Origin of the sequence: Pseudomonas baetica (genome assembly GCF_051216495.1) — a bacterium.
Lineage (GTDB): Bacteria > Pseudomonadota > Gammaproteobacteria > Pseudomonadales > Pseudomonadaceae > Aquipseudomonas > Aquipseudomonas baetica_B.
In genome coordinates, this window is the sequence record NZ_JBPKAM010000008.1 from 1 (window position 1) to 99,888 (window position 99,888).

A 99,888-nucleotide genomic window follows, 5' to 3' on the forward strand; every position below is an offset into this window, starting at 1 on the left:
CGAGTAAAACAGTCGCTCCTGCCCACTCGATAACTGTCCCATCATGCTGTGTGATCCCCCACCGGCCAATGCAGAGATTTTGCAGCAGGCCAGACAGGGGAGCTACTTTTTCAACAGAATCGGCCAATAGCAGACGGTCAGCCCATCGTTAACTTGAAGCCATCATCACCTGAATCACCAGCATCAGCGCACCAAACACCAGCACAAAGATCACCATGGGGATCACGAACTTGACCCATTTGTTGAACTGCATACCCAGCATTTGCAAAGTGGCCAGTACTAATCCTGTAGGGGCCAGGTACAGCATTGCGTACTGCCCCCAGTTGTAGGCTGAGACAACGATATAGCGTGGTATCTCTACCGTGTCGGCCAGCGGTGCCATGATGGGCATGGAAAGCACTGCCAGTCCTGAGGAAGACGGCACCAGGAACCCCAGCACAAAAAACACCAGCATTTGTGCAACTGCGAACACACCACCATGTATCCCGGACACCAGATTCGCCGCATAGTTGAGGATAGTGTCGGAAATCATGCCCTGCTCCAGCACCAGGTTGACTCCTCGCGCCAGACCGATGATGAGCGAGACCGCCACCAAGTCGGCGGCACCTTTGCAGAAGGCATCTATCGCTTCAGCCTCCTTCAGTCCGGAAATAAAAATGATGATGATCGCAATCAGGAGAAACGAGGCGCCCATCTCAGGAAACCACCAACCACCGAACATGACGCCCCAGATCATTAGCGGGAAGCCAATGGCGAACAAGGTAATGATGATCTTGCGCCGCAGCGTGAAGGACGGCGCCTCGCCCATCGCCTCTGCTTTAAGGAAACGGTCACGGAACTTGTCGCGATCTTCATAGGTGTAGGAAAAGGAAGGGTTGGCCTTAATCTTCTTGCAGTACCAATAAAGGTATCCGATGACCGTCAAGCCCCCCACCACAAGGCCAATGGCGCGAAAAACAATACCCTCGGTAAAGGGAATGCCAGCTGCGTTGGAGGCGATTACAACCGAAAATGGATTTATGGTGGAAAACGTAGTTCCCATGGAGGCGGCGAGAAAGATGGCGCCGACGCACACAATGGAGTCATAGCCGAGCGCCAGGAAAATCGGCACCAATATGGGGTAAAAGGCGACGGCCTCCTCTTCTATTCCGCACGTAGTGCCACCTATCAGCATCACGATACAAACCAGTGCCACGAATAGAAACTCTTTACCTTGGGTCACACGCGATAAAGCTACCAGCCCCGCGCTGAAGGATTCCGTTTTATTGACGACGCCAATCAGCCCGCCGAGTATCAGGATAAAAACAATCACATCTGCTGCTTCGACTGTTCCATGAACCATACTCAGGGGGATGTGTCGGAGTAATTTTGGCGACTGTTCCAGTCGTTCATAAGTGCCGGGTATTGCGATGGGCTTGCGTATCTTTCCACTCGTGAACTGTTCTACCTTGATATTAACATTGAGTTTTTCCAACTCGGCCTGGGTAGCGGGCACCTGACTGGTCTCACCGCGTGGATTTTTTATTACGAGACTCGCATTGGCGGAATTGTATGAAAGCTTTGAATAAGCACCTGCCGGAACAATCCACGTAAGTCCAATGGCCACTACCAGGATGAAAAACAGAATAGTAAAGGCCGTAGGGAACTGCCTATGGACAGTGACACTTGATTCCGCTGATTCAGCTGATTCGGTGCTCATAGCGCACTCCTGTCTCGTGCAGACACCGCAGCCCAGTGCTGAAGCGCCTCTTGTGGAAGGACATGACGAGCATTCACACGCTCTTCTAGTTTGCTAGCGAACGTTGTAGCTGATGCCTGATCTGAAAAATGGAAGGTGATACCGCACGCATGCACTAACCACACCGAATTATCCTGGCGAGGGAGAAGTTCGATCAATGCTCGCATTTTTCTCCCATTAAGCGCCGAAGCGCCCCTAATAAACCAAGTCAGCCATGGTTGATCTACCGAAGAAACTTACTGAAATGCGATAAACTTACTCAAGTAAAACTGTAAGTACAGTGTATTCTTGGTCGCGCGACCCCTTCGAATATATTGAAATAATAGAGATTACGGAAATAGCGATTACTACTTAGGTGCCTTAGGCTTTACAGTGACTCTTGAGTTGTACAAGTTCCGTACAAACATCCCTGTAAAATATGGCTTCTCATTTTCAATTGAGAATTACTGGAAGAAGCACCTGCCTTTAATCGACAGAAGTCTGGAGGGTGTAGAAAAAACTGCTCAAAAAAATTCTTCTCTGCGGTGAGCTTTCGTAGGTTTCTGCCGATCGCCATAAGCCCTTGGTGACAGACAACAACCGGTCATTAGCCGATCGTGCAGGTCGGTTGCCAGAGGACCACTTTTCCACTGCTATGCTGATAAAACCTGTTTCTGCACTAGAGACGAGCAGTATGGCAGCCCAAGACAAGCAATCCCCGTTCATGCTCAAGGTCATGGCCTACCCGGCTGGCGTTTTCCTTGTCGCCGGGGCGACCTTAAAGCTGCTCGACACTTACTTCAACCTGACCTTGTTGGCAGATACCACGGACTGGCTGCTACGTTTTTGGGATTGGGTTTTGCTGGAAACGTCGATGCCGAATTGGTCGCTGCTGATGATTATCGCGGCGTTGATCGGCACGCTATCCGTAGCGATTTACTATGCCCGCATCACGGATGGAACCTACGGCGAGTTGCACGAAATAGAGCGAAAAGTTTACAAAAAGAACAACCCTCAGTTTCCACAGCTGACAGATGACCAAACGCTACTGATGGAAGCCTTGGCCTATCATGCGAACTTCAGAAAAATTGCGAATTTAAACTCGATTTGCAAGCTTGTCTCACTCAGCACGCTGGAAGTCGAAGCCGGTCTTAAACAGCTCCAGGCCAAAGGCCTTGTGAAGCAGAAAGTGACAAGGGGTACGTTCGGTGCAACCTTCTTTGAACTGACCCTGGCAGGCAAGGATTATGCGTTAGAGCGACTTGAGCTAACGTAGGTCGCTGACTTTGATGTGGTCAGGGCCCGACATACGGGCCCTGACGTTCAAGCCTGCTTCAAGGCGCCATCGAACGCCGGCGTCAATCCCGACAATTGCAGCTTGCGGACAAAGTCGCCAAGACGCTGCTGCTTGTAGGCGTCCACGTCCAGGTCACGGTAGTCGTAGAAACCCTGGCCATCGCGCAAGCCATTACGGCCGTTTTGCATGTTGTCGGCGATCACCTGCGGCGATTCGAAGCGCGGTGACAGCGCGCCACTGAGGTAGCGCGAGGCGTAGTACAAAATGTCTCCGCCGCCCCAATCGATGAATTCAAGCAGGCCCAGCACCGAGAAGCGCAATCCGAAACCGGCTCGCACTGCGGTGTCGATATCCTCTGCGCTGGCCACGCCCTCTTCCACCATCCGTGCAGCCTCGTTCATGACCAAGGCCTGTATGCGCGGCACGATGTATCCCGCCACCGGATTGCACACCACCGGCACCTTGCCAATGCGCTTGAGCAGTAGCAGCAGCCGCTCGACCACCTGCGGGCAGGTGGCTTCGCTGCGGCTGACTTCCACCAGCGGCATCAGGTACGCCGGGTTGAGCCAGTGCGCATTGACGAAGCGCGCAGGCGTAGTGACCATTTCGCTCAACTCGGTGACCAGGAACGTCGAGGTGGTCGATGCAATGATGGTCGACGCCGGGACATGCTCGCTGACCCAGGCGAAGGTCTCCTGCTTGACCGCGATGATCTCCGGCACCGCTTCGAACACCAGGTCGCACAGGCGTAGTCCCTCTGCGGCCTGGGCTTTGGTTTGCAGCGTCAACCGGGCCAAGGCAATGTCCGCCTGTTGCAGCTCGAGCACACCCAGGCGAACCAGCATCTGCAGTTCGCTGCGGATGTTGTTGCGCACCCGCTCGAAGTAGCCGCGCCGCTCATCCTCGGCGCGATCCTTGATATCGATGAGGGTGACCGGCAAGCCCGCGTGGATGAATGCCAGGGCAATGCCCTCGCCCATCCGGCCGGCGCCGACCACGCTGACATGGGGCAGCGCGGCGCTCATCAGTTGCAGCCTTTCGTCAGTAGTTCGGTCATCTGCGACCGGCTCAGCCCGGCCAGTCCCAGGTTCTCCAGGGTGCGCCCTTCGGCGTAGAGATCACGGCCAGCGACGACCGACGCAATGCTCAACAGACCCTGTGCCACCGGGGTCGGCACCCCGGCCCAACGGCCGACGGACACCAGGAAGGACAGGCCCAGGCGGGTGTCTTCGAGCATGTAGCGGTGTTTCTGCAGGTCGATGTCTTCGCGCCAATCACCGCTGTCGGTCAACTTACCATGGGCACCGCGGCCATACATCCACTCCTCGCCTTCGTTGGTGTTGTAGTGATCGGCCAGGGGAAAGTGTGGCGCACCGTAGGTCAGTGCTTCGCGCACCGTCATGCGTTCAGCATCCAGCTGGTTGGTCACACGACGAATCGACGGTTGGGTGCCTTCGTTGTGAATGTCCCAGGCCTCGAAATGCTCCAGGGGACCGGCGTTCATCATGATCAGCGGCGGGTGGATGATGGGGCCTGCGTTCATCAACGCGCCGCTCAGGGCGTCTTCGATCGGTTCGACGCTCGGATAGGCTTCGCGCAGAACCGCGAAAGCGTGCTCGGACAGGTTGCTCGGGAACACACCGGTCGGCAGGCGGGTTGCGTAGCAGCTGATCACCAGGTCACTGGCGCCATGCTTGCGCACCAGGTACGGCAGCGTACCGGTTTCGGCAAAGGCGACCTGGCTCGGGTTGCCTGCATCAGCCATGGCCTTGGCAAACACATAGCTGCCGAAGGTGCCCGGCGGCAGGAACACCACCTGGCCGTCGCGCAAGTGCGGCGCCACGTGCCGCGCCAAATCTTCGTGGGAGGTCGACGGCAGCGGGATGATCACCAGTTGCGCATCGCCCAGGGCCTCGGCCAGGTCGTCGGTCAGCGAAAGCTTGTCGCCTTGCTTACCGACAGACAATTGACGAGTGCCCTTATAGTCCTTGATGGTCAGGCTACCGATGGCCAGCAGTTCCTTGAGCGCTGCCGAGTCACGACGCCACAGGCGGGTCTGGTGCCCCTTTTCAGCCATTTCCACAGCAGCGGCGTAACAGCCGTGTCCACCACCCAGCACGGTAATCTTCATGGAGATGCTCCTCTTGTAAGAGACTCGATGCTATCGAGCCGCACCGCCGCAGACTCATCCGATTGCGCAGCCGACTGACGGATTGCGCAGCGGTCTCAATGCTTGCGCCGTCGCAGGGTGTCCGACGGCAGGCAGCCATAGCGTTGCCGGTAGGCGCTGGAAAAATGCCCGAAACTGTTGATGCCATGACGCAACAGGATATCGGTGACGGTTTCACCGGCCCTGCCCTGCTTCAGCGATTCGTGGATGGCCGCCAGGCGCCGGTCGCGGATGTATTCGACCGGCGCCTGCTGGAGGAACTGGTTGAAGCCATTCTGCAAGGTGCGCACCGAGACACCGCACAGTTCGCTCAAGGTCGCCAGGCTGATCGGTTCGTCGAGGTGTTCCTCGATGTAATCACGGGCCTTTTTCACGTGGTGCGGCAGAGGCGCGCGGGAATCGATCAACAGATCCGCCGAGTAGTTGTGCGGCAGTTGAGTGAGCAACAGTTGCATCAGGTATTCGGACAGGCCACTGGCCAGGCGTGAACCGTCGACGCCGCTGCCGTAAAGCCGGCAGATGTAGTCCAGGGTATGATAGAGGCTGACGACGCCGGCGCCAAGGTGGTCGACGCTGATATCAAAAATCACCGACTGCCGCAGGCTGCGGCCCAGCAGGCGTTGCAGTTGCGTTTCCAGGGCATCGCGGTCGACGCGCAGGATCAGGTTACGGCATTGCCCATCGGTGACGATGCGGCTTTGCGCGAACGGCGAGGAAACGCTCAGGTAGCCCGATTGCATCGCCGCGCTGCGCCGCCCGTGGGCCACCTCGCAATGCCCCTGCAAGGTGATTCGAAACAGGTACTGATCGGCAATGTCGCCGATGGTGATCTCCACCGGTGCGCCATAGCGCAGGTCGAGCAGTGCCGAATCGCCGAAGAATACGCCGTTGAGCCGGGTGTGGATCGGCTCGTCGCGCAGCACATTGAAACTGTGCGGGCACAGGTATTGGCTGACCTTGTCCTTGATCTCGCGGTAATCGGCCGAGCTGAGCAGGCTGTGCCGTTCCAGCAGGTGTACGTCATTCAACATCAGGGGTTCTCCTGATCGGAAGCACATCGGCCCCGCTCCCTTCAACAGGAACGAGGCCGCGGTGCCGATCGTGGACAGTGATCGATCAGGCCCGGGTCGGGTATTCCCGGGCGTAGCTTTCGCGGAACCGACGGCAACCACGCCAGAGCAACAGCACGGTCAATGCCGACGCGCCGATGATCACCAGCGACATCGACGAACCCACCGCCGCCGGCGATCCGAAGTAGCGGTCGGTCAACAACGCCACCAGCGTGGTACCCAGGCCAAGGCCCAGCAGATTACTGATCAGCAGGAACACCGCCGAGACCTGTGCACGCACCTGGTTCGGCGCGAGGATCTGCATGGCGGCAGTGGATGCCGGCATCGGGAACGAGGCGAAGAACATCGCCGGTACCAACAACGCCACTGACAGCCACAGTTCACCCACTTGCGGGAACAGCACAGCGGGCACCACCATGCCCAGGGCGCCGATGACGCCCGTGCGCATGGCGGCGTCCTGATGGCCTTTCTTGGCCAGGTAGTCGGTGAGCCATCCACCAAACAGCACCCCGGCGGTGTTGGCCAGCAACAGCACGGTACCCAGCATGTAGCCCGCCTCCATGGGCGACAGGCCGAACTTGCGGATATACAGCGCCGGGCTCCAGCTCATCATGCAGAACAGGACCATGGCGTAGAACGAAAAGCCCAGGTAATGGCAGGCGAAGGTGGCGCGGTGGCGACCCAGGAAGCGCAAGCCATCGCTCATCCCGACCTTCCTGGCCCGACCCTGGGCATCAACCTGCAAGCCTTTGCGCGCCGGGTCGCGCACGGTGAGCCAGATCAACAGACCCACCACGATACCGGGCAGGCCGACAATGAAGAACGCCAGTTGCCAGGCCTTCATCGCGCCGAGAATGGCAACCTCGATGGTGTGCATGTCCTTGAGCATCGCGATCACATAGCCACCGACCAGGAAAGCCAGGCCACCACCGACAAACGAACCGATCGAGTAGATGCCCACGGCGCGGCCAAGTTTTTCCTTGGGGAACATGTCGCTGAACATCGAGTAGGCCGAGGGCGACAGGGCCGCCTCACCGACACCGACGCCAATGCGGGCAAGGAACATGTGCAGGAAGTTCTTGCTCATGCCGCAAGCAGCCGTCGCCAGGCTCCAGAACACCACACCGACGGCGATGATTTTCGGCCTTGAGAAGCGATCGGCCAGATAGGCGATGGGCATGCCCATGAAGGCGTAGAACAACGAAAAGGCCAGCCCGTGCAGCAGGCTGAATTGGGTGTCACTGATCTGCAGGTCGGCTTTGATCGGCTCGATCATCAGCGCCAGGATCTGCCGATCCACGAATGAAAAGATGTAGGCGATCATGCACAGACCGACCACGTACCACTCGTAGAAATAGGTTTTTTTCTGCTGTTGCAGGACCGCGTTATCGACCTGGATATTCACTAGTGTTTGCTCCTCTTGGAATCCGCTCATGGGCGCAACGTTGCGCAGCACAACGAAGGGAAAGTTTCGGGGCAGAGGTAAAGCACAAAGGGTTTGAACATGGTCAGGCCTCTTATTGTTATGGGTTAAGCACGCTTACCAGAACTTCCAGGTGTAGGTCGTGGCGAAACGGAATTCGTTGTAGTCGTAACCAAACTTCTGTTTGACGTCGATGTTGCGAAGGTCCAGCCCGAGGCCTTGCAGCGCCCCGCTCTGCACCACGTAGTTGATGCCCAGAAAACGCTCGCTTTCCTGGTTGTCGCTCAAGTTGCCGCCACGGTCCCAGTTGGTCCCCTTGATGTAGCGGGTGTAGAGCTTCAACCCCGGCACGCCCATCCCGGCAAAGTCATAGCTGTAGCGCGCGCCCCAGGACTTTTCATCCGGACGGACAAACCCCAGGGACGACCAATGCACCAGATAAGGTTGCGGGATAAAACCGTTCATGGTCGGGAATACGCTGTCACCGAGCATGCGCTGGTAACTGAGGCCGAACATGTGGGCGCCCTTGAGCAAGGAGAACAATGCACCGTATGAACGGTTGTCGATTTCACCGTTTAACGCATTGCCATCTTCATTGTTGTTGAAGTAACGCAAGTCGGTTTTAAGTTTGTAGCCATTACCCAAATCAGCCATATGCATCAGGCCGAAATAGTGTTGCTGGTAAATATCGTGCAACACGCCATAGAAGTAACTGGCTTGAAGGTTTTTGCTGAAGTCGTAAGTAATTCCGCCAAAATCCAGACCGTCACTGTCGAGATTATCGGTGGAACCAAACTTATAGAGTTTCTCGTGGTTGGAGGATTCCCGTGTCACGGCAGACCAGAACCGGCCACCGGTCATCGTCAAGCCATCGACTTCTTTGGACTCGACCACGGCCCCCTGATAGATCGTATCCAGTTGACGGCTGGTGTCATCGAAAGCCACCGGCAGTTGTGGGCGAAGATCACCCACCTTCAACTCGGTCTTGCTGTAGCGCATCTTGAAGGTTGCACCGGCACGGCTGTAGTCATCGGCCGTCTGCTGGTCGCTGACGCTGTATGGCAGCGAACCGTCGTTACCCCGTGAATCCAGGCGCACGGCGTATTGCGCATCCACATCAAGCCCGATGGCCAGGGCCGTGTCGGTGTAGCCGGAAGTGAACTGCGCATCGAAACCTTGGGACCAACTGTGTATTTCAGAATCCACGGCGTTGGTATTGGTGTAATTACGATGCAAGTAGAAGTTACGCGTATCCACTTTGAAGTGACTGTCATCAATTACATCGGCCTGTGCCGCCAAGGGCGCACACATCATTCCCAATACACCGGCAATACCAAGCCCACGGCAAGACTGTTTTACCTCATACATCTAACTTCTCCACATCTGTATGTGCTGGGCACTGTATTTATAGGAGCAGGTTCAACTAAAACTAAAAATGCCGGCAGCCGAACACCGAACCCTCTTGCGCAGCAAGGTGGATTGCATGAGGGACATAAAGGGTGGTGGGTACGAGCATTGGCAGATCTCTTATTGTTTTGGGGTAAAACGCCGGGCGGACTCATGGAAGCAGTCGTCAAAACGACACATTGCTTGTCTGTAAAGGTAAGCCAGCAGACGGCGCACCGATATCGAGATGAACCGCATCCGTTGCGGGGGAAAACATCAACCCGGCTAAAGATTTCCCTTAGTCGACGCAACAGAGCAGAGAGCAAGCCTGTGTGGCATCAGCCTTCCTGAACGCACGGCTTTGTTGTTGGATGGGTCCTAAGCTAGCGACTGCTCGGCCTGCCAACCTCTCCGATTGCGCAGGCGACTCTCCAATTACGCAGCCGAATGCAGACAGCCTGAGCGCTTTTGCGAAAGCGGAACAATCCAATGAATGAGGTTGTATTGCCTGTGGCTCGGGAAGAACGGTCCAGGCCCAGGCCAATCAGTTTGTGTGAGGCGTTCCGGTTCTGGCTGAAGCTGGGTTTCATCCGTTTCGGCGGGCTCACTGGGCAACTCGAGGGTCACTTGATCTGATTCGACGGATAAAGACCGGCAAGCCGCGCGATCACAACGCCAACGTAAAAGACGCCCGAAAACTCTTCGAGCATCACCAGCGAACGGGCGTGGTTGGTCAACGGCAGAACATCACCGTAACCGGTGGTTGTGAGCGTCGTAAGGCTGAAATAGATCAGTTTGAAGAACGTGCCGGGCTGTCCGAAGTCGAGCTGCTCGGGCCCGAATGAGCCAACGCTGGTGATCTCGACCAAGGCATAGACGAAGGACCAAACGAACGCCAGCATGATGTAGCCCGCCAGTGCGCCATGCAGCTTGTCGGCTGTAATGGGCCCGCGCATGAGAATATAGCGAAGCACTCCGAAGAACGAGACAGCAAGAGACGCCGCATAAGCGATCCCGGCAAGGACAAGAATCGCGGTGCTCTCAGCCCACAACGCCGCCCACTGAAGGCCAACCCCAAGCAACGCAAGGCCCAGTTTGAGGAGCACCCCCCGTCGAGTCTGACGGGTGGCGAAAGCGCCCACCAGCAGCACCATTGAAAACAGAATGCCGAGCATCGTGCGAGCGAAAATGCCTTCCTCAAGAAAGGGAAACAGGAGGATCAATCCCAGCAAGAGCAGCAATAGATGGGTGCAGGGCCCTCGCCCTATCACTATCTGACCCAAATCCTCGTCGGACTCGGCTTCATCCTGCTGATGTGTCATAGCGGTTTCCCATAGGCCGACACAACGCTCGAGACCTGCCGCTGCACCGTTGCAACCTGACCTGGTTTTAGAAGAGAAGGCAGTGAGATTCTAGTCGCGAATGCAGATAAGTGGACTCAGGGCGCCTGCTGCCCCCTGCCTCTCTCAGGACACGGCATCGCTCCCATGAAACGAGATGCAATCGCACTTTTAAACACGAAAAGGTTGCGGGCGCAGGTTTCACGACTAGGCTCTTGCTAGCCATTGCCGGGCTGGGCGCACCTCTAAACAGCAGTTCTCGTCCATTCAAAACGAGACCTGAAAAAACCATCGGGTGCCCACGTACCGCGAGTGCTGCGATCTTTAGCGCGCTGACGTTTCTGAGCCGAATGGCCACTCGCATTTTGCTGGATTGACCACAGGGAGTTCCAACATGAAGTTGAAAACACTTGCAGCGGAAGTGTGTTTAACCACACACAAGCAGAATGCCTCAGTCCAGCCCACAGAGGCATGACGGCAGAACAAGGCCCCGCAATCCTTCCCCCACCGAGGGGAAAACAACTGGAAGTAACGCTGGTAGTTGCCTCAAAGGTACAGCGCATCAAGCAAGCAGGAGTTTTGCATGAAAGCGATCGCTCGAACCTCGTCCTTCAAGGCTGAAAACACGTCAACAGGCATTTGGAAACTCAGCACATCGGTCCTGCTCGCAGCGGCCATTGCCATGACCAACCATGCCTGGGCCGCCGAATCACCCAAGCCGGCGACAGAGGCCACCAAGGCGGCCAACAACGCACTGCTTCAGGAACTGCCGTTCAACGACAAGACCTCGTTCGAACTGGCGCACAAGGGATTCATCGCGCCGTTGCCCTCCGAACCGATCAAGGGCCCGAGCGGTAACATGATCTGGGACCCGAACAAGTATGGTTTCATCAAGGAAGGTGAAACGGCGCCGGCCAGCACCAACCCCAGCCTGTGGCGGCAATCACAGCTGATCAATATTTCCGGTCTGTTCGAGGTCACCGACGGCATTTACCAGGTACGCAACTACGACCTGTCAAACATGACCATCGTCGAAGGCAAGGAAGGCATCACCATCTTCGACCCTCTGATTTCCAGCGAAACAGCCAAGGCGGCACTTGACCTCTACTTCAAGCACCGCCCGAAAAAGCCTGTCGTCGCGGTGATCTACACCCACAGCCACGTCGACCACTATGGCGGCGTGCGCGGTGTGGTGGACGAGAAGGACGTCCAGGCGGGCAAGGTGAAGATCTATGCGCCCAAGGGCTTCCTGGAGCATGCGGTAGCCGAGAACGTCATGGCCGGTACCGCCATGAGCCGTCGCGCCAGTTATATGTACGGTAACCTGCTGCCACCGAACGAAACGGGTCAGTTGGGCGCAGGCCTGGGGACCACCACCTCCGCCGGTACCGTGACCCTGATCCCGCCGACTGACATCATCGAGAAGACCGGCGAGAAGCATGTGATCGACGGCCTCACTTACGAGTTCCTCTACGCGCCGGGCAGTGAGGCACCGGCCGAGATGCTTTATTACATCAAAGAGAAAAAGGCCCTGAACACGGCCGAAGACTCCACCCATACCCTGCACAACACCTACTCGCTGCGAGGGGCGAAAATCCGTGAACCGCTGCCATGGTCCAAATACCTCAACGAAGCCCTGAAGATGTGGGGCGACGACGTACAGGTCATGTACGCCATGCACCACTGGCCGGTCTGGGGCAACAAGGAAGTGAAGGATCAGCTGTCGTCGCAGCGCGATATGTACCGCTACATCAACGATGAAACCCTGCGCCTGGCAAACAAGGGGTACACCATGACCGAAATCGCCGAGCAGGTGAAACTGCCCAAGTCGATTGCCAGCCGTTTCTCCAACCGTGGCTACTACGGCTCACTCAACCACAACGTCAAGGCCACTTATGTCCTGCACCTGGGCTGGTTCATTGGCAACCCTGCCACCCTGTGGGAGCTGCCACCGGAGGAGGAAGCCAAGCGCTATGTCGACATGATGGGCGGTGCCGAGGCTGTGCTGAAAAAGGCCAAGGAGTACTACGACAAGGGTGATTTCCGCTGGGTCGCCGAGGTGGTCAATCATGTGGTCTTCGCTGACCCGAACAACCAGGCCGCGAAGAACATGCAGGCCGACGCCCTCGAACAACTTGGCTACCAGGCCGAGAGTGGACCGTGGCGCAACTTCTACCTGACGGGTGCACAGGAGCTTCGCAACGGCGTTCAGAAATTGCCGACACCGGACACAGCCAGCCCGGATACCGTCAGGGCAATGGACCTGGATCTGTTCTTCGATTACCTGGCCATGCGCCTGAAAGGGCCTGAGGTAGAAGGCAAGCACATCACCCTTAACTTTGACTTCACTGACCTGAAACAGAAATACATGCTGGAAATGGTCAACGGTGTACTCAACCACACCGAGGGCATGCAATCGAAGGACGCCGACGCGACCATCACGCTGACCCGCGACACCTTGAACAAGCTGATGCTCAAGCAGACCACATTGAAAGATGCGGCTACGGCGGGCGATCTGAAGGTTTCAGGCAACGAGGGCAAACTTGAGGAGCTGATGAGCTACATGGATAACTTCGACTTCTGGTTCAACATCGTCACCCCCTGATGCTTGATAGCATCAAGGCAAGCCATTGACTCCTGTCGGTGGCTTGCTTTTTTTCCCCGACATTCATGGTTTACCAACAATCCCCTGTAGGAGCCGGCTTGCTGGCGATAACGGTGTAACAGTCGACGTCAATATTGAATGTCCGACCGCTATCGCCAGCAAGCCGGCTCCTACAATTGACCTCAACACCGCTGCTTAGCCGCCATGTTTGTGTTTATGTTTGTGCTTATGCTTGTGGTCGGAGTGATGGTCATGGTCGTCATCGTCAGCCAAATTGTTGCCCACCGCACTGCCTGCCGCGCCGCCCAGTCCCGCGCCGATCACACCGCCTGTGGAGCCACCCACACTGTTGCCAATCACCTGACCACCGGCTGCCCCGAGACCGCCGCCAATGGCTGATTCCGTCTTTTTGCCGCTCTTGGCCGTCATGGCGCCCCCGGCGGCACCGCCCACGCCGGCGCCGATCGCCGCACCGGTGCTGCCCCCCATGGCCTGACCGACCACGCTTCCGAGGGCACCGCCGATACCGCCACCGACGGCGGTGTTCGTGGTTTCACCGGCGAAGACGTATTGAGATGCAAGTAAGCTAAACGCAACGACAGACAATGATTTACGCATCGAACAGACCTCAAGTCATTCAAAAGAGCAGGAAAGTCTGTGGGTCCGTGATAGTCAGGTCAATGCAAATTCAGCCGCGCATTAATCTGGATCAATCAATCGCCGGGCAGGATGACCGCTTATCGAGCAATTACTCTATTGCGTGATGCGATGGCTGTCTTTTGCCCGATCGTACAGAAAGTGCGGTCACACAACGCTGGCGATAGCTTTGAATGCTAAACGAATGCGGATGCGCTACAACAATACAGAGAGCCCTGAGGTCCTGACAGGAAGCGAGCGAACGTGCATGAAACACAATCTCTGCGTCGTCAGGCTGGCTCGGCTCGCATCCGTTTCGCTCATCATGGTTGCCCCCAGTGCAGTCGCCGAGGATCTCGAACCCAGGTCCTACGCCAATACACCAGTTGGTATCAATTTCCTGCTCATGGGCTACAGCGATCTCCACGGTAACGTGACTGCCAACCCTTCAGTCCCACTCCAGAATGCCAAGCTCAACATCAAGACTGTCGTGTTTGCCTTTGCCAGGTCCCTGGACGTCTGGGGTCGCTCCGGGAAGTTCGATATCGTCGTGCCTGAAGCCAGATTGACGGGCTCGGCGCTGTTCGCCGGTGAACCCAGGGAACGAAATGTGACGGGGTTGATCGATCCAAGGTTCCGGTTCTCGGTCAACTTGTATGGCGCCCCGGCGATGTCCCTGGCTGAGTTCCCCGGCTATCAACAGGATGTGATTATCGGCGCCAGCCTGGCAATCACGGCACCACTTGGCCAATACGACTCCAGCAAGCTGGTCAATCTGGGCAACAACCGCTGGTCGTTCAAGCCCGAACTCGGGATTTCCAAGCGCCTGGGTGCCGTGACCCTGGAGTTATCCGGTGCAGGCACCTTCTACACCGACAACGACCAGTACCTTGGCAACCGAACTTTTTCCCAGGACCCGACTTACCAGGTACAGACGCATCTTATCTATGCCTTCAGTAACGGTATCTGGGCCTCGCTGGATGGGACCTACTTTGCCGGCGGGAGTAGCTCAGTCGATGGGATCGGTAACCACGACTTTCAGGAAAACACACGCTATGGGGGCACCCTTTCGCTGCCGTTGAACCGAAATAACTCGCTGAAGCTGTTTGCCAGTGAGGGTGCGCATACCCGTACCGGCAGCGAATACGATGCCATTGGCATCGTCTGGCAGTATCGCTTCGGCGGAGGGCTTTGAAACTTGGGGCTTTCGCTACATTTAATTCATGCGTTCGCCAGATATTTTCCTGATGCGGGTTGTTACCTGCCATTTGTGACAGACGTGTATCGGCCCCAAGCATACCCATGCGCGGTTTTGGCCCATCTACTTCTGCTGTCTACTCCCTCTGATATTACCGACAACCCCGCCGGCGACAGCGCCGACCGCGGCCCCCGTCCATCCACTGCCACCGGAGATTGCGGCAATGCCCGCGCCGGCCGCAGCACCGATGGCCGCACCGCTTACCGTCCCCTGCTGCTGAGCCGTCATCGAAGTGCAACCGATCACGCTCGCAGCGGTGAGGACTGCGGCAAACAAAAGACACCTCTTCATGTTCACCTCCGCTATTGATTCTGCTTGAGACCGGGCAAGACCATCTCGAACCAGATGGTCTCGAGGACGGGGCGTTTCACTCGGTCGGGATTGGCGGCGTACCACTGGTTGAGCCTTTCGCGCACAGAATCGAGCGTTTGGCCCTTCAAGCCCCTGCCGAAACGCGGGATAAGGCTCTGCTCATCAGACGGCGGTTTCGCCCCATAGTAGGCCGCCTCCACCTCGTAGGCATTGGCGATGCCGATGAGGTAAACCTTCTTGAGCTGCTCCGAAGACTGCACCCATTGCTCGCCGGTGATCATGGCAACCCCTTCGGCGCGGGCAATACCCGATGTCGTTACCAGGGTCACCCAGACCAACCATACCAACGTGCCCGATCTCAATACGCTCATCGCCTTCCCTCCTCGCCAGGTTGAACCTCGACGCCCGACGCTCGTTTCTGCGCCCCGCGCGTCCATCATCAGCCGGTAACCCTGCACCTACGGACAAGTTTAGATTCCTGTGTGAAGGCCGCGATGTTTTTGACGCATACAGGCGCGAGAGCTGCTAACGCTACACCGGAAACGAAAAAGCCCGCTGTTTAGCGTAATGCTGTTCACTTAAGAGATGGAGCGAGCAAGCTACTACCTGTGGCGAGCGAGCTTGCTCGCGCTGGGGCGCGAAGCGGCCCTAAAAATGGGACTGCTACGCAGTCCAGCGGGAGCAAGCTCCCTCGCCACAGGTACCGTGTTTGTTCTTAAGTGAACAACATTACGCTGTTTAGCGGGTTTTTCGTTTCCGGCGGTGATGACCCGTTCATGGATACATCTGCGGTCTTGAGTGGAGTCACTTCAAATGAACTTTCAGCTCTTCGCCAGCCTGCAGCATTGCAGAGCGTACCGCCGGAACCTGGCTGACCACGTTCAGCAAGCCGTAGTCATGGATCATGCCGTTGTAGCGCACCGCAGTGACCGGCACGCCGGCCTGGTCCAGTTTGCGAGCGTAGGCTTCCCCTTCGTCACGCAGCACATCGGCACTCGCGGTCTGGACCAGCGCTGGCGGCAGGCCTTTCAACTGCTCAGTGGTAGCGCGCAGCGGCGAGGCGTAGATCTCGGCACGTTGCTTGGGGTCGTTGGTGTAGTTGTCCCAGAACCACTTCATCATGTTCCTGGTGAGGAAGTGCCCCTCGGCGTACTGGTCGTACGACGCTGTCTCGAAGTTGGCGTCGGTCACTGGCCACAGCAGCACCTGGTACTTAATGGCCGGGGTACCTTTGTCCTTGGCCATCAGGCTGACCACGGCTGCCATGTTGCCGCCGACGCTGTTGCCCGCTACCGCCAGGCGCTTACCGTCGACATTGATTTCCTTGCCGTGCTCGGCCACCCATTTGGTTGCCCCGTAGGCCTGGTTGATCGCCGTCGGGTAGTGCGCTTCAGGGGACGGGGTGTAATTGACGAACACCGCCACCGCCCCGGACCCGATGACCAGATCGCGCACCAGGCGCTCATGGGTCGGGAAGTCGCCGAGCACCCAGCCACCGCCGTGGAAGTACATGAACACAGGCAAGGTCCCCTTCACACCCGCCGGACGCACGATGGTCAAGCTGATGTCCTGGCCGTCGACGGTGATGGTCTTCTCGCTGACATCCGCCTTGGGCAGTGTCAGTTTTACCCCGGCCTGAGCGCCGGTCAGTACCGCGCGGGCATCCTTCGGCGAAAGCTGCTCGATGGGTTTACCACTGCCTGAGTTCAATGCATCGAGGAATGCCTGGGTGTTGTGTTCGACGCCAGAGTCAGCGAATGCGCTACCGATCGACAAGGCAAGGAGCGAGCCGACGAGTGTTTTGGTCAAAACGTTCATTTCATATCTCCTGTTTCTGGTGCTTTACCGTTTCAAGCAACGACCGCAATCGGGCAGATGGCTTGTTGCTGCCAAGCCTTCGGTGTCATGCCTTCAGCCTTCACGAAGATTCGGCAGAAGTGAGATTGATCGCTGAAGCCGCATTCCTGCGCGATCTCTGTGAGCAACATCGTGGAAGCCTTCAATAGCTCTCTGCTCTTCATGACCCGCTGTTCACGCAGCCATTGCTGCGGGGGCATCCGGGTGCTTTCCTTGAACATGCGTGAGAAGTGACTGCGCGACAATGCGCAAGCTTTGGCTAATTCAGTCACTGAAATGCCGGTATCCAGCCTGTCCAGCATCAGTTGTTTGGCAGTTCTTATCTGCCAGGGTTTGAGCTGCCCTGTCGAAGCCAGTGTGAGCGTCGCCAGCACGGTAGATTTGTCCTTGTTCATACACATCCATTAATCCAGGTAACAGGATGCGAGCGCCTGACTCGAACAGCGCCGGGCATTGGAAATCCCCAGGGGTTTCCAGGCCAGGCTCGTTGACTCGGTTCAGTCGACTGCGCACCCTTCGCAAGTCTGTGAACAGCCCCCAGGGCAGGGGCTGGCGGTGGCTCAGACAGATGCAGCGACTGGCGCCAAGGTGGGGCCATGCTGAACGCGCTCAGGCGCCTTGTGCACCATGGTGTAGGCGTAGTCGACGCCCATGCCATATGCACCGGAATGTTCCTTTACCAGTTCCATTACGGCGTCGTAGGTATCGCGGTTCTTCCAATCCCGTTGCCATTCCAACAGCACCTGCTGCCAGGTCACCGGTACCACGCCGGCCTGGATCATGCGCTGCATGGCGTAATCGTGGGCTTCTTTGGTGGTGCCGCCGGAGGCGTCTGCAACCATATAGATTTCATAGCCGGCATCGTTCATTGCCGACAGGGCGAAGGTGGCGTTGCATACCTCGGTCCACAAGCCGGAGACGATGATCTTGTTGCGACCATTTCTCTTGAGTGCGTCGCGTACCTTCTGGTCATCCCAGGAATTCATGGAGGTGCGCTCCAGCAGCGGGGCGTCCGGGAACACAGCGAGTAGCTCGGGGTAGGTGTGACCTGAAAAGCTTTCTGTCTCAACCGTGGTGAAGGTGGTGGGGACATTGAAAATCTTCGCTGCCTTGGCCAAGGCAACGGTATTGTTTTTCAGCGTTTGCCGGTCAATGCTCTGAACGCCGAAGGCCATCTGTGGCTGCTGATCGATGAAGATCAGTTGGCTATTAAGCGGAGTCAGGACTTCAGTTTTAGGATTGCTCATTTTTGTTTCCTTTCAGCTCGATGATGTTCAATCGCACAAGTCTCGGGTCCCGCACCTTGCAGGCACTACCGTAGCCTCGAACGCACTCCTCAGCGTCGTTGCTTGAGGACGAGCAAAAGATAACGAAACAAGGCGCCTGCCGGTGGCGCATTTTTGCGCTCCTGATGGCTCATTTATGAGCCATCGAATACGCGATCGCGCTGCTAGCATTCGCCCACCCATTCGGATCAAGTCGATCCCTCATGTGCAGGAGAATGCAATGGCAGCTTCACAACCGTTCAACAAGCAGACCGCCTACTGGGGCGTTTCCTGGGAAGAGGCGTATGGCTATCCGCAGGCACGGCGGGTAGGAAACGAGATCTACGTATCTGGTCAATTCAACCATGATGAGGCAGGTAATCTGGTAGCCCCGGCGCCACTGAACGCCGACGGTAAGCCCAGTGATTTCTCTTCGATGGGAGAGCAGATGCAGGTCTCTTACGACAACATTTCGAAGCTGCTCGCCTTGTATGGCGCAACGATGCAAGATGTTGTCGAGGAAACGCTTTATGTGCTGGACATGGACGCTGCGTTCGCGGTGGTCGGCAAAGTGCGCAAGGCGGCCTATGGCACTGAGCGGCCTCAGTGCGCGAGCAATATCATTGGGGTGTCGAGACTTGCCCAGCGTCCGCAGCTGATCGAGATCGTGTGCAAGGCGGTGATTGGCGCCCGAGACATCTGAGCTGCACTCCCGGTTTCGATCTAGGTGACCGGGAGTATCAATTGCCCCTCGACCAAGGGCTTTTGACTGGCCACGGCAGCGGCGCAGAAGGTCATGAATGCTTTGACTCGCCACGATTTTCGAATGTCCTGGTGAGTCAGCAGCCACAACTCATCCTGAAGCTCTGGCACCACCGGGCCGGCGCGTACCAACCCTGGGGTTATGTCGCCCAACATGCAGGGAAGGAATCCAAATCCCAGACCCGCCGCGATTGCAGCGCTTGCTGCTGCAACAGAATCGGTGCGGTACGCTATGCGCTCGGCAGCGACTCTGCTTTCGACATAGCTTGTCGCCTTCAAACCGCAGAGCGCTGAGGAGTATGACACCCATGCCTGGCCCTCTTCGAAAAGGGGCAAGGCAGTCATCTGCTTGGCGCAGCAGTAAGGTGCCCAGGCAATGTTCGCCAATTTACGGCCCACCAGGCTTTCTGCAGGTTTTCTCGTCGCTCGAATCGCGATATCCGATTCATCCCGGGCGAGGCTAAGGGTTTCATTGCCCACCAACACCTCGATGGTGATCCCCTCGTTCAGGGCCTTGAAGTCCGCGATGATGGGGGTGAAGAAGTACAGCAGCAGCGAGTCGCTGGTGGTAATTCGAAGTTTCCCGAGGGGGCCTTGGCCTGATCGTGAAACACGCCGCGTGACGCTGACGATATCCAGCTCCACTCGCTCGGCGAGTGCTCGCAATTCAGCACCCTCGGCGGTGAGCAGATACCCTGATTTGCGGTGATCGAACAGCGCGATGCCGAGCGTTCGCTCAACTTGAGTAACTCGGCGCGAAACGGTGGATACATTGATGCCAAGCTTCTTGGCCGTAGCCGAACGATTGCCGCAATCACTGAGCGTCTTGATGATGCGCAAGTCGTCCCACGAGAGCTGATTGACAGCCTCGCCTACGTCCCACTTCGTCCCATCAGGGGCAGCCGGAGCTTTTCCAGTTGGCGATTTCACACAGTTCGTTCCAGATGCAAAGGCGCTGATGATACGAGAAGGGGTTGGGAGAAGCAGCCACATTGTTCCGGCGATCGGTTGAAAACTGTTATGCCGACTGGCTGCCATGTGTCGACTACTGCCCTCCTCGGCAAGCTGCAACCGGCCAGAATCAGGCATTCCGGGTCACTTCGCTCCCTCTCGCAGTTGAAGCCCCTCTCTGCTCCCCGGGGGTCGTAGAAGATCTCTCCATCCGCCGACCTTGCATAGGTATAGGGGGTATGCCTATCATGCGCAATGTATAGGTAGGGGGGGTATCCCGTGGGTCATATCGCAGCAAACAAAGACGATCTTCTCAAACGCGTAAAACGTATCGCCGGACAAATCCAGGCCGTTGAACGGGCATTGGAGTCGGATCTGGAATGCGCCAAGACACTGCACCTTGTCGCCGCCACTCGCGGAGCGATCAATGGCTTGATGGAGGAGATCATCGAGGACCACGCGCGCGAGCATGTCGCCAACCCCGCGCTCAGCGAAGAGGAACGTAACAAAGGCGTCGAAGAGCTTCTTGAGGCCATTCGCCGTTACGCCAAGTGAACACTTCAAGGTACACACCCATGGGCAACACCCACATCAACTACACACACGACCACATGTTCCTTGGCTCAGCACACGACGAAAATGCCAAACGTACACTTTGGGTCGTGATACTGACCGTTGTGATGATGGCTGGCGAGATCACGGCCGGGTACATCACGGGCTCGATGGCGTTATTGGCCGATGGCTTTCACATGGCAACCCATGCCGGCGCATTGGGCATCGCTGCGGCCGCCTATGGCTACGCAAAACGCCACGCGTCCAGCGAACGCTACAGTTTCGGTACAGGAAAGGTCGGAGACTTGGGAGGGTTTGCCTCGGCGCTGATTCTCGCCATGGTCTCCCTGGGAATCGCCGTTGAGTCAGTCATTCGCCTCTTGCAGCCAACGGAAGTTCAGTTCGGTACCGCTACGCTCATCGCGATTGCCGGTTTGATCGTCAACATTGTCAGTGCCCTGCTGCTGGGCCACGGGCACAGTCATGGGCACGATCACGATCACGATCACGATCACGATCACGATCATCACCATCACGGAAACGACAACAACCTGAAATCGGCCTACGTCCACGTTATCGCGGATGCGTTGACCTCGGTCCTGGCCATAGCTGCACTGCTCGCCGGTCGGTATCTGGGTTGGGTGTGGCTGGACCCGGTCATGGGCATCGTCGGCGCCATTGTTATCGCACGCTGGGCATGGACCTTGATGGGGGTCACCGCCGGCGTACTGCTGGATCAGACAGATGCGCACGTTGCCGAGGAAATCCGTGAACTGGTTGAGAACCCGGGGGATGCCACCATCACGGACCTGCACGTCTGGCGAATTGGACCGCAGGCCCATGCGGCCATCGTCAGTGTCCTTGGTGAGGCCTCGGTCAACGCCGACAGCATTCGTGAGCGTCTCAAGCCGGTTCACGAAGTCCGCCATCTGACGGTTGAGTTTCGACCGGCCTGATTCAACGCTTCCCTACCATTTTCACCAAAGGAACCCGCAATGCCCCCAGGCAAACGTGAACTGGCGCGGATCGAACGCCGGTTGATCGCCACGCTCACCGACGCGTGCGAAATCGCAAAAGGTGAAATCAAAGGCTTTACCTGGCTCACCCACACCGCTGACTTGAACACGCTGGCTGAAACCCTGAAGGTCATCTGGGTGTTCGAAACCCTGGCCGACAAACAACTCGCCCAGGCCAACGCAAAGGCTCGTATCTTTGAGCTGACGGCCATCGCATTGAACGAGGCCGACATCGGCCTGACCCCTTCAGACCGCGCTGTCCGTTTCGACTCAGAGGAAGAGTGCCAGCGCTCTCACGGTGGCGATTGGCAAAAGCGCCTGGCCAAAGGTTACTGACGATGGCCAAGGAAATCGAAAACCCCTGCATCTCGGTTTGTCAGCTCAGTGGTGATCTGTGTGTGAGTTGCGGGCGAAACAAGGAAGACATCAGAAAGTGGAAACGCATGAAGCGGCCTGAAAAAATGGCCGCTGTGCAAAGGGCGAAAGTGCGCTTGAAAGGGCTGAAAAAAACACAAGGTTAATGTTTGCGCTTATGTTTGTTATCGGAGTGATGGTCGTTATCGTCGGCTAGATTATTGCCGACCGCACTGCCCGCCGCGCCGCCGTGTTCGTGGTTTCGCCGGCGAAGGTGGCGTGTCATTCAGCATAAATATTGACTGAACCGACCGCTTCGCGAGCAGGCTCGCTCCCACAGGGGGATTGGGCATGTCTTCAGACGCCCTTTGAAACTTCGGCATTCGCTGCCGCAAGCGGCCCAACGAACATCACCTTCAGCCGATCACGTCCGATGACACGGGCCAGTTCTGCGATGACGCAATACATGAATATCAGCGTAATGAGCAAAATCTGGATGGCCCAAAAGCGCGGCCAATTCATCGAGGACCACAGCAGCGCGTTGGCATCCATGAAGCCGGGGGCTTCTTTCCAGTAGTCGTACAGTCGCTCCAGGTAATGAACGATCAGCGCGACCAAGGCATACATGAGTGTTTTCCAGGTGACGTTCCAGATCAGCGGTTTATCGGGAAAACGGTTGATGAACGGCAACATGTCCGCAACCAAAACGGACTTGCCGAGCACCAGGGAAGCGATCAGCACCGACGCTGAAACCGGCAGATCAACCCCCGACCCTTTGATCATGAGCGCGCGAATCAGGGCAACGATGTGCAGGATGACGAAAAAGAAAATCGTCGGCGGTAGCACTTTCATGAATTCATGTTTGATCTTGTGCATCACCGTGTTCATGTCGGTTTCCTCCGGCTAAGTATTTCGATGACCAACCAGACGATGTTAGGGGGCGCTTGCCGGTTTTTTTCAGCAGCGCGTCGAGCTTTTCATCGGCCACTTTGTCTTGCTCAACGCGTGGGATCGCAGGCTGCATGTTGTCCTGTTAAACCACGGCCCGACTCAATTCCGAAGCGGGAAAAGCCCCATTCGCCAACATTGCCTGCTCCTGTCCGAATGCGCTGGCGGACAAGGCCGATGCGCAACAGAACGCTGAAACGAGTACTGCAAGGCTGGATCGGTTGAGCATGTGGGGCTCCTTTGCTCTGCTCCATGATGACGGGCACGGGGTGGGCCCCATGAGATTGCGCAGGCATGAGTGTAGACAGGAAAACGCCTGCCACCCTGCGCCCTCGATTAAACGCCGTGCACGGCTCTCTGTGGGAGCGAGCCTGCTCGCGAAGGCACTCTGACAGCCGACATCGATGTTGTCTGACACGCCCCTTTCGCGAGCAGGCTCGCTCCCACAGGTTTTTCAGCATGATCAATCGAATGTGATCATGACCTTGGCTTGTTCATCCGGCTTGCTCAGGGCCTTGAACGCCTCGGCCACGCCATCGAGCTTCACCGTGGAGGTGATCAGCGGCGACGCATCGAACCGTTGCTCGGCCAGGTCGTACAAGGTCCGGGCAAACTCTTCGCCGCTGTAGCCGTAGGCAAAGCTGATGTTCATTTCCTTGGCGATACCAACCAGGGGTTCGATCCGGTCCGACTCCATGCACACGCCGACAACGATCAGGCGACTGCGCGGTGGTGCGCTTTGCAGCACTTGTTGGATCAGCCCCGGGATACCGACGCATTCGAAGATCACACAACGCTTGGGTTGCGGACCGAGGCCGAACATGGCCTGGGGTCCCTTGATGTCGTAGCCAGCCGGCGCCGCCACCTCGACCCAGGACTGAAACGGAGACTGTTCGGCCGGATTGACCACCACATCGGCGCCCATTTTTTCCGCCAGCGCACGACGCTTCGGTGAGAAGTCCGACGCCACCACAGGGCCGATGCCCCGTGACTTGAGCACGGCAATCAGCGCCAGGCCAATCGGGCCGCAACCGATCACCACAGGCACTTCGTCACCCGCCAGTTGCGCCCGGTTGACCGCATGCACGGCGACCGACATCGGCTCGGTCAAGGCGGCCAACTGCGCGGGCAGATCACCCGGCACCGGCACCAGCAAACCTTCAGACAGGACCATTTGCTCGCCGTAGCCACCGGGATAGCCATTGGAAAAACCGACATGCTCGAAACCGTTCTGATTGAAGATGAACGGCATCGAACACACCCGGGTGCCAACCTTGATTTTCTTGTCGCTGCCCGGTCCGTGATCGAGGATTTCACCGCAAAATTCGTGACCGAACACCACGTCCTCGTTGGCATCGAAGTCCACCGGGATACCGCTGCGCTTGAAGTTGCCCAGCACGTGTTCGCAGTGATGGAACATGTGCAGATCCGAACCGCAGATTCCGCAGGCCAGGGTCTTGACCAGCACTTCGCCAGCCGCCGGCATCGGTGCCTTGACGGTGTCGACCAGCAATTGTTTGTCGCGCATGACGACCGCTTTCATGGAATGTCCCTCTTGTCTTTTTTGGAGTGGGATCGGCCAGCGGATGAACCTGCTGGCCGCTGGCAACCTGGGTCAGCCGATCTGGCCGTTTTCACGCAACCAGGCCTCGGAGCGGCGCACGCCTTCCTCCAGGTCGACCTTGGGTTGGTAGCCGAGCAGGCGGCGGGCCTTGGCGATGGACACGCCGCCTCGGCGGGCGAACATATACAGGGTGTCGGGGGCGACTTCGCTATGCTTCTTGAGCAAGCGATTCATGCCCCAGAGCACACGGGTGATGGCCACCGCCACACCCAGGGGCAAGGTGCGCGGCGAACCGCTGCGCCCGGCCCAGCGCCAATGGTTGGAGAAGAACGTCTTGCAGGTCACGGCCTGGCTGGCGCTGATGTGGAAGATCTGGCCGATGGCCTGAGGCAGGCCGGCGGCGAGCATCACGCCGTCGAGCAGATCGTCGATGTACACCGGGGTGAAAATTCCTTCGCCGCCATTGGGCAGCACCAGGGCACCGGCCTTGGCCATCTTCAGCGGTTCCGTGAGCCAGGCTCGCGAGCCCGGCCCATAAACATCGCCCGGTCGCACGATGGTGCACTCCATCTCCCCGGCTGCATGGGCCGCCAGCACGACATGCTCGCTGGCGCCCTTGGCCACGCCATAGCGGTACTGGCTGCCGATCACCACATCGCTGCGCTCATCGGCGTCTCCCTGGTAGTCCCAGCCCAGTGCTGCAATCGAGGAAAACTGCACGAAGCGTTTGGCGCCGCCGACAATGGCGACATCCAGGCAGTTGCGCACGCCCTGTACCGAGACGTCGCGATATTGCTTCCAGCAAGCGCTGAGCGAGACCACTGCCGCCGTGTTGATGAACAGCTCGCAGCCCTTGGCGTGACCGGCCCAGGCCTGTGGCCGGGTCAGGTCACCGGCGACGATGTCGTTGGCCGGGTCGGCCACCAGGTCCATGCCGCGCACTTGCGCGCCGAGGGCCTTGTAGCGCGCGGCCAGGGCCCGGCCGATGAAACCGCTGGCCCCGGTGATGAAAACGGAGCGTGGCACCTCGGGGGTTTGGCCCGCGCTACCGGTGGGCATTGTGACGTCAGTCATGAAATGTCCTTGGGTATTGACCCACGCGCACTGGCGCCAACCGCGCTCGATGCAGTGCAGGTGGGAACGACCGGAAGAGAAAGGTCACCTGCCCCAGGCAGGTGACGACGGCTGTCAGCGCGCGCGCGTGGTGTAATCGGCCGCGCGCGGGGTGATGTACTTCGCCGGCTCAAGACCGCGTTCGCGCACCAGGTGGTCGAACAGATGCATGATGTCGCTGGCATCCATCAGGCCCAGGTAATTGCCTTCGTTGTCGAAGTTCACGTTGGCGCCGTGGACCACCATCACCGTATCGGTCGGCTCGGTGTTGCTGGACGGGACCATGAACTGATGGATCGAACCCCCCGGCTCGAACAGGTAGCTGCCGGCGGTTTGCGGCTGGTCTGGATACTCCACGTAGTTCCAGCGGCCGGTCAGAGTGAAAAAATGCACGGTACCGGTGTGGTAGTGACGCGGCAGCACCACACCTGGCTGGAACACCACGCGCAGCACCCAGACGCCGGCGCTCGGGTCGAGAAACAACGGCTGCACGTCAACGCCAGGCACACCCGGCAAGGCGTCCTTGTACATCGGCAGTTCGTGGGTATTGAGGGTCAGCAGGTCTTTGTGTTCGTGGACTTGATTGGGCATCGCCATTTTTTTGTTCTCCTGATTTTCGGCTTGAGATCACGATCGAATCGGTCTCCATGCTGCATCAGGTGCCTCGTTAAAATTTGACATTTCATGCCAGCAATCTTTCAATGCGCGACAAAACGAGTGGGAAGAATCGTCTGTTTTTTCCACCCTTTGCACGACCCACAAAAACAATAAATGGGCTGAAAATGATCGACTTCGTCCGTGCCGCGGCGCTGGCCAACTTCTCTGAATTCGCAGCGAAACAAGGGCTAAACCCCGAAAAAATGCTGAAACGAGCCGGCTTGCCCCTGGACCTTGAACGACTTCCCGACAGCCTGATCGCCTACAGCAAAATGCTCGACCTGCTGGTGCTGTGCGAAATGGAATCCCAGAACCGCCTGTTCGCCCTGCAATACGGCCTGGCCCAGGGCGTGAACATCTTCGGTCCCCTGCTCTACCTGTTTCGCAATGCCAAGGATGTACGCGAAGCGCTGAACGGGCTGACCGCCTACTACCACATCCATTCGGGGGCGGCGAAAATCGGCCTCGACGAAACGGACAAGCACGCGATTCTGTCCTACTCCATCAGCGACACGACCATGCCCGGCTACCGACAAGGCTCGGAGCTGGCACTGGGCGTAGGCTTGCAGTTGATGCGAACCTTGCTGAGCAAGCGCTGGCAACCCCAGGCCCTGTTGATCCGGCACACCCCGGTCGCCGAACCCGCACAGTACCGGCGCCTCATCGGCATGACCCCAAGCTTCAACACCGTCTATAACGGCCTGATGTTCGACGCGAGCTCGCTGGACACTCCACTGGAATCCGCTGACCCGGCCCTGCATCGATTGATTCGCCAGCATCTCGACCATCTGGCACAGATGTCCGACGAGGAACTGCCGACGCTGGTCCGGCAATTGATTCGAAATTTCATGCCCGAAGGTCGGGCCAACATCGAATACATCGCAGCGTTCATGCGCATGAGCACGCGCAAGCTGCAACGCCAACTGGAACTCGAAGCGTTGACGTTCCAGGACCTGCTGTCCGAGGTTCGTCGGGACATGGCCTGCCACTACCTGCAAGACTCGACCATCAAGATTTCGCAACTGGCCGACCTGCTCGGCTATAGCGATCAAAGCGCATTCACCCGCGCCTTTCAGCGCTGGCATGGGCAGAGCCCCAGGCAATGGCGCAAACAATGGGTCGGCAAGACAGGTCTCGGGCAACGGCGTCATCAAATATCAAATTCCTGACGTCGATTATCGAGAATCCGCGCAAGCATCGTTCAATACTTGCCCTGTCTGCCGTAGCGCTCAACCCGGAACGTGACGCTCGGTCGATGCAACTCCTGTTTTAGGTGCCAGTGAGAACTGAGCACCTTTTTTTCCCTCTTCGCCGAGGATGTTCAGCCCTGTCCAGGCAGAGCCATAGCGGTGCACTACACTTCGGCGGGCGTCTGATCCCAACCGCTGAAGCAAGCTGACGGCCCGGCTGTTGCGTGTCGGGACACCACCCAAACTTGTGACTGGAGCCACCATGAGAGCCGTAGAAGGATTGATGACTCGTATGCCCCTGCCCCTCAAAAGCTTGAATGTCGCCAACGCGCTTTTGCCCAGGTTGCTGGTGGTGGCGCTCGCCGCTTGTGGTGCCGCTTCGCTACAGGCCGCGACCGAACCCCTGGGTGGACAGCCACCGCAGGGCGCCAGCCCCTCGGTCAAGGACTTCGACTACCAGATCAAATACCAACGCGCCTTCGAAGCCGTGCTGTGGAACATGCCGGCGATCTCCATTTACTCGTTCCGTCGCGCCGCGTTCGAGGACTTGGGCTACAAGGACAACGACATCATTGCCTACTCGGCGACGGCCACCCCGCAACTCGAAGCCCTGACCGCCAACAGCACCACGCCTTATATCGCCGCCTACACCGACTTGCGTAATGGCCCGGTGGTCCTGGAGATTCCGCCTGCCGGAGCCGACGGCAGCCTCTACGGCCAAGTGGTGGACGCCTGGCAGTTCACCATTGCCGACGTAGGTCCCGCCGGGCTCGACAAGGGCAAGGGTGGCAAATACCTGTTTACCGCGCCCGACTACAAAGGTGCGATCCCCAAGGGCTACTACCACGTCAGCTCGCCCAACTATCGCATCGCCTTCGCTTTCCGCTCGGTCCCGCCAGCCGGTAAAACCGCCGCTGACGCTTACGCGTACGCCAAACGCCTGCGCATGTACGCCCTGTCCCAGGCGCAGAATCCTCCGCAGCAAACGTTCATCGACCCCAGCCATCAGCGCTACCCGACGCTGCCGTTCTATGATGAGCGGCACTTCCAGGACATGTACGAGATCATGAGCGTCGAACCCGTGCGAGAGCACGACAAGGTGATGATGGGCATGCTCAAGTCCCTGGGCATCGAAAAAGGCAAACCCTTCGCCCCTGACGATACTGCCAAGCGCGCCATGCACCAGGCCGCGATAGACGCCTGGTTTTATTTGCAGGAGTGGTTCGACAAGGAAATGGTCAAGCGCGTCTATTGGACCGACCGCCATTACGTCTCGTTGTTGCAGACCGATGCCAATCGCCAGTTCAAGTTCACCTATGACGACAAGATCGACCTGATCGAACGCGCGGCGGAGTACTTCTGGTGCACCTACATGCCCAAGGCGCTCAGCGACTCACCCGCCACCGCCTACATGGTGGCGCTGGCGGACAAGGACGGTCAGTTGCTCGAAGCCGGCAAACTCTACAAGGTCGATGTTCCGGCCAACATGCCAGTCAAACAATTCTGGGCGCTGACGGTCTACGACCGCGCCACCTTCTCCTTCATATACAGCGACAGCAACCGCACCACGCTGTCGTCATTCGACCTCGCCAACATGAAGAAGAACGCCGATGGCGGCGTCACCCTCTATGTCGGTCCGAAAGCTCCCGAAGGACTGGAGTCCAACTGGATACCCACGTCGGGCAAACGCCCGATGCCGACCATGCGTTTCTATGGGCCGACCGAAGCGTTCAACAACAAGACCTTCAAGCTGCCTGACTTCGAGCAGGTCAATCCCTGAGCCCCCCCGAAAACCTTGTGCTATACAAATTGGATCCCGTTGTACAGATATTGCCCGCCAGCCACTCACGATGACGCCATATGCAAGTCGCGTTGGCGGGTATCTCACGGATAAATGAGGCTTCGTCATGCACCTCTTGAGAAATACCTTGCTGGGTTTCGGCCTGGCCATAGCGGCCTTGGCTCCGGTTCAAGCCGCAGAGAAGCCGAATATCGTGGTCATCATGGTCGATGACATGGCTCCCATGGACGTATCGGCCTATAACCGTGGCCTGGGTGCCGTCACCACCCCCAACATCGATCGCCTGGCCAAGGAAGGGGTGATGATCTCGGACTACTACGCCCAGCCCAGTTGCACGGCCGGTCGCGCAGCGTTCATCACCGGGCAATACCCGATCCGCACGGGCCTGACAGCCGTCGGACAACCCGGCGCGAAAGTCGGCTTGCAGGACACCGATGTGACCCTGGCGCAATTGCTCAAGGCCGAGGGTTACTCCACCGGCATGTTCGGCAAGTCGCATGTAGGCGATCGCAATGAATACCTGCCCACCGTCCACGGTTTCGACGAGTTCTACGGCTTTCTCTATCACCTGAACATCATGGAGATAGCGGAAATGACCAACTTCCCCAAAGACCCGAAATTTCCCGGCATTCCGCGCAACATGATTCATGCGGTGGCCACGACGACCGATGACGCCACCGAAGAACCCCGCTGGGGGCGCGTGGGCAAGCAGAAAATCACCGATGAAGGTCCATTGACCATCGAGCGCATGAAGACGATCGATGACACCTTCACCGACCTGTCGATCGACTGGGTCAAAAAGCAAAAGGCCGCCAACCAGCCGTTCTTCCTGTGGTTCAATCCTTCGCGCATGCACCAGATCATCCACGTCAGCGATCAGTGGCTGGGCAAAAGCGGGCACACCGAATATACCGATGCCGTGATGCAGCTCGACTCGCTGGTAGGCAAGCTGCTCGACACACTCGACCAGGAAGGTTTGAGCAAGAACACCATCGTCCTCTTCACTTCCGACAACGGCGTGAACCTCTCTCATTGGCCGGACTCCGGCGCCGCGTCGTTTCGCGGCGAGAAAGGCCTGACCTGGGACGGCGGCTTTCGTGTGCCAATGCTCGCCCGCTGGCCGGATCACATCAAGCCAGACACCTGGACCGGCGAGTTCATGACCTCCGAAGACTGGGTCCCGACCCTGATGGCCGCCGTCGGCAAACCGCAGGTGAAAGAGCAACTATTGTCGGGTCTCAACGTGGGCGGCAAGACCTTCAAGAACCACCTCGATGGCTACAACCAGCTCGACATGTTGACCAAGCCCGACGGCAAGTCCCAACGCCATGAGTTCTTCTACTTCGCCGAAACCAGCATGAACGCGGTGCGTGTCGATCAATGGAAGATCCACACGGCGATCAAGGACAAGTGGATGGAAGCGGCCAGCCCGATTCCCGGAGGTCTGGTGTTCGATATCAAGGTCGACCCCTACGAGCGTTCTGCGGAGGCCGGTGACCACTTCCGCTGGCAGCAGCAGCGCAGCTGGATCATTCCGATTCTCGCGCCGTACATCCAGACCTTTGAGAAGAGCATGAAAGACTTCCCGCCTTCACAAAAAGGCGCGGGAGGCATCGGCATGGCTTCAATGGAGAACTGACTTCACCGATTCCCTGAACTCGGCTGGCAGATCTTCGGACTTTTCTGACCCAATGGAGTGCTCATGAAACGATTGACCCTGGCGGCAACCCTGCTTTCGCTGGCCGTACCGGCCTTTGCGCAAATACCCGACAAACTGGCCCAGGACGCCTACACCTATGGCTACTCCATCGACGAAGCCTACAAGTTCTTCTATGAAACGGCGGTCAAGACCGACACGCCGCTCAACCGCTTCCAGAACATCCGCCACCTGGCCGATGACAAATACACCGATCACCCGACCATCAACAATGACACCCTGCACCTGATGGGCTGGCTTGATGTCGCTGCCGAACCGGTGATTGTCAGCGTGCCGGACATGGACAAGGGCCGTTACTGGATCCTGCACACCATGGACATGGGCCACTACACCGTGACCATGATCGGCTCGCGCACCCGTGGCAACAAAGGCGGCCATTTCATGTTCGCCACTCAGGACTGGAAAGGTGAAGTGCCGGGCAGCGTCGACGAAGTGATCCGCGTCGATTCCAACCTGGTGAAACTGATGGGCCGGATCATGGCCACGGGCCCGGAAGACGAGAAAAAAGCGCTGAACTACATGGATGACTGGAACGTCAGGACGCTCTCGGCCTACCTGGGTGTCTCCGGTCCCAAAGCCAAACAGCGAACTTACCTGGACCCGGCGAAAACCAATTGGCTGCAACGGGTCAATTTCGTGTTGTGCGACGGCACCATGGGCAAGGCTGACAAGCAATGGCTGGACCAGTTCAAGACCGTGGGCCTGGAACCTTGCAAGGAGGACTTCACTAAAGACCAACTCGCCGCCGCGAAGAAAGGCGAAGAACTGGGCATGAAGCACATCAAGGAACTGGCGCCGACCCTGACCGATGCCGGCAAGCTGCTGGGCACCCGTGCACAGTTGAGCGACGACCCGCGTGAACTGTTCGCCGAAGGCACCTACCTGGGCCAGTGGGGGCTGCCGCCGGACGAAACCATCTACCTGCAAGCCGTCAAAGGCAGCGACGGGCAAAACATCAGCGGTGCCAACGGCAAGGCCTATCGCATGCACTTCAAGGCGCCGGACGTCAGTGAATTCTGGTCTTTCACCGTGTATGGCACCGACAACCGCTTCATGGCGCACAACGAGCTGAACCGCCATAGCCGCGGCGATCGCACCTTGAAACCCGACGCCGACGGCAACTACACCATCGAACTCAGCGCCAAGGGCGATGCTAACAATCCCAACTACCTGCCCATCCCGGAGAAGGACGTCTACATCGTTTTGAGGATGTATGGCCCGAGCAAGGAAGTGCAGGCCGGCGGCTACAAGTTCCCGGCCGTTGAAGTGGTCAAGCCCTGATTGCCCCTGTGAGCGCCCTCCCGGTGGGAGGGCGCGTCTTTAACTAGCAATGAACGGCAGATATCAAAGGATCGAAGCGATGGGAAACATGAAAACAATCTTGCTCAGCGGACTGCTGCTCAATGCCGCTTTCGTTCACGCCAGTGACCTGGTAACGCCAGACAACTATGCACGGGCGGAAGTGGATGAGTCCTTCAAAAACATCGTGTCCGCCGTGGGTCCCAACGCCTTCCGTCATGATCGGGCACTCATCCCGCTGGACAAGCAGCCGGCAGTTACCATGAACCGCGATACCGTGTATTCGTTTGGTGTGTTTTACGCACCAGAAGGCACGACGATCACCCTGCCAAAATCAGCGGACAATCGTTATCAGTCGGCCATGATTCTGCAAAACGACGACTACACCGACCAGGTGTTCTATGCGCCCGGCACATTCCCGATCAAGTCGAAAACGGAGTTTGTCGGGGTGGTCATGCGCACGCAGATCAACCCCAATGACCCGGATGACACCAAAAACGTCAAGGCGCTGCAGGATGGTATCAAGGTCAATTGGCCGGCAGGCACGACGCCCAAGGCCTACAAAATCGTTGACTGGGATCAGGCCAGTTTGAAAACCCTGCGCGCCCAATATCAAAAAGAAGCCGCGAAACTGCCCAACCTCAATGACACAGCGGGACCGCACGGGGTGATCAAGCCTGAAATGCTGCGCTTGAGCGCCTCGGTTGCACTGGGTCTGCTGCCGGCTGAAGACGCCGTCTACATCTATCGCGACTATGGCTTGAGCGGCGACAAATGCTATCAGGCGACCTATGCCAAACCTGAATTCCTGGAGGGTGGGTTCTTTTCCTTCACCATGTACGGCGCCGACAAATACCTGAAAAGCGAAAATTCGAACCTGAACAATCGCGCGATGCACTTCAATGACGACGGCACCGTCACCGTACGGTTCGGACCGAAGGAAAAATGCGGCGAGTTCGCCAACTGGTTGCCGACCCCCGGTGATAACTGGTACCTGGGCATGCGCATTTACCGGCCGGGTAAATCGGTGGTCAGCGGTCAATACACCATACCGCAGCCAACCGCCATCTGAGCGGAGCGATTTCTTCTCCCCAACCCCACCGACTGTGGCTGGATCCTGTACGGAAAGCGGGATAGACCCCCTTCGCCAAAGCCGGTTGATGCCCGGCAATGGCGACCTGCGTCGATACAGCCCGGCTCGCTACTCACTGGCCTTGGTGCAATTGCCCGCCCCACGGCGCATGCAGAACTGATAGCGCATCTGCTCGGCCCAATAACGCTCGGCCTCGCTGACATCGCTCCAGGAGTCATAGGTACTGCTCTCGAACAGACCGATGATGGGCTTGCGAGCGCCTACGCGGCGATCAATCATCGCGGCGATCACCTCTCCGGTCCCGGCGTCCGCCATTTTCCCTTCGACCGTCACCTGTCCCGCGAAGGGCGGCTTGCCCGTGGTATGGGACAACGTCTGCATCGTTGCCATCTTGGCCCCCGGAACACCCAATGGAATAGGCACATAGGACATGGCCTTCATCGAAGAGTCAGCCTCTTGCGCGTCGATGATCGCGACAGACAAATGCAGCGTGTCGGGACCGGTCTGATTGACCATTTGATAGTCTTTGCCTAGCTGTTGATGCAGCTGATCGTAGAGACCCTGGGCAATGGCGGCGTTTTGTTCCTGGGGCGCGTCATGCAATTTGGATTTGGAGTCGCCATACAGCTTGACCGGGTCCAGGTAGATTTTGCTGTAGCGAGAAAAAGCCTGGGACGAGGCGAATTTCGGATTGCGGTACAGCAGCAACGACTCTCCATCCTGACCTGGCTTCATCATGGGATAAACATCGGGCATGAAACCTGAACCCTTGACGTTCTCGGCCAGCGTCGTGTTCCTGCCAGGCTGGGAAGTGGAAGCGCAACCGGCCAGTAACACCAGTGCACCGCCCAGAATCAGTGTTTTAACGATAGTCGTCATGCAGTGGTCATCTCCTGTGTTTGCACCGTGCTTGAGCCTGCCCAGACAGGCACACAGGAGTGTAGACACGAAAATTACCCCGGGTTGGGTGCTCTGGTTAATGGGGTACATATCCGTTTCTGCTGTAACGGCTGCTGACGGTTTCGCCCTTACGGCGAGTCACTTGGAAAAGCGCCAAGTGACCAAGCGCTTTATCCCCTGACGTACGGCCCTTCGCCAAGGCTCAGGGTTCCCTCGCTCCGGTCCTGCTCCGTGGGCCCGCCGCCATCGGCCATCCATGGCCGAGGGCGGCTAACCCGGCATCCATGCCGGGTTGCCCACTACGCAGAACCTGCGCTCGGCCTTCCGACGGGGCAGGTCAAAATCAAGATCAAAAGCAAAGCAAAGCAAACACCAATCCTGTACCTGACAGAACTCTAACTGTGGGAGTGAGCCTGCTCGCGAAGAAGATGTGTCACTCAGTGGTCATCTTGACTGGCCTGACCCCGTCGCGAGCGGGCTCGCTCCCACAATTAGATTAAGGGCGTATCTGTAAGTGATTGGCCGGTTGTAAGTCCGTCATCGCTGGCAAGCCAGCTCCCACAGGGATTGGGGATAACTGCAAAATCAGGTCGGCTGTCAGGCCGCCTCGCTTTTGCTTTTGATTTAGGCGCCCCGTAAAACCACGATGGCCGAACGCAGGCATTGCTCCGTGGGTAACCCGGCAGGACGCCGGGTTAGCCGCGCTGGGCCAAGGATGGCCCATCGCGGCGGCCCACGGAGCAATGCCGGAGTGAGGGCATGCCGAGCCTAAGCGAGGCACCGAGTGGTGGGGCAAGAGCCCTTTGGTTACTTTGGGGCTCTTCCAAAGTGACCCGCCGTCAGGGCGGAACCGCCAGTAGCCACAACCGAAGTAACGGATCTGCAAACTGGCGGGTGCCGGCGAAAAACCAGCCTCAGGACATCCCATCAGCCAACCCAACCCTCAAGACTTCTTCGGACAAGTCCAAACCGTCTCGACGATGTTGCGTTGCAGGTAAGTGCCCTTCGGCGCGTACTCGCCCATGACACTGGCAATGTCACTGTCCTTGGCGACGCTGTTCACGCCGTTCTTGAACTCGGGCGAGGTCAGCATGTTGCGCAGTTGCACGACGGCGACATCCGGGTCCTTCACGCCGTCGCCATCGTCGGCGATTGGCAACCAGGCGATGCCGCATTCGGTATGGGCCACCCGTGGGCGATCCTTCTTCTTGCTGACCATGATGGTGTAGTAACCCTTGGCATCGAGCGGTACGTTCTCATCGAACACGCAGTCGTTGACCCGGGTATTGGCAAAGCCCTGGTTGGAACACATCGACCAGTAGCGCATTTCCCCGCCGCCCATGCGTTTGTCGCCGTGGAACGTATTGGGGGTCGTCGGTGCCTTGCCGCGAATCACCAAGACATCACCGAAACGGTTGTTGACGATGGTGCGGATGTACTGGTTGTCCAGGTTGGGGAAGAACCCGCCTTCGCTGCGACGCGCATTCGGGTCGATCTCACCGGTGTACATGCCGATCAAAGCCTTGCGGTCGAGCTGGATATGCCACTCCGGGGTTTCCTGCGCGGGCCAGGTGTCTGGTTTTCCAGGCTGGTTCAGCAAGGACAGGTACTGCGACTTGGGCAGGCCGATCGCGGCAACGTTCAAGCGTGGCGGCTGTTGTGCCTGCAGTGCCTGGCAAGCCTGCTGCCCTTCCAGCACGGTGCCGTCCTTGAGGGTCAGTACCGGCTCCGGGACGCTGACGCCACCGGTGGGGTGCAGGCCCTTGTCCGAGGCATAGATGCGGTAGAGCACGATCTGCTGCCCGGCCTGACTGGTTGGCGCGTGCAAGGGCCGCCCTACACCGCCGCCTTCCAGTTGACCAATGCTTTCCTCGCCACTGCGGGCCTCATCGAGAACGGTCAGCCGGTAGTCACGCTGCTTGCCGTCGCGCGCGGCACCGACCACGAACGGGTTGGTACTGCCCGGTTGTGGCTTGATCAGGTAGTCGGCCACCGATTCGAGGGGCACGCCTTTTTCGTCATAGCTGATGAAGGAGATGTAGCGCGAGTGCGGGAACTGGCCTTTCAACTCCAGCTTGGCGCCTTCCGGCGTTTTGAACATCGCCCCCCAGTAGGCCGTGGCGGCATCCGGGTAGGCGGCGTTGGCATAGGGGTCGCCACTGACCGGACCATGCTTGAAGAAGCAGTTGCGTGCTCCCGGCACGCCAATTTCGTCGGCGGCACTGGCCTGCCCGACCAGGCCCATCAACCCGCTGGTCGCCAGCAGGACACTCGTTATCAAGCGTTTCATAAACCCTTCCATTCCATCGATTTGCGGGCGCACCCGGCCATGCAGGGGCGCCACGGGACGCCCTGCGGTGAGAAAGTTGAGTTATCGGGATCAGCGACCCATGCGGCGCAGCGCGTTGGCACTGAAATCCATCAGTTGCGAGGGAGCGCTGAAGTTGTAGCCGGCTTCCTGGTTGCGCAGGCCGACCACGCCATAGCGGCGCGATTGCAGGTCATAGGACACTTCGCTCGGCGCGTACGGCAGCGCGACATCGTAGAACTGGATCGGCTGGGCTTCCTGCACCCGCCACAGTTCACCGCGACCGTCATACACATCGGCGGCGACGATGGCCCAGCTGTCTTCGTCGAGGTAGAAGGTGCGCTTGGAATAGATATGCCGCTCGCCAGCCTTCAACTTGGCCTCGACCACCCAGACACGGTGACGCTCGTAACGCATCAGGTCCTGATTGAGGTGCCCGGGTCGAACGATGTCGGCGTACTTGAGCGAATGGTCGTGGAACTTGTAGGTGTTGTACGGGATGAGCATTTCGCGCTTGCCCACCAGCGTCCAGTCGTAGCGATCAGGCGCGCCGTTGTACATGTCGAGCATGTCGGTGGTGCGCAGGCCGTCGAAGTTCTGCTGCGGGTTGTCGTAGGCGATTTCCGGGGCGCGCAGCACACGACGCTGACCGGGGTTGTAAGTCCAGGCCAGGCGGCGCTCCTTGACCTGATCCAGCGGTTCGTGAACCAGGGTGGCCGAGCCGGCGACGCTTTCCGGCGCGGTCAGGTAGGTGATGTAGTACAGCAAGCGGTTTGGCTCGCTGTCGGACACCGCACCGGCGGGCGCCAGCTTCTGCCGACGGATCAATGGCGTGAAGCTGCCGTTGGCCTGCACCGCGAACTCCGCGTAGCTGGTTTCCCAACCGTTGCCACGGTAACGCGCCAAATGGTTCCACAGGGCTTGCAAGCCATCCTTGGGAATCGGGAACGGAGTACCGGCACCGCTGTAGCCTTGCAAGCCATTACCGTTGGCCAATAGATCCGCTGTCTGGCTCTGCTGGCGCGTCGCCGCGTAGGCCGCCTCCGGCAGGGCCATCGTGCGATGGCTTGGGTAGACCGGCAGCTTGTAGTCGTTGAAGGTCGTGAGCAAGGCTTTCTGCCCCGGCGAGAGCAGCGCCGCATGCTCCGCCATGTTCGCGGCGGTCACGGTGAACAGCGGCTTCTCGTTGGCGTAGGGGTCGGCATAATTGCCGCCGGCCTTGAAGCCTGCCGGTGGCTGGGTCAGGCCACCGTTCCAGGCGGGAATGCTGCCGTCGGCGTTGCCGGCCTTCTCGGCGCCAGTCGGCGTCAGGTCAACGCCCAGGCGTGCCGCGTCCTTGGCGTCGAGTTTGGCTAAGGCCAGGGGGCTGGCCAGCAGTGTCGCCACTGCCAAGGCTGTCAGTGTTCGGTTCATGTCGTGATCTCCGGCTTAGAAGCCCATGCTCAGGCTCAAGGAAATGAAATCGGTGTCGGCGCCCAGGAAGTACGGCGAACCGCCCGCGGCGTTGTAGGAAAGCTCGGCGCTGTAGCGCGACAGGTAATCGGCTTTCACGCCGACGGCCCCTTGCACTCGGTTCTCGATGAACGATCCGTCCCAGGACCAACCGTCCACGTCGTAGCCCAGGGCGAGGTAAGGCGAGAGGTTGACGCCGGCGAACACGTCCGCGTAATTGAGTTGCGTGCGGGTCCTCACGCCCCAGGCGGTGGACGTCACGAAGCCCTTGTTGGTGCAGCCGTCCTTGGCGGCCTTGGGATTGCTCGCGGTGGTGCAACTGCCGTCGAGCAGGGAGAAGCCGTACATCTCGGTGCGACCGTAGCGGCGCTCGTCGGGGTCCGGCAGACCGTTGACCCAACGCCAGGCGACCTCGCCGGTGAACGCCAGGTTTTCCGCGCCCAGCACGTTGCCGAAGGTTTTCAGCGTGCCGAGGGACGCGGCGCCGACATTGAAGCGGTCGTAGCCCGGATTGCTGCCCCCGGCCGGCGTCGCCAGGAAATCATTGTTGAGCAGCAGCGCCCGATTGCCTGCCAACGGACCGCCGTAGGACGCCAGCAAGTCTCCCGAATGCAATTGCAGCGGCTGGTTCGGGCGGAAGCTGACTTCACCGAACACCGACCATCCGGCCAGGTTGCTGTTGAAACTGGCGCCGATGATATGGATGTCCTCGGGATACACCGCTTGGTACTGCGCATTGTGTGCCAGATCCAACGGGTTGAAGCTGGCACCGCTGGTGCGATCGGCCTTGATTGCACCCACCAGCGGCGTACGGCTGTGAATGTTCATGTAGTAGCCGGCGACTTCAGTGCCCAGCTCATCGATGAAGTAGCGTGCCGCCACACCAAATTGGCCACTGTCCCGTGGATCGTCATCACTGGCGCGGTGCAGGTAGGCGCCATTGGCGAAGCGGGTGCCATCGTCGACCGCGAGTGCCGGGGTATTGGGCGCCATGACGGCGTTGCAGCCCTCGGAGATGTAGTCGACCGCCGCAAAGTAGGTGCCGCAGCCTTCAAGTACCGACTTGCGCCATTTCAACTGGTAGAAGGTTTCCAGGCTCAGGTTGTTGGTCAGGCTCAGGTTGGCGTAGAGCATCGGTACCGGCACCAGTGCCTCCTTGACCTCGGAGCCGGGCCGGCGCAAGGCGGCGGTGTCCACCGGGTTGATGCTGTTGATGCCGTTGAGGAAAAACAGCGATTCGCCCCAGTTCACCGACTGATTGCCGCCGCGCAGTTGCAAGGCACTCTCGCCCAGCTGGAAATCGCCGTAGACATAGGCGTCGAGCAACTCGGCACCCTGGAACTTGGCCAGGTCATCGTAGTGACTGTCGTCCAGCCGCGCGCCGTGATCGTAGCCGTTGGCGGCGCTGCCCCAGGACACTTCGTCATGGTTCAGGCGGTAGTCGTACCAGGTCTTGGCCCGGGTGAAGAGACCGTAGTTCTGCCACTTCAGGTCCATCTCGCCGAGGAACGTCAGCGGCGTGGAGATCAGCGTGCCGGCGTTGCGGTAGTTGAGGCGGCGGTCATCGCTGTTGCGGCCGACACCGTTGGGATCGAACGATTGGCCGATGGCCTGGGCGTTCTGCGGGTAGATCATGGCCTTGTCGGCGTCCTCGGCGCTCCACAGGGCGCCAAGGGAAAGCTTGGCGTTGGCGCGCCCCTGGATCTCCCCCACCTGAAACTCGGCCGCCAGGACCGGGCTGCTGATGAGGGCGATCAGCAGCGCGAGGCGATGCGGTCGAAACGCAGGAAGGCGCCGACGATAAGCGAAGCGGTTCATGAAAATGACCTTTCTTGTTTTAGTGTTGGTCGAGCCCGGGTACCGGGCTCACGATGCGATTGTCAGGTTCTGCTTGCCTCGCGCCCTGACCCTGCGATTCAAAACACTGACTCTGGAAAGCAACGCAACAAGCGCCGGGAGTAACAACAAGGCGCCGAGCATGTTCCAGAGGAACAGCAGCGTCAGCAGCAGCCCCATATCGGCCTGAAAACGAATGCTGGAAAACACCCAGGTGGCCACACCCAGGGCCAGGGTGAAGCCGGTGAAAGCCACAGCGGTTCCGGTGCTGCGCAGGGTTTCGAAGTAGGCTTGCTCCAGCGACAGACCGCGCTTGAGAAAGCCGTCCAGCCGGCTGTACAGGTAGATCCCGTAATCCACGCCAATGCCCACGCCCAGCGCGATCACCGGCAAGGTGGCGACCTTCACGCCCATGCCCATGCGCGCCATCAGCGCCTCGCACAACATCGCCGACAGGTACAGCGGCACCACCAGGCTGATGGTCACTTTCAATGAGCGGAACTCCCACCAGACCATCAACCCGACGATCCCCAGGACCAGCGCCAGCATCCGGTGGTTGGCCACTTCGATGACCTGGTTGGTCGCCGCCTCCACTCCGGCATTGCCGCCGGCGATCAGCAGACTGTGCTCGGGCAATTGGTACTCGGCAGTGAAGGCATCGATGGCTTTCACCAAACCGGTCAGGGTCGTGGCCTTGTGATCGGCGAGGAACACGCTGATCGGCACGCTGCTGCAATCGGAACTGGCGAACTCACTGGAGACACTGGAGCGCGCGGCGTTCATCACGAAACGGTCACGGGACAGCTCGTCCCATTTCGGATTGGCCTCGTTGCGCGCAAAGATCGCCTGACGCATGCGCTGGTACAGCGAGTCGGTGCGGGTCACCCCCGGCACTTGTCGCAGACGTTGCTCCAGCAGGCTGACCAGATCCGCGGCGGCAAAGCGCGCGCACTGCTCGGGCGGGGTGTTGAGCAGCACCACCAGCACGTCGGTACTGGTGGTGTAGTGCTCCAGCAAGTAGGCGTTGTCCTGGTTGTAGCGCGCGCCGGGGCGAAACTCCGGTGCGCCCCGGTCGAGGTCGCCAATCTGCAGGTCACGGGCCAGGTACATCGACCCCGCCAGCAAGGCACCACTGACCAACACGCACGCCAGTGCCGGACGCGGCCGCACCACCCGACTGACCAGGCGCCACAGCGGGCGTGGCGACGCATCGCGCAGACGTTGCCGGGCCAAACCACGAGCGCTGACACCGACGTAGGACATCAGCACCGGCAACAGCAGCATCTTGGTCAGCAAGGCCACCGCCACGCCCAGGCTGGCCGACAGCGCCAACTGCCGGATCACGCCGATGTCGATGATCAGCAAGGTGGCGAAGCCAATGCCATCGGCGATCAGCGCCATGGAGCCGGGAATGAACAGGATGCTGAAGTTTTTCCGCGCCGCCTCAAGTCGCGTGGCGCCCGTGGCCATTTCGCTGGCCATCAGGTTGATGTTCTGCACGGCGTGACTGGTGGCAATAGAGAAGATCAGGAACGGCACCAGGATCGAATAGGGATCGAGCCCCACCCCCAACAGGCGCAGCAGGCCCAGTTGCCAGACCACGGTCAGCAGGCAGGTGGCGATCGTCACCAAAGTACTGCGCCAGCACCGGCAATACAGGTAGATCAGCACGCTGATCAGCACCAGCGTGGCGCAGAACAACAGAAGGATCACCGCTGCTCCGCTGATCAGGTCACCAATGATCTGCGCGAAACCGACCACGCGCACGTGACTGTCCGGGCCGTCGAAATGCTCGCGTACCTGAGCCTCGAGGGCCTGGGTAAAACGCGCGTAGTCGAGTGGCTGGCCGGTCTGCGGATCGTTCTCCAGCAACGGCACGAGGATGATCGCCGAGCGCTCGTCGTTGGCCACCAGCGAACCGATCAAGCCGGCACGGGCGACGTTGGTCCGCACCTGTTCCAGCGCGGTCGGGCTGCCATCGTAGCCGTCCGGGATGATCCGTCCGGCACGCAAGCCATCGCTGGTCACTTCCTGCCAGAACACGTTGGGCGTCCACAGCGACTTCAGATTGCCGCGGTCGGCGCCCGGCAGATAGAAGATCGCGTCGTTGACCTCGCGCAGGCGCTCCATGAAGCCTTTTTCGAAGACCGATCCCTTGGGATTTTCCACAATCACCCGCAGCAGATTGCTCTGCGGCCTGAGCATTTCCTCGAAGCGCAGGTAGTTGAGGATGAAGGGGTGATTGAGCGGGATCATCTTGCTGAAGCTGGCGTCCGGGCGGATGTGCAGGGCCTGCCAGGTCAACACGACCGTGGCCAGCAAAAACGCCAGCAGCACCAGTGGGCGGCGCGAGAACAGTGCTCGCTCCAGTCGGCCGATCAGTCGGCGCTCATTCGGGTTGGCCTGCATGTTCATTGGAAGCGCTCCAGCAGTTCATTTCGTCCCAGGTTCAACAGCCCTTGACGCCCGGCCAGTTCGAGACTGCCATCGGCCAGTTGCGTGGCGGCCATCCAGCCCCGTTGCTGCGGATCGCGCCAGAGGCGGAAATGTTGCAGGTCTTCGCTATAGAGCAGGCTGCCGCCCTGACCGACCAACAGCACCCCGCCATTGTCCAGGCGCGTGCCGCCGAACAGGCTGGCCTTGGCCGGAACCGGCAACGTTTGCCAAGTGACACCCGCATCCCGCGAGCGCGCGACGAACCCACCAAACCCGACCACCAGCACATCACCTGGTGCGCCCAGCGGAATCAGGCGATACAGCGAGCCATTGCCCAGTTGACGCAGCGCATCCCAGTGCTGCCCTGCATCGGCGGAGCGATACAACCGCCCTCCTTCACCAGCCACCAGCAGCACCCCGGGCGCGGTTTCCAGCACACTGTTCAGATGCAGTCGTTCGGGGTTGGGCAGGTTATCCAGCAGTCGCCATTGCGCACCGCCATCGTCGGTAGCCAGCATCACGCCGTAGGCCCCCACGACCCACCCGCGGTTGTCATCGCGAACCCACAGGTCGAGCAAGGGACGCGCCGGTCCCGCATCCAGGCTGGCCTGCGCGTCGTCCAGATAGAACTGCGCGTCTTCCAGTTGCCGGCTCAGTTGACTGTCATCGGGTGACGCATCGCTGGCCGCCTGGACCTTTTGCAACCTGTCCTGGGCGCCCGCCTGCAACAACGCGTTGATCTGGTTGCCGTCAAGGATGCGCTGCCAGGGTTTGCCCGGCGCCTGGCGCATGACCAGGCCATCGTGACCGGTCGCCCATATCGCTTGCCCTGGCTGGCCACGGACTGCGGTGAGCAACACACTGGTCGGGCTGGGCAACGGGTTGAAATGACCTTTGCCGTCACCCTGCACCAGCAGGCCATCGCGCCCGGCGGCGATGAAACCTACGGGCAGGCTCAGTACGTCATTGAATGATTGCTGTTGAACATTGGCTTGATCCGGAGCCGGTCGCTCCAGGCGGTCGACGGGGGGCTGCGCGGCAAGCGCAACGCTGCTGGCCAGCAGCGAAAAGAACGCAAGGGACAGGTGCATGGGGGAGCCTCATGGCGGGCCCGACATTGGCCGCCTCATGCCCCCAGCATGGAGATCTACCCCTCGATAAAACTGTCCGTGCCGTTCAACTCACTGTCCCTGAGAGTCACCCGGCGGCATCAGCAAATGACTCATGCCCTGCTGGTAGATGCTGCGCATCCAGGCCACCAACTGATCGACATCGGCATCCGGCTGGTGAATGACCATCCAGCGCAGCACCCCCATCACCTGGCCGCTGATGCTGCTGCAGATCACCTCCAGCGGAATCGCCGGCGTGATGTTCATATCGGCGCAACGCCGACGATTGAACGCCAGCGAGGCCTCGTAGAAGCGCGTGTAGAAGCGCTCCAACGGAATAGGCCCGGCGCCCCCCGTCAGCAGCAGGCGAAACAGTTCCGTGCGCTCCCGGGCCCGGAGCAGGACGGCACGCACCACACGACCACTAAACGGTGCGTCCCGGGCGTGCCCCTGCCAATCGATGCTGGCTTGCAGCTCATCGAGGATGCGCTCCACCTCCCAGGCCAGCAGTGCGTCCATGTCCGCGAAATGACTGTAGAACGTGGCCCGCGCCACACCGGCGCGCTCCAGCACCAGGTTCACCGCAGGTGGATAGGTGTGACCTTCGCTAATCAGGTCGAACAAGGCATTGGCCATTTTCTGGCGGCTACGCAGGACTCTTGGATCGGGCATGGAGTTCGGTCGGTTGGTGATTGACGGGCTCATCATAGCTCGAATAGGATTCCATACAAAAGTTCAGAAAGTCATTTCGACGATAAGAACTCATCAACCCTCAGGTGACCTCCATGACAATGCCCAGAGCATCCGCTCAGTGGTTTCAAGGCATGCTGCCAGCGCTTGCACAGCGCGGAGTGGACGTGGAGCACCTGCTCGCCCGCAGCGGCATCGACCCGCAGGTCCTGCACGACAGCGGCGCCAGCATCGCGCACATCCAGATCGCACACTTCTGGACCCTGGCCTGCGAGCTAACCGGCGATCCCCTGCTGGCCCTGCGCGCCAGCCAGGACTTCCGCCCCGGCTGCATGAGCCAGGTGGGTCACCTGATGCTCGCCGCGCCGACCCTGGCCGATGCGCTGACCCACCTCATGCGCTACCAGCAATTGCTCAGTGATGTCTCGGACTGCGAGTTCAGCCCGCAGGCCGACGGCGCCACCCTGCGCATGGAAGTGACGCCCCAGCTCTATGCCATCCCCCAGGCCATCACCGACATGACCATGGGCGCTACGATGGTGTTCTGCCGCTGGCTGCTGGGTACGGGGTTCCGGCCTAAACAAGTGTGCCTGCGCCGCCCGCCTCCCCCGCCCGCGGACCTGGCGCTGTACCGCAGCGTGTTCGACTGCCCGATACGCTTCGACAGCCCGAACAACTGCCTGCAACTGTCTTCACGCGACCTGCAAACACCCCTGCCATTGGCCAACCCGCAGGTCTTCGAAGTACACCGCGAGCATCTGGAAGAGCGCCTGAAGCAGCGACGCCAGCAATCGATCGCCCTGCAAGTGGGCAACGTACTGCAGCAACTGCTGCCCGAGGGCGAACCGTCACGCGAACGGGTCGCCGGCCTGCTCAACCTGAGCCCCAGCACCCTGCACCGCCGATTGCTGGCCGAAGGGACGTCGTATAAAACCTTGCTCGATCAGCGCCGGGCCGTTCTGGCCAGGGGTTACGTCATCCAAGGCTCCCGCCCCTTGCTGGACATCGCCTTCCAGCTGGGCTTCTCCGATCCGAGCAACTTCTTCCGTTCGTTCAAGCGCTGGTATGGAGTATCGCCGGGGCGCTATCGCAAACAGGCGGACAAGCGAACGATGCAGGCGTCCGCGTTCTAGAACGAAGATCAAAAGAAAGTCCTGCACATAGGGCACCACCGATATCCCGGCGTGGACAGCAAAAAGGTGACGGATTTATTGTAAATAAAGAGATCTGTCACCTTTTTAGTGGTCACCTTTTAGTGGCCGGGGATAGACGACAGAACAAGGAATGTGATCCACCAAGCCGGTAAAGGCGTTATCACCCCGCTTGGGGTCTCGTTAGAGTTAGGCCCAAAGAGGAATCCGCCATGACCGTAGTCAATCGCCTCAGGTATTTGCGCGTCGTTCTGGTTTTGGCTGGCTTCGCGAGCCTTGCTCTCTACCCGCTTATGTTGTTCTGGCCGTCCGGCTGGGCCTGGCATGTCGGTCACTCGGACTACCCGATGATGATCGTTGGCATCTACGCCACACTTGGGGTGTTCTTGGTCCTGGCCGCACGTGATCCTTTAGCCAATTTGAGCCTGATCTGGTTCACCGTCTGGTCTAGCGCCGTACACGGAGCAATCATGGCCGTCCAGGCGGTCACCCAGCCAGAGCAAATGGGGCACTTGGCAGGTGACGTGCCGGCGCTCTTGATTGTGGCGGTTGCCTTGGCCATTTTGACGCCCCGCTCGCAATTGGTCGCTAGCCCCCCGGACACACAATAGGACTCAAGAGCAGATTTTACGTTGCAATACATTCTTCACGACCGTGCCCGTTTTTTTTCACTGCCTGGGGCGTTTTCTGCCTGTCACGACTGACCGGTTCGGGTCGAATGCAGCACTTCACAACAGGCAGAAATCGGCCAGAAGCGGCCGGTGACAAGTGACTCTCCTCTTCCCAAGGCGGCGCTGAGCTTTATCGGTTGTATGCCCCATTTTCATTCATAAATGGCCGGCAAATCTCCGGGACCCAGTTCAGCTTTTATCGCATTACTAGGTTGGTCACAGCAGGCTAGATCACCTAGCAGCATCACCAAACGCTCATCGTACGGATGGAAAGCCCCACCTCCAACAACGCGGTGCCCAAGACACTCGCATAACTCCAACTTATCGAAAACATCCCCGTAGTCCCAATCGGGCGAGTAGAAAACGACTGCCAGCAATCGATTGAAGACCCGCTTACCATCAAGGGTCGACGGTAATATCGAAAGGGTATCAAAGGGCACTACGTTGAAAAGCAATCGGTGTTGCCGCGCTTCCAGGAGGACACTTGCTATTTCATGCGCATCGAACGCCGGAATGGCATTGCAACAGAAGCAGGCGCACAAATAACGGATAACTGTCTCAATCCATCGGTCGAACGAGCGCCCACATGGCTGTTCCGAGTAAACCAGTTGATAGTTTTGAGGCAAGAATTTTCGCTCGACAGGTTCCGCATCCAGATAAAACACATACGAGAACTGGCCGATAACCTGTATCGAGACATCCAGCGGGGCATTGACAAGAAACGCAAATCGGGCGCGATCGACTTCCTGAATAGTTGTATGAGAAAGCAAGCCAGCCTCATCGGCATAACTGTAGATTTGGAAATTTTGTGACTCGAACTTGAAACTAAAAATTTCACTTCTACTGGTCATCCGATCAGCACTCCTGCACCATAGCAAATGGCCATTATATCATTGCTGTCACCACGTAACCCTTCGAGAGCAGACACCACTTATGTCCTTTGTGCCTTCATTTTTTGATTTCTTGATTACCCATCTCCAGCAGGAGGAGCGCCGACGCATGTTGATGTCCATTGCGGTCACAGCAGCACCGGAGCATTGGTTGAGCCTGGAAGCTGCTGCACTACTGGACGTCAATCGTGCCCGGTTTGGATTGGGCGAACCTCTGGATGAGCGTCACAATGTGCCCCGCTGGCTGATCGCTCCCGAGCGGAAGAAAGTGGATTTGTGGATTGAAGATCAGACAGGAGAGCAGCCACCTCATTCTGTGGAGTTCAAAGTCGTCCACAATAATAAAAATGCCTACCAGAAAATATGGGAAATCCGCCGTGACCTACAAAAGGTCATACCCAATACCGAGTCAAATGACCAGGTTATACGGTGGGGTGTGGTCCTTCTGGTATTCCATCGCTTCTACGAAGATCAAGCCGGCGGGTACGCGCTGAATCGTCAGTTCGAGGATTTCCAGGGAATGCTTCAGGCCTTTGAACATGCACTGCAAGACGAAGACGAATGGTATGAAGGCGCTTCAAAACTGGAACTGGCATTAGAACCCGTGCATCTCTGCGACATGTCCACGGCAAACTACATCGACACGGCGAATGGACAGTCGGCTATCCATATCGCATTGGTAAAAAGAAAAAACTGAGGTACATCCCGTGGAAATTGATCAGGGCTTGCTCGATGCACTACGTAGCGCCAAGCATGTCCTTGTGTTCACCGGAGCTGGAGTTTCTGCCGAAAGCGGAATTCCAACGTTCCGTGATGCGCTGGTTGGATTGTGGGCACATTTCGACCCCGCTGCGCTGGCTACACGTGAAGCCTTTAGACGAGATCCGACATTCGTATGGGGCTGGTATGAGTGGCGGCGGATGCAAGTGTACAACGCGCAACCCAATCTGGCGCATCGCGCAATTGCTGAACTATCCGCCAAAGTGCCCAAGCTAACGCTGGTTACACAGAACGTAGATGACCTGCATGAGCGCGCCGGCAGTATTGAGGTCATCCATCTGCACGGAAGTTTAAACAAGCCACGTTGTTTTGCCTGCGCCAGGTTCGCTATCGACCCCTTACCGCCGCCTGACGAGCCAATAACAGGTCGGCATTTGGAGCCGCCGAAATGCCTTCATTGCGGTGGCAAGCTGCGCCCTGGCGTAGTTTGGTTTGGAGAAAGCCTGCCTACCCAGGCTCTCGCACAATCTTTTGCCGCTGCGAAAGACTGCGACGTACTGCTATCTGTCGGTACATCGGGAGTCGTCGAGCCCGCTGCACAGATACCAGAAATTGCCTGGCGGGCGGGGGCAACCGTGGTACATATCAATCCAGACGCCAAGTGTGTCCGAAGCGCGCGGGAGTTTTGGTTAGGGGGGCGAGCAAGTGAGGTACTGCCACAACTGCTAATGCAAGGGTTCAGGTCTCACGATCAGTTATTGCGCAAAGCAAATCCAAACGCAGACCTGTAATGGGCATTTAACGCCCCACCCTTTTTGTATCGGATTCAGATGAACTGAAATACTGGAGGGCCCAAACGGCTGAGTGGCGACGGGCCGTTTCATACCCTGAGGAAGTCCGTCAACCTCGGTCAGCAATCGGCCAAAAGCGGTCATTCTTAGGCTGCGCCCGACCAAGCTATTAACCTGAGAAAACGTTACCCCGCTTTAAAAATGGCGACTTTAAAGCGCGAGCGAATCTCGAGTCTGTTGTTCGAATGATGCGAACGCCTTGTCATGAGTCCGCTCAAACTGTAGCGGTGTCACAGTGATGTGCCCAGCAAGAAGCTCAGCTGTTTCAGTGCCCGCCGCATCGCCTTGTGTGTGCCTATCCAGGCGCAGCCAATGATACTCAAGGCCACGCGGATCATTTTCTGAACGCACAGAGACACCGTTCAAGCGCCCGGAACCCTGGCGCGTCAGTTTCAATGGAAGCACAGCACCCGGGGCACAGCTGGGGAAGTTGACGTTCAAGCAAACATCCTTCGGCCAGTCCATGTCCATGAGCTGGGCGATGACTTGCGGCGCATGATTGAGCGCGTTATCCCAAGGCACAGCACTCCTGTCGGTAAACGCCTGGCTCAATGCAATAGCGGGTATGCCAAATAACAAGCCCGTCATGGCTGCCCCGACTGTCCCCGAAAATACTGTTTCAACTCCGAGGTTCGCACCTCGATTAACCCCGGACAAAATCAGATCGGGTCTATCGTGATTGAGCAAATGTCCTAGCGCCATCGCCACACAATCACCTGGTGTCCCGGTGACCGCAAAGCGTCTTGCACCGTGAAAGCTCAGCCGTAAGGGCGTGTGAAGACTCAGCGAATGGGAGGTGCCACTTTGATCCAGTAATGGCGCTACAACCCAAACCTCACGTGCCAATTGGCATGCAATGCGTTCCAAAACCTTGAGCCCTGGAGCGTCTATGCCGTCATCATTGGTGAGAAGAATCCGCTCGAATCTTGGATGCTCATTGGACATCGTAAACCCCTTGATGATTTTCACGGCCCGACGCTGAGAATGGGCACCGTTACATGCTAAATATAGCTATAATTACATAGCTATTTTTATATAGGTAGATCTGTATGGATATTTCGTTGTTTCGCGAGCAGTTGACTCGATTAAGCAAGCGCCTGCGCCAAGAGGCCCAGAATCACCCTGAGACCTGGTCGCAGATGCTGGTCTTGAGTGCCATTGACCATATGGACGGGGCGGCAACACCTTCGAAAATTGCAGAAGCAGAGAACATGCGGTCATCGAATTTGGCCTCTCTGCTACGTGACCTGGAAGCTCGAGAACTGATTACGCGGACTCAAGACACAAACGATCGTCGACGCACATGGATAGGGTTGTCTGAACAAGGCAGACTGGTCTTGCAGGAAAGCCGAGAGCGGCGTGATGAATGGCTTGGCAACGCGGTGCAAGCCTGCCTTTCGGAGAAAGAACGCAAACAACTGGAAGCTGCTGGAGCGCTGATGGAAAAGCTGGGTGACTATGGGCAGTCAAGCGATTATTGAGCGGTAAAGCGCACCAAAAGCTTGTGTATTCCAGAGCATGTAAGCCTGAAAGTGAATCACGACGAGCGGCGGCTATGGGTCGATTGCCACCCTTCACGACAGCCATAAGCGGACATTTCTATTGCCGCCCATAGAGCGGTGAGCAATCAGGAAAGGCTAAGGACGACTACTCCGTATACACATGGCTCACCGCTGTCGTTTATGAAAACACAGTCCGTAGGCGGGCCCAGTTCCAGGCAGTCACCTTCGCTCATACGGTGCTGTACTTTGCCTTCTACAAAAACAAGCTCGCCCTTAATTACCCATATCAGCTGACGTGAAAATGCATAGGACGAGGCCGGCATCGGCACTTGCTTGCCAGCTGGTAGCGTCACTCGCACGAGATCCAAGGGCATGTCGGAGCGGGGAGATACATGCCTGCGCTCGTATCCGGTATCGGGGTCAATCCAAAGCGGTTGATCTACTACTCGGAGCAACCTCCCCTGGCGCAGTTCAGCGCGGGCCATGAGAGTAGACATGCTCAATCCGAAGGCACCAGATAGCTTGCCCAAAAGGTTAGCGGTGGGACTGCTCTCTCCGCGCTCGACCTTGTAGATCATTGCCCGCGAGACGCCGGCTTTAGCGGACAAGTCTGTTAGAGACCAACCTCGGCTTTCTCGCTCAATCCTAATCCGAGCGCCAATTTGCAGGTCAATTTCGTTATTCATCAGTGATTTTCGCTCAGGTGTCGTGGCCTCATCAGAGAAGGAGGCTTTCGTACAACTATAGTAATACGACACTTTTGGCGCTTCCACTGAGGAAAAGGCTTTTACCCACCCATCTAATGCCAATTTCATGGGGAATCAGGCAAAAAACTCGATCCTTTCTGACCGGGTGAGCGTTAACATATTGCCATTAAGTCCACTATGGTGGATATTTGATCCACTATAGCGACGAAGCCCTCTAAGAGGTTCCCATGGAAATTGTTAACGCCACAGACGACCACATCGCAGGGATCACTGCCATTTACAACGATGCTGTGGAGAACTCCACCGCCATCTGGAATGACCTGAAGGTCGATACCAACAACCGCCGAGCCTGGCTTGCTGATAGGGCGCGAGCGGGTTACCCGGTGCTGGTCGCCATCGATACTGATAACAATGTCCTAGGCTACGCCTCCTTTGGCGATTGGAGAGCATGGGATGGCTACCGGCATACCGTGGAGCACTCTATCTATGTCCGTGCGGATCAGCGGGGCAATGGCATAGGCAAGCACCTGCTTTCGGCGCTTATAGACCGGGCACGCAGCATCGGTAAGCATGTAATGGTGGCAGGCATCGAGGCGGAAAATATTGCTTCGATTCGTCTGCATGAACGGCTTGGGTTCGAGCATGCGGGGACATTGAGAGAGGTCGGAGTGAAGTTTGGCACGTGGCTGGATCTGACCTTCCTCCAATTGAAGCTAGACGCTCGTCCTGCTGATTAACCGCCGACCCAAAACCATGAACTACCTAACTCTAGGGCTACTCATTGCGGCGGGGGCCGCCTTAGTCGTGCAGAACTTGTTGATGGTGCAAATCACGGGGGGAGCATCCTCCGCTCTCGTGGCACTGTTAACAAACTCAGCGGTCGGCTTCCTGCTTCTCCTGGCGCTTCTAGTCGGCAAGTCTGGGCTGGAAGGCATCACTGAGGCCCTGAGTGGACTCCGCTACTGGCATTTGTTGCCAGGTGTACTGGGCTCGTTCTGTGTGTTTGCGAGTCTTCTCGGCTATCAGCGCTTGGGCGCTGCGACCACAGCGTCAGTTCTGATCGCAAGCCAGGTGCTCGCCGCCTTGCTGGTCGACGCGTTCGGTGCAGGTCGTATTGCTGTTCATGATCTGCTCATGCCGTTGGCAGGCATCGCATTGCTGATTGCCGGTGTAGTGCTAATTGCACAGAGAGGCTTCTAAGCCTCCCCTGCTGCATAGCCATGACCAAATGAACCTGAGGGCCAGGCCGTGATGAGAAGTAGAGATAACGTGCAGCAAACCAGCGAGCAGACATGGCTGTGGTTAGCCGCAACGATCTTCAGCTTGATAGCTTTTGCAGCAAACTCTGTCTTTTGCCGTCTAGCGCTAAAGACCGGCGATATCGACCCGGACTCCTTTACTACAATTCGCTTGCTCGGAGGTGCGCTAGCGCTACTACCGCTCTGCCTGAGGCCTACGCTATCAAGATCGCCCAGTGGCACCTGGCGTGGTGGCTTCTACCTCTTTGTCTACGCCTACCTCTTCTCGCTAGCCTATGTGCAACTAGACGCAGGCGTTGGTGCATTGATTTTGTTTGGCGCCGTGCAAATCACGATGTTCGCCCTGGGCATGAGAGCTGGAGAGAAACTTCAAATATGGGTAGTGCTGGGAATGCTTGTAGCATTCTCTGGACTGATTGCCCTGCTGGCCCCAGGTGGAAGTGCACCGCCCCTCATCAGCGCGCTATTCATGGCAGTCGCCGGATTAGCCTGGGGATGCTACTCCGTGCTGGGGAAGCGCTCAGAAAGCCCTACTCGCGACTCAGCCGGGAACTTCTTGCGAAGCCTGCCATTGGTTGCGGTCGTCACAGCAATTGGGCTTTCCCAGGCAAGTCTACACATCACTCCAACAGGGGCACTTTATGCTGCTGCTTCAGGAGTGCTTGCGTCCGGGGCCGGCTACGTCGTGTGGTACGCCGTCGTGAAACGACTTCGCGCTCAGACAGCCGCAACCCTTCAGCTAAGCGTTCCGGTGCTTGCATCCGTCGCGGGAGTGATATTTCTCAACGAGCCGCTTTCGGCACGCATGCTGATCGCATCCCTGATAGTGCTGGGAGGAATTGCATTGGCTTTGGTTGGTGCGAAACGATGAGCTAAGTGGAGAGCCCTTTTGGGGCGTCCGCTATGGGTCGTTTTCTGCCTGTGGCGACAGCCTGAAAACACCCCCATAGCTGACCTTGGACTCTCCTACAATCGTTGACGGTTCACTTTATACATCTCGCGGTCTGTCAGCGCTGTGACCTCGTCCACAGTCATACTGCCCGGTATCACTGCCACTAGGGACGGGACGCAGTGATCGGGGACAGGGGCACGCTCTGTGTGACTTTGGCCATCTGGGTGATTTCCACTTGCAACTTGTCCTTGCCGAGCAGGTAGTCGGCCAGCTTCTGCGAAAACGGCCAGTAGTTCAGTTCGGCAGTCAGGGTCAGCGGCCCGACGGCGTCGGCCGGCACCAGGAAGGAGAACTCCCCGATATCGTAGCCCTTGGGCAGAATGCGGTTGTCCGAAAGAATTTGCGTGGCATTCCACACCTCGACGTCCAACGGATTACCGTCCTTGTCGCCTATGTGCACTTTAAAGTTTCGCGTGTTTTCCTCGGTCTTGCCGTTCTTGATCGAACCCAGCCGGTAGAGCTCACGACCACTGGCATCCTGAACCCGGAAATCGATCCACATCTCCCGTCCCTCCGGAAATCCAGTCGGCAGTTTGTGCCCGGCGCCGACATTGGCCACCTTGACAGCTACCGAGGTGTATTGCCCGGGTATGATGGTGGTCGGCGGTTGCTGGAACGTTATTTTCGCCGCACGTGCCAGCATGTCGCGAGCACGTTGCGCGCCCTCTTCCTGACCGAGATGCTTGAGAATCATCGCGTTGGCTCCGCTGAACCAATGCGAGGCGACCTGTTCGCGGTCTGGCCCCATGATCGCGGCCTTACCCGCAAAACCCGACATGTGGCAGCTCTGGCAGGTGACATCGTTAAGGCTGTAGGTGCTCTCCTGCCATTCGTCATAGGTGCGCTCGACCGCCACACTGCTGAAGGGGTGCGTAACGTTGTGGCAGGTGCCGCAAAAGTCCGAGCGCGTATGCAGTGCGGAATACACGGTGTCGTGATAAGGCGAAACGGAATCTTTACGCGGGCCGAACTTGGTCGGTTTACCGTTTGCCCGGGGGCTCAGAACATAGGCGCCGTTATCAAGACCTGTACGGGCACTGATGTTGTGGCAGGTCTCGCAATCGACCCCAGGCATCGGATGATTCTTCGCGCTGTCTTCAATCGAGGAGCGGTTGACTGTCGAATTGATCTGCCCGGTCGTGAGGCCGATCGGGGTATGGCAGCCGGTGCAGAAGTTATCGACTTTGCCCTCGGTGGCCGAACTCGCGCGATTGAGCAAGGCCCGATAGATGGGTTCATCCCACGCCTGGGACATCATCGAAGAGCGCCACTGCCTGTAGATCTCCGTATGGCAAGCGCCACAGACCTGGGCGTTGTCGAAATCCTTCACATTCAAAATCAGGTTGCCGGGGGTATTGGCCCGGTGCGGAAAAAATGGCATCGCGCCAGCCACACGCAGGAGACTGGAGCGTGCCGGCTCCAGCCACTTCTCATTAGCTTGATGGTCATTGCCCTGAGGTTCGTCGGCCGCCGCCACCGATACCATCAGCAGGCAAGCCAGAAAACACAAAAGACGACGAACGAAAGTTCTGATCAGCAGGAAAAACGGTATCAACAATGTCGCTAGGGAAATACTCAAGTCGTCAATGGCCAGCTTGACGGCTGTCGGCACATTAAGCATCGCCGTGTAAGAGACGGTGTAGATCGTCCATAGAATGATCAAGACCGATAACCCGTGCAGCGCTACCTGCACACGCGTATGCCTGGAGTGGCTCATAAAGCATTTCCCCTGGCCGGTTGCAGAGGATGACTGCAGTACTTTTATTGAATAACCAAGGGTATGTCGTGATGCAAACCGATGGTTACATGCGATCACTCAATGGAGTACTGACAGCTCCACAGCTTCCCGACTTTGCACCTTTCATGAATGGGACAAGCTCACTCAGCAATTACCCTGCCATCCTTGCGGCAATGTACGGGCGATGACCTGAATGCCCCGCAAACATTGGCCGGATAATGAAATGTTTCGCGAATAAAGTGGGGGGCATTGCTAAGCCCCCCATTAGTGGGGGCATTCACTCCTAAACGGGGGGGAAAAGTGCTTCAGCAGCGCTACAGGCCCAAGACTTACAGCCAAGCGTCTTTCACTCGACGGGCTTAATTACTGCCCTGTTATCAGATGCCAATCGCAACAAAACCTTGTGCGACAAAGCACCTTCGCCCCTCTGAAAGTACAGCCGACAGAGGAAATTGAGACGATTGTTCTGATTTAAGCCAGCTATTTGTATCTGAATGATATGTATTTACTTACAAAAGATAATCGTTATTATTCGCGCGATTATTAACATTAAAGGTGTCCATGGTGGCTCTATCGCGCATTTACCCAGCCTCTCTGTCTTTGCTGGGCGTTCTGGTCGTACCTGATCTACAGGCAGAAACCGAGCCTGCTCTGACCCTGCCGGCAACCGCTGTAAACAGCGAGTACAACGAGCAGAGCTATATGTCGACCGACAGCAAGAGTGCGTTGAAGATCGATGCCCCGCTACGTGATATTCCGCAAACGGTGAACGTGATTCCCCAGAGCGTGATCAAGGACCAAGGCGCGCAATCGATGGAAGACGTGCTGAAGAATGTCCCGGGGATCGGTCTGTCCAATGGCGATGGCCAGCGAGATCAGGTCACCATCCGTGGCTTCAGTGCCATCGGCGACATGTACATCGACGGTATCCGTGACGACGCCCTGTACTTCCGCGATCTGTCCAATGTCGAGCGCGTGGAAGTGATCAAGGGGCCCGCAGCGGTCCTCTATGGTCGAGGCTCATCCGGAGGCCTGATCAACAGTATCAGTAAAAAGCCCAACTTCACCCCCAAACAGGAAGTGGGTGTCAGCTTCGACAGCGAGGGTAAAAAACGCACGCAGTTCGACGCTGGCTGGGCCGATCAACAGCAGAACGACAAGGCATTCCGGGTTACCGGTGCGCTGGAAAACAGCGACACCTTCCGAGATGACGGCTATATCGACCGCAAGGCCATTGCACCTTCGGCGTACTTCAAACTCTCCGACGACCTGGAATTGAACCTGGGTGCCAGCTATCTGTATGACAAACGCTTGATCGACTTCGGTATCCCGGCGCGAGGCAATCGTCCGGTCGATGTGGACCGCGACAAACGTTTCGGCTCTGCCGACCCGGATGACGACTACACCCGCAGCGAGGTGTTTTCGTTCACGGCCGGTGTCGACTACCGGATCAACGACGATTTCAGCCTGAGCAACACCAGCCGCTATTACCACTACGACCTGGATCGCAACAATACTCTGGCCGATACCAGCCCGACACGCTTCGTCACCGCCGCCAACGGCGATCTGTTGGTGAAGCTCAACCGCGGCAATGTGCAGCGCAAGGAGGATGGCTGGTTTAACCAGAGTGAGTTGAAGCAACAGGCGACTCTCGCCGGGATGAACCACAACCTGCTCTATGGCGTGGAACTTGGACGCCAGGTCAAGGATCAGTCCGTGTTCAGCCAGAACAACGTAGCCCAGGTACCGGTGTACCGCGATGGCCTGGTTGACGTACCGTTCCAGGCCAACCGACAAACCGCCAAAGGCACCAATACCCAGGACACGGCCGGTTTCTACATCCAGGATCTTATCGAGTTGGCGCCAAAGTGGAAGGCACTGCTGGGCGTGCGTTATGACGTATTTGACCAGGAATATTCCGACGACCTGACGAACAGCTCCCTGTCCCGAACTGATACCACCTGGAGCCCGCGAGTCGGCCTGGTTTATCAGCCCGATCAGGTTCAGTCCTATTACGTCTCGGTGAGTCGTTCCTACCAGCCTTCCGCTGAAATGTTCGCCCTGAGCACGACGAACCAGGACCTGGAGCCAGAAGAGACCACCAACTACGAGATCGGCGGCAAGTGGGACCTGCTCGACAATCGCCTGGCGTTGACAGCGGCGCTGTTCCGTCTGGAACGCACCAATATGAAAACAACCGATCCGGCGAACCCGAGCAAACTGGTGCTTGCGGGTGAGCAGCGTACCGATGGTCTCGAACTGACCGCCAGCGGACAGTTGAGCGACAAATGGCAGGTCTATGCCGGTTACGCCTATCTGGATGCCGAGATCACCAAATCTAACAGCCGTACCAACGGTGTCGCCAACGAAGGTCAGACTCCGACCCTGACCCCACGCCACAGCGCCAATTTGTGGTTGGTACGCTCTTTGACACAGGAATGGCGTGTAGGCATGGGGGCGAACTATGTGGATGACCGTTACACCTCCCTGGATAACCAAGTGGTCATGCCGGCCTACACCACGGTGGACGCAGCCCTCCTCTATAACCTGCCGAAATGGGACATGGCCCTGCGTTTGCGTAACGTCTTCGACAAGGACTATTACGCCTCGGCGCATGGCTCCGTGGATCTGATCACACCCGGTGCACCACGGACTCTGGAATTGAGTGCCAACTACCGTTTCTGAGTGCGGTATTGAGAGCAAAGCCCGGCAGTTCGACACTGCCGGGCTTTTTATTGGTAGAGGCTCCACGAGCCTCTGATGTGCGCGGTTGTCACTTGCAAAGTGAACAGCCACATCAAAACAGAGCATTACCGGCGTAGCGCCGGACAACCGCACAAACTCTTCACATCCAGCGATAATGGATGCCATACGACGAAGGAAGAGCGCGCGATTGAACATCGATACTCGAATCAAATTCCGTCACCTGGTGTGTTTTCTCGAGGTGGCGCGCCAAGGTAGCCTGGCCCGTGCTTGCGACAAATTGGCCATCAGCCAACCGGCGCTTTCCAAGACGCTAAAGGAGCTGGAGCTCCTGCTCGAAGCCACCCTGTTTGAACGGGGTAAAAAGGGCTCGACGTTGACCGAGGCTGGCGCGGCCTTTTTGCGCTACGCCGCGCCGAGCGTGCAATCGCTGCGCGAAGGGGTCAACAGTTTGCGATCCGGCGTGCATGAGCCTATCACTGTGCAGTTGGGCGTACTGTCCACCGTCGAAAGCCTGCTGGTCCCGGAAATTGTCTGCCGTTTGCATGCCCGACACCCCGCCTTGGTGGTCAGCGTCGTGACCGGACCAAGCGCCTATCTGCTGTCGCGCCTGCGGCTCGGTGAACTCGACCTGGTGGTCGGCAGGATGACCGATAGCCCGTTGATTCAGGGGTTGGCGTTCGAACATCTCTACAGCGAATCCATGACCCTGGTCGTACGCAACGACCATCCGGCGCTCGCCGACTCACCTGGGCATAAACACCTGGAGGACTATCCGCTGGTCTTGCCATCCGTGGGGACGACGATCCGCAAATTCGCCGACAGCCTGTTTGTGCAGCACGGAATAACGCCATCCCGTCAGCGCCTGGAGACGCTGTCAGTAGCCCTGAGTCGGCGCTATGTGCAATGCAGTCAGGCCATCTGGGTCGCACCGCTTGACGCCGTCAGGCAGGACTTGCGGCAAGGTGAGTTGGTGGAGCTCGACCTGGAAATGCGTGAGCCCGGGGGTTCCGTGGGGTTCTGCTCAAATCCCGCGTTGCCGGTGACACAGGCGGCGCAATGGTGCGTTGAGGCACTGCGCGAGGTGGGTCAGGAGTATCGGGACGCCAAGTATCCATAACCATTTGGACATGGATAGGATCGTTTTTTTCAGTTTTGGGTTGGGCCGTTTGAGAGGAAAGTAGGTCACGGGTCGCTGCCAAGGCTGTGCCCGCCTCTGTCCAACCATAACAACAGGAAAAACGACATGTCTGATGCGCACGACAGCCGCTTCGTCATTCGTGACCGTAATTGGCACCCCAAAGCCCTGACCCCTGACTACAAGACCTCGATCCTGCGCTCTCCCCGCCAGGCGCTGGTAAGCATCCCGCAATCCGTTTCCGAAGCCAGCGGCCCGGACTTTTCCCATCTGAAGATGGGTCGCTACGACAACGATCTGCTGTTGAATTTCAACAACGGAGGCCTGCCCATCGGCGAGCGCATCATCGTCGCCGGGCGCGTCTGTGATCAGTACGGCAAACCGATTCCCCATACCTTGGTGGAAATGTGGCAGGCCAATGCCGGTGGCCGCTACCGGCATAAGAAAGACAGTTACCTGGCCCCCCTTGACCCGAACTTTGGCGGCGTTGGCCGTGCCCTGACGGACCGCGATGGCAATTACAGCTTCCGCACCGTCAAGCCCGGCCCCTACCCTTGGCGCAACGGTCCCAACGATTGGCGTCCGGCGCATATCCATGTCTCGATCAGTGGTCCATCCATTGCCACGCGCCTGATTACCCAGCTGTATTTCGAAGGTGACCCGTTGATCCCGATGTGCCCGATCGTCAAGTCGATTGCCAATCCGGAGGCGGTGCAGAGCCTGATCGCAAAGCTTGATATGAGCATGGCCAATCCCATGGATTGCCTGGCTTATCGTTTTGACATCGTCCTGCGCGGCCAGCGCAAGACCCACTTCGAAAACTGCTGAGGAGGCCTGCGTATGCCCGTTCAACTGCTGCCTGAAACCCCGTCGCAAACGGCCGGCCCCTACGTACATATCGGCCTGGCGCTGGAGGCTGCCGGCAACCCGCCGCGTGAGCAGGAAATCTGGAACGAAATGGCCAAGCCCGGCGCGCCCGGTGAGCACATTGTTTTGCTGGGCCATGTTTACGACGGCAATGGACACTTGATCCGCGATGCGTTTCTGGAGTTCTGGCAGGCCAATCATGAGGGCGTCTACGACACCGGTTATGACCTGGAAAAACCATTCAACTGTTTTGGCCGTACCGCCACGACAGACGTCGGTGAATGGACGATCAACACTGTGAAACCCGGCATCGTGAAAAACGCCGCAGGCGTTGCCATGGCCTCGCACATCAACGTGGCGCTGTTTGCCCGGGGTATCAACATTCACTTGCAGACCCGGCTATATTTCGACGACGAACCCGAGGCCAACGCACTGGACCCCGTATTGAATCTGATCGAACAACCCCATCGTCGCGAATCCCTGATCGCCAGGCGCTGCACGGTGGATGGCAAGTTGGCCTATCGCTTCGATATTCATGTTCAAGGCGAAGCGGAAACCGTGTTTTTCGACTTCTGATACCCAGCCAAGGTGTTGAGGCACCAGCACTCAGCACCTTGGCATTATCCCCACCCATGGGCCTCTTCGATAAAGTGCAGCACTGCACTGGAACGCTCGTCAATTCGTGAAGTCAGCGACAGTTCACTGGCCTTTTCCCGTTTAGCGCCTGCCACCTGGATCAATACTCGGGTCGAAGCTATACCGAAAGGAATCAGCGTGGGGATGGACCTCAGGCTCGATTAACGACTGAGGAGAACTTCGCGGTGTCGAATGAGCTGGTCATACGCAACATGACCCGTCCCGAGCTGGACGAGCTCGTGGATTGGGCTGCCCGTGAGGGGTGGAATCCCGGTTTTCACGATGCTGAGCTGTTCTGGGCGACGGACCCTGACGCCTTCATCGCGGCGTCCCGGGGTGGCGAATTGATCGGCGGCGGTGCCATCACCTCCTACAAGGGCGAATTCGGTTTCATGGGCTTTTTCATCGTCCGGCCTGAATATCGCGGTCAAGGTCTGGGCAATACCCTCTGGCACGCACGCCGCGACCGACTCCTCGCCCGCCTGCGCCCGGGCGCGAGCATCGGCATGGACGGCGTCTTCGCGATGCAGGACTACTACGCCAAGGGCGGTTTCGTCTTCTCCCATCGCAACCTGCGTTTTCGTGCCGAAATCACCCAACGCCCGACGACCTCACAGATAGACGACCAGGACATCGTCCCGTTGGCCACCTTCCCGTTCGATCAGGTTGTCGATTACGATCGCACCTGCTTCCCCGCCGCGCGCGAAACCTTCCTCAGCGGATGGACAACCCAAGCCGACGCACTTGCCATGGGTTGCCGGCGCGAAGGCAGGCTAAGCGGCTATGGCGTGGCAAGACGCTGCCGGGAAGGCTGCAAGATCGGCCCCTTGTTCGCCGATGACGCCCAGGCAGCCAATGCCCTCTACGCGCGCCTGGCGGAATTTGCGCAGGGCGGCCCGCTGTTTCTCGATGCCCCGGAGAATAACCCCGCCGCAATGGCGCTCGTGCGCCAACAGGGCATGATCGAGGTTTTCGGCTGCGCACGCATGTACCTCGGCCCTCCCCCAGCGATCGCGCACGAACGGGTGTTCGGCGTCACCACCTTCGAGCTGGGCTGATGGCCGCTCGCGACCTCATCGGTTATGGCGGCCGCCCACCCCACCCGCGCTGGCCGGGTGAAGCACGTGTCGCCGTCCAGTTCGTCCTCAACATCGAAGAAGGCGCGGAATCATGCCTCCACAATGGCGATGCTCAGTCGGAGGCCTGGCTTCACGAACTGCCCGGCCGCCCGCCGCGTGTGGGGGAATCGGACTTGAGCGTCGAGGGCATGTACGAATACGGATCGCGCGCCGGTGTGTGGCGCATTCTGCAGCTGTTCAGCGCACGAAGCTTGCCGTTGACCGCCTTCGCCGTCGGCCGGGCATTGGAACTCACTCCGGCGATTGGCCATGCGCTGAGCGCTGCCGGGCATGAGATTGCCGGGCATGGCTACCGTTGGCTGGACTACCGCGACATGCCTGAAGACCAGGAGCGGTGCCATATCCACCTCACCCTCGACATAATCAAGCAGATCTGCGGTAAACGCCCCGTGGGTTGGTACACAGGAAGGATCAGCCAAAACACCCGCCGCCTGTTGCGGGAGGAAGGCGGTTTTCTCTATAGCTCGGATGCCTACAACGATGATCTGCCCTACTGGCTCCCGGGTTCGCCCGCCCACCTGGTGATCCCTTACACACTGGTCAACAACGACGCCCGTTATCTGCTGCCGAACGGTTTCGCCGGCGGAGAAGACTTCTTCCGGCTGCTCAAGGATGCATTCGACCTGCTGTGGCAGGAGGGTGTGCATCACCCGAAGATGATGAGCATCGGCCTGCATGGGCGCATCAGTGGCCATCCGGGTCGTGCGATGGCGCTGGCGCGTTTTCTCGATTACGTGCAAGGCCACGACGCGGTGTGGATCTGCCGGCGCGAAGACATTGCCAGGCACTGGATATCCCAATTTCCTGTGTGAGTGGCGAGTGGCTCGCAACGGCCTCCTCACAGCAAAAATCTAAGTTCGCACCTTGAATTTTGCGCCACCTCCGTGAGGTGGGGAGGCCGGCCAGATGATTCTCAGATTTATTGTCCGGAAAATAAATCTGTCCCCTTTACGAACACAAATCACTCCAACATCATCAACCCATATGCAATCAGTCCCCAAACAGCAATACCAACCAGCATCACTGCTTTGATTTTCAAAAGACGCTTTAGATGAGGGGGAAAGTTATTAATATCCTCGGGATCCAATTCACCAATGCGGACTGAAGCCCTTGGCATCGTCACCATCCCGGCGATTTTTGCTATCAACAGGAAGCCCCCAAACCACCCCAGCTTTCTCAAGCCTGGCCCCCAAGTGTGGACATAACGACTATTTTTCAAAGCCTCAAGCATGGCGTCAAGGTAACGCCATCTGAGGTACAGACTGTATGCACTACTTGCAATGGCCAGAAAAATCGGACCGGCCAAAAGCCAAAAAGCTAGCCAGGACATCCAAAAATCCTTTCCCATCATGGCTGGTTTTTTTCGTACAAAATTTCACCCATTAACTCACCGCCATCACCCATATAAGTCGTACCCACCCATGCTCCAGCACCTATCAAAGTTGCGGCGCAGACAACTCCCCCAACGCCTGTAGAGACGCCAAGCGCCAGACAGATAGGTCCACTCAAATATTTACCTATCTCTATACCCGCAACGCCACCAAAGGTGGACCCGACAAACTTTCCTCCCTCTGTAAACCTCACCTTCTCGCAAGCAGCTTTTGAGTCGCTATTACATACCGCCTGAATACTCAGTAACGAAGAAATTCCACCAATTCCAATCCCGATGTACCCTCCAGCCTGCATGTACTTCGCCGCGCGACTCGTCGCATCCACATGAGTGGCATATCCGGGTATCTGGCCCGGTGCGCCGGCCTTGTCCCAGCGATGCACAAGACTACGACTGGAAATGCCAAGCGCCGTCTTCAGCTTGGGATGATCACCCAAGGTCGTCTGGCCACGCAGGCGTGTGGAGTTCAGCAGGTGCGCATCCAGTTGTGCGAGCAAGCGTTGTCTATCGGCGAAGAACTGCGGTGATCTGAGATGGCCGTGTTGGCGGTAGCTGTCCTGAAGTAAACGCTCCATCGCTTGCAGGGTGTCACGCAGGCTGGTCAGGTGTTTTTCCATCACCGCCGCGCTGACGCCAAGCCAAGTCGAGGTATCGCCGATAAAACTGGCGATTTCAGGCGCGTGGCGGTGCATGAACTCAGCCTCGTCCGGCGTCAACGGATCAAGGGCTGCCTTGACCTGCTGCGCGGCCTGCATCAATTGCGCTTCCTGGTATGTGCAGGAGGTGTTTTTCGGATCGCTCAGCACGATCAATGAGCCGGCTTTGATGTTGTCTGACGCTGGATTAAGTGCTCTAAACTTGCGCATCACGGCAGCATCGGGCGCGGCGAAAAGCGTTGCCTCCAGGGCTTCGCGGGGCATGCTTTTTGGCACGACGTAGAAGCCGGGCTCCTCAGCCTGCGCGCTGTCGAATATCGGAGGTACCGGATGACTCACCGGATTGAAACCGGTTTGCCCACTCGTCACCGACCGGCTGCTTACCGTGGGTTCTACTGGTGAAGCGATCCCCCTTGCCACTGGCGCTGCAGACATCTCAGTGCGGTAACCGGCCGAAAATACCGACGGAATCAGTTCCGCTTTGCAGGGACAACCGCTACGGCTATCCAGCGTGCCAGCCACGGCTTTGCCGTTGCTGATCATGTGCGCAATGCCACCTACGATCGTGTACGTCTTGCCGTCCTTGCCACAGGTGACTCGATCACCCTCATGGGCACGGGCGACTCCGTGCATTATGGCGTGAATATCGCCATCCAGGACCTTGCCACCGCAGGTGGTCTTGTCATCCTTGCCAATGAAATAGCCTTTGGTCATGGAGTTTCTTCTCCCTCGGGAGAGGGCAGAAAATCCTCTGCCATCGAGTCACCTTCGCGCACGACGAACAAGCCAATATCTTGCGGCGTATTGATGATTTCATCGCCGTTGCTGAGGCGGCTGCCAACCAGCGCCAGATAACTGTTTCCTTCCCCGGCAGTGGTTACGATCCACGCCGTACTGCCATTGCCATAAGTGACGACATCGCCTTTCTGTGCTGCGCGTACTTTCCGACCGCAACCCAACGTTATTTCCAGCGGCGCCGTCCCCTGCTGGATCACGCCACCGTCACGGGTCTGGCTGCCTTCGGTGGCGAATCGGTAAATGGCGCGAGGGGGATGATTTCTAAAGTACGCCTGCTGTTCATGAATGATTGCCCAAGCTTCTTCGCGAAACTGCGCAATTTGCTCCTCGGAGAAAGGCACGTTATCCAAACTGCGGAGCAATTCAGGTGAGACTTCATTGGTATAAAAAATAGGGTGCAGGGAGGCATTCATTCGCAACGTCCTTATTGTCATCAATCTGAAAAGCCCTTCACTTCCCACTCAGTACAGGCACTGAGCAGAGGGAGCATCGAGGCGACGATGAATAAGACGACGAAACGTTTGACTCCAACAATCCATACGGTTGGACCATCAGGTGCGATCAGGAAGATTCTGCAAGGCAATAAAGCCGATTCCTACATAACAATCCGACGGGCCGGCCGAATCCTTTACAACGCCTATCCAATTCCTACAGCCCTCTGGCGCGAGGTGCCGCGAGGGACACCCATTAGTCGACTATCAGCACGTACTAATGAATGCCCCTGTCACCTACTCAACAGGATCAATCTGATCCAACACCCGATTCGCCGTGATCTCCGCCAGCATCACGCTGTTGGAAATCCCCAACAGCGCATTGCGCGAACCACCGTCCAGGTGATCCACCAACTGATGAACCATCACATCCACCGAGGCCAGCGTCTCGACCAGATAAACCATTAGGGTCTCGATCGTAGTCTCTGGATTGACGGTAAACAGAGTGCTGGGCGTACGCGGCGCGGCCTTGATATCGGCCGTCGAGGGGAAATGGAAATCGAGGGCTCGCTCGGCGGCCTCGTTGAGTTTGTTTGAATCGGGTTCGTAGGGGGAAGTCCGATCGGCGTCCGGGGGGTTGGGTGTGACTTTGAACATTAACTAACTCCTCAAATGGAGCCTTCACACATCGCTGCTAAACGAGGGGTGGCGGCTGTGCGCAGGTTAGCAGACCGGGGAGTTAGCAAAACCGGCGCGCCCGAGGGCGCCCTGCGCACAGCCACCATCAAGTGCAGGGATATAAATACCTGACTGAGGGAAGCGTTATGCACCTCACTAACAAGCACGGGCTGCTAAACCCGATCACTGATGGGCAGTGACGCGAATCAAGTTACCGAGCAGCCCCAAGGCGCACAAGCCGGCGGATTCTGGCGTACCCGTAGGCGAAGACGCAAGGTTTTGTAGCCCTCATCACGTAACCACGAGTGCTTTTAAACAAGCGACTTCGGGTTATGTTTAATGAGTGAGTGAATTCTTCTTACACGGGGTGGAATCTTGGGAAATTGAGAAAGCGTCTGGCGTAGTCGTCGTAAATGGTACGGACGACGTGGGCGCTTGATCAGTCCGCTTTCGGCCCAGAAGGTATCCACCCGCCTAGCCAATCTCGATGGTCTATGATTGATCAGCCCCATCACACCGGTGGGGTACATCGGCGTCAATCCTGAACCTACGAGGTAACATCATGGCTACCCTCAATGGAATGCTAGACCCGAATGATGCAGTCATTTTGCTAATTGATCATCAGAGCGGTTTGTTCAACACCGTTCGTGATCTACCGATTCCCGACCTTCGCAACTACGTAATCGCTATCGCGAAGACTGCCACGCTGCTGAACATCCCTGTGATTACCACCGCATCCGTGCCCGATGGTCCCAATGGACCACTGATACCGGAAATCCATGAGTATGCTCCCCACGCGGTGTATGTGCCGCGCACCGGGCAAATCAACACCTGGGACAATCCTTTGTTTGTGAAGGAAGTCGAAAAGACGGGGCGCAAGACACTGATCATCGCCGGCACGCTGACCAGCGTCTGTATGGCTTTTCCTGCGGTAAGCGCGGTGCAGGCGGGTTACAAGGCCTATTGCGTCGTTGATGCTTCTGGAAACTGGAGCAAGCTTGCAACCGACACCACAATCGCCCGGGTCGCACAGGCCGGAGCGATTCCTACCGATACCTTCGCGATCGTCGCTGAATTGATGCAAACCTGGAATCGTCCTGAGGGTTCGCGCTTCGCTGAAATCCTTGCCGATCACGTGTGCCCGGAATACAAGTGCTTGATGGAGAGCTATGGCAAAGCTCAGGCTGTCGTCAAGGATGGGCCGGAGACTCATCTCGACAAATATCGGTAACAGCATTCGGTCGATTGGCAATAAGAGGTATTACCGACCGATATTTAAGAAAATCGATCATACAGATGGGCGCTTCGGCGCCCATTTTTTCTGCTAAAAACTACCTGAATCTAGCGCCTGTAAGAGCCGAGAACTTCACCCTGTTCGCGCCCTAGTCAGGCTCGGACTTATCAGCTTCCTCGTTTTAAATCCTTATATAAGATTAATTTCGGTTTTCGGCTCTTGGCCTAAACCGAATGTACGTGGGGCGGACGGGCGTATGGCTGGGGTCGATCAGGGGAGTTGCTTATCTGTAGGCGGATGACCGCGCATCTAGAGGGCATGGGTAAGGAATGCTGCGCCGAACGCTTCTCCAGTAACTCATAGGGATCCCGAGTAGCGTTTTCGCACTCGTAAACATCGAGCAGCTTCATGGCTTACGCTTTAGCCGTAGGATGAGTGGTTCGACCGAAGGCCTATGGGTAAGCCATTCCTCTTTAGTAATCCCCAGCAGCACCACGTCGATCCGCTTGCCGTCCTTGAGAATATTTTTCCTGCGAACACCTTCGATGGTAAACCCAAATTTCTGGTGCATTTTTACTACGGCGGGGTTTGTTTCAAGGACTTCGCAGTTCAGCTTGTCCAGGCCGGCCTCACCAAATGCGTAGTCAAGCATCCAGAATTCTACCAAGCTGCCAAGCCCTTTGCCTTGCAGTCCTGCATCCAGGTAGAAAGCCCAATCAGCAGTCTTTTGTGTGGCGTTAATGGCGTTTAGCGAAACAACACCAACCGCCTTGTCCTCATGCATTACGACAAAGACAGACTGGCGTGAATTGCCATGGAGGGACTTCAGCCAGTTTTCGTGCTCATGGGGAGAGATCTCATGAGCCGTGTACATGTATTTGCGCACGTCTTCCTGGTTTCTAAGAAGACGTATATCTGCCTGGGCTTCAGGGCTTGCTTCAACTAAAGGACAAAAAAACATGCGATCTCCATATTGCAGTGTTGCTAGCGTGACCAGAACGGCTGGGACCATGCGTGATTGCCTAGGTCTCTGCAACGTGCGCTGCAGGTGCGAGCGGGCGATCAGGGGCCGTGGAGCCAAAGGCTAGGCTAGCTGTTCCGGCGATGGAATCTGAGTGTTCTGGATCAGTTCAGCGCCTTCATTGCGGGCATTTTCCACCCATTTGCTGACAAGGTGCCACTCAAAGTCGGCCAGAGCAGGCGGTCTACCCGGCTCGAAATTGCGCACTCTACACGTCCGGGTGAGGCAAACCTGACAATCGAGCACAAAAAATCACGTAAGCCTCTGCAGCAGGACCATTTCCTCCCCTGCCCCTTGAGCCGGCAAAATCAACTGCCTGCCCGTACCCGGATGACCACCAACCCCACTCTCTTCGAGGGGTACTGACGTCCAACCCGCGTCGATAGCATTCGGTCAATCAGTGCACACGTTTGCACACCATTGAACGCGACCGGAGCACAGGACATGACGCGCGACAGCACTGCCGGGGAAGCATCTGCCCAGCGAAGCACCACGGGTGTCGAGCGTGTCACCGCCAGGGACCTCGCACAGCGTCTCGGAGTCGCCACTTCCACCGTCACCCGCGCCTTCGATGCGCACTCACGCATCTCCGCCAAATCGCGTGAACGCATCCTGGCCATGGCCGATGAGCTAGGGTATCGCCCCAGTGCCATCGCCCGTTCGCTGAACCAGCGCCGGACCGGCATCGTTGCGTTGGTGGTGGGCGATATGGCCAACCCGTTCTATCCCGCGCTCCTTGAGGAGTTCTCCCTGAAACTGCGGCAGACCGGCCGGCAATTGCTGCTGTTCGTAGTGCCGCCGGGGGGCGATGCGGACGAAATGATGCCGCACCTGTTGCAGTACCAGGTCGATGCCATCGTGGTCACGGCGGCGCGGCTGTCTTCACACATGGCCGATCTGTGTGCGCGCCAGGGTGTTGCGGTGGTGTTCATGAACCGTCGGGTCGAGGACCCGAGCGTCAGGTCCGTGTGCTGCGACAACCAGCGCATGGCTGCCGAGATCGCCGAGTACCTGGTGGGGCAACAGCGTCGGGCCTGTGCCTTTGTGTCCGGCGACCCAAGCATTTCCACTACGGCTGACCGCTTGCGTGGCTTCGAACAGGGTCTGGCGAGGCACGGCCTGAACCTGATGGCGCGTGTCCAGGGCGGGTACACCTATGAAGGCGGGCGTGAGGCGGCGGCTCGGCTTTTCAGCGCCGGACAACCTGTCATCGACGCGGTGTTCTGCGCCAACGACGTGATGGCCCTCGGTGTACTGAGTCATCTGCGGATGAACACACACCTGCGCGTGCCCGAAGACGTCGCCGTGGTCGGCTTCGACGATATCCGCGCCGCGGCCTGGCCGGAGAACGACCTGACCACCGTGCACCAGCCCGTCAGCCAGATGATCGATTGCGCCATACGTTTGCTCGGCGAAGGTCGCCCGGATGCCGGCGTCATCCAGGCGCTGCACGAGCTCCCCGGTCGACTGGTGATTCGCTCCTCCGCGTAGCGCTTCGCCCCCATAAAAAACCACAAAAACAATCGTGCAATCCGAAGGAGAGGTTCCCGTGATCCAACAGCTCAAAAAAGGCCAATCGGCCCAGGCCAAAGCGAGCAATCAAGCCCAGGTGCGCTTCACTGTGGAAAACATCCTCGCCGACATCGAACAGCGCGGAGATGCGGCGGTGCGCGAGTACTCGGAGAAGTTCGACCAGTGGGCACCCGACAGCCTGCGCCTGACCCAGGAGCAGATCGACGCGTGCATCGCCAGCCTGCCCCGACAGACCCTGGATGACATCCGGTTCGCCCAGGCGCAGATCCGTCGCTTCGCGCAGATCCAAAGGGATTCGATGCACGACGTCAAGGTCGAAACCTTGCCCGGCGTCGTGCTCGGTCATCGCCACATCCCGGTCAATTCGGTGGGCTGCTACATTCCCGGCGGCAAGTACCCGTTGATTGCCAGCGCGCACATGAGCGTGCTCACGGCCAAGGTTGCCGGGGTCAAACGGGTGATTGCCAGCGCCCCGCCCTTCGAAGGCAAGCCATGCCCCGAGATCGTGGCCGCCATGCACCTGGCCGGCGCTGACGAGATCTACTGCCTTGGCGGCGTGCAAGCCGTGGCCGCCATGGCCATCGGTACCGAGAGCATCGTCGGCGTGGACATGATCGTCGGCCCGGGCAACGCCTATGTGGCCGAGGCCAAGCGGCAGCTGTTCGGCCGCGTTGGCATCGATCTGTTCGCCGGCCCGACCGAAACCCTGGTGATCTGCGACGACACCGTGGATGCCGAACTGGTCGCCGTCGACTTGCTGGGCCAGGCCGAGCACGGCCCCACCTCCCCCGCCTATTGCGTGACCACCAGCCAAAAAATCGCCGAGGAACTGCCGGCCGCCATCGAGCGGGTTCTAGCGCGCCTGGACACCGCGCCGGTGGCCAGCGTGGCGTGGAATGACTTCGGTGAGATCTACCTGTGCGACACCGACGAAGAGGCCCTGGAGGTTGCCGAACGCCTGTGCTCCGAACATGTGCAGGTGATGACCCGCGACCCGGACTGGTACCACGAGCGCATGACCCGCTACGGGGCGTTGTTCCTCGGCCATCGCACCAATGTCAGCTATGGCGACAAGGTGATTGGCACCAACCACACGCTGCCGACCATGGGTGCCGGCCGTTACACCGGCGGGCTGTGGGTCGGCAAGTTCATCAAGACCCACACCTACCAGCGCGTGCTGACCGACGAAGCGAGCGTGATGATTGGCGAGTATTGCTCGCGGTTGTGCGGTTACGAACACATGTCCGGCCACAAAGAGCAGGCGGACATCCGCGTGCGTCGCCTGAAGCAGGAGGCCTGAATCATGAGCAAGCCCGTACCCCATAAGCGCAACGCCTATCGCTACCTGCGCGATATCACCACGCGCTGGATGGACAATGACGTCTACGGTCACGTCAACAACGTCATCTACTACAGCTGGTTCGACACCGTGGTCAACGGCTGGTTGCTGGAGAAAAACCTGCTCGACTTCGAGCAGTGCCCGACGGTCGGGCTGGTGGTCGATACCCATTGCAGCTACTTCTCGTCCATTGCCTTCCCCGACCTGGTGCGCGCCGGCCTGCGCGTGGCCAGCCTGGGCACGTCCAGCGTGCGCTATGAAGTCGGTCTGTTCGCCAACGACAACACCGAAGCATCGGCACAGGGGCATTTCGTCCACGTGTACGTCGACCGAGTGACGCGCCGGCCGGTGCCACTACCCGAGCCGTTGCGCCGGGCACTGGAGCGCATCGAGGTGGCCTCATGAAGAACTTCAAGAGGATCGTCATGGCTTGCGTCATGTTGGCCGCGCCACTGACACAGGCCCAGACCGCCAAACCGAACATTCTGGTGATCTGGGGCGACGACATCGGCTGGCAGAACGTGAGTGCCTACGGCATGGGCACCATGGGCTACACCACGCCGAACATCGACCAGATCGGCATGGAGGGCATCCGCTTCACCGATCACTACGGCCAGCCCTCCTGCACCGCTGGCCGAGCGGCGTTCATCACCGGCCAGTATCCGATTCGCTCCGGCATGACCACCGTGGGCCAACCGGGCGACAAGCTCGGCCTGCAAGCCGCCTCCCCCAGCCTCGCCGAAGTCTTGAAAGTAGCCGGTTACCGCACCGGCCAGTTCGGCAAGAACCACCTGGGAGACAACAACCCCAACCTGCCGACGGTGCATGGCTTCGACGAGTTTTTCGGCAACCTGTACCACCTCAATACCGAGGAGCAGAGCGAGTACACGGACTACCAGAACTTCGCCAACCAGTATCCCGGCGGCCCGCAGGCCTATGCGAAAAAATTCGCCACCCGTGGCGTGCTGCACAGTTTCGCCACCGACAAGGACGACCCGACGGTCGACCCACGCTTCGGCGTGGTCGGCAAACAGACCATCGAGGACACCGGGCCGCTGACGACAAAGCGCATGGAAGACTTCGACGGTGCGGAAGTGATCCCCCATGCCATGGACTTCATACGCAGGGCCAAGGGCGACGACAAACCCTTCTTCGTCTGGCTCAACACCAGCCGCATGCACCTCTACACCCATCTCAACGATAAATGGAAACATGCCGCCGCGTCTTACACTCACGAAGACGACATGCAAGGCAGCGGCATGCTGCAACACGACCACGACATCGGTCAGGTGCTCGACTTCCTCAAGCAGAATGGCCTCGATAAAAACACTATCGTCTGGTACTCCACCGACAACGGCCCGGAACACTCCTCCTGGCCCCACGGCGCCACCACGCCTTTCCGTGGAGAGAAGATGACCACCTATGAAGGCGGCGTGCGCGTGCCCTCGATGCTGCGTTGGCCCGGGATGATCCAGCCCGGACAGATCAAGAATGGCATCCAGGCGCACCAGGACATGTTCACCAGCCTGGCAGCGGCAGCCGGCGTGCCGGACGTGGTCGAGCGCATGAAGCAACAGAAGAAGCAGTACATCGACGGGGTCAACAACCTCGACTACTGGACCGGCAAGTCACCGCAAAGCGCCCGCACCAGCCTGTTCTATTACATCGAGAGCAAACTCACCGCCGTGCGCATGGGCCCCTGGAAGATGCACTTCTCGACCAAGGAGGACTACTACGCGCCGATCAAACCGCTGTTTGCGCCGTTGATGTTCAACCTGCGCAGCGACCCGTTCGAGAGCTACGACAGCAATGACTCTTACGGGCACATGATCCAGAAGTCGTCATGGATCTCCGGCCCCATGGGCGAACTGATCGGCGCCCACCTCAAGACCCTGGCTGACTACCCTCCGGTGCAGGCGGCCAAGTCGTTCGACCGGTCGAACATGGTGCAGGATTTCTTGAAGAGTCAGCAGAAAACCCCCTAAGCGGACACCCCTCCAGCATCAACGGTGCCGGACAGGACGCCATCGCGGGCAAGCCCGCTCCCACGGGGTTATGTGCCGTTCACAACCTACGCAAACGACACGAAACCTGTGGGAGCGGGCTTGCCCGCGATGAGGCCATGTCAGTCAACCTCCTTGTGCAATGATCCACCATCGCGAGCAGGCTCGCTCCTACAAGGATTGGGGGACATCCGCACAAATCAGGTCTGTTCCCCCGCCCGTCTTTTGCGCGCAACGACAATCGCGTCATACCGGCTCGAAACGCCAAATTTGAAGAAAATGTTCTTCAGGTTCCACTTCACCGTTTGCAAGCTGAGGTTCAAGGCCAGGGCTATGCGCTTGTTGGACATCGACTGCTCCAGCAAGTCAATGATGTCCTGTTCGCGCCGGGTCAACGCCACCTGCTCATGGGCCGATTCAATCATCGCCGATGAACCGCTATCCGCTTCGACAGGCACTAGCGCCGGTGCTTCCCGGACCAGCTTGCGGTAGTAGCCGCCCAGCACCTCGTCCTCTGCAAGATCGAGCTTGGGTAACAGGTACTGGAAGGCCTGGCCTTCATCCAGAAAAGTGCGCACCAGGCCCAACCGATAACCCGTGGCGACCGCCGAGCGCAATGACGCCAGGGCTTCGGTGTGGCGTTCCAGTTCATCCAGGGCAAAAGTGCGGAGCAGTTCGACCTTGACCCGCCATTGTCCCCGGCCAAGCTCGCAAGCGTGGCGCTCGGCAACATCCAACGCCTGCAACGTCGCTTCCGGTTGTCGTCGGGCCAATGCCAGGCGCGCCTTCGACAAGGCCGCCAGGGTCATGATTTCGGTATCGCACGACGACGCGCCACGATGGTTTTGCGCCTGGTCATCCAGCAACACCTGCAACGTCTCGGTATGACGCCAGTCGCCGCACTTCAAGGAAATGCGCACCTGTTCATCGAGCATCCTGGCTGTCCCGCGATCCAGCCCCAGGGTGCGAAAATGTTCTTCTTTACGGGCCAGGTACTCCAGGGCGCTACGCGGCGAATCCTGCAGATCTAGCAGGCGTGCATGGCACAGTGCGGCCGCGATCATGTAGCCCGGCGCTGAGAAACGCAGAATGTCGAGACGGTTGGCGAGCACCTCGCGCACCTCATCAAGACGGTCAAGTTCATAAAACACCTCGGCCATGATCGTCGCGCTGCCACAGGCGCTGACCGAGCGCCGCCCGTGTTCGGCTTCGGCCTGGGCCAACACCGGGGAGCCCATTCGCTCGGCTTCCAGCACCTTGCCTTCGAGCATGACGTTGGTGGTCATGGCGGTCAGGCCCATCAACGCCATTTCATCGTTGCTGTTACGCAGGCAACGCCCGGAGGGCCCGTTGAACAGGCTGCGGGCTTCGGTATGACGACCGGCAAGCCCCAGGCAAGTGATTGTCATGCCGACGCGCACCTGTTCCAGAAAGGGATGACCGGTGGGCTGATCGACCGGCAATTCCAACAGCGCCAGGCAACTGCTTTCATCATCCTTGTGCATGGCGAGCGACGCCTTCAACAGCTGGACCTGATACGCCCATTGCGGTGCTTGCGGCACGCTTTCAAAAGCCGTTATCCAGGCCTGCGCCTTGCGGGTGAGTACCGTGAGCAATGCCCCCCAGATCCCCAACAGCATCAACGACGGATGACGGGTCAATGCCTGCAAGGGCACCTGTTCCAGCCAGCGCATGAACTGACTCAGGTGACTCACGCTGCGATACGACGGCTGTACGCGCTCCAGCAACTGCACGACCACCGTGAAATCCTCGCAATGCAGCCCATGGCGAAGTGACTCGGGCACCAGCCCCGCTTGTTCGAACCATATCGCCGCACGCCTGTGCAGTTGCGCAATGTCGGCACCGCCGGCCTGCAAGCGTTGGGTGAGAAACTCGACGAACAGCGGATGCAGGCGGTACCACTGGTGCTGGCCCGACAGGTCGACCGGCTGGATGAACAGGTTGCGTTCTTCCACCGCGGCAATCAATTGCGCCGCCCGCGAGGCGCCCGTGACATGGGCGGCGACCTCGGCATTGAAGCGTCTGAGGATGGAGATTTTCTGCAGGAAGTCGAACAGTTCCGTTGGCAAGTCCGCGACCACGTCTTCGGACAAATAGGCTCTGAGGGCGGCGCTGTCCGGCAGCAGTACCGTACCTTTGACGCCTTTTTTCGGGTTGGCCTTCAAGGCAATGGACATCAGTTGCAAACCGATCGGCCATCCATCGGTCAGGTCGTGGATGGCGTGGGCGGCGTCCAGGTCCACGCCCTGGTCCAGGTGCGACTTGAGAAAGGCCAGCGACTCCGTGAAGTCGAACGACAGCCCTTCGCCATTGACTTCGCACAGCTCGCCCATGGCCCGCAGACGCCCCAGCAGCAGAGGTGGCGTACTGCGCGATGCCAGCACCACATGCAGGTGATGCGGGGCGCCATCGATCAGCGCCTGCATCAACTGGGCGATGCGCACGTCCGCCGCATGCTGGAAATCATCGAGCATGATGTACAGCTCCCGGTTCACCCGGGCCAGCGCGTTGATCAACAGCGATGCCATTGATGGAGCGCTGATGGCTTCCGGTCCGGCCAACAGCAACAGGTCGCCATCCAGGGGCAGGCCTGCTTGCCGCAACGCCCCCAGCAGACTCACGCAAAACGACTCCAGCGTGGCATCGTCCGGCGACACCGACAGCCAGGCGACCTGATCGCCGTTTTTTATCAACTGCTGGCGCCACTGCGTCATCAGCGTGGTTTTGCCGAAGCCTGCGCTACCAGTCACCAGTTGCAAGCGACTGTGTCGGTCACGCTGCAGTTTGGCCAGCAACTGTTCGCGGGCCACGGCCTGGCTGCCGATGCGTGGTGGCGTGAACCGGGTGGTGGTCAGTAATGTATGGGTGTTCATGTATGCGTACTCGGATCAGGCGGTACTGAGCACACCGCAGGCCCAGAACGGTTATAGCCATGAGTGTCGCCCCTCATGGCTCGCGACACGCACAAGGCTAGCCAGAATCAGGCGTCCGACCTATCGCTCGAACGAATGAGTTTTGATTGACGCTTGCACAAATCAGAGGACAACACGCTTTCCTGCAGGAGCGAGCATGCTCGCGATGAACGTCAACGATAACGTGTGCTACCTGAATGATCGCGTTGTCTGGACGTTTTTCGCGAGCAGGCTCGCTCCTACAGGGGAACGCGTGCATTTGTGGTCAGGCGATATTGCGCCCACGGTTCGCCCAATAGGGTTGGCGCAGTTCGTTCTTGAGAATTTTGCCCACGGTTGAAAGCGGCAGAGCTTGGCGGAATTCGACACTACGCGGGCATTTGTAGCCGGCAATGCGCGTACGGCAATGGTCAACGATGTCCTCTTCGGTTACCACGGCGTCAGGCTTGAGCACGATCACAGCATGCACCGTTTCGCCCCATTTCTCGCAAGGAATACCGATGACCGCGCTTTGCGCCACGGCCGGATGGCTGGCGAGGGCATTTTCCACTTCGGCGGAATAGATGTTTTCACCGCCGCTGACGATCATGTCCTTGAGACGATCGACGATGTACACGAACCCTTCCTGATCCATGTAGGCGCCATCACCGGTGTGCATCCAGCCGTCCTTGAGGACTTCTGCCGTGGCGGCGGGATTGTTCCAATAACCGAGCATCACGTTCGGGCCACGCACCACGATTTCGCCGACGGTGCCGCGCGGCACTTCCCGGCCCTCGTTGTCGACGATTTTCAGTTCGACGCAACTGATCGCCCGCCCGGCCGAGTACATCTTGCCGCTGACCTGGTGCTCGGCACTGTGATACTGCGCATCCAGCATCGTGCCGCCGGTGGTCAGCTCAGTCATGCCATAACCCTGGAAAAACCGCGCGGTGGTAAATGCCTGGCAGGCGCGGTCCAGCAACACGGGGGAGATCGGCGAGGCGCCGTAGATGATGTTTTTGATCGAACTCAGGTCCAGCGCGCTCAGGGCCGGTTTTGCGTCACGCGCATCCAGCATCATCTGGATCATGGTCGGCGCCAGCATGGCATCGGTCACGCCTTCCTGGCTGATCAATTCCAGCGCGGCTTCACCGCTGAACGCCGGTATCACCACGTGGGTTCCGCCACAGATGAACATGCCATACATACCGGAAAAATCAGCCAGATGGAACATCGGCATCGCATGCAGGAACTTTGCCTCGCTGCCATAAAAACCCTTGCTCAGGCTGGCCAGCGCGGCGTACGCCAGGTTGTCATGGCTGATCATGACGCCCTTGGGGAAACCGGTGGTGCCACCGGTGTAGAAAATGCCGAGCAAGGCATCGCCGCCACGACGCACGTCATCGATGGCATCGGCCTCGGCCAGCAGGGTTTCGTAGGAGAGCATGCCGTCCGGTGTCTCGTGGTCGCCGGCATAGATCACGTGACGAAGGGTTTTGGCTTGCCGGGCAATCGTCGCACCCATGTCGCTGAAGGTGTCGTCGACGATGAGGAGCGTCGATTGCGAATCGTCCAGGGAATAGACGATTTCCATCACGCTCCAGCGGGTGTTGACCGGGTTGAGTACCCCGTCCGCCCAAGGGACACCCAGGCTGTACTCGATGTAGCGCTGGGAGTTGCGCGACAGCATGGCAACACAATCACCGCTCGCCAGACCGAGCTTTTTCAGCGCACCGGCCAGACGGGCAACCCGTTCGCCGAGGGCGGCAAACGTCAGGCTGTGCCCCAGGTAACGGATGGCGGTGGCATCGGGGCGCTGCTGCATGTGTCGGTGCAACCCTTGGGTGATGTACATCTGAGCCTCCAAATCTTGTTGTTATAAGTAAAGCAGCTGCCTTTTATCGTGCGGCAAAGCCCCCTGTAGGAGCGAGCATGCTCGCGATGGACGACAGAACACCGTGTTTAGACTGAATGAATGCGTTTTCGTTAACGACCATCGCGAGCAAGCTCGCTCCTACAAAGAGCAAAGCCTTTAGAGCGAACGCCCCACCAGCTCACGCTGGATTTCGTTGGCACCACCGTAAATGCGCGCAACGCGAGCGTCGGCGAACATCCGCGCAATCGGATACTCATTCATGTAACCGAAACCGCCGAAGAACTGCAGGCAGCGATCCATGACTTCACCTTGACGCTCGGTCAGCCAGAACTTGCCCATCGACGCCGTGGTGGTGTCCAGGGTGCCATCGACCCAGCGCTGGATAATCAGGTCGCCGAAGGTGCGCGCCGCCGTGACCGTGGCCTTCACATCCGCCAGGGTAAAGCGGGTGTTCTGGAAGTCCAGAATCGCCTTGCCGAAGGCCTTGCGCTCCTTGGTGTACTCGACGGTCAGCGCCAGGGCCCGCTCCATGGCGGTAACGGCCTGGATGGAGATTTCCGCGCGCTCATAAGGCAACTGCTGCATCAGTTGATAGAAGCCCTGCCCTTCGACGCCGCCCAACAGGCAATCGGCCGGCACTTCGCACTCGTCGAAGAACATCTCCGAAGTGTCCTGACCCGGCAGACCGATCTTGTCCAGGCACTGGCCACGGACGAAGCCTGGTGTCTTGGTATCGACGATGAACAGCGAGATGCCTTTGGAACCCTTGGCCTCCAGGTCGGTTTTGGCGATGACCACCACCATGTCGCTGTTCTGGCCATTGCTGATAAAGGTCTTCGAGCCGCTGATGACGTACTTGTCGCCCTTCTTCACTGCGCGGGTGCGCACGCCTTGCAGGTCGGAACCGGTGCCGGGCTCGGTCATGGCGATGGAGGTGATGCACTCGCCGGAGGCGATTTTCGGCAGCCACTGCTGCTTCTGCGCTTCGGTGCCGCTGGCGAGGATGTAGTGTCCGACGATGTGGTTGATGCTTAGCGCGATGCTCATCACACCGGCATAGGTCAGCTCTTCCATGGCCACGGCATAGTGCGCCGGGGTGCCATCGGCGCCGCCGTACTCCGACGGCATGTCGGGCAGGATCATGCCCATCTCGCCGCAAGCCAGCCAGGCCGCACGGTCGGAGCGGTGTTGCTCGCGCCACTTGTCTTCCTGGGGTACCAGCTGCTCGCGCACGAAGCGGCGAATGCTGTCACGGAAGGCGCCAAGGTCTTCGTCCATCCAGGGGGATGTGTAGTTTTCCAGTTGCATGACAAATCTCCTTAAGGGATCAGACGGTGCCGAGGCCGCCGCCGCAGACCAGGACCTGGCCGGACACGTAATCGGACTCCGGGATGCAGAACAGATACACGGCGCCGGCCGCTTCGTCCGGCGTGCCAGGACGTCCCAGCGGACACATCTGCTTGCCCGCCTCGATCGCCGCGGCCTGAATGCCGACCTTGATCTCGCGACCCTCGATGTTGACGGTCTTGCTCGCGTCGCCGGCCAGTGCCTGGGTCATGCGGGTTTCGATGTGACCGTAGGCCACGGCGTTGACGTTCACCTTGTGGCGCCCCCACTCCTTGGACATGGTTTTGGTCATGCCCAGGATCCCGGCCTTGGCCGTGGAGTAGTTGGCTTGCCCGGCGTTACCGGCGGCGGCGATGGAGGAGATGTTCACCACCTTGCGATGCACGATGCGCCCCTCGGCCGCCTCGGCCTTGGCGGCGGCGCTGATCACCGGGTAAGCCGCGCGCAGGATGCGGAACGGTGCAGTCAGGTGGCAGTCGATGATCGCGTACCACTGCTCGTCCGACATCTTCTGGATGACGTTGTCCCAGGTGTAACCGGCGTTGTTGACGATGATGTCGATGCCGCCGTAGTTGTCGACTGCGGTCTTGGTGAAGCGGTCGGCGAAATCGACCGCGGTGACGCTGCCGATGCAAGCCACGGCATCACCACCGAGGGCGCGGATCTCGGCCACCACTTCTTCGGCCGGACCGGCATCGAGGTCGTTGACCACCACACGGGCGCCATCGGCGGCCAGTTTCAAGGCGACACTGCGCCCGATGCCGCGACCGGAACCGGTCACCAGCGCTACTTTGCCTTCAAGCTTTTTCATCATTCGATACCTGTAGTTCTTGTTGTGTGTTTGTGAATGGAAACCGGGGTTCAATCGGTAATCAGTTCAACGTCACCACCGCTTCGCCCACCAGCTTGTCTTCGCCAAACTGATTGCTGCACTTGATCTCAAGCCGCACGAAGCGCTCGCCATTGGCTTCGAATTTCTGCACCACCCTTCCTGTCAGGTGTGGGATATGTCCGATCTGGGTGATGCCGGTGAAACGCACCGCGAGCTTGCAAATCTGCGGTTGCGGCACCCAAGCGGTCAGCAGCCGGCCGAGGTAGGCCGCCGACAGCATGCCGTGGGCGAACACGTCTGGAACCCGTGCCTTGCGGGCGAAATCGATGTCGATGTGAATCTCGTTGTGATCACCCGATGCGCCGGCATAGAGCGCCAGCATCGTGCGGTTGATCGGGCGCAGCTTCATCAGCGGCACCTCATCGCCTTCCTGGACATCGCTGAACTGCGGGCCGGTTTTTGGGAGTTGGGACATGGCTTTTTCCTCAGCGCTGCACGAGCGAAGAACGAAGATCGGCAATGTGTTCGCCGTCCTGGTTGGTCACGCGGGTTTCCTGCACCACAAACTGCAGCGCCCCGCCCTTCTTCTCGTACACATCGGCGATACGCGTTTCGAACGTCAGCACATCACCGGCAAACGCCATGCGGTGATAGTTGAATTCCTGCTCGGCATGGAGGATGCGGCCCAGGTCGAAGCCCATGATGTCTTCGACGATGGCCTGTGGGTTGCGCCCTTCGCTTTCCAGGCACAGCAGGAACGTCGGCGGTACCGGCAGTGCCTTGTATCCGGCTGCCTTTGCCGCGGCGTCTTCGGTGTAGACCGGGTCGGTCTCGCCAATGGCCTTGGCGAAAAACCGCAGACGGCCCTTTTCCACTTCAGTGGTGGTGATGCCAAGGGAACGGCCGATCAGACTTTTGTCTGCCATTTCAATTGATTCCTGTCCGTTATCAGGTCCTCGCGCACCCGTCGGGCACGCGAACCGGGGTGCGATCAGCCGCGACCGAAAAGCGTGACGACACCGGCGCCGCCAAGGCCCAGGTTGTGCTGCAACGCGTGGTGCAAACCTTCGACCTGACGCGCGCCAGCGGTCCCGCGCAACTGATGGGTCAGCTCGAAGCACTGCGCCAAACCGGTGGCACCCAGCGGATGGCCCTTGGAAAGCAGGCCACCGGACGGGTTGATCACCACTTGGCCGCCGTAGGTGTTATCGCCATCCATCACGAATTTTTCGCCACCGCCCTCCGGACAGAAACCGAGGCCTTCGTAGGTCAGCAGTTCGTTGTGGGCGAAACAGTCGTGCAGCTCGCAGACACGGATGTCCTCGGGGCCCACACCGGCTTTTTCGTAGACTTCGTTGGCCGCCTGACGGGTCATGCCCACGCCAACGACACTGATCATCGACGGTGGCTCGAAGGCGTCCGGTTTGTCGGTGGCCAGTGCCTGGGCGAGGATGGTCACGTCGGTACGCAGACCATGCTTCTTGGCAAAACGCTCGGATACGATGATCGCCGCCGCGCCGCCACAGGTCGGCGGACACGCCATCAGCCGGGTCATCACCCCTTCCCAGACCACCTGATCGGCCATCACTTCTTCGGTGGTGACGACTTTGCGGAACACGGCCAACGGGTTGTTGGCAGCATGACGACTGGCCTTGGCGCGGATCGCGGCGAAGGTTTGCATTTTGGTGCCGTACTTCTCCATGTGCTCCTTGCCGGCGCCACCGAAGAACATCAGCGCACCGGGCATGCCGACCCCTTCAGGGAACGCGGCGGCGGAGGCATCGAAGCCCTTGCCCATGGTCAGGGGACGGTCGGTCCAGAAGTTCTTCAGGGCACCTGGCTGCATCTGCTCAAAGCCGAATGCCAGCGCGCAATCGACCGCACCGCTTTCCACGGCCTGGCGCGCCAGGTACAAGGCGGTCGAACCGCTGGCGCAGTTGTTGTTGACGTTGATCACCGGAATCCCGGTCATGCCGACTTCGTACAACGCCGACTGCCCGCAGGTGGAATCGCCGTAGACATAACCGGCGTAGGCCTGCTGTACCAGCTCATAACCGATACCGGCATCCTGCAGCGCCTGGCGTACCGCCTGCGCGCCCATCTCGACGTAAGACCCGCTGGCGCCAGGCTTGGCAAACTGAATCATGCCGACGCCGGCAATATAGGTTTTCTGTGACATCACGTTCTCCCCGGGTTGATTGACGGAGCCTCGGTCTTCTCATGGCTTTGCGACTCCATGACGCCATGGTTGCGTACCAACCCTCGGCCTGTATCCCGCTCACAGGGAGTGGGATGGGGTGGGTTATTGCTGCCTGAACACCCAATATGTAGGAGCGAGCTTGCTCGCGAAAAACTCTAGAGCGCCGCTGGGCATCTGGTTTACGCGCTATCGTTCACGACCATCGCGAGCGAGCTCGCTCCTACAGGTGGAGCATCAGGCAATCGCGCCGGCGGTGCGCAGTTCATCGATTCGCGCCTGGTCCAGTCCCAGCTCGCGAAGAATGTCGATCGTGTGCTCACCGTTTTTCACCACAACCCCCGCCGTTGCCGGCGTGCGGCTCAGCCGCGGAGCCGGTGCGGGATGGGTCACGCCGTCGGTTTGCATGAAGGTGCCCCGGGCCTGATGGTGCGGATGTTCAAGGGCTTCGTTGAAGTCCAGCACCGGGGCGAAACAGACATCGGTGCCGTCCAGCAACTCGCACCACTGGTCGCGGGTGCGGGTGAGGAACATCGCTTCGAGTTTGCCGCGCAACACTGGCCATTGTTTGCGATCCCACTGGCGTTCGAACGCCGGGTCATCAATCTGGCAGAGTTCCATCAGCAGCCGGTAGAACTGCGGTTCGATGGCGCCGATCGAGACAAAGCCACCGTCGGCACAGGCGTAGCAACCATAAAACGGCGCGCCGCCATCGAAGATGTTTTCCCCGCGACCACGCCACTCCCCGCTTTGCTTGAACTCGTAATACATGGTGCTCAGTAACGCGGCGCCATCGGAAATGGCCGCGTCCACCACCTGCCCTTTGCCTGACTTCTGCGCTTCCAGCAGCGCACTGACGATGCCGAACGCGAGGAACATCGCGCCACCGCCCATGTCGCCCGCCAGGTGCAGCGGCGGCGTCGGCTCGCGATCGGCATGGCCCATGGCGTGCAACGCACCGGTGATGGCGAGGTAGTTGAGATCGTGACCGGCAACGGTTGCCAGCGGCCCGGTCTGGCCCCACCCGGTCATACGCCCGTACACCAGCCGCGGATTGCGTTGCAGGCACGGCTCCGGCCCCAGCCCCAGGCGCTCCATGACACCCGGCCGAAAGCCCTCGACCAGCACGTCGGCGCCTTCGATCAATTGCAGCAAGACCTCAACCGAACCGGGCTTGCGCGGGTCGATTGCCAGACTGCGGCGCCCCCGGCTGATCACGCTGCCATCGCCATTGAGGAAGCCCGATACCAACCGGTCGATCCGAATCACTTCGGCGCCCATGTCGGCCAGCAACATGGTGGCGAACGGCGCCGGCCCGATCGCGTTCATTTCGACTACCTTCACACCTGCCAGAGGTCCTGCCATCGCTTATCTCTCTCATTGTTGGATGCATGACTGCAGCGCAAGCAATCGGCTTGCAGCGCGCAACAGGCTATCCAGCCCGGCAGGTCGGACAATCGCTCAAACGAGTGAAGTTCCGGTCTTGCCACGACACAGGGGCGTGGCAATATGCGTCGGACAAGAATTGCGAAAATAAAAACTGTAGGAGCGAGCTTGCTCGCGATAGCGGACTGTCAGGCAACGCAGATGTTGACTGTGCAATCGCCATCGCGAGCAGGCTCGCTCCCACAGAGGCCCGCTGGAGAAATACATGCCTGATCGCCCGGACCTGTTGGCCCGCCTGACCCTCGTTCCGCCCCTGAGTGACGCGCTGGATGAGCAAACGACGGCGGCGGGCAGTCCTGATGCGAAGCCTCATGCATCGCGCATCCACCCGGAGAAGTTTCGGGTGCCCGGCGCGGCGCCCAGCCATCTGCTGCGCGAACATCTCCTGGATCGCATGGACGCTCCCGGCGCTACGCGGCTTGTCCTGATCGAAGCCGCGGCGGGCTTCGGTAAAACCACCTTGCTGCGCCAGTATCGGGACCGTTGCCTGGCCCACGGGCGCCAGGTGTCGTGGTTGACACTGGATGCCGCCGACAATGAACTGCGACGTCTGACGGCTCACCTTCACGTCGCCCTGCAGGCAATGAGTGCCGGCAACGGGAATCCGGTCGACTTCCGCCCGCAAGCGCTGCTCGACACACTGGTCGCGCTCAACCAACCCTTCGCGATTTTTCTCGACGACTTTGAAACCCTCGAATCCGCCCCGGCACTTGATTTCGTGCGGCAATTGCTGACGGCCCTGCCGCCCTGCGGTTTGCTGGTCATCGCGTCAAGAACCACGCCGGACATCGCGCTGGGCCGCTTGCGCGCCCACGGACAAGTGCGCGACATCACCACCGACGCCCTGCGCATGAGCCTTGGCGAGACTACGACCTTCCTCCGTGAACAGTGCGGTTTGTCACTTGAAGACGCCGAGATCGCCACGTTGCAGCAACGCACCGAAGGCTGGATCACCGCGCTTTACCTGAGCACGCTGTCGCTGCGAGGACGCACGGGCACGGCCGGTTTCGTCGCGTCACTGTCCGGGGCCAATATGGACCTGGCCGATTACCTGGCCGAGGACATTCTCGGGCGCCAGACGGAGCATTGCCGGCAGTTCCTGCTCAATAGCAGCGTCCTCGAGCGCTTCAGTGCCGCATTGTGCGATGCCGTGACCGAACGAAACGACAGTCAGGCCATGATCGACGCCTTGCAACGGGCCAATCTGTTCATTCAGCCGGTGGACGAACAACAACGCTGGTTCCGCTATCACCCGTTGTTCGCCGACTTCCTGCGGCGTGCACTCGAACGCCATGTTCCCGGGCAGGCCGAAAAGCTCCATGGGCGGGCTGCCCGCTGGTACCTGTCGCAGCATCAACCGGCGGCCGCCATCAAGCATTTTCTGCTGGCGGGTGACCCTGACAGCGCGATCCAGCACATCGACCGGCATCTGGATGCGTTCATCGATGCCGGTCGGCTGCGGTTGCTGCGCCGCTGGTTCGAACAGCTGCCCGATCATCGGTTGGACCCCTACCCCCGGCTCGTCCTGGCCCATGCCTGGACACTGGTGCTCGATCGTCGCTACAGGGACGCCATGCACATCATTGAGCGCCATGGCGCCGATCAGCAAACCGACACGATTCGCTGCCTGCTACAGGTATTCACCGACCAGATCGACGCCGCCTATGCCACCGCGCTGACGCAAATTGAACGCACATCGCCAGAGGACGCCTTGCAATACGGCATGATCGCCACGACGCTGACGTATTGCATGGTCGCGACCGGCCGGCATGAACAGGCCCGAACCCTGTTGACGCAGATGGTCAGCCCGGGCGTGCAGACTCGCTCTACGATCGTCGACAGCATCGTTATCTGCATCGAGTGCATCCTTGACCTGATCCAGGGGCGACTGCAAAGCGTTGTCGCCCGCCTGCAAGCGGCCAGCGAAGACCAGGCTCGAAGACCCGCAGGCAAATGGACAGCCGGCAAGCCTTCACTGGATATCCAGCGGGCGCTGGCGGCGTATGAGAAGGACGCGCTTGTGGACGCCCGGCAGTTGCTCAGTGCCATTCCCCCTCATGCACTCGACACCGGCGGGCCGGACCCGATGATCGTTCGCCATGTATTGCTGGCCCGCATCGCCTGGCAACAAGGTGAGCGCGCTGCGTGGGTGCAACAGTTGGCTGAACTGGAACAATGGGGACGGCGCAGCGGTTCGCTACGCATGCACTGTGCGGCGTGGCTGGAGCGCGCCCGGGTCGCCACGCTGGAAAACCGTCTGGATGCCGCTGCGCACGCCCTGCATAACGCTGATCTGGCGGGCAACTGGGATCGTCCCGACCTGTTGCTGTACAGCTGCGATACCGATACGCCGTTCATCGCCCGCCAGCGACTGCGCATTTTCAAGGGTGAACACGATGGCGCTGCAGCGGCCCTGCAATCGGCCATTACCGAGGCCCTGGCCCGTCAGCAGCACCGACGGGCGCTGAAACTGCGCTTGCTGCACGCCCTGGCGCAGGAAGGCCTGGGACGCCACAAAGCGGCACTGGACAGCCTCACCCCGGCCTTGCGCCTGGCCAGCGAGGAAGGTTTTATCCGTACCTTTCTCGATGAAGGCCCGAGCCTGGCCAAACTGCTCCAACGCTGGGCCGTGTCCTTCAAGGCTCAGTGCAAAAGCCTGGGCGTCGCCCCGGAGTTCCTGACCGATCTGCTGCAACGCAGCGCCACGCAGGGCACCCACATCGAGGCCGAGGCCGAAGAAGCCGAGGCTGCGCTGACCACCCGTGAGTTCCATGTCATCCGATTGCTGGCCGCCGGTAACCGCAACCGGGCCATCGCCGAGCAGATGCACTTGTCCGAGCACACGGTCAAAACCCACTTGCGTAACATCAGCGCGAAACTCGGTGCCCAGAGTCGCACCGAAGTGGTCGCCATCGCCCGTGCCAAAGGACTGCTCGATTGATGACGATCAAGCCAGAACGCCCATCGCCTTGGCTCGCATCACCGCCTGAGTGCGACGCTTGACCCCCAGCTTGTGGTTGATGTGCACGGTGTGGGCCTTGACGGTGTTGAGCGAAATAAACAGCTGATTGCTGATTTCCTGATTGGACAAGCCTTGCGCCACCAACTCCAGCACGCACACCTCCCTCGGCGTCAGGTCCAGCCCGGGTCGGGAGCTGACAACAGCTTCTTGCCGCTGGCTGGCCAACCGATCCAGGGGCGCCCGCACAACAACAGATGGCAAACCGGACTCAGCGTCGATCCGTACCAATGCGGCCTGCACCTCCCGGATCAAACTGCCGAAGCGTCGGCGTTCGCAGTCGGCCAGCAGCGTCTCCAGGCGCTGGCGCGCCACTTCGATTTGACCGGTGCCCTGCTCACCCAGGGCAACCATCAGTTCGATGCGTTGGTGCAACGACGGCGCGTGCAGTGGTGGCAGCTGCGGTGTCTCCCCCCGGACGCGGGCCCGGGCCGCCAGCGCCATCGGCAACATCCGCATCCACGCCCCTTGCCGTGCCAGCAAGCGCAGGTGCTGATAGTCGATGATCGCCTGATAACAGTTTTCCTTGATCCTTGCGCACTGCATGACCCGCGTCGCCGCGCTCAAGTGAACCTGTGCCTGTTCAAAGTCACCGCGACAGGCCTGCACTTCGGACAAGCCGATCAACGCATGCAAGGTGTAGGGATCGCCACTTTCCGTGCCGCACTCAAGGGCCACGCCCAGTGCCTGTTCGCTGGCATCCAGCTCACCGCGCAGCAGGTATAACTCGCCCTGCAACAGGTGCAAGCGGCCAAGCAGCAAGCTGTGCCGGCCACTCAACCGGGTGATCATCTGCAAGCATTCCTCGACCAGCACCTCGGCTTCCAGCCACTCGCCACCGAGGATCAACTGACGGATGCGATCGGCATTGATCAATACTTCGCTGGCCAGGCACCCATGATGGCGCGCCAGGGCCAGGCAGGCCTGCAACAAGCGTTCGGCCTGCCCGGTCTCGCCGGCGGCCATCGACACCCGGGCCAGCGTGGAATAGCACAGGAAGGACGACTGCCAATCGCGTAACTCCAGGTATTGCAGGGCAGATTCGCAATGTTCGAATGCACCTTCAGCGTTCCCCAGCAACCCCTGCAACGTGCCCTCCAGCGCCTGCCAGTTGGCCAGAATGCGTACGTTGATCGATGCCTTTGGCTGCGGGGAAATCCTCGCCAGTCGAGCGATGCACGCCTGGGCTTCATCCAGCCGCCAACTGCTGAGTAGTGCCCTGGCATTCATGTAGATCAGGTTAGGCGTGCACTCCAGCAACCGCAACGGCAAACGGGCGCGCCAGTCGAGCCAGGTGAACAGGTTGCGCTCGATCAACAGCCAATCCAGCGTCAGGCGCTCCATGTAGCAGGCCGCCACATCCACATAACCGATGGACAGCGCCAGCTCGATGGCCTCGTCGACAAACCCGTCATTGCACAGCACGCGACAGGCGCTCAGGCGCAACTGACTTACGCCGGCAGCGTGCAATTCGCCCTGAAGTGCCTGGGCCACGGCGGGCAGCAGGCCGTACCAGTGCGCATCGCTGTCCAGCGACACGAAAAACGATTGCGATTGCAGCAGCCGGCGGAAAACACTGGCGGCATCGATGTCCGGCCAAAGCTGCTGGCACAAGGTCGTAGACACCCTTGGCAAATGCGCAATCCCCAGCAAAAGCTTGCGCTCATCGGCCTCCACCCGCGCCAGGAGCTCACCCCCCAGGTAATCGCGCATCCACAACTCCCCCGCCCGCTCATGACGGCCCGCGCCGTTGAGCAGCAGGAAAGTGCCGGCGCACCAGCCGTGGGTCTGGCGCCACAATTTGTTGCGCGCTGCAGGGTCGGCGGTCGGCGCCAGCCACTCGACCACTTGCTCGAACTCCTGGCGGTCAAAGGCCAATTGCCCGGCATCGAGTTCAAGTAATTGCCCTTCGAGCAGCAATCGCGCCAGTTTCCAGTTCGGCCGTTGCCGGCAACTGACCCAGAGCTTGGCCTGCCCTGGCGAGCGCAGCAACCGGTCGATCCAGCCATCGAGTTCAGGACAGGGTTGGGCCGGATAGTCATCCAGCACCAGCCACCAGGCGTCTTGGCTGCGCTCAAGCCACGCCAGCAAGGTAAACGGATCACGGGTGTCAGGTGCCTCGACGTTAAGCTCCGTGGCCAGTCGCCCACAGAATTGCGCCAGCGTCAGCGGTTGCCCTTCCAGATCCAGCCACACGCACCGCTCAGGCTGGCGTTGACGCACGCACTCATTGAGCAACACCGTTTTGCCATAGCCCGCCGGCGCACACAGCAGATGCAAACGCCGGGTGCTGGCGAGCAGCTCGTCGAGCAGTCGCCGCCGCGGCAGGTGATTCGCCCCTCTTGAGGTGCGCGCGCCCAGGGCTCTGGTTTCATCCCGGCGCGTCATTGAAAGGAGCATGGGCCCGCAGCCCTCCTGAAATCGAACAGGGTCCGGTACCCGTCGCCTGAAAGACGCAGCGGGAACCCGGACAAGAATTCGGGCCATCTTCGCGCGCGGGGAATGGGTTACCTATCCGTCATTCGAGGTATTTTCACTGACGGCTGCGTCCATTTGCGATGGAAGGTGCGTGCCAGAGCCGCGCCCCGGCTTGTTACCTTCAGCAACATCACCTCCCCCTCCGCTCCCAACCCACCTCCACCCCCAACCCCAAAACGCCCAAAAAACACGCCAAATAATGCTTTCAGGTAATGCGCAAAATTACCTGATCAGGCAATTCAGGGCTTGGGTATGCCTGCATAGGATGTCCCTTCCACAACATCCTGTAGCAGAGAAACCGCATGACAAAAAAAACAAAGCGCGGCGTCTTCCAGCCCAGTCTGCTGGCCGTAGCGGTAATGGTTGCCACTGGCGCGAGCACTCAAGCTCACGCGGTTGATTTCAACATCGGGGAGATTCAGGGCAGTTTCGATTCGTCGCTGTCGGTCGGCGCCAGCTGGTCGACGGCCGATCCGGACAAGCAGTTCATTTCCAACTTCAACTCCCAGGGCGTCACGGGTGGCGAGTCCGCCTCGCGGACCACCGACGACAACCGCCTGAACTTCAAGAAGGGTGAGACCTTCTCGAAGATCTTCAAGGGCGTGCATGACCTGGAACTCAAATACGGCGACAGCGGCGCCTTCGTGCGCGGCAAGTACTGGTACGACTTCGAGTTGATGGACGAACACCGGCCGTTCTACGACATCGATGACTCGGGGCGTGATCGCGCCGCCAAGTCGTCCGGGGCGATGTTCCTCGACAGCTTCGTCTACCACAACTACAACCTCGGCGATCAGGTCGGCAACGTGCGCCTGGGCAAACAGGTGGTGAGCTGGGGCGAAAGCACCTTCATCGGCAACTCGATCAACAGCATCAACCCGGTGGACGTCGCCGCCTTGCGCCGCCCCGGTGCGGAAGTGAAGGAAGGCCTGATTCCGGTCAACCTGCTCTACGTCTCCCAGGGCCTGGCCGACAACATCACCGCCGAGGCGTTTTATCAGTTGGAGTGGGACAAGTCGGTGGTTGACAATTGCGGCACCTTCTTCGGCAGCGACGGCGTGCCGCAAGGCTGCAACGACCGCTTGGTGGTGGCCGGCCTCGACCTGCCACCGGGCGTGGCCCGCAACACCGGCGGCAATGCAGCCATCGCCGCGGGCACCGACGATGCGTTCATCCCGCGCCTGAAGGACAACGACGCCCGTGACAGCGGCCAGTATGGCCTGGCCCTGCGATGGTACGTGCCGGAGTTCAACGACACCGAGTTCGGCGCCTACGCGATGAACTATCACAGCCGCAACCCGTACCTGAGCATCAACCAGATGACCAGCGCGGCCGGCGGCCTGACCTCGGCGCGCAGCGTGCGCTACTTCATCGACTACCCGGAAGATATCCGCCTGTACGGCCTGAGCTTCCAGACCAACGTCGAAGGCGTGTCCCTTGCCGGCGAAGTCAGCTACCGGCCGAACATGCCGCTGCAATTGAACACCGCTGACCTGCTGTCGGCCGCCACCTTCGGTGCCACGTCGCCGCTGATCACCACCGGTTTCGCCGGCCGCAACCTGGGGGCCGAGGTCAACGGCTACAAGCGCATGCCGGTGACTCAAGCGCAGGTGACTGCGACCCAGTTCTTCGATCAGGTACTGGGCGCCAGTCGCCTGACCGTGGTCGGCGAGGTCGGTTACAACCACATCAACGATCTGGGCAAGGCCGACGGCTCGGATCTGCGCTTCGGTCGCAGCCCGTCCTTCGGCTCCGGCGAGCTACAAGGCCCGGCGGGCGCAGCGACCTGTGCCGGTACGGCCGTGGGCCTGCCCAACGCCAGCAACCCGGCGCAGGAATGCAACGACCATGGTTTCTACACCAGCAACAGCTGGGGCTATCGCGTGCGCGGCAAGCTCGATTATCAGAACGTGATCGCCGGCATCAACCTGTCGCCGAACCTGGCCTGGTCCCATGACGTCGAGGGTTACGGCCCGAACTTCGATGAAGGCTCCAAAGCCGTCAGCCTCGGCGTGGACGCCGATTACCAGAACACCTACACCGCCAGCCTGAGTTACACCAATTACTTCGATGGCGACTTCAACACCAACGTCGATCGTGACTACGTCGCGCTCAGCTTCGGCGTGAACTTCTGACGCAAACTTGCCCGAGGAGCCCGAACAATGAAAACAACAACCCTGCTACGCACCGGCGCATTAACCCTCTCGTTGCTGGCCACCAGTGTCCTGGCCGCTGTTTCCCCGCAGGAAGCCGCCCAGCTGGGCAGCAACCTGACGCCGTTGGGTGCCGAAAAGGCAGGCAACGCCGCTGGCAGCATTCCGGCCTGGACCGGCGGCATCAAGCCTGGCGCGGCGCCCCTTGACCGCGGCTTCCTGGGTGAGCCATTCGCCGCGGACAAACCGCAGTTCGTCATCACCGCCACCAACGCCGAGCAGTACAAGGACAAGCTGACCCCCGGCCAGATGGCGATGTTCAAACGCTATCCGGACAGCTACAGGATCCCGGTCTACAAGACCCAGCGCACCGCCGCCAACCCACCGGAAATCTATGAGATTGCCAAGAAGAGCGCGGTGACCACCCAACTGATCAACGATGGCAGCGGCCTGGCCAATTTCAACCAGACACGTTACTACCCGTTTCCGATTCCCAAGAGCGGCGTCGAGGTCTACTGGAACCACACCAACCGTTATCGCGGCGGCAACATGCTGCGCCAGGCCGCCCAGGCCGCACCCCAGGCCAATGGTTCCTACTCGGTTGTCGAGTACCAGGACGAACTGGCCTTCCCGCAACTGATGGAAGGGGTCGAACCGGGCCAGGCCGATAACGTCCTGTATTACTACAAACAGGAAATCACCGCCCCTTCCCGCCTGGCCGGCAGCGTGGTGCTGATCCACGAGACCATCGACCAGGTCAAGGAGCCGCGCCTGGCGTGGGTCTACAACGCCGGCCAACGCCGCGTACGCCGCGCCCCGCAAATCGCCTACGACGGCCCCGGCAACGGTTCCGACGGCATGCGCACCGCCGACAACACCGACTTGATGAACGGCGCGCCGGATCGCTACGACTGGAAGCTGATCGGCAAGAAGGAGCTGTACATCCCCTATAACAACTACAAGCTGCAATCGCCCAAGCTCAAGTACGACGACATCATCAAGCCGGGGCATATCAACCAGGACCTGACCCGTTACGAGCTGCACCGGGTCTGGCATGTCGAAGCCACGCTGAAACCAGGCCAGCGTCATGTCTACGCCAAGCGTGACCTGTACTTCGACGAGGACACCTGGCAGATCGCCGAAGTCGATCACTACGACGGCCGCGGTCAACTCTGGCGTGTCGGCGAAGGTTATGGCGTCAACGACTACGAACGAGGCGCCGCGGGCTACGCGATGATGGGGATCTATGACCTGATCGCCGGCCGCTACAACGTGTTGGCGATGATCAACGAGTCCAAACAGGCACCGCTGTACGGCAACGCCGCCAAGATGAACGATTTCACCCCGGCTGCGCTGCGTATCGCTGGCGTGCGCTGATCCCCTTCCGGGCGAGCAATGCCATTTCCTCAGTGAAATGGTGTTGCCCGCTCGTTTTTTTTGGGGAAACGGACACTTATCACTGGAGGACACAGGATGAGCATATTTCGCATTTTGGCCGTCACAGGCGCCTTGCTCACGGCCTTTGGCGCTACACCTTCTTATGCCACGACCAGCGACACGCTGACAGTCGACGAAGCCCGGGCGATTGCCCGGGAGGCCTACATTTACGGATTCCCGCTGGTGGACAACTACCGGGTGCAGTATTCGTATTTCGTCGACCGCACCCACCCGGAGTTCAAGGCGCCCTGGAACCAACTGAACAACACCGCGCGGGTGTACACCCCTGACGACAAGGCCATCCAGACACCGAACTCCGACACCCCTTACTCGCAACTCGGCGCGGACTTGCGCAGCGAACCGCTGGTAAGGAAGCCAACTGGCTGCCCACGCCCAATGGCCCGTTCATCATCGCCATGCGCATGTACTGGCCCAAACCCGAAGCCCTCAGTGGCCAGTGGCAACGCCCGGAATTGCAGAGGGTGAACTGAAGACCACCTCCAGACCACAGGGAAACCTGTGGCGAGGGAGCTTGCTCCCGCTTGAGTGCGCAGCACTCACAATATTCATGATGGTCGTCAGATTTTGGGGCCGCTACGCAGCCCAACGCGAGCAAGCTCGCTCGCCACTGGAACGGTACGTCTCAAGTTCCCTTAAATGAACAGCATTACCATCACACGGATGATTTCTCATGCTCAAACACGCTGCCTGCCTGGCCACTGCCCTTGCCCTGATCGCCCCGACGCTTTTCGCCGCCCAGGCCAACGACACGGTGCTGGTCACCACCGACAACTTCGCCCGCGCAGAATCCGACCGCTACTTCAGCGCCGTCGTCGCCCAGGGTGGCTTCGCCCGGTTTCATCATCACCGCACGCCCATGGCCATCGACAAGCAAACCGTCATTCGTCCCAACCGCGACACGTTGTATTCGGCAGCGGTGTTCGATCTCGAGGCCGGGCCTGTCACCATCACCCTGCCCGACGCCGGCCAACGCTATATGTCCATGCAGGTGATCAACGAAGACCATTACGTGACGTCCTTTGTGTACGGCCAGGGCGAATACACCCTCACTCGTGAACAGGCCGGCACCCGCTACGTGATCGTCGGCGTACGCACCTTGTTCAATCCGGAGCAGGCAACAGATCTGGAGCAAGCACATGCCCTGCAAGATGCGATCAAGTCCAACCAGGCAAAGAGCGGTAGCTTCGAGGTGCCGACATGGGACCCGATCAGCCAGAAAGCCGTGCGCGATGCGCTGGTACAGCTGGGCTCGACCCTGCCTGACACACAGCGCATGTTCGGCAATCGCCAACAGGTCGAGCCTGTGCGGCACTTGATCGGCGCTGCGACCGCCTGGGGTGGCAACCCGGAAAAGGATGCCTTCTACCTGACCGTCACACCGACGCGAAACGACGGCCAGACCCGCTACACACTCATGGTCAAGGACGTCCCGGTGAACGCCTTCTGGTCCGTCAGCGTGTACAACGCCAAGGCCTACTTCGAGCCCAACGCCTTGAACGCCTATTCGCTCAACAGCCTGACCGTCAAACGCAACAACCAGGGTGAAGCGGCCATTCAGTTCGGCGGTTGCGACGGCAAAATCGCCAACTGCCTGCCGGTCGCCGAAGGCTGGAACTACACCGTGCGCCTGTACCAGCCACGGGCGGAAATACTCAATGGAAGCTGGACCTTTCCTGCCGCGCAACCGCTGAACTGACACGGGCGGGCCTACCCCAAAGGAGGGGGATAAATGCCCGGCACATCTCTCTATTGTGGACGTCTGTAACGGGCCATGAATCCCATGGCCCAACACTGAACACTGCCTGACGAGAGATGCCATGACTGACCTGCTGCTCAACGAGCGCGAGTTGCGCTTTCAGCTTTACGAGCTGCTCGAGACCGAGGCGTTGTTGCAACGCCCGCGCTACGCGGACCACGACCGTGGTGTGTTCGACGCCTCTCTCACCACCGCCCGCCAGATCGCCGGCGAGCTGTTCGCCCCGCACAACCACAAGGGTGACGCCAACGAACCGACGTTCGATGGCGAACGGGTTCACATGATTCCCGAGACCAAGGCCGCCTGGGATGCCTTTGCCCAGGCCGGTTTCCTCGCCGCTCACCACGACTTCGAGGATGGCGGCCTGCAACTGCCGGAAGTGGTGCTGCGCGCCTGCATGGCTTACTTCAATGCCGCCAACATCTCCACCGTTGCCTATTCCTTCCTGAGCATCGGCGCGACCAACCTGGTGAAAGCCTTTGCCGGTCCGCAGCTACGCGAACGCTTCCTGCCACCCATGCTCGATGGCCGTTTCAGCGGCACCATGGCCCTCACCGAACCGGGCCAGGGGTCGGCACTCGGCGACTTGCGCACCACGGCACGCCCGGCAGAAAACGGCACCTACCGTATCTTCGGCCAGAAGATGTTCATCTCCGGTGGCGACCATGAACTGACCGACAACATCGTGCACATGGTGTTGGCCCGGATCGAAGGGGCGCCGGCCGGCACCAAGGGCATTTCGCTGTTCCTGGTGCCCAAGTTCCTGGTGAATGCCGACGGCAGCGTCGGTGCGCGCAACGACGTGGCGCTGGCCGGCCTGCTGCACAAGATGGGCTATCGCAACACCACGTCCACCGTGCTCAGTTTCGGTGAGCACGACGGTGCCGTGGGCTATCTGGTCGGCGAAGCGCATCAGGGCCTGAGCTACATGTTCCAGATGATGAACGAAGCCCGCATCGGTGTCGGCCTCGGTGCCGCCAGCCTCGCCTATCAGAGCTACATCCACGCCCTGGACTACGCACGTGAGCGCCCGCAAGGTCGCCTGCCCGGCAACAAGAACCCGGCAGCACCCCAGGTACGCATCGTTGAACACGCCGATGTGCGCCGGATGCTGCTGCAGCAGAAAGTCTATGCCGAGGGCAGCCTGGCGCTGTGCCTGTACGCCAGCAGCCTCGTGGAAGACGCCCACACCGCCGCCACGGCACAGGAACGCACCAACGCCGCCGAGCTGCTCGACGTGCTGACACCGGTGGTCAAGAGCTATCCCTCGCGCTACGGCCTGTTGGCGTCCGAGATTGGCGTTCAGGTGCTCGGCGGCGCCGGTTACACCCGCGAATACCCGCTGGAGCAGTACTACCGCGACAATCGCCTGAACCCGATCCATGAAGGCACCGAAGGTATCCAGGCGATTGACCTGCTCGGTCGCAAACTGGGAACGCGCGGGGGTGACGGTTATCGACTGTTCATCGCCGAAGTGCTCGCTACCCTGCTCGTCGCCAACGACGACAGCCATTGTGCGCCGCTCGCGGCACTGCTGGCCGATGCCTTGGGCGTGCTCGAGCACGTCACCGCCAGCCTGCAGGCGCAGGTGTTAGCCGATGCCAATCTCGGCATGGCCAATGCCACGCCTTACCTGGATATTTTTAGCCGCGTGGTCGTCGGCTGGATCTGGCTGCGCCAGGCCTTGCTCGCCAGCCGGTCCCTGGACGCCGGGGCCACCGGCAGCGATGTCGACTTCTACAAGGGCAAGTTGCAGGCCGCGCACTACTTCATGACCTGGGAGCTGGCATCGCTCGAGTCCCAGGGCCGTCTGCTGACAGACGCCAACCATGTCGCCTACTACATGCAGGACAGCTGGTTCTAGCGAACCTTCGCAGGAGCGAGCCTGCTCGCGATGGGCCGTCACATTCAACATATTTATCTTTGTTGACTGACAGGGCCCTATCGCGAGCAAGCTCGCTCCTACAGGTACTGCGGCAGCCCTTACAACAATAATCAGGAAAGCATCATGAGCAATCTGGTCACCTACCACGTCGAAGACAATCTCGCGCTGATCGGCCTGGCCTCGCCTCCGGTCAACGCACTGGGTCAGCCCCTGCGCGCGGCCATTCTGCAAGCCTGTGACCGAGCCGCCAGCGACCCTGCGGTGTCGGCGATCATTGTGCACGGCGAAAACGGCTTGTTTTGTGCCGGCGCCGACATCACCGAGTTTGGCCTCCCGGCGTCCTTTGCAGCCCCTTCCCTGCCCGACCTGCTGGTGCACCTGACGAGGATCGACAAACCGCTGATCGCCTGCATCGGCCGCTTCTCCCTCGGTGGCGGACTGGAATTGGCCCTGGCCTGCGGCTACCGCATCAGCGCGGCCAACGCCCGCCTCGGCCTGCCGGAAATCAACCTGGGCCTGCTGCCCGGCGCGGGCGGCACCCAGCGTTTGCCACGGTTGATCGGTGCCGAACCGGCACTGGAGATGATGATGTCCGGTCTGCCGGTCAGCGCCGAGCGTGCCCTTGAGCTCGGTCTGATCGATCGCTTGGTCGACGAGGGCGAAGCGCTGCTCGAAGGCGCACGCCGCTTCGCTCGGGAATTGGTTGGTGAGGGTGCGGCGGCACGTCCCATCGAACGTCATTCCAACCCGGCCGCCGATCTGCCCGATGACTTTTTCACTCGCTATCGTGCCACTCACGAGCCTCGCTGGAAAAATCGCCTGGCACCGCGCCTGGTGCTCGCGGCCGTCGAATCCGCCTGCGTGCTGCCGTTGAGCGCGGGACTCGAGCGTGAAGTCGCCCTGTTCAAGGAAGCCGAAGCTTCATTGCAATCGGAGGCCTTGCGCCATGTGTTCTTTGCCGAGCGCGAAGCGGGCAAAGTGGCTGGAGTCAGTGCCTCCACAGCGTTGCGCCCGGTCGCCAAAGTCGCGGTAATCGGCGCGGGCACCATGGGCGGCGGCATCGCCATGAACTTCGCCAATGTGGGCATCCCGGTCATGTTGCTGGAGCTCAAGCCCGAGGCCCTTGAGCGCGGGCTCGGGCAAATCCGCAACAGCTACGCCATCAGCCTGCAACGCGGCAAGCTGACCCAGGCCGAGCTGGACCAGCGCATGGCCTTGCTCACCGGCACACTCGACTATGCCGACATCGCCGAGTGCGACCTGGTGATCGAGGCGGTGTTTGAAAGCCTGCCGATCAAACAGCAGGTGTTCCGCACCCTGGATGAGGTGTGCAAACCGGGCGCGATCCTGGCCAGCAACACCTCCACCCTGGATGTCGACGCGATCGCCGCCGTGACCCGCCGGCCGCAGGATGTGATCGGTCTGCACTTCTTCAGCCCGGCCAATGTCATGCGTTTGCTGGAAGTAGTACGGGGCAAGCTCACCGCGCCGGACGTACTGGCGACGACGCTGAAACTGGGCAAAGCCATTGGCAAGATCCCGGTGGTGTCCGGCGTGTGCTTCGGCTTCATCGGCAACCGCATGCTCGAACCCTATTCCCGCGAAGCCCATCGCATGGTGCTCGAAGGTGCTACACCGGCGCAGATCGACCAGGTGTTGACGGACCTGGGCTTGGCCATGGGCGTCATGGCGATGCACGACCTCGCCGGGATCGACGTCAGCTTCCTGGTGCGCGAATCCCGTCGTGAAGCGATTGCCCACGACCCGAGCTACTGCCGGATCGCCGACGAACTCAACGCCCTCGGCCGCTTCGGCCAGAAGACCAAGCGTGGTGCGTACATTTATGAAGGCCGCGAGCGCAAGGAAGACTTCGAAGTCATTGCACTGGCCGAACGCATTGCCGGGGAACTGCACATTGCGCGCCGGCCAATCTCCAACGAGGAGATCCATGATCGCTGCCTGTTCATGCTGATCAACGAAGGTATCCAGTTGCTCGACGAAGGCATCGCCGAGCGCAGTGGCGACATCGACCTGGTGTGGATCAACGGCTACGGCTTCCCGGCCTGGCTCGGCGGTCCGCTGCACTATGCCGAGCAGATTGGCCTGGAGGCCGTGCTCGATGGCATTCGCCATTACCGCAAGGCGCTCGGCGAATACGGTGAGATGTGGTTCCACCCTGCCCCCTTGCTGGAGCGTCTGGTCGCGGCCGGCAAGAGCCGCATCGAACGCCTCTGATCCAAGGATTCGAGCCTGACCGGCCCCACCGTGGGCCGGTTCTCCCTCCCGACAGGAACAACCCGATGAAAGAAGCCGTTATCCTTTCCACCGCCCGCACGCCGATCGGCAAGGCGTTTCGCGGTGCCTTCAATGTCACCACCTCACCGACCATGGCCAGTTTCGCGATTCGCGCCGCCGTGGAGCGTGCCGGCATCGAAGCCGGCGAAATCGAAGACCTGGTAATGGGCACCGGCATGCCCGCCGGCACAGCCGGTTGGAACCTGGGTCGCATGAGCGCACTGGCCTCGGGCCTGCCATTGACCGTCAGCGGCCAGACCTTGGACCGCCAGTGCGCTTCGGGCCTGATGGCCATCGCCACGGCCGCCAAACAGATCATGGTCGACGGCATGCAGGTGACCGTGGGCGCCGGCCAGGAACACATCAGCCTGGTGCAGAACCGCCATATGGAATGGGTCGGCAGCCAGCACGACGAAGGCGTGCTGCGCAACGTCCCCCTCGCCTACATGCCGATGCTGCAAACCGCCGAGCTGGTCGCCAAGCGCTACGGCATCAGTCGTGAAGCGCAAGACGCCTACAGCCGGCAATCGCAGCAGCGCACGGCCGCCGCGCAACGGGCAGGCCTGTTCGCTCATGAGATCGTCCCAATCACGGTCACCAAACAGGTGGTGGACAAAGCCAGCGGTGCGGTCGGCCATGAACAGGTCAGCCTGAGTCTCGATGAAGGCAACCGCCCGCAGACGGTCCTTGAAGACTTGAGCAAGCTCAAACCGGTGATCGCTGGCGGCTGCATCACTGCCGGTAACGCCAGCCAGTTGTCCGACGGTGCCAGTGCCTGCGTGTTGATGGACGCGCGCCTCGCCGAACAGCGCAACCTGCAGCCGCTGGGCCTGTATCGAGGCATCGCGGTAGCGGGTCTGGCGCCCGAAGAAATGGGCATCGGCCCGGCACTGGCCGTGCCGAAACTGTTGAAGCAGCACGGGCTGAAAGTCGATGACATCGGCCTCTGGGAACTCAACGAAGCCTTTGCCTGCCAGGTGCTTTACTGCCGCGACAAACTGGGCATCGATAACGCCAGACTCAACGTCAATGGCGGCGCGATTTCCATTGGTCACCCCTATGGCATGAGCGGTTCTCGCATGGTGGGTCATGCGTTGCTGGAGGGAAAACGCCGTGGCGTGAAGTACGTCGTGGTCACTATGTGCGTCGGTGGCGGCATGGGTGCGGCCGGCCTGTTCGAGGTGTTGTGATGGACGTATTGAAGCGATTTTCCCTGGCTGGCAAGACAGTACTGGTCACCGGTGCCTCCAGTGGTATTGGCGCACATCTGGCGCGAGTCGCCAGCGCTGCCGGGGCACGTGTGGTGCTGGGTGCCCGGCGAGTGGAACGCCTGCAACAGCTCGCGGACGAGATCCGCCAGATAGGCGGTGAAGCGTTAGCCGTCGCGCTGGACGTCACCGATCGGAACAGTGTCGAAACCGCATTTGATCAGGCCGAGGCCACTTTCGGGGTGGTTGACGTGGTGCTCAACAATGCCGGTATCGGCAATGGCCAGCGCGTACTGGAAGTCAGCGAGGCCGACTGGCACGCGATGCTGTCGACCAACCTCGACGGCGTCTGGCGCGTTGCCCAGTGCGCGGCGCAACGGCTGGCCAAGGCGCAGCGCCCCGGCAGCATCGTCAACATCGCCTCGATCCTCGGCCTGCGCGTGGGAACCGGCTACAGCCACTACTGCGCGGCGAAGGCCGGGGTGGTGCAACTGAGCAAATCCCTGGCGCTGGAACTGGCGCGCTACGGGGTGCGGGTCAATGCCATCGCCCCGGGTTACTTCAAGACCGAAATGAACGATGCGTACTTCGACAGCGACAAGGGCCAGGCCTACATCCGCGACATCGTGCCGATGCGTCGACTGGGCAGCCTGCAGGAACTGGAAGGCCCCTTCCTGCTCCTGGCAAGCGAAGCCGGCGCCTTCATGACCGGCGCGGTGCTGGCGGTGGATGGCGGGCATCTGGTGGGGAGTCTGTAGGTGCGACCGCAGGTTTGACGCTCAAGGAAAATCAAACCTGTGGGGGGGGGGGGGGGGGGGGGGGGGGGGGGGGGGGGGGGGGGGGGGGGGGGGGGGGGGTGGGGGGGGGGGGGGGGGGGGGGGGGGGGGGGGGGGGGGGGGGGGGGGGGGGGGGGGGGGGGGGGGGGGGGGGGGGGG

The 99,888-nt window shown here is 59.4% G+C and carries 84 protein-coding genes and 1 pseudogene; 42 read left to right on the top strand and 43 right to left on the bottom strand.

Annotation, left to right across the window (positions count from 1 at the left end; all coding sequences use genetic code 11):
* Positions 1-148: 148 nt before the first annotated feature.
* Positions 149-1,699 carry a YfcC family protein gene (locus ACSFE6_RS05145; protein ID WP_435426581.1) on the bottom strand — a complete coding sequence of 517 codons (1,551 nt, stop codon included), beginning with the start codon at positions 1,697-1,699 and terminating at the stop codon, positions 149-151.
* 712 nt (positions 1,700-2,411) lie between these two features.
* Here ACSFE6_RS05145 and ACSFE6_RS05150 point away from each other — a divergent pair.
* Positions 2,412-2,993, top strand: coding sequence for a hypothetical protein (locus ACSFE6_RS05150; RefSeq protein WP_435426582.1), 582 nt, complete (start codon positions 2,412-2,414; stop codon positions 2,991-2,993).
* A gap of 47 nt (positions 2,994-3,040) precedes the next feature.
* Here the strand turns inward: ACSFE6_RS05150 and ACSFE6_RS05155 are convergent, their stop codons facing one another.
* From ACSFE6_RS05155 to ACSFE6_RS05180, 6 genes are all read right to left on the bottom strand, one after another.
* On the bottom strand, positions 3,041-4,039 hold the full coding sequence (locus ACSFE6_RS05155; RefSeq protein WP_435426583.1) for a 3-hydroxybutyryl-CoA dehydrogenase: 999 nt from the start codon (positions 4,037-4,039) through the stop codon (positions 3,041-3,043).
* Positions 4,039-5,145 (bottom strand): NAD/NADP octopine/nopaline dehydrogenase family protein, encoded by a 1,107-nt coding sequence (locus ACSFE6_RS05160; protein ID WP_435426584.1) that lies wholly within the window; start codon positions 5,143-5,145, stop codon positions 4,039-4,041. Before ACSFE6_RS05160 ends, ACSFE6_RS05155 begins: the two co-directional genes overlap by 1 nt.
* Positions 5,146-5,240: 95 nt before the next feature.
* Positions 5,241-6,215 carry a helix-turn-helix domain-containing protein gene (locus ACSFE6_RS05165; protein ID WP_435426585.1) on the bottom strand — a complete coding sequence of 325 codons (975 nt, stop codon included), beginning with the start codon at positions 6,213-6,215 and terminating at the stop codon, positions 5,241-5,243.
* Between the two features lie 85 nt (positions 6,216-6,300).
* Positions 6,301-7,659 (bottom strand): spinster family MFS transporter, encoded by a 1,359-nt coding sequence (locus ACSFE6_RS05170; protein ID WP_435426657.1) that lies wholly within the window; start codon positions 7,657-7,659, stop codon positions 6,301-6,303.
* A 135-nt stretch (positions 7,660-7,794) separates the two neighbouring features.
* Positions 7,795-9,045, bottom strand: a complete 1,251-nt coding sequence (locus ACSFE6_RS05175; protein ID WP_435426586.1) for an OprD family outer membrane porin — start codon at positions 9,043-9,045, stop codon at positions 7,795-7,797.
* A gap of 641 nt (positions 9,046-9,686) precedes the next feature.
* Positions 9,687-10,385: an ion channel gene (locus ACSFE6_RS05180; RefSeq protein ID WP_435426587.1), complete on the bottom strand. Its 699-nt coding sequence runs from the start codon at positions 10,383-10,385 to the stop codon at positions 9,687-9,689.
* A 700-nt stretch (positions 10,386-11,085) separates the two neighbouring features.
* Here ACSFE6_RS05180 and ACSFE6_RS05185 point away from each other — a divergent pair.
* Positions 11,086-13,008: an alkyl/aryl-sulfatase gene (locus tag ACSFE6_RS05185; RefSeq protein ID WP_435426658.1), complete on the top strand. Its 1,923-nt coding sequence runs from the start codon at positions 11,086-11,088 to the stop codon at positions 13,006-13,008.
* 195 nt (positions 13,009-13,203) lie between these two features.
* On the opposite strand, the gene ACSFE6_RS05190 is transcribed toward ACSFE6_RS05185, so the two are convergent.
* On the bottom strand, positions 13,204-13,626 hold the full coding sequence (locus tag ACSFE6_RS05190; RefSeq protein WP_435426588.1) for a glycine zipper domain-containing protein: 423 nt from the start codon (positions 13,624-13,626) through the stop codon (positions 13,204-13,206).
* Between the two features lie 286 nt (positions 13,627-13,912).
* On the opposite strand from ACSFE6_RS05190, the gene ACSFE6_RS05195 reads away from it, so the two are divergent.
* Positions 13,913-14,839, top strand: a complete 927-nt coding sequence (locus tag ACSFE6_RS05195; protein ID WP_435426589.1) for a transporter — start codon at positions 13,913-13,915, stop codon at positions 14,837-14,839.
* Between the two features lie 126 nt (positions 14,840-14,965).
* On the opposite strand, the gene ACSFE6_RS05200 is transcribed toward ACSFE6_RS05195, so the two are convergent.
* From ACSFE6_RS05200 to ACSFE6_RS05220, 5 genes are all read right to left on the bottom strand, one after another.
* Entirely contained in the window at positions 14,966-15,193 is a 228-nt protein-coding gene (locus ACSFE6_RS05200) for a YMGG-like glycine zipper-containing protein (RefSeq protein ID WP_435426590.1), read from the bottom strand.
* Between the two features lie 11 nt (positions 15,194-15,204).
* A complete protein-coding gene (locus ACSFE6_RS05205) occupies positions 15,205-15,585 on the bottom strand; it encodes a hypothetical protein (protein WP_435426591.1) in 381 nt (126 codons plus the stop codon).
* 433 nt (positions 15,586-16,018) lie between these two features.
* Positions 16,019-17,032: an alpha/beta hydrolase gene (locus ACSFE6_RS05210; RefSeq protein WP_435426592.1), complete on the bottom strand. Its 1,014-nt coding sequence runs from the start codon at positions 17,030-17,032 to the stop codon at positions 16,019-16,021.
* Between the two features lie 32 nt (positions 17,033-17,064).
* On the bottom strand, positions 17,065-17,466 hold the full coding sequence (locus ACSFE6_RS05215) for a helix-turn-helix domain-containing protein (RefSeq protein WP_435426593.1): 402 nt from the start codon (positions 17,464-17,466) through the stop codon (positions 17,065-17,067).
* A 165-nt stretch (positions 17,467-17,631) separates the two neighbouring features.
* Positions 17,632-18,318, bottom strand: coding sequence for a hydrolase (locus tag ACSFE6_RS05220; RefSeq protein ID WP_008020170.1), 687 nt, complete (start codon positions 18,316-18,318; stop codon positions 17,632-17,634).
* A 259-nt stretch (positions 18,319-18,577) separates the two neighbouring features.
* Between ACSFE6_RS05220 and ACSFE6_RS05225 the strand changes: the two genes are divergently transcribed.
* Positions 18,578-19,039, top strand: coding sequence for a RidA family protein (locus ACSFE6_RS05225; protein WP_435426594.1), 462 nt, complete (start codon positions 18,578-18,580; stop codon positions 19,037-19,039).
* Positions 19,040-19,059: 20 nt separating this feature from the next.
* Here the strand turns inward: ACSFE6_RS05225 and ACSFE6_RS05230 are convergent, their stop codons facing one another.
* Positions 19,060-20,028 (bottom strand): LysR family transcriptional regulator, encoded by a 969-nt coding sequence (locus ACSFE6_RS05230; protein WP_435426659.1) that lies wholly within the window; start codon positions 20,026-20,028, stop codon positions 19,060-19,062.
* A gap of 300 nt (positions 20,029-20,328) precedes the next feature.
* Between ACSFE6_RS05230 and ACSFE6_RS05235 the strand changes: the two genes are divergently transcribed.
* From ACSFE6_RS05235 to ACSFE6_RS05250, 4 genes are read left to right on the top strand one after another with little or no spacing between them, the layout of a single operon-like run.
* On the top strand, positions 20,329-20,604 hold the full coding sequence (locus ACSFE6_RS05235; RefSeq protein WP_435426595.1) for a metal/formaldehyde-sensitive transcriptional repressor: 276 nt from the start codon (positions 20,329-20,331) through the stop codon (positions 20,602-20,604).
* 20 nt (positions 20,605-20,624) lie between these two features.
* Positions 20,625-21,557: a CDF family Co(II)/Ni(II) efflux transporter DmeF gene (gene dmeF, locus ACSFE6_RS05240; RefSeq protein WP_435426660.1), complete on the top strand. Its 933-nt coding sequence runs from the start codon at positions 20,625-20,627 to the stop codon at positions 21,555-21,557.
* A gap of 39 nt (positions 21,558-21,596) precedes the next feature.
* Entirely contained in the window at positions 21,597-21,953 is a 357-nt protein-coding gene (locus ACSFE6_RS05245; RefSeq protein WP_435426596.1) for a hypothetical protein, read from the top strand.
* Positions 21,954-21,955: 2 nt separating this feature from the next.
* The gene (locus ACSFE6_RS05250) at positions 21,956-22,138 is read left to right on the top strand and encodes a DUF1289 domain-containing protein (RefSeq protein WP_435426597.1); all 183 of its coding nucleotides are present in this window, start codon (positions 21,956-21,958) and stop codon (positions 22,136-22,138) included.
* Positions 22,139-22,328: 190 nt separating this feature from the next.
* On the opposite strand, the gene ACSFE6_RS05255 is transcribed toward ACSFE6_RS05250, so the two are convergent.
* From ACSFE6_RS05255 to ACSFE6_RS05270, 4 genes are all read right to left on the bottom strand, one after another.
* Entirely contained in the window at positions 22,329-22,859 is a 531-nt protein-coding gene (locus ACSFE6_RS05255; RefSeq protein ID WP_435426598.1) for a hypothetical protein, read from the bottom strand.
* Positions 22,860-23,382: 523 nt separating this feature from the next.
* Positions 23,383-24,462 (bottom strand): zinc-binding dehydrogenase, encoded by a 1,080-nt coding sequence (locus ACSFE6_RS05260; RefSeq protein WP_435426599.1) that lies wholly within the window; start codon positions 24,460-24,462, stop codon positions 23,383-23,385.
* Positions 24,463-24,534: 72 nt separating this feature from the next.
* Positions 24,535-25,557 carry an NAD-dependent epimerase/dehydratase family protein gene (locus tag ACSFE6_RS05265; RefSeq protein ID WP_435426600.1) on the bottom strand — a complete coding sequence of 341 codons (1,023 nt, stop codon included), beginning with the start codon at positions 25,555-25,557 and terminating at the stop codon, positions 24,535-24,537.
* 114 nt (positions 25,558-25,671) lie between these two features.
* On the bottom strand, positions 25,672-26,193 hold the full coding sequence (locus tag ACSFE6_RS05270) for a 2,4'-dihydroxyacetophenone dioxygenase family protein (protein WP_435426601.1): 522 nt from the start codon (positions 26,191-26,193) through the stop codon (positions 25,672-25,674).
* A 185-nt stretch (positions 26,194-26,378) separates the two neighbouring features.
* On the opposite strand from ACSFE6_RS05270, the gene ACSFE6_RS05275 reads away from it, so the two are divergent.
* From ACSFE6_RS05275 to ACSFE6_RS05295, 5 genes are all read left to right on the top strand, one after another.
* On the top strand, positions 26,379-27,422 hold the full coding sequence (locus ACSFE6_RS05275) for an AraC family transcriptional regulator (protein WP_435426602.1): 1,044 nt from the start codon (positions 26,379-26,381) through the stop codon (positions 27,420-27,422).
* Positions 27,423-27,735: 313 nt separating this feature from the next.
* Positions 27,736-29,223 carry a DUF1254 domain-containing protein gene (locus ACSFE6_RS05280; RefSeq protein WP_435426603.1) on the top strand — a complete coding sequence of 496 codons (1,488 nt, stop codon included), beginning with the start codon at positions 27,736-27,738 and terminating at the stop codon, positions 29,221-29,223.
* A gap of 127 nt (positions 29,224-29,350) precedes the next feature.
* The gene (locus tag ACSFE6_RS05285; RefSeq protein WP_435426604.1) at positions 29,351-30,883 is read left to right on the top strand and encodes an arylsulfatase; all 1,533 of its coding nucleotides are present in this window, start codon (positions 29,351-29,353) and stop codon (positions 30,881-30,883) included.
* A gap of 63 nt (positions 30,884-30,946) precedes the next feature.
* A complete protein-coding gene (locus tag ACSFE6_RS05290; RefSeq protein WP_435426605.1) occupies positions 30,947-32,242 on the top strand; it encodes a DUF1254 domain-containing protein in 1,296 nt (431 codons plus the stop codon).
* A gap of 88 nt (positions 32,243-32,330) precedes the next feature.
* Positions 32,331-33,332, top strand: coding sequence for a DUF1214 domain-containing protein (locus ACSFE6_RS05295; RefSeq protein ID WP_435426606.1), 1,002 nt, complete (start codon positions 32,331-32,333; stop codon positions 33,330-33,332).
* A gap of 129 nt (positions 33,333-33,461) precedes the next feature.
* On the opposite strand, the gene ACSFE6_RS05300 is transcribed toward ACSFE6_RS05295, so the two are convergent.
* The 7 genes from ACSFE6_RS05300 to ACSFE6_RS05330 form a co-directional block, all read right to left on the bottom strand.
* The gene (locus tag ACSFE6_RS05300; protein WP_435426607.1) at positions 33,462-34,232 is read right to left on the bottom strand and encodes a DUF3313 domain-containing protein; all 771 of its coding nucleotides are present in this window, start codon (positions 34,230-34,232) and stop codon (positions 33,462-33,464) included.
* 964 nt (positions 34,233-35,196) lie between these two features.
* Positions 35,197-36,543 carry a hypothetical protein gene (locus tag ACSFE6_RS05305; protein WP_435426608.1) on the bottom strand — a complete coding sequence of 449 codons (1,347 nt, stop codon included), beginning with the start codon at positions 36,541-36,543 and terminating at the stop codon, positions 35,197-35,199.
* Between the two features lie 90 nt (positions 36,544-36,633).
* The gene (locus ACSFE6_RS05310) at positions 36,634-37,974 is read right to left on the bottom strand and encodes a DUF1329 domain-containing protein (protein WP_435426609.1); all 1,341 of its coding nucleotides are present in this window, start codon (positions 37,972-37,974) and stop codon (positions 36,634-36,636) included.
* 15 nt (positions 37,975-37,989) lie between these two features.
* Entirely contained in the window at positions 37,990-39,831 is a 1,842-nt protein-coding gene (locus tag ACSFE6_RS05315) for a DUF1302 domain-containing protein (protein WP_435426610.1), read from the bottom strand.
* A 48-nt stretch (positions 39,832-39,879) separates the two neighbouring features.
* Positions 39,880-42,264, bottom strand: coding sequence for an efflux RND transporter permease subunit (locus ACSFE6_RS05320; RefSeq protein ID WP_435426611.1), 2,385 nt, complete (start codon positions 42,262-42,264; stop codon positions 39,880-39,882).
* Entirely contained in the window at positions 42,261-43,376 is a 1,116-nt protein-coding gene (locus ACSFE6_RS05325; protein ID WP_435426612.1) for a WD40/YVTN/BNR-like repeat-containing protein, read from the bottom strand. The genes ACSFE6_RS05320 and ACSFE6_RS05325 overlap by 4 nt, the downstream gene beginning before the upstream one ends.
* Before the next feature lie 90 nt (positions 43,377-43,466).
* Positions 43,467-44,066 (bottom strand): TetR/AcrR family transcriptional regulator, encoded by a 600-nt coding sequence (locus tag ACSFE6_RS05330; RefSeq protein ID WP_435426613.1) that lies wholly within the window; start codon positions 44,064-44,066, stop codon positions 43,467-43,469.
* A 113-nt stretch (positions 44,067-44,179) separates the two neighbouring features.
* On the opposite strand from ACSFE6_RS05330, the gene ACSFE6_RS05335 reads away from it, so the two are divergent.
* Together ACSFE6_RS05335 and ACSFE6_RS05340 are read left to right on the top strand one after the other, a co-directional pair.
* Positions 44,180-45,217, top strand: a complete 1,038-nt coding sequence (locus ACSFE6_RS05335) for an AraC family transcriptional regulator (RefSeq protein WP_435426614.1) — start codon at positions 44,180-44,182, stop codon at positions 45,215-45,217.
* Positions 45,218-45,447: 230 nt separating this feature from the next.
* Complete coding sequence (locus ACSFE6_RS05340) at positions 45,448-45,846, top strand: DUF6632 domain-containing protein (protein ID WP_435426615.1); 399 nt, start codon at positions 45,448-45,450, stop codon at positions 45,844-45,846.
* Between the two features lie 212 nt (positions 45,847-46,058).
* Here ACSFE6_RS05340 and ACSFE6_RS05345 read toward each other — a convergent pair whose 3' ends face one another.
* Complete coding sequence (locus ACSFE6_RS05345; protein WP_435426616.1) at positions 46,059-46,757, bottom strand: hypothetical protein; 699 nt, start codon at positions 46,755-46,757, stop codon at positions 46,059-46,061.
* Positions 46,758-46,905: 148 nt separating this feature from the next.
* Between ACSFE6_RS05345 and ACSFE6_RS05350 the strand changes: the two genes are divergently transcribed.
* Together ACSFE6_RS05350 and ACSFE6_RS05355 are read left to right on the top strand one after the other, a co-directional pair.
* Entirely contained in the window at positions 46,906-47,493 is a 588-nt protein-coding gene (locus ACSFE6_RS05350) for a hypothetical protein (protein ID WP_435426617.1), read from the top strand.
* 10 nt (positions 47,494-47,503) lie between these two features.
* Complete coding sequence (locus ACSFE6_RS05355) at positions 47,504-48,307, top strand: SIR2 family NAD-dependent protein deacylase (protein ID WP_435426618.1); 804 nt, start codon at positions 47,504-47,506, stop codon at positions 48,305-48,307.
* A gap of 210 nt (positions 48,308-48,517) precedes the next feature.
* Here ACSFE6_RS05355 and surE read toward each other — a convergent pair whose 3' ends face one another.
* A complete protein-coding gene (surE, locus tag ACSFE6_RS05360; protein ID WP_435426661.1) occupies positions 48,518-49,312 on the bottom strand; it encodes a 5'/3'-nucleotidase SurE in 795 nt (264 codons plus the stop codon).
* Between the two features lie 104 nt (positions 49,313-49,416).
* Between surE and ACSFE6_RS05365 the strand changes: the two genes are divergently transcribed.
* Positions 49,417-49,848 (top strand): MarR family winged helix-turn-helix transcriptional regulator, encoded by a 432-nt coding sequence (locus ACSFE6_RS05365; RefSeq protein WP_435426619.1) that lies wholly within the window; start codon positions 49,417-49,419, stop codon positions 49,846-49,848.
* A gap of 146 nt (positions 49,849-49,994) precedes the next feature.
* On the opposite strand, the gene ACSFE6_RS05370 is transcribed toward ACSFE6_RS05365, so the two are convergent.
* A complete protein-coding gene (locus ACSFE6_RS05370; protein WP_435426620.1) occupies positions 49,995-50,684 on the bottom strand; it encodes a helix-turn-helix domain-containing protein in 690 nt (229 codons plus the stop codon).
* A 119-nt stretch (positions 50,685-50,803) separates the two neighbouring features.
* Here ACSFE6_RS05370 and ACSFE6_RS05375 point away from each other — a divergent pair, with 119 nt between their 5' ends.
* The 3 genes from ACSFE6_RS05375 (at position 50,804) to ACSFE6_RS05385 (ending at position 52,706) form a co-directional block, all read left to right on the top strand.
* Positions 50,804-51,313, top strand: coding sequence for an N-acetyltransferase family protein (locus ACSFE6_RS05375; protein ID WP_435426621.1), 510 nt, complete (start codon positions 50,804-50,806; stop codon positions 51,311-51,313).
* 16 nt (positions 51,314-51,329) lie between these two features.
* Positions 51,330-51,776 (top strand): DMT family transporter, encoded by a 447-nt coding sequence (locus ACSFE6_RS05380; RefSeq protein ID WP_435426622.1) that lies wholly within the window; start codon positions 51,330-51,332, stop codon positions 51,774-51,776.
* 69 nt (positions 51,777-51,845) lie between these two features.
* Complete coding sequence (locus ACSFE6_RS05385; RefSeq protein WP_435426623.1) at positions 51,846-52,706, top strand: DMT family transporter; 861 nt, start codon at positions 51,846-51,848, stop codon at positions 52,704-52,706.
* Positions 52,707-52,890: 184 nt separating this feature from the next.
* Here the strand turns inward: ACSFE6_RS05385 and ACSFE6_RS05390 are convergent, their stop codons facing one another.
* Entirely contained in the window at positions 52,891-54,504 is a 1,614-nt protein-coding gene (locus ACSFE6_RS05390) for a multiheme c-type cytochrome (RefSeq protein WP_435426624.1), read from the bottom strand.
* A 582-nt stretch (positions 54,505-55,086) separates the two neighbouring features.
* Here ACSFE6_RS05390 and ACSFE6_RS05395 point away from each other — a divergent pair.
* The 6 genes from ACSFE6_RS05395 to ACSFE6_RS05420 all read left to right on the top strand — a co-directional run bounded on the left by ACSFE6_RS05395 (position 55,087) and on the right by ACSFE6_RS05420 (position 61,820).
* Positions 55,087-57,210 carry a TonB-dependent receptor gene (locus ACSFE6_RS05395; protein WP_435426625.1) on the top strand — a complete coding sequence of 708 codons (2,124 nt, stop codon included), beginning with the start codon at positions 55,087-55,089 and terminating at the stop codon, positions 57,208-57,210.
* A gap of 208 nt (positions 57,211-57,418) precedes the next feature.
* Positions 57,419-58,348, top strand: a complete 930-nt coding sequence (gene pcaQ / locus ACSFE6_RS05400; RefSeq protein WP_435426626.1) for a pca operon transcription factor PcaQ — start codon at positions 57,419-57,421, stop codon at positions 58,346-58,348.
* A 126-nt stretch (positions 58,349-58,474) separates the two neighbouring features.
* The gene (pcaH, locus tag ACSFE6_RS05405) at positions 58,475-59,194 is read left to right on the top strand and encodes a protocatechuate 3,4-dioxygenase subunit beta (RefSeq protein WP_435426627.1); all 720 of its coding nucleotides are present in this window, start codon (positions 58,475-58,477) and stop codon (positions 59,192-59,194) included.
* 12 nt (positions 59,195-59,206) lie between these two features.
* The gene (gene pcaG / locus ACSFE6_RS05410; protein ID WP_435426628.1) at positions 59,207-59,809 is read left to right on the top strand and encodes a protocatechuate 3,4-dioxygenase subunit alpha; all 603 of its coding nucleotides are present in this window, start codon (positions 59,207-59,209) and stop codon (positions 59,807-59,809) included.
* Positions 59,810-60,054: 245 nt separating this feature from the next.
* The gene (locus ACSFE6_RS05415) at positions 60,055-60,927 is read left to right on the top strand and encodes a GNAT family N-acetyltransferase (protein ID WP_435426629.1); all 873 of its coding nucleotides are present in this window, start codon (positions 60,055-60,057) and stop codon (positions 60,925-60,927) included.
* The gene (locus ACSFE6_RS05420; RefSeq protein ID WP_435426630.1) at positions 60,927-61,820 is read left to right on the top strand and encodes a polysaccharide deacetylase family protein; all 894 of its coding nucleotides are present in this window, start codon (positions 60,927-60,929) and stop codon (positions 61,818-61,820) included. The genes ACSFE6_RS05415 and ACSFE6_RS05420 overlap by 1 nt, the downstream gene beginning before the upstream one ends.
* 149 nt (positions 61,821-61,969) lie before the next feature.
* Here the strand turns inward: ACSFE6_RS05420 and ACSFE6_RS05425 are convergent, their stop codons facing one another.
* The 4 genes from ACSFE6_RS05425 to ACSFE6_RS05440 form a co-directional block, all read right to left on the bottom strand.
* The gene (locus ACSFE6_RS05425) at positions 61,970-62,338 is read right to left on the bottom strand and encodes a hypothetical protein (RefSeq protein ID WP_435426631.1); all 369 of its coding nucleotides are present in this window, start codon (positions 62,336-62,338) and stop codon (positions 61,970-61,972) included.
* A 17-nt stretch (positions 62,339-62,355) separates the two neighbouring features.
* Positions 62,356-63,768, bottom strand: coding sequence for a PAAR domain-containing protein (locus ACSFE6_RS05430; RefSeq protein ID WP_435426632.1), 1,413 nt, complete (start codon positions 63,766-63,768; stop codon positions 62,356-62,358).
* Positions 63,765-64,265 carry a hypothetical protein gene (locus ACSFE6_RS05435; RefSeq protein WP_435426633.1) on the bottom strand — a complete coding sequence of 167 codons (501 nt, stop codon included), beginning with the start codon at positions 64,263-64,265 and terminating at the stop codon, positions 63,765-63,767. The genes ACSFE6_RS05430 and ACSFE6_RS05435 overlap by 4 nt, the downstream gene beginning before the upstream one ends.
* A 315-nt stretch (positions 64,266-64,580) precedes the next feature.
* The gene (locus tag ACSFE6_RS05440) at positions 64,581-64,940 is read right to left on the bottom strand and encodes a DUF6124 family protein (RefSeq protein WP_435426634.1); all 360 of its coding nucleotides are present in this window, start codon (positions 64,938-64,940) and stop codon (positions 64,581-64,583) included.
* A 583-nt stretch (positions 64,941-65,523) separates the two neighbouring features.
* Here ACSFE6_RS05440 and ACSFE6_RS05445 point away from each other — a divergent pair.
* Entirely contained in the window at positions 65,524-66,192 is a 669-nt protein-coding gene (locus ACSFE6_RS05445) for an isochorismatase family protein (RefSeq protein WP_435426635.1), read from the top strand.
* A 409-nt stretch (positions 66,193-66,601) separates the two neighbouring features.
* Here ACSFE6_RS05445 and pseH read toward each other — a convergent pair whose 3' ends face one another.
* The gene (gene pseH / locus ACSFE6_RS05450; protein ID WP_435426662.1) at positions 66,602-67,156 is read right to left on the bottom strand and encodes a UDP-4-amino-4,6-dideoxy-N-acetyl-beta-L-altrosamine N-acetyltransferase; all 555 of its coding nucleotides are present in this window, start codon (positions 67,154-67,156) and stop codon (positions 66,602-66,604) included.
* 504 nt (positions 67,157-67,660) lie between these two features.
* Here pseH and ACSFE6_RS05455 point away from each other — a divergent pair.
* The 4 genes from ACSFE6_RS05455 to ACSFE6_RS05470 are packed head-to-tail and all read left to right on the top strand — an operon-like array spanning position 67,661 to position 72,073.
* Complete coding sequence (locus tag ACSFE6_RS05455; RefSeq protein WP_435426636.1) at positions 67,661-68,707, top strand: LacI family DNA-binding transcriptional regulator; 1,047 nt, start codon at positions 67,661-67,663, stop codon at positions 68,705-68,707.
* A gap of 58 nt (positions 68,708-68,765) precedes the next feature.
* Positions 68,766-70,049, top strand: a complete 1,284-nt coding sequence (gene hisD, locus ACSFE6_RS05460; protein ID WP_435426637.1) for a histidinol dehydrogenase — start codon at positions 68,766-68,768, stop codon at positions 70,047-70,049.
* 3 nt (positions 70,050-70,052) lie between these two features.
* Positions 70,053-70,493 (top strand): acyl-CoA thioesterase, encoded by a 441-nt coding sequence (locus ACSFE6_RS05465; RefSeq protein WP_435426638.1) that lies wholly within the window; start codon positions 70,053-70,055, stop codon positions 70,491-70,493.
* Positions 70,490-72,073, top strand: a complete 1,584-nt coding sequence (locus tag ACSFE6_RS05470; RefSeq protein WP_435426639.1) for an arylsulfatase — start codon at positions 70,490-70,492, stop codon at positions 72,071-72,073. The genes ACSFE6_RS05465 and ACSFE6_RS05470 overlap by 4 nt, the downstream gene beginning before the upstream one ends.
* 218 nt (positions 72,074-72,291) lie before the next feature.
* Here ACSFE6_RS05470 and ACSFE6_RS05475 read toward each other — a convergent pair whose 3' ends face one another.
* The 8 genes from ACSFE6_RS05475 to ACSFE6_RS05510 all read right to left on the bottom strand — a co-directional run bounded on the left by ACSFE6_RS05475 (position 72,292) and on the right by ACSFE6_RS05510 (position 82,620).
* Complete coding sequence (locus ACSFE6_RS05475) at positions 72,292-74,985, bottom strand: LuxR C-terminal-related transcriptional regulator (protein WP_435426640.1); 2,694 nt, start codon at positions 74,983-74,985, stop codon at positions 72,292-72,294.
* Positions 74,986-75,289: 304 nt separating this feature from the next.
* Positions 75,290-76,858 carry a long-chain-fatty-acid--CoA ligase gene (locus ACSFE6_RS05480; protein ID WP_435426641.1) on the bottom strand — a complete coding sequence of 523 codons (1,569 nt, stop codon included), beginning with the start codon at positions 76,856-76,858 and terminating at the stop codon, positions 75,290-75,292.
* Positions 76,859-77,035: 177 nt separating this feature from the next.
* Entirely contained in the window at positions 77,036-78,187 is a 1,152-nt protein-coding gene (locus ACSFE6_RS05485) for an acyl-CoA dehydrogenase family protein (RefSeq protein WP_435426642.1), read from the bottom strand.
* A 19-nt stretch (positions 78,188-78,206) separates the two neighbouring features.
* Positions 78,207-79,037: an SDR family NAD(P)-dependent oxidoreductase gene (locus tag ACSFE6_RS05490; protein WP_435426643.1), complete on the bottom strand. Its 831-nt coding sequence runs from the start codon at positions 79,035-79,037 to the stop codon at positions 78,207-78,209.
* 61 nt (positions 79,038-79,098) lie between these two features.
* Positions 79,099-79,533, bottom strand: coding sequence for a MaoC/PaaZ C-terminal domain-containing protein (locus ACSFE6_RS05495; RefSeq protein WP_435426644.1), 435 nt, complete (start codon positions 79,531-79,533; stop codon positions 79,099-79,101).
* A 10-nt stretch (positions 79,534-79,543) separates the two neighbouring features.
* Positions 79,544-79,984 (bottom strand): MaoC family dehydratase N-terminal domain-containing protein, encoded by a 441-nt coding sequence (locus tag ACSFE6_RS05500; protein WP_435426645.1) that lies wholly within the window; start codon positions 79,982-79,984, stop codon positions 79,544-79,546.
* A gap of 65 nt (positions 79,985-80,049) precedes the next feature.
* Positions 80,050-81,237 (bottom strand): lipid-transfer protein, encoded by a 1,188-nt coding sequence (locus tag ACSFE6_RS05505; RefSeq protein WP_435426646.1) that lies wholly within the window; start codon positions 81,235-81,237, stop codon positions 80,050-80,052.
* 255 nt (positions 81,238-81,492) lie between these two features.
* A complete protein-coding gene (locus ACSFE6_RS05510; protein ID WP_435426647.1) occupies positions 81,493-82,620 on the bottom strand; it encodes a CaiB/BaiF CoA transferase family protein in 1,128 nt (375 codons plus the stop codon).
* 286 nt (positions 82,621-82,906) lie between these two features.
* Between ACSFE6_RS05510 and ACSFE6_RS05515 the strand changes: the two genes are divergently transcribed.
* Entirely contained in the window at positions 82,907-85,642 is a 2,736-nt protein-coding gene (locus ACSFE6_RS05515; protein WP_435426648.1) for a LuxR C-terminal-related transcriptional regulator, read from the top strand.
* Positions 85,643-85,648: 6 nt separating this feature from the next.
* Here ACSFE6_RS05515 and ACSFE6_RS05520 read toward each other — a convergent pair whose 3' ends face one another.
* Positions 85,649-88,120 carry a LuxR C-terminal-related transcriptional regulator gene (locus tag ACSFE6_RS05520; RefSeq protein WP_435426649.1) on the bottom strand — a complete coding sequence of 824 codons (2,472 nt, stop codon included), beginning with the start codon at positions 88,118-88,120 and terminating at the stop codon, positions 85,649-85,651.
* Between the two features lie 380 nt (positions 88,121-88,500).
* Between ACSFE6_RS05520 and ACSFE6_RS05525 the strand changes: the two genes are divergently transcribed.
* The 9 genes and pseudogenes from ACSFE6_RS05525 to ACSFE6_RS05565 all read left to right on the top strand — a co-directional run bounded on the left by ACSFE6_RS05525 (position 88,501) and on the right by ACSFE6_RS05565 (position 99,711).
* Positions 88,501-90,333, top strand: coding sequence for a DUF1302 domain-containing protein (locus ACSFE6_RS05525; protein WP_435426650.1), 1,833 nt, complete (start codon positions 88,501-88,503; stop codon positions 90,331-90,333).
* Between the two features lie 27 nt (positions 90,334-90,360).
* Positions 90,361-91,728 (top strand): DUF1329 domain-containing protein, encoded by a 1,368-nt coding sequence (locus ACSFE6_RS05530; protein WP_435426651.1) that lies wholly within the window; start codon positions 90,361-90,363, stop codon positions 91,726-91,728.
* Positions 91,729-91,824: 96 nt separating this feature from the next.
* Positions 91,825-92,145 (top strand): annotated as a pseudogene (locus ACSFE6_RS05535) (DUF1254 domain-containing protein); the annotation flags it as partial.
* Positions 92,146-92,171: 26 nt separating this feature from the next.
* Positions 92,172-92,279, top strand: a complete 108-nt coding sequence (locus ACSFE6_RS05540; protein ID WP_435426663.1) for a hypothetical protein — start codon at positions 92,172-92,174, stop codon at positions 92,277-92,279.
* Positions 92,280-92,479: 200 nt separating this feature from the next.
* Entirely contained in the window at positions 92,480-93,505 is a 1,026-nt protein-coding gene (locus ACSFE6_RS05545) for a DUF1254 domain-containing protein (protein ID WP_435426652.1), read from the top strand.
* Between the two features lie 121 nt (positions 93,506-93,626).
* Positions 93,627-95,429 carry an acyl-CoA dehydrogenase gene (locus tag ACSFE6_RS05550; protein ID WP_435426653.1) on the top strand — a complete coding sequence of 601 codons (1,803 nt, stop codon included), beginning with the start codon at positions 93,627-93,629 and terminating at the stop codon, positions 95,427-95,429.
* Between the two features lie 144 nt (positions 95,430-95,573).
* Positions 95,574-97,685: a 3-hydroxyacyl-CoA dehydrogenase NAD-binding domain-containing protein gene (locus ACSFE6_RS05555; protein ID WP_435426654.1), complete on the top strand. Its 2,112-nt coding sequence runs from the start codon at positions 95,574-95,576 to the stop codon at positions 97,683-97,685.
* A 65-nt stretch (positions 97,686-97,750) separates the two neighbouring features.
* The gene (locus ACSFE6_RS05560) at positions 97,751-98,935 is read left to right on the top strand and encodes an acetyl-CoA C-acyltransferase (RefSeq protein WP_435426655.1); all 1,185 of its coding nucleotides are present in this window, start codon (positions 97,751-97,753) and stop codon (positions 98,933-98,935) included.
* Entirely contained in the window at positions 98,935-99,711 is a 777-nt protein-coding gene (locus ACSFE6_RS05565) for an SDR family NAD(P)-dependent oxidoreductase (RefSeq protein ID WP_435426656.1), read from the top strand. Before ACSFE6_RS05560 ends, ACSFE6_RS05565 begins: the two co-directional genes overlap by 1 nt.
* Positions 99,712-99,888: the final 177 nt, after the last annotated feature.

Coding starts and splice junctions, on each gene's coding strand:
- ACSFE6_RS05515 (WP_435426648.1), top strand. CDS start 82,907: ATGCCTGATCGCCCGGACCTGTTGGCCCGCCTGACCCTCGTTCCGCCC.
- ACSFE6_RS05425 (WP_435426631.1), bottom strand. CDS start 62,338: ATGTCCTGGCTAGCTTTTTGGCTTTTGGCCGGTCCGATTTTTCTGGCC.
- ACSFE6_RS05435 (WP_435426633.1), bottom strand. CDS start 64,265: ATGAATGCCTCCCTGCACCCTATTTTTTATACCAATGAAGTCTCACCT.
- ACSFE6_RS05315 (WP_435426610.1), bottom strand. CDS start 39,831: ATGAACCGCTTCGCTTATCGTCGGCGCCTTCCTGCGTTTCGACCGCAT.
- ACSFE6_RS05365 (WP_435426619.1), top strand. CDS start 49,417: ATGGATATTTCGTTGTTTCGCGAGCAGTTGACTCGATTAAGCAAGCGC.
- ACSFE6_RS05475 (WP_435426640.1), bottom strand. CDS start 74,985: ATGAACACCCATACATTACTGACCACCACCCGGTTCACGCCACCACGC.
- ACSFE6_RS05265 (WP_435426600.1), bottom strand. CDS start 25,557: ATGACTGACGTCACAATGCCCACCGGTAGCGCGGGCCAAACCCCCGAG.
- ACSFE6_RS05395 (WP_435426625.1), top strand. CDS start 55,087: ATGGTGGCTCTATCGCGCATTTACCCAGCCTCTCTGTCTTTGCTGGGC.
- ACSFE6_RS05195 (WP_435426589.1), top strand. CDS start 13,913: ATGAAACACAATCTCTGCGTCGTCAGGCTGGCTCGGCTCGCATCCGTT.
- surE (WP_435426661.1), bottom strand. CDS start 49,312: ATGTCCAATGAGCATCCAAGATTCGAGCGGATTCTTCTCACCAATGAT.
- ACSFE6_RS05310 (WP_435426609.1), bottom strand. CDS start 37,974: ATGAACCGAACACTGACAGCCTTGGCAGTGGCGACACTGCTGGCCAGC.
- ACSFE6_RS05320 (WP_435426611.1), bottom strand. CDS start 42,264: ATGAACATGCAGGCCAACCCGAATGAGCGCCGACTGATCGGCCGACTG.
- ACSFE6_RS05290 (WP_435426605.1), top strand. CDS start 30,947: ATGAAACGATTGACCCTGGCGGCAACCCTGCTTTCGCTGGCCGTACCG.
- ACSFE6_RS05200 (WP_435426590.1), bottom strand. CDS start 15,193: ATGAAGAGGTGTCTTTTGTTTGCCGCAGTCCTCACCGCTGCGAGCGTG.
- ACSFE6_RS05180 (WP_435426587.1), bottom strand. CDS start 10,385: ATGACACATCAGCAGGATGAAGCCGAGTCCGACGAGGATTTGGGTCAG.
- ACSFE6_RS05295 (WP_435426606.1), top strand. CDS start 32,331: ATGAAAACAATCTTGCTCAGCGGACTGCTGCTCAATGCCGCTTTCGTT.
- ACSFE6_RS05250 (WP_435426597.1), top strand. CDS start 21,956: ATGGCCAAGGAAATCGAAAACCCCTGCATCTCGGTTTGTCAGCTCAGT.
- ACSFE6_RS05300 (WP_435426607.1), bottom strand. CDS start 34,232: ATGACGACTATCGTTAAAACACTGATTCTGGGCGGTGCACTGGTGTTA.
- ACSFE6_RS05380 (WP_435426622.1), top strand. CDS start 51,330: ATGAACTACCTAACTCTAGGGCTACTCATTGCGGCGGGGGCCGCCTTA.
- dmeF (WP_435426660.1), top strand. CDS start 20,625: ATGGGCAACACCCACATCAACTACACACACGACCACATGTTCCTTGGC.
- ACSFE6_RS05280 (WP_435426603.1), top strand. CDS start 27,736: ATGCCCCTGCCCCTCAAAAGCTTGAATGTCGCCAACGCGCTTTTGCCC.
- ACSFE6_RS05150 (WP_435426582.1), top strand. CDS start 2,412: ATGGCAGCCCAAGACAAGCAATCCCCGTTCATGCTCAAGGTCATGGCC.
- ACSFE6_RS05430 (WP_435426632.1), bottom strand. CDS start 63,768: ATGACCAAAGGCTATTTCATTGGCAAGGATGACAAGACCACCTGCGGT.
- ACSFE6_RS05145 (WP_435426581.1), bottom strand. CDS start 1,699: ATGAGCACCGAATCAGCTGAATCAGCGGAATCAAGTGTCACTGTCCAT.
- ACSFE6_RS05440 (WP_435426634.1), bottom strand. CDS start 64,940: ATGTTCAAAGTCACACCCAACCCCCCGGACGCCGATCGGACTTCCCCC.
- ACSFE6_RS05375 (WP_435426621.1), top strand. CDS start 50,804: ATGGAAATTGTTAACGCCACAGACGACCACATCGCAGGGATCACTGCC.
- ACSFE6_RS05560 (WP_435426655.1), top strand. CDS start 97,751: ATGAAAGAAGCCGTTATCCTTTCCACCGCCCGCACGCCGATCGGCAAG.
- ACSFE6_RS05285 (WP_435426604.1), top strand. CDS start 29,351: ATGCACCTCTTGAGAAATACCTTGCTGGGTTTCGGCCTGGCCATAGCG.
- pseH (WP_435426662.1), bottom strand. CDS start 67,156: ATGTTTTTTTGTCCTTTAGTTGAAGCAAGCCCTGAAGCCCAGGCAGAT.
- pcaH (WP_435426627.1), top strand. CDS start 58,475: ATGTCTGATGCGCACGACAGCCGCTTCGTCATTCGTGACCGTAATTGG.
- ACSFE6_RS05210 (WP_435426592.1), bottom strand. CDS start 17,032: ATGAACGTTTTGACCAAAACACTCGTCGGCTCGCTCCTTGCCTTGTCG.
- ACSFE6_RS05455 (WP_435426636.1), top strand. CDS start 67,661: ATGACGCGCGACAGCACTGCCGGGGAAGCATCTGCCCAGCGAAGCACC.
- ACSFE6_RS05245 (WP_435426596.1), top strand. CDS start 21,597: ATGCCCCCAGGCAAACGTGAACTGGCGCGGATCGAACGCCGGTTGATC.
- ACSFE6_RS05495 (WP_435426644.1), bottom strand. CDS start 79,533: ATGTCCCAACTCCCAAAAACCGGCCCGCAGTTCAGCGATGTCCAGGAA.
- ACSFE6_RS05160 (WP_435426584.1), bottom strand. CDS start 5,145: ATGAAGATTACCGTGCTGGGTGGTGGACACGGCTGTTACGCCGCTGCT.
- ACSFE6_RS05270 (WP_435426601.1), bottom strand. CDS start 26,193: ATGGCGATGCCCAATCAAGTCCACGAACACAAAGACCTGCTGACCCTC.
- ACSFE6_RS05525 (WP_435426650.1), top strand. CDS start 88,501: ATGACAAAAAAAACAAAGCGCGGCGTCTTCCAGCCCAGTCTGCTGGCC.
- ACSFE6_RS05555 (WP_435426654.1), top strand. CDS start 95,574: ATGAGCAATCTGGTCACCTACCACGTCGAAGACAATCTCGCGCTGATC.
- ACSFE6_RS05165 (WP_435426585.1), bottom strand. CDS start 6,215: ATGTTGAATGACGTACACCTGCTGGAACGGCACAGCCTGCTCAGCTCG.
- ACSFE6_RS05480 (WP_435426641.1), bottom strand. CDS start 76,858: ATGTACATCACCCAAGGGTTGCACCGACACATGCAGCAGCGCCCCGAT.
- ACSFE6_RS05190 (WP_435426588.1), bottom strand. CDS start 13,626: ATGCGTAAATCATTGTCTGTCGTTGCGTTTAGCTTACTTGCATCTCAA.
- ACSFE6_RS05490 (WP_435426643.1), bottom strand. CDS start 79,037: ATGAAAAAGCTTGAAGGCAAAGTAGCGCTGGTGACCGGTTCCGGTCGC.
- ACSFE6_RS05275 (WP_435426602.1), top strand. CDS start 26,379: ATGATCGACTTCGTCCGTGCCGCGGCGCTGGCCAACTTCTCTGAATTC.
- ACSFE6_RS05305 (WP_435426608.1), bottom strand. CDS start 36,543: ATGAAACGCTTGATAACGAGTGTCCTGCTGGCGACCAGCGGGTTGATG.
- ACSFE6_RS05335 (WP_435426614.1), top strand. CDS start 44,180: ATGACAATGCCCAGAGCATCCGCTCAGTGGTTTCAAGGCATGCTGCCA.
- ACSFE6_RS05510 (WP_435426647.1), bottom strand. CDS start 82,620: ATGGCAGGACCTCTGGCAGGTGTGAAGGTAGTCGAAATGAACGCGATC.
- ACSFE6_RS05550 (WP_435426653.1), top strand. CDS start 93,627: ATGACTGACCTGCTGCTCAACGAGCGCGAGTTGCGCTTTCAGCTTTAC.
- ACSFE6_RS05470 (WP_435426639.1), top strand. CDS start 70,490: ATGAAGAACTTCAAGAGGATCGTCATGGCTTGCGTCATGTTGGCCGCG.
- ACSFE6_RS05345 (WP_435426616.1), bottom strand. CDS start 46,757: ATGACCAGTAGAAGTGAAATTTTTAGTTTCAAGTTCGAGTCACAAAAT.
- ACSFE6_RS05185 (WP_435426658.1), top strand. CDS start 11,086: ATGACCAACCATGCCTGGGCCGCCGAATCACCCAAGCCGGCGACAGAG.
- ACSFE6_RS05215 (WP_435426593.1), bottom strand. CDS start 17,466: ATGAACAAGGACAAATCTACCGTGCTGGCGACGCTCACACTGGCTTCG.
- ACSFE6_RS05465 (WP_435426638.1), top strand. CDS start 70,053: ATGAGCAAGCCCGTACCCCATAAGCGCAACGCCTATCGCTACCTGCGC.
- ACSFE6_RS05445 (WP_435426635.1), top strand. CDS start 65,524: ATGGCTACCCTCAATGGAATGCTAGACCCGAATGATGCAGTCATTTTG.
- ACSFE6_RS05350 (WP_435426617.1), top strand. CDS start 46,906: ATGTTGATGTCCATTGCGGTCACAGCAGCACCGGAGCATTGGTTGAGC.
- ACSFE6_RS05225 (WP_435426594.1), top strand. CDS start 18,578: ATGGCAGCTTCACAACCGTTCAACAAGCAGACCGCCTACTGGGGCGTT.
- ACSFE6_RS05500 (WP_435426645.1), bottom strand. CDS start 79,984: ATGGCAGACAAAAGTCTGATCGGCCGTTCCCTTGGCATCACCACCACT.
- pcaG (WP_435426628.1), top strand. CDS start 59,207: ATGCCCGTTCAACTGCTGCCTGAAACCCCGTCGCAAACGGCCGGCCCC.
- ACSFE6_RS05390 (WP_435426624.1), bottom strand. CDS start 54,504: ATGAGCCACTCCAGGCATACGCGTGTGCAGGTAGCGCTGCACGGGTTA.
- ACSFE6_RS05565 (WP_435426656.1), top strand. CDS start 98,935: ATGGACGTATTGAAGCGATTTTCCCTGGCTGGCAAGACAGTACTGGTC.
- ACSFE6_RS05205 (WP_435426591.1), bottom strand. CDS start 15,585: ATGAGCGTATTGAGATCGGGCACGTTGGTATGGTTGGTCTGGGTGACC.
- ACSFE6_RS05545 (WP_435426652.1), top strand. CDS start 92,480: ATGCTCAAACACGCTGCCTGCCTGGCCACTGCCCTTGCCCTGATCGCC.
- ACSFE6_RS05220 (WP_008020170.1), bottom strand. CDS start 18,318: ATGAGCAATCCTAAAACTGAAGTCCTGACTCCGCTTAATAGCCAACTG.
- ACSFE6_RS05530 (WP_435426651.1), top strand. CDS start 90,361: ATGAAAACAACAACCCTGCTACGCACCGGCGCATTAACCCTCTCGTTG.
- ACSFE6_RS05520 (WP_435426649.1), bottom strand. CDS start 88,120: ATGCTCCTTTCAATGACGCGCCGGGATGAAACCAGAGCCCTGGGCGCG.
- ACSFE6_RS05260 (WP_435426599.1), bottom strand. CDS start 24,462: ATGAAAGCGGTCGTCATGCGCGACAAACAATTGCTGGTCGACACCGTC.
- ACSFE6_RS05505 (WP_435426646.1), bottom strand. CDS start 81,237: ATGTCACAGAAAACCTATATTGCCGGCGTCGGCATGATTCAGTTTGCC.
- ACSFE6_RS05420 (WP_435426630.1), top strand. CDS start 60,927: ATGGCCGCTCGCGACCTCATCGGTTATGGCGGCCGCCCACCCCACCCG.
- ACSFE6_RS05340 (WP_435426615.1), top strand. CDS start 45,448: ATGACCGTAGTCAATCGCCTCAGGTATTTGCGCGTCGTTCTGGTTTTG.
- ACSFE6_RS05325 (WP_435426612.1), bottom strand. CDS start 43,376: ATGCACCTGTCCCTTGCGTTCTTTTCGCTGCTGGCCAGCAGCGTTGCG.
- ACSFE6_RS05255 (WP_435426598.1), bottom strand. CDS start 22,859: ATGAACACGGTGATGCACAAGATCAAACATGAATTCATGAAAGTGCTA.
- ACSFE6_RS05330 (WP_435426613.1), bottom strand. CDS start 44,066: ATGCCCGATCCAAGAGTCCTGCGTAGCCGCCAGAAAATGGCCAATGCC.
- ACSFE6_RS05155 (WP_435426583.1), bottom strand. CDS start 4,039: ATGAGCGCCGCGCTGCCCCATGTCAGCGTGGTCGGCGCCGGCCGGATG.
- ACSFE6_RS05370 (WP_435426620.1), bottom strand. CDS start 50,684: ATGAAATTGGCATTAGATGGGTGGGTAAAAGCCTTTTCCTCAGTGGAA.
- ACSFE6_RS05175 (WP_435426586.1), bottom strand. CDS start 9,045: ATGTATGAGGTAAAACAGTCTTGCCGTGGGCTTGGTATTGCCGGTGTA.
- ACSFE6_RS05485 (WP_435426642.1), bottom strand. CDS start 78,187: ATGCAACTGGAAAACTACACATCCCCCTGGATGGACGAAGACCTTGGC.